Below are 115,343 nucleotides of genomic sequence, written 5' to 3' on the forward strand. Positions count from 1 at the left end.
AGGAGTCTGGACTTGACTGATTATCGTGTAAGATATATATTTTATTGAATATTGCACTAAATAAAGGTATATCATTAACAAAATGATAAGTAAAAAATAATAATATTGCTAATGGGAAAATAATAAAACTATATAGAGGAACAAATAGTATATTAGAAAATAAGCCTATCCATTGCAATTGATTAAAATGAAAAATTGAAATGATTGAAGAAGAAAGCTGAGCTATTAAAGTAAGGATAATAATATTATTAAAAAAAGATAACTGTCTTATAAGTGGAAAGGAAACTAGAATAAAAAATGAAATAATAAATGAAAATTGAAAGCCTATATCATACAAATAGTCAGGTGTTATTAAAATCATAATGATAAAGATTAGACCTAAAATATCAATGGTCGACATTTTAGACTTATTAGAAATGAGAATGACGGTTATTGTAGCTAAAATTGCTCTCAATGCACTTGGTGCAAAATCGGTATAATATGCGAATATAATTAGAAATATGATAATTAAACCGTTAATAATCACTTTGGGTATATTAAGTCTAACTAGAGGTTGATATATAAGATAAGAAATAGTAGCAATATGCGACCCACTCACTGCTAATAAATGATAAATGCCTATGTCTTTGACCTTATCAATAAATTCAGTACTAATGCCATGAATATCACCACTAATTAAAGCAGTAATATATTCAGGATGCGATAGGCTTGAGTGAGTCAATTTTTGAGTAATATACGACGAATGCTTTTCAAATACATTTGAATTTTTTGTGATTTGGCACGTATTCGTGACTACTTTGTTAACAGAAACATAAGGGGTGTGATTTAAAACATTAACAATTTTACCTTTAATAACACATGATTTATTTTCAATGTCTTTTTCACTTAATTGATTGGTATTTAAGTGAAAGACGTACAATTGATCTTTGATAGTAAATTTACCTTTTAATTGCTTTCCTTGACGTTCGATATTAGATCCAAATTCGACCTTGGTAAATATGTTAGGGTTTATCTTGAAGAAATCATCTTTACTTACACTGTTTTGATTGTGAAAATGTTCAAAACTCACACCACAAAATACACAAATAATCATTAATAATATATGATGCATTTTAATTCTTCTTTGTATTGAAATGATAACTAATAAAAAAATAATCAAACACGACATTAATTTTAAATGTATCCATAGAATACCTATGAGAAAGGACAATGCAAAATAAATCATATATTAGTCAGTTAAATATTGAGCCACATTTCGAGCAGAAAAAGGTATTTTTTTGTATTCAATACCAGCTTGGTTTAATAATTGCAGCGCATATTCGTGATTGTGATAATCTTCAGCATAATATATTTGTTTAATGCCTGCTTGTATAATAGATTTTGTGCAATTAAGACACGGAAAGTGAGTGACATAGATAGTAGCACCCTCTGTTGATACACCCTGCTTAGCACATTGTAATAAAGCGTTCATTTCGGCATGTATGGTTCTGATACAATGGCCATCTTCAATTAAACATCCTTCATCAATACAATGCACCTCACCTGCAACAGATCCATTATATCCCCCTGCTATAATTCTATTGTCTTTTACTATCGTTGCCCCTACTGACAATCTTTGGCAAGTTGATCTTAGAGCTAGTAAATGGCTTTGCGCCATGAAATATTCGTCCCATTTTAATCTTTCCATTAAATTCACTCCGATTCAAATTTATTATCATTATTATAGAATATCTTTATATTTAAGCCAATCAACAAAGTTAGATTGTAATATAATCCTTAATCTTTTCGAAAGTTTTGTCACCGATGCCTTTGATATTTTTTAAATCTTCTATTGAATGAAACTGGTTATTCTTTGCCCTGTAATCTAAAATTTCTTTGACTTTTGTCGGTCCTACTCCTGGGATCTTTAGCAAATCAGTTTCACTCGCAGTATTCAAATTTATTTTGTCAGTAGTTAATGAATTTAAAGGTTTTGTATTACTACGCTTATTATTATCATCACTATGTGCTATAGTATTTTTCATTTCACTGGTAGATGGTATGTAAATCAATTTTTGATCTGTTAATTTTTCAGATAAATTGACTTGTGTCAAATCAGCATCTTTTTGTAATTTAGCTTTTTCCAATACATCTTTAATTCTATCTGATCCTTTCATTTTATATACATCAGGGTGCTCAACAGCGCCTTTAATATCTACAATTACCGTTTTATTTTCATCAATACCAGTATTCAACTCATCTTTCTTAGTTGCATCATTAATTTGTCTAGATGATTGACGTGTATTATTTTTTTCTTTTGAATTGTTTTGCGATGAAACGATTGGCATGTCATTGCTTGTTTCCTTAACAGGTTTAAGAAACATTAGTATACATGCGATAGCTATTATAATGGTCAAAGTGATCATCAGTTGAAATTTCCATTGCTTGATAAATGCCAATAATTCTATTTTATTTTTAAACAAAAAACTCATCTCCTTATATATATAAACGTTTAAGGAGATGAGTTTACTTTATTTATTTATAAGCTACGATAAATAAACGATCGCCGTTTTCATCGTGATTATTGCGATTAAAGTCGATAAATGTTTCGAATGCTTTAAATCCAATTGTCTTTAATAAACTAATGTAAGTATCTTTTTCAAAGGTTCTTTGATAGTGCGATTCATCAAATCGCTGATAAGTATCATCAGTATTTTTTACAAAGAAACTCATGTCGTGATACACACTATAAGGTTCATCACCGACAATAGCTTCCCATGCTAAAAAGATTGACTCATTTTCATCAATGTAACATTGATTATGAAACAACGTATTCATCTTTTGAATAGTATGGACATCAAATATAAAAACACCAGTTTCTGATAGATGATTAAAAACATTGATAAATGTTTCATTTACATCTTTGATATCAGGTAAATAATTCAGTGAATCACAAAATATTGTTATTACATCAAATTTAGTATTGAATGAAAAATCGGTCATATCGCCTTCTAACCATGTTACTTGATTAGATTTATTAGCAGCAATGGAGAGCATCTCTGAGCTTAAATCCATTCCTGTAACCGAACCAATAGTACTTAGTTGAGCAGTTAAACTGCCAGTTCCACAACCGATATCAAGGATTTTCGGCTTATGACTGAGATCTTGCGTATAATGGTTCACGATTTCAAACCACTTGTCATAAGGTTGATCTTGCGTAAGTTGATCATAAACTAAGCTCATCTCACCATATTGAGCCATCTAATACGCAACCTGCCCATATGATTCTATTGGCGCATCTTGATATAGCTTCTCAATATTATAATAATTACGTTCATCTTTATGGAAGATGTGGACCACAACATCTGCTAAATCAATTAACACCCATCTAGCACTTTGATACCCTTCCATACGTTTCACATCAATAGCTTGTTCATGTGCTGCCTCTTTTACTGCTCTAGCAATTGATTGAACTTGACGCTCATTATTACCGTGACAAACAACGAAATAATCTGTCATGTCACTGATACCTTTCATATTAAGAGAAACAATATCTTCTGCTTTTTTATTTTCTGTCGCATCGACAGCAATATTTAATAATTCTTCTGAATTCATTTAATCATCCTTTATCCTTTGATCACTATAATTATAATAGTTTAAACATGAAATCGTTGTGCCATAAACAGTTATATCCTTACTAATTAGGAACAGTACTGTTCGCTTAGAAATTTCATAAATTGTTTTATCTAAGCTACCTTGATTGTATGCCATATCTCTAATTTCTTCAACTCCTGGGGTTTTTCTTCCAGGCTCGATATAATCAGCAATAAACACAAGTTTTTCAGTTTTAGTCATTTCTTTTCGACCTGTAGTGTGATTCTTGATTGCAAGAAGCACTTCCTCGTCTTCAATACCAAATTCTGATTGCATGAGAGCAGCACAGACTGGTCCGTGTAAGATTTCTCCACCATAACTTAATAGTTCACTATCTAAATCGTGTTGTCTTACAATTTGGTACATTGTGCTTAGGTCATCATACTTGCAATAATCATGCAATACACCCGCTAAGTTAGCTTTATCTTTATCACCATCATAAATTTCTGCAAGTTTTACTGCGGTTTCAGCTACTCTCAATGAGTGCTTAAAACGTTTCTCCGGTAGTTTATCTTTAACGAGTTCAATCGCTTTATCAATTTTCATAAAATCCTTCCTCTCTTATATAGTCGTGAATACTACGAGGAACCAAGATATTTATTGGTTGTTTATTTTTTACACGATTTCGAATCAATGATGAACTAATATCCATTCGCGGTATATTAACCGATATCATTGATTCGTCGACCTCTTGATAATTAACATCTCTGTTCACAATTACAAATGTAATGAGTTGTTTTAACTTTTCAATTTTATACCATTTATCTAATTGTTTATACTGATCTGTTCCGATAATGAAATAGATATTCGCATCTTTTTCATTATTAACGATATCTTTTAGCGTTTCATAAGTGTAACTTTGACCTTTTCTCTCAAGTTCAATTTCACATATTTCACCAAAATCTAATTCTTCTATAGCAAGTTGTATCATTTTGATTCGATATTTAGCATCTAAATAGTCATCATGCGTTTTCAATGGTGCCATATAACTTGGTAAAAAATAAAATTTGTCAGGTTTAAGTTGATGATAGACTTCATTTGCAACTAACAAGTGTGCAGTGTGGATTGGGTTGAATTGACCACCATAAAGCACTATTGATTTTTTATTCATCATTTACGGTAATGTGATTTCTTTATTATCAACTGATTCTCTATAAATGACAATCATCGAACCAATCACTTGAACAACTTCACTATTAGTTGCATCACTTAATGTTGACGCTAATTCATTTTTATCATCAAAGTTATTTTGTAACACATGTATTTTAATTAACTCGCGATTTTCAAGTGTATCATCAATTTGAGCAATCATATTGTCATTAATGCCTGCTTTACCAATTTGAAAAATAGGGTCTATATTGTGAGCTAAACTTCTTAAATATCTTTTTTGTTTTCCTGTTAACATATTAAACTCCTTTTAATTTGTTTAGTACTGCGTATTTCATTTCTAGTATATTAGGCTGTTTGCCGGTCCAAATTTTAAAACTTTCAGCGCCTTGGTTTATGAACATATCCAGGCCATTATAAACCGTATTGCCTTTAAGTTCTGCTTCTTTTAAAAATTTAGTCTTATATGGAATATAAATAATATCACTAACGAGTGTACTTGATGACAAATTATCTAAGCTAATAACCATATCATCGTTATTATTTAATCCAGCAGATGTCGTATTGATTATAATATCAAATTCATCTAAATATTGTTCTGCTTGTTCTAATGAAATTGGATTAATATCCATATCCCACGTCTCAAATCTACGCATTGTTCTGTTAGCGATTGTTAATTTTGGTTGTACAATTTTACTGAGTTCATTTGCAATTCCCTTACTAGCACCACCAGCACCAAGGATTAAAACATAAGCATTTTCTAAATCGGGATAAACTTGTTTCAAGCCCATCACATAACCAATACCATCTGTATTATAACCTATCCATTTATTGTTAATAATTTTCACAGTATTAACAGCTCCAACAGCTTTTGCTTGGTCATCAATTTCATCCAGATAAGGAATAATTCTTTCCTTATGCGGAATCGTAACATTGAATCCATTAATATGGTTATCTTCAATAATTTGTCTAATATCATGGAAGTCTTGTGTGGGAATATGCAACGCTTCGTATGTGTCTTCCATATTTAATGATTTAAAATTAACTTGATGCATGACTGGAGATAATGAATGCGATACGGGATCACCTATTACTGCATACTTCATAAATAACCCACCTTACATTATTGAATTTCTTAGGATTACATCAACATTTTTAGGGACGCGTACAATGACTTTTGCACCAGCTTCAATTGTTATAAATCCTAGACCTGATATCATTATGTCTTTCTTTTCCTTACCAGTTTCAAGACGTACAGCCTTTGTATCACTCATATCGAAGTGGTCAGGATTATTTGGTGGTGTCAAAACATTACCAATTTGATTTCGCCATAAATCATTTGCCTTTTCCGTTTTAGTTCGATGTATATTCAAATCATTTGAAAAATAACAAACGAGTGGTCTTTTTCCACCTGATACATAATCAATTCTAGACAGTCCACCAAAGAATAACGTTTGTCCTTCATTAAGTTGAAAAACTCTTTGTTTTATTTCATTTTTAGGTACGATTATTTTCAATTCTTTCTCAGATACATAGTGTGTCATTTGATGAGACTGAATAATACCCGGCGTATCGTACATGAATGTTTTTTCATCTAAAGGTATATCAATTAAATCTAATGTAGTTCCTGGAAATCTAGAAGTGGTTACAACATCTTTTTCGCCCACACTTTGTTCAATCAATTTATTTATAAGTGTTGATTTACCTACATTCGTAGTACCGACAATATATACATCTTGATTATGTCTATGCTTATCAATCGATGCTAATAAATCTTCGATTCCCCAACCTTTTTGTGCAGAAATAAGTATAACGTCGTCAGCTTCTAAGCCATATTTTCTAGCAGTTTTTTTGAGCCACTCTTTTACACGACGTTTATTAATTTGCTTAGGTAAAAGATCTAATTTATTAGCAGCTAATATTATTTTTTTATTGCCTACAATTCGTTTCAAGGCATTGATAAATGAACCTTCAAAATCGAAAATGTCAACAACATTCACAATTATTCCTTGTCGATCAGATAATTCATTGAGTAAATTTAAAAAATCTTCACTATCCATTCCGACATCTTGAATTTCGTTATAATTTTTTAATCTGAAACAGCGTTGACAAATAACGTCCTCTCTAAAAAGGTTATGTTCTGGAACATATCCAGGTGCACTTTTATCATCTGATTGAAGTGGTGCACCGCATCCAATACATTTTAATGTGTCATCCAATCAATTTTCCTCCCATGTGATATAGCCTTTATTTTTAAAGTAATTTAATAATCGACGCTCAATAATACGGTTGAATTTAGTAATAAATCCATCTGTACGTTTCACAGGCACAACCATAATTGTATATAAGCCATTACGATTACCACCAAAAACATCCGTTAACATTTGGTCTCCAATTACAATGGTTTCCTCAGGTTTGATATTCATTTGTTTGATAGCTTTTTTAAATGCTTTGCCCATAGGTTTTCTTGCTCTAAAAATGAAATCTACATTTAAGTCTTTAGAAAAGCTTGAAACTCTATCTTCATTATTATTAGATACAATAGTGATTGTAATACCTAATTCATTTGCTTTTTTAAACCATTGTTGTATTTCTATAGTTGGCGATTTTACATCCCACCCAACTAATGTATTATCTAAATCTGTAATAATACCTTTAAAACCAGCCTTAGCTAATTTTTCAATATCGATTTGAAATACAGACTTAACATAATCATTTGGCATAAAATATTTCTTTATTAGTCCCATTTATTTATCACCTTTATTAATATTTATAAAACTTTAATTAATGCTTCAACTATTGAACTTGATGATTTAGCAGCTTTACCGAGGAATTCCTCGAAAGATATATCTGCTTTACCATTCGCTAAATCGGATACTGCACGTGTCACGATAAATGGAACATGAAATTGATAGCATGTCTGTGCAATTGCAGTTGCCTCCATTTCAACAGCCATAGCATTAGGAAATTGTCGTTTTATCGTTAAACGTTGCTCAACGCTTCCAATAAAACTATCACCACTCACAATTTGGCCTATTTTAGCAGTATAATTTTGTTGTTTAATAACTTGTTCAGCTAAGTTTAATAGTTCTTGATTTGACTCAAATTTAGAAGGCATTTGAGGTACTTGTCCAAATTCGTAACCAAATGCAGTTGCATCAACATCATGATATTTTACATCATTACTAATCAACATATCTCCTACAGATAAGCTTTCATCTAGCGCACCGGCAGATCCAGTATTGATAATGAGTCTAGGATTGAATTTCTCAATTAATAATGTTGTTGAAATAGCGGCATTCACTTTACCAATACCACTTTGCGTTAAAACAACTTCTGTTGTATTTAATTTCCCTCTATAAAATTTAACATGTGCAACAGAAATTTCATCCATCTCTGTTAATTTATCTTTTAAAATAGCTACTTCTTCTTCCATAGCTCCTATAATTCCTATCATATTTACACCTCAGTCTTTATCTTAGCAATTGCTATTTTATCATATAATTTCATTCATCACGACAATGTTTCATCACTCCGTATTTAAAATAATAAATTCCTTACACATTCATCTCTTTTTATAAATTTCACAAGTGAAAAAGAGAATAAATGCTACAAAAAAAGAGTGAGATGGAATTCAATTTGAATTCAAAATCTCACCCTTCCTATGTGTAATTTAAATTGAGAAAAGCATACTACCACTAACTTCTCAGCTCAATTTTTCATAGTGAATTTAATCAGATATTTTTATAAAAGTATTAATCTATAACCCAGAATTTTAAGCAAATCTAATGCTATATGTCTTATACCGTATAAAAGCCATTTATCCTTTCCAAAGTGCAGCTAAATCTTGTAATGAGAAGATACCTGTTACAATGGTTACAATAACTGCTACAATACCAAAGATTAGCATCCACGTTGGATGTTTATAATCTCCAACAATATCTTTTTTACGACTTGCAATAAGTATCGCTCCAAGTGTGATAGGTAAAATCCAACCATTAATTGCACCAGCAATAATAAGTAAACTAATAGGTTTACCAATAAATAGGAAAATTAATGTCGAAATTACGATAAAGACGATTACAATTAGATTATTTTTAGTTAATAAAGATTTATGTAATGTTCTTAAGAATGTAGCACTTGTGTATGCTGAGCCAATAACAGAAGACATGGCAGCTGCAAAGATAACGACACCGAAAATATTCTTACCAATCGGTCCAATTGCATGTTCAAAAACTGAAGCAGGTGGATTATCGGCACTTAAAGTTACACCAGTTACAACTACACCTAATACTGCTAAGAATAATAAAGTTCTCATAATACCTGTTGTTAATATACCTGCAATTGCAGAGCGGTTTACAAATGGTAAGAACGCTTTACCCTTCATACCAGAATCTAAAAGTCTATGTGCACCTGCGAAAGTAATATAACCCCCTACAGTACCTCCGACTAATGTAATAATAGGTAAAATTAATTTAACCGGCTGTTCTGGCGCGAATGTGTGTACTAATGCATCACCATATGGCGGGTTTGAAACTACCATAACATATGCAACTACGAGTATCATTACAACCCCTAAAATCATCGAAACAACGTCCATGATCTTTTGACCACTTCTACTAACAAAAATTAAAATAGAGAAAATAGCTGTAATTGCAGCACCCCATTTGATATCTAATCCAAACATAGCGTTTAAGCCTAAGCCTGCACCAGCAATATTACCTATATTAAATGCAAGCCCCCCAAATGCAATCAATATTGAAATTAATGTACCTAAACCAGGCATCACTTTATTTGACACTTCTTGTCCACGTAAACCAGTAACTACAAGGACACGCCAAATATTAATTTGTGCGCCTATATCAATGATAATTGAAATTAATATTGCAAATGCAAAACTAGCATAAAACTCAGCTGTAAATACAGCTGTTTGAGTAAGGAATGCTGGGCCAATAGCAGAAGTTGCCATTAGGAACACAGATCCATATAATAATCGTCTGTGGTTCTTCGTGAATTTAAATTCCTTCTCATTCGGATTTATTTCTTGATTTGGATTTTGATTAAAGTTTTCTCCCATAATTGGTCCCCCTTATAAGGATTGAATATCAATGCCTTCTTTCGTTAATTTTTCTCTAATTTGTGATACAAATTCTAAAGCATGAGCACCATCACCATGCACACAGATCGTATCCGCTTTTAGATTGATTTCTTTTCCATTTTTGCTAACCACTTTGTTTTCAATAACCATTTTTAAAACTTGATCTAACGCTTCTTCAGTGTTAGTGATGACTGCATCTGCCTCTTTACGACTAACGAGTTGACCATTATCTTCATATCGTCTATCAGCAAACACTTCAGATGCAGTGCGTAAACCTAATGCTTCGGCCTCAGTAATTAGTAATGTATTTGACAATCCTACTAAGACAAGTGAAGCATCAAAATCATAAACTGCTTGTGCAATAGCACGCGCAATATTTTGATCTTTAGCCCCCATGTTATACAGTGCGCCGTGTGGTTTTACATGATTAATACGCGTTTGATGTACTTTACAGAAACCATCTAAAGCGCCTAGTTGATAGATAACTAAATTATAAATTTCTTTAGGTGAAATATCCATATTTCGGCGACCAAATCCTTTTAAATCTGGTAATCCTGGATGCGCACCTATTCCTACACCGTTGTCTTTAGCGAGTTTAATAGTGTCATACATCACATTTTCATCACCTGCATGGAAGCCACAAGCAATATTAGCTGAAGTGATTAATGGAATGATTTGATTGTCACCGCCAAATGAATAATTTCCAAATGCTTCGCCTAAGTCACAATTCAAGTCTATGCGCATTATAGCTCCACTCCTTCAATAATTTGATGTTTTTCAAGGAATTTAATATCTACTTCACTAGCATCATCATCTGCATATAATGGGTAATTTAAAACTGCGTATAAAAAGTCAGCAGTTGTTGTAAAGCCTTCAATTACCATTTCATCAAGCGCTACTTTCAATTTGTTAATCGCAGTTTGTCGATCTGTATCTTTAACTATAACCTTTGCGACAAGTGAGTCATAATATGGTGATACTTGGTATCCTGGATATAGTAAAGAATCAACACGAATATTGAACCCTTGAGGTAAATGTAATTTTTTTACTTTACCAGGCGTAGGTTGGAATTTCTTCTCTGGATTTTCAGCATTGATACGCGCTTCGATTACGTGTCCATTGAATACGATGTCATCTTGACCGAAAGGAAGTTTATCATGCTGCATTAAATACAGTTGCGCTTGTAATAAGTCTCTATCAGCACGCATTTCTGTGACAGTATGTTCTACTTGTATACGTGCATTCATTTCTATAAAGTAATGTGCATCTTTTGTAACTAAAAATTCTATTGTACCTGCACTTCGATAATTTGAAGCTTTGGCAACGGCAACTGCATCTGCACAAATTTGTTTTCGTCTTTCCTCTGTTAATGCTGCACAAGGAGACTCTTCAATTAACTTTTGATTTTTGCGTTGTACTGAGCAATCTCGTTCTCCTAAATGTACATAGTTACCTTTTCCATCACCAATGATTTGAACTTCAACGTGTTTTGCTACAGGTATAAAAGCTTCGACATAGACTCTGTCATCATTAAAGTACTTCTGCCCTTCGCTTTTTGCTTCTTTTAATGATTTTTCAAGTTGTTCAGGTTCCTTAACGATACGGATACCTTTACCGCCACCGCCACTAGCTGCTTTTAAAACGACAGGGTAACCAATTTCATCTGCAAGTTGTTTAATTTCTTCCACTGAATTGACAGCACCTGTTGATCCAGGAATGACGGGTACTCCCGCAGCGTCTACTGTTTGACGCGCAGTTATTTTATCACCCATCAGCTCCATTGTTTTTTTACTTGGACCAATGAAATGAATATCATTTTCTTCTACCTTTTCAGCAAAAGTTGTACTTTCTGATAAAAATCCGTACCCTGGATGGATCGCATTCGCACCTGTTATTTCAGCTGCGCCAATGATACGTTCAATATTTAAATAACTATCTAAAGGATTGGCTTCTCCAATACAAACTGCTTGATCAGCTAAGCTAACATGTAGACTTTGCTCATCTCCTTTAGCATATATCGCAACAGTCTCTATACCCATTTCACGACAGGCTCTAATAATACGGACTGCAATTTCTCCTCTATTTGCTACTAAACAACGGTACATTTAGCTGTCCCCCTTTATTTAAGTTTAACTAGTACTTGATCATATTCAACATTTGTACCATGATCTGCTACTATTTCAACGACTTCTCCATCTACATCGCTTGTAATTTCATTCATAACTTTCATTGCTTCAACATAACCGATGATATCTCCAGATTTAACTTTATCTCCAACTTTAATTTGAGGATCAGTTAATTCTTTACTATCTTGTAAAAAGAATGTACCAACCATTGGTGAAGCTATTTCTTTAGAAGCATCTTCATTTGAACTAGATTCGACTTGTTGTTGATTATCATTATTCACAGCACTTGTACTTGCTACACTTTGATTAGCAGATTCACTGATTACTTGAGCGCCCTCTGTGAAGTCTAATTCTAGTTCACTTTTATTATCTTTAAATTTAAAGCGTTTTACGCCATTTGATTTAACTAAATTAATAACTTCCTCAATTTTTTTAATATTCATCTTGTTATTACTCCTCTTCAATTAATTTTGCTAATTTTTGTGATGTTGGTCGCATTGAATGCATATTAAATATTGGTGCATTTGTCACAGAGTTCAATTTGTCACTGAACTTTTGATTAAACGACTGCAACATCTCATTTGCTTCATCTACAGAAGTCCATTTGAACTGTATCATATCTCCTGGCTTGAATTGTGCTAGTTTCTTAAGGTCCAATTGACTTACTGTAGCTATCTTTGTATAACCACCGACTGTTTGTTTGTCATTTAATAGAATGATTGGATTCCCATCGTTAGGTACTTGAATACTACCTAATCCTACTGGTTCAGAAATGATATCCGCACCATTTTCAGGTGGAATTTGATTGCCTATAAGTCTATATCCCATACGATCAGATTGATCAGATATTTTATATTCAGATTCAACTAAATTTTTTCGTTTTTCTTCAGAAAAGGCATCAACTTGCGGACCTTCTATAATGTGAATAATATTGTCTTGTTCAACTGCATCATAATCAATTGATTTTCCAAGATTTACTTTATAATTGCTATTTTGCACGACTTGAATATGATCATCTTTTTTCAATGCTCTTCCGTAAAAACCACCCACGCCACTTCTAGTATGCGTTGAATAGCTATCTGCAACTTTTTCAATATCAAGTGAATGACCAAAGAAAATATAGCCACGTGCACCACGTATTACAGGTCCTAATTCAAGGATATCGCCTTTATTTGCCAAGACAACACTGTTATTTGTTATTTTGGCGTTGTTTAATTTTGCATTGAACTGGCCGCCTGTCAATACAAACGTGTTATTTTGAGTGAATTGTATTGTTGGTCCGATAATTGTAAATTCCAAACTTGGACCATCGTTAGCAATCAATTGTCGTCCTAAGTCATAACTAAATTGATCCATAGCACCAGAGCCTGAAAAACCTAAATGTTGAAATCCAAAACGTCCTTTGTCTTGTACCGTGGTGAACAGTCCTGGTTTTATAATTTTAATGCCCATTACACCTCACCCACTTTTCTTTATTAAATTGACCGTCGTTGATTTCTTTTTTAATTTGGTTATACGTTTGCTCGTCAATTGCATAAAATTTAATATAATCACCAGCTTCGTACAATGTCATAGGTTCAGCATATTGATCGAACACTTTTAATGGTGTTCTACCAATAATTTGCCAACCACCCGGTGAATCTGATGGATATAATCCCGTTTGATTATTAGCGATTCCTACAGAACCGGCATTTATCTTAACTCGTGGTTCAGCTCTTCTAGGTGTATGAATACGTTCATCTAACCCACCTAAGAATGGGAAACCTGGCATAAAACCAAGCATATAAACAAGATATTCATTTTCTGTATGAATTTGGATAACTTCCTTTACAGATAAATGATTATGATTTGCTACCTCTTCTAAATCCGGGCCCATCTCAGTATTATATAGTACAGGAATATATATAATATTCTTATTTGAAGTTGAATCAACTTTTGAAAGTTTAAGATTATCTAATTCTAATTTTTCAATTAATTGCTTGTAATCAATTAAATCATTATTAAAATTTATCATAATTGCTCGATAAGACGGGATTACATCCTTAATGTCTGGTATGTTTTTAGACAGAATATATTGAGTAGTTAGATTAACTTCTTGATAATTATCTTCGCTAATCTCTTCTTTGAAATATAGCAATAGCGATTGCTCATTTATAACTTTAACTTCCAACCTATTGCCTCCCTTTTATACTTTCATTTGATTATATTGTATTTCTAAAAGTATTGATTTAACAAAAGTATCAACTTTCAAATTTTTCTATTATGTATAAAAAAATTATAACATTTTCATATCTTAGTTGTTTAATAAGTATTTCAAATTGTGAATAATAAAAAAAGTAAGGCATGATGTAATCGCTTACTTTTATGTATACTTAACAATTCATTCAATTGTATTCACAATGTTATTTAAGCATATAAAACAAAATTTGTCATGAAAAAGTTCAGATTTTCAAATTAATTTGATAAAATATAAATAGATATTCGTTACTTTAAGGATACTTATAGCTTAAATAGTTAAAAATGTAATCAATATAGCAAGCGCGGTCGGATAAACCTTTTAGTTGTTAAAAATAAGTTGAACTTAACCAAAAATGATACAGCATTTGACATTAAAAACGAGAGTGGAACAGAATTTTTTAAATTCAATGTCCTACTCTCGCAAGAATGACTAAAACTGAGAAAAGCTTAATTTAAATGCCCTCTCAGTTTAGTTATTTACTGCCTTTTTTGAAAAAAGCAGTTGTATATTATTGTCTCAGACACAAATTAATCATTGTTATAAATAGAGATTATTTGATATCTACGATTTTAACGTTAATTTCTCCACCGTTTGGTAAAGGCACACGTACTTCATCTTTTAAACTTTTACCAATTAATGCTTTAGCCATAGGTGATTCGTTTGAGATTTTGCCGTTAAATGCATCTGCTTCAGCAGAACCAACGATTTGGTAACTTTCTTCTTCATCTCCAGGTAACTCAATAAAAGTTACAGTTTTACCAATTTGAACAACATTATTATCACCTGTATCTTCAATGATTAATGCATATCTAAGCATATGCTCGATACGTTGAATGTCTTGTTCAATGAATCCTTGTTCATCTTTAGCAGCATCGTACTCAGAGTTCTCAGAAAGGTCACCAAATGAACGTGCCACTTTAATTTTTTCTACAACTTCAGGACGTTTAACCGTTTTTAATTCTTCTAATTCTTTTTCTAATTGTTCATAACCCTCTTGAGTCATTGGATATTGTTTTTGATTTTCCATTATGTCATCTTCCTTTTTCAGTTAATATGTTTGCGTCAATTAAAATTTATTGAATACATTTATTTTTAATATACATTGTAACTTACTTATTGTTTACTAACCAATGTTTGAATTTTTGTTGTCATAATATCTATTGCTACTTTATTACTTCCACCTTCTGGAATAATAATGTCAGCATATTTCTTTGTTGGTTCAATGAATTGATTGTGCATTGGTTTAACAACATTTAAATATTGGTTAATTACCGATTCCATTGATCGACCACGCTCTTTAGTATCACGTACGAGTCGTCTTAGAATTCTTAAGTCTGCATCAGTATCAACGTATATTTTGACATCCATCATATCACGAAGTGTTTTATTTTCTAAAGCAAATATACCTTCTACGATAATAACATCTTTAGGTTCAAATGCAATGGTTTCATTACTTCGTGTATGATTTGTGTAATCGTACGTTGGAACTTCAACTGCATGACCATTACGTAAATCCTTTAAATTTTCAATGAGCAAATCATTGTCAAAGGCAAAGGGATGGTCATAATTTGTTTCAAGACGCTCTTCAAAAGTTAAATGTGATTGGTCTTTATAATAATAATCTTGAGCAAGAAGTGCAACACTATGTCCTTCTAAATTTTTCATGATTTCATTAGTAACTGTTGTCTTACCAGATCCAGAGCCACCGGCAATACCAATAATTGTTGTGTTTGCCATTATCTAATTTCCTTTCTCATCATGTTCTTAGGGTAAATTGGATGATCTACCTTAATTTGTACAATTTGAAGTGGATGACGTGCAGCATCTAATTGATTGCCTTCCTCATCGTATATGGCATCAATCACTTGTCTAAAGCTTTCAATTTCAGGTCCAAAGAATTCAATTTCTTGACCAGGTTTAAAGTGATTTCTTTGTTGAATAGTAGCAATTTGTGTTGCCTCATCATAATCTAATACTAATCCACAAAAATCATAAGGTGATTTTTTATTTTGCTGAACACCAAACATTTGCTCTTCATAACCTGGTGTACCTTCAAAGAAAGCTGGCGCTGTATCTCTATTAGCACATTTATCTAATTCTATTAACCATTCAGGATTTATTTTAAAGTGCTCTGGATCTTCAGCATAGGCATCAATTACTTTTCGATAAACTGAAACTACAGTAGCAATATAATGTATCGATTTCATACGACCTTCTATTTTAAGGGAGTCAATGCCAATATCCATCATTTGTGGTATGGATTCGATTAATTTTAAATCTTTAGGACTCATAGCGAATGGGATAACGTCGCCCTCTTGATAATAAAGATCTAAATCACCATCATTATCAACCTCTAACAAATCATAATCCCAACGACAACTTTGACAACACCCTCCTCTATTAGAGTCTCTCGCTGTCATGTGATTACTAAGTGTACAACGACCTGAATAGGCAATACACATAGCACCATGGATGAAAGCCTCAATTTCAATGTCAACATTCTCTTTCATTTCCTTCATTTCCATAGCGCCTGTTTCACGAGCTAATACCACTCGGTCTAATCCTTCTTCTTTCCAGAATTCTACAGCTTTAGTATTAGATAATGATTGTTGTGTTGATAAGTGTATTTCTAATTTTGGTGCAACTTGCTTACAAGTTTCTATGATTAAAGGGTCTGCTACAATAATACCTGTAGCTCCAGTTTTTTCTAATTCAATTAGATACGATTCCAACCCATCAATATTTTCATCATGTGCAATAATGTTAGTAGTCACGTATATTTTAGCATTATATTGATTTGCAAATTCAACGCCCTCTTTAATTTCAGCCATTGTAAAATTATCAGCGTTAGAACGTAGACCATATTCTTGGCCACCTAAAAATACGGCATCTGCACCATAATGAACAGCAATTTTTAATTTCTCCAAATTACCAGCAGGCGCTAATAATTCAGGTTTTTTGATTTTACTTTTTACTTGAGATTGAACGTCAGTTAAAGTTTTCAAGTTTAGCGCCTCCTTTTAATATACGGTTTGTTTATACAAGAATCCTTCGTCAAATGGACGATGTTCTGGTTGAATGTCTTCAATTGGGTCTACTAGCATAAATTTTTCGTCTTCATATGCTTCAGGATCTTCATTGTATAAATCAATCGCTTCTCTGTATTGAGCTGTAACAACGTTGATATATTCTTCACTCTGTAATATACCGTCAATCTTAAATGAATCAATACCAGCTTCAAACAATGGTTCAAGTTCTTCGATTAAACAGATGTCATTCGGAGACATGATATGTGTGCCATTAAAATCCTCAAATACAGGATATTTATTATCACGTTCTTCGTCATAGAGTAATAGTTCACGTTCATCATTTTCACGTTTAATCTTCATTTGTCTATCTTGAAATGTATAATAGTTTCCAAGTAACATCCGTTTAGATTGGAACATACATGTCATCCCATGGACTTGAACTTCAATTTCGACATTTGCATTCTCTTTAATATTTATAATTTCATCTAAGTTTAATTCTCTGGCAAGAAGTGCACGTTTCGCACCGCGTTTACCCCAATAGTTACATTGGAAATAGTTGGTAACAATTGTTTCGGCATCCCAATTTAAAGGTATGGGATTTTGTTGATTTTTTACGTACATAACAACTGCAGGATCGCCAAAGATAATACGATCCACATTGATTTCGTGTAAGAAATTAATGTAGTCTTCCAATGCGTTTAAATGATAGTTATGGAAAATACCATTTACAGCGACATAGATTTTTTTATCATGTTCATGTGCTAATTTAATTGCTTTTTTTATATCTTCTCGATTAAATTCTCCCGGTAATCGTAACCCAAATTTTTGCTCACCAATGACAAAGGCATCCGCGCCAATATCGATTAGTGTTTCTAAATGTGTTAAAGATTTAGGAGTAACGAGTAATTCCGTCATAATTATTCTCCTTTAATTGAAATAGCTAACCCATCATCCATATTGATAAAATTTGTACTGTAATTTTTTTGATTCATTAACCATTCATTAAATTTTTGGACTTTTTTCACCATTTGCTTAACATTTCTGGAACGAACAATATCTATGTTCGATACAAAACCGTGATATAAAACATTATCTGTAATCACTAGTCCACCTTTTTTTAATAATGGTGTATAATATTCAAAAAATTTCTTAGATTGCGCTTTAGCTGCATCAATAAAGATAATATCATATACTTTGTCATCGACTTGACTATATTGCTCTAAGGCATTGCCTTCTATTAATCGTATTTGTGATGAATAACCATAAGTTTCAAAATTTGTTTTAGCTTGCGTAATCATTTTCTCATCACGTTCTATTGTTGTAATTTGAATGTCATCTGATACCGATGCAAAATGCATTGAACTATAACCTATCGCAGTACCAATTTCCAATATATTTTTTGCACCATGGATTCGAATTAATTGTTTGATCATTTCTAGAGATAATCTGTCTACAATTGGTACAGCATTCTCTTCTGCATAGCTTCTTAATGATTCAATCTGATTATCTGTTTTAGATTGTATCTCCAATAAATATTGCTGATTAGCTTCCATTTACTTACTTCCTTTTTTAAGACAAAATGACATTAAAAAATAAACCAGTCTCTATTAAATTAAGTTTTAATCACCGATGACTTATAAATAACCTAAATCAAATGACGTCAACTCATGTGTATAATTGTATGACTGATTTAAATATTTATTAAAATACTTGTCTAGTTATAAGAATTTAACTTTAAATATTTTATCACATATTTGATTGTAAATTAAGGTGTAACAAGTAAAAAAACATGATTTTGTCAATCAAAAAGGAGCAGAAAAGAATTCGCTTTGAATTCTTTATCCACTCCCACTACAACATTATTGAGTTAACTCAGCTAAACATATGCACTAAGATTGTTCAATTCATAATTACGAATTGACTATTTAACTTCCATTCATCTATAAATGTGAAGAATGAATGCATCATTTACTCTTCCATATTTGTATTTACTACTTCTTCAATCATGTCCCATTCTTCATCTGTTTCGATAGGTACTAATTTACCACCATCGCCTGATTCATCAGGTTCATTTATCATTGGAATAAGTTCAATCATATCATCGTCGTCTGATTGTGCGCCCTCTTCTGCTAAGATAACATATTCCTTTTTGAATTCTGGATGGTAAAATTCTAACATTTTTCGATATAAAACTTCATTACCATTTTCATCAAATAAAGTTAATAATTCTTCTTCATTGCTAATATCTAATTCTACGTCATGGTTATGGTCATGATTATGTTCAGTCATCTTTATATCTCCTTTATTGGATTGAGTCTAAATAGCCTTGCAATATAAATACTGCTGCCATTTTATCAATTACTTTTTTTCTTTTTTGTCTTGAAACATCTGCTTCAAGTAATGAACGCTCTGCTGCCATAGTACTTAATCGTTCATCCCACATTATAATCTCTATATCAGGTAAGCTTTCTTGAAGCAACTCCTTATATTTTAACGAAGCTTCTCCACGAAAGCCAATAGAATTATTCATATTCTTTGGTAAACCAATCACTACAGAACCAACATGATGTTCTTTAATGATAGCTACTAATTGATCTATACCGAAATCTTCTTGTTCCTCGTTAATTCTTAGAGTGTCCAATCCTTGGGCAGTCCAACCCATTAAATCGCTAATAGCAATGCCAACTGTTTTACTACCTACATCTAAACCTAAAATTTTATGCGTTAACATGGACTATTTCTTGTTCTCTTTTAAGTAATTTGAAACGAGTTCTTCCATAATAACGTCACGATCAATGTGTCGAATCTGATTTCTAGCATCATTTTGACGAGGTATATAGGCTGGATCTCCAGAGAGTAAATACCCAACGATTTGATTGACAGCATTGTAACCACGTTCTTCTAATGTTCGGTGTACATTATTTAACACAGTTTCGACATTATCTTTAGGAATTTCTTCATAGTCAAACTTCATAGTTTTATCAATATTATCCATAGGTGCGACACTCCTCTATAACGGTTTATCTTACATACACCAATTTTACACTAGTTGATTACAAAGTTATAGTTTTTTAATGTAATCTTTAATAAAGCGTAATGCTTCTGAGATATTTTCAGGTTGCGTACCGCCACCTTGAGCCATATCAGGGCGACCGCCACCTTTACCACCAACGATAGGTGCCATATTTTTAATAATATCCCCAGCTTTGATGCTGTCAGTTTGTTCTTTAGGTACAGTTGCGATTAATGACACTTTATCTCCTAAATTACTTGCTAAGATAATGATAGCATCTTGTTGTTTAGATTTAAAATCATCCATTGTTTGTCTGATTTCTTTAGCATTTGATACCTCGACTTCTGTAGCTAATACTTTAAATCCATTTATATCTTCAATTTGTTCCTCAATATTACCCATCTTAAGTGCTGTAATTTCTTTGTTGCGTTGCTCTAATTGTTTATGAAGTTGTTTTTCTTCTTCTTGTAATTGTACAATTTTATCAAAAACTTGATTGTCAGATTTTACTTTAACTTGATCTTTAACAGCATTAAATTTCGTTTGAATATTCTCTAAATAAAGGAATGCTGACTTACCAGTCAATGCTTCAATACGTCTAACACCCGCACCTGTTCCTGACTCGCTAACAATTTTGAAAAGACCAATTTCAGCAGTGTTTCTTACGTGAATACCACCACATAGTTCTATTGAAAATGGCGCCATATTTACAACGCGTACAATATCACCGTATTTTTCACCGAATAAAGCCATAGCACCCATTTGTTTAGCTTCATCAATTGGCATTTCTTGAATATTAACTGAAATACCTCTCCAAATTTCTTCGTTAACACGTCTCTCAACACGATCTATTTCTTCTTGACTCATAGGACCAAAATGTGAGAAGTCAAAGCGTAAACGTTCACTTTCGACTAAAGAACCAGCTTGGTTAACATGTTCTCCTAGTACCTCTTTTAAAGCAGCGTGAAGTAAGTGAGTGGCACTGTGATTTTTTTGAATATCTTTTCTTTCATCTCTATTTACACTTGCATCTACATTACTATTAATAGTAACTTGGCCGAATTGGACTACACCTTGATGTAAATTTTGACCATTAGGTGCTTTAGTTACTTCGGTTACTTCTATTTCAAAGTTTTCATTGCCTACGGTTCCTTTATCCGCTACTTGTCCACCACTAACTGCATAAAATGGTGTTTCTTCCAAAATGAAGTAAACTGTTTCTCCAGGCTCAGCACTTTCAACTGATTCACCATTATAAATTAAATCTGTTAATGTTGTTTGATAATCTGTCGTTTCATAGCCAACGAATTTACTATTTGTAGTAATATTTTTGAGCACTTCACTTTGAATTTGCATTGATTGTGAACTTTGACGTGCTTCTCGAGCTCGTGTACGTTGTTGTTCCATTTCTACTTCAAATGTAGCCATATCTACAGAAATGCCTTCTTGACTAGCTAATTCTTCAGTTAATTCAATTGGGAAACCATACGTATCATATAATTTAAAAGCATCTGATCCGTTAATTTCGTTTGTTGAATCTTTGGCTTTAGCTAGTAAATTATTTAAAATTGCTAAACCTTCTTGAAGTGTTTCGTGGAAACGTTCTTCTTCAGATTTAATTACACGTTTAATAAAATCTGCTTTTTCTTTAACATTAGGGTAATAAGGTTCCATAATGTCTGCAACAATATCAACCAATTTATACATAAACGGTTCATTAATGTCTAATGTTTGACTGAATCGAACCGCTCTACGTAGAAGTCGACGTAATACATAGCCTCTTCCTTCGTTTGCAGGTAATGCACCATCAGCTATTGCAAATGCAATCGTACGAATATGGTCTGCGATGACTTTAAATGCTATATCATGCTCACTATTTTCTAAATACGTTTTGCCAGCGACATTTTCAACTTCATTAATAATTGGCATGAATAAGTCTGTTTCGTAATTAGTACGTACATTTTGAGACACTGATGCCATACGTTCAAGACCCATACCAGTATCAATATTTTTATTTGGAAGTGGTGTATACGTATTGTCTTTATTATGATTAAATTCACTAAAGACTAAATTCCATACTTCTAAATATCTTTCATTTTCTCCACCTGGATACATTTCTTCGGCTGGATCATCTTGTCCATATTCGTCTCCACGGTCATAGAAAATTTCAGTATTTGGACCAGAAGGACCTTCACCAATATCCCAGAAGTTACCCTCAATTCTGATAATGCGACTTTCTTCTAAGCCAATTTCTTCATTCCAAATACGATAAGCTTCTGTATCTTCTGGATGAATAGTGACATATAATTTTTCTGGTTCCATTCCCATCCATTTTTCACTTGTTAAAAACTCCCATGCAAAATGAATAGCTTCTTTTTTGAAATAATCGCCGATTGAAAAGTTACCTAGCATTTCAAAAAATGTATGATGTCTTGCAGTAAATCCAACATTTTCGATATCGTTGGTTCTGATTGCTTTTTGAGAATTAACAATTCTAGGCTTTCTAGGTGTTTCTCTGCCATCAAAATATTTTTTTAACGTTGCTACACCAGAATTAATCCATAATAATGAATCATCATCAATCGGTACTAATGGTGCTGAAGGTTCAACCATATGTCCTTTTTCAACAAAGAAATCAATATATTTTTGACGAATTTCACTAGCCTTTAAATTTTTCATTATTTACACTCCTATTTCACCAATTTATTAAGAAAATAAAACAAAAAACGTTCATCCTCAAAAAAGGGACGAACGTTCTCGCGGTACCACCCTAGTTATAAATGGTCTACCCTTAACCGATAAAATATCGTTAGGCAGAAGACAATTATCACTCAAATTCAATATGAAAATAACATGAAGTAGCGTTCAACAATATACATTGCACTTTACACCAACCAGTACATCTCTATATAAGTATGTATTGTCTACTCATCTTCATGCGAACTTAAGATTATTTTAAGTATTTTCAAGCTAAATGTCAACGCTCAGCAAAATCGTATGGGGATACATCACCCATATTAATCATTGGATTAATTTGATATATTGTAGATTCGCTTAAAATAATTTCTTTTTCCTCTACTTCTAAATTCAACTTTTCATCTGTATCTATTGATGAATTATCATTATTTTGATGACGGTTAGCATGATTATTATCAATTTCAAAATAGCTTAAAATTAATTGGCAAAGTTGCGTCTGACGTATTTGACCTTGGGTGTTTAAACCTATATCGAATGCCTTAGGATCACCGAGTAAAACAAGTGATTGTTTTGCCCTAGTGAGTCCTGTATACAAAATAGGTCTCTGCAACATTCTAAAATACTGCTTTACAATTGGCATGATGACTATCGGAAATTCAGAACCCTGTGATTTATGGATAGATGTACAATAAGCATGTGTTAATTCAAGTAAATCCTGTCTTGTGAAGGTGATTTCATTCCCCTCAAAGTCTACTACAAGCACATCTTTGTTAAGTGCATTTTCTTTTGCCCAAAAGATTCCAACTATAACACCAATATCACCATTAAATATATTATCGTTAGGTCGATTGACTAATTGTAATACTTTATCCCCTTTACGAAATTTGATATCACCGAACTCTATTTCGCGCGTATCATCTTCCTTAGGGTTTAATATATCCTGCAACACTTGATTTAATCGTTTTATACCTGCACTACCTTTATACATCGGTGCTAACACCTGAATATCACTCATGTCATACCCTTTATTTACAGCACTTGATACTACTTTCTCAACAACTGAAGGTATTTGTTCTACGCCACAATTAATAAAACTTCTATCATGATAACGTTGTGAAATATCGATAGGTTCCCCATGCTTCATTCGGTGTGCTAAATCAATGATACTAGAGCCATCTTGTTGACGGTAAACTTCAGTTAAATTTACACGTGGAATTGCTTTAGAATCGATTAGATCTTTAAATACTTGCCCTGGTCCAACTGATGGCAATTGATCTTCGTCACCAACAAATACCACCTGTGCATCTAATGGCACTGCACTTAGAAACTGATGAAATAACCAAGTATCCACCATCGACATTTCGTCAATAATGATAAGTTTAGCTTTTATTTCATTATCTAATATATCTTCAGGTTGAGTATCCTGATTCCACCCAATTAAGCGATGTATTGTCATCGCTTCAAGTCCTGTTGACTCTTGTAAACGCTTAGATGCACGACCAGTTGGTGCAGCTAAAACGACTGGATAATCATCATCTTGATAATCAGAATAATTTAACGATAGGCCATGTATTTCAGCATATAATTCAACAATTCCTTTGATTACCGTTGTCTTTCCTGTACCAGGGCCTCCTGTCAATAGCATAATTTTAGAATTAATAGCAGTTTGCAAAGCTTCTTTTTGCGATGGTGCATAATTGACATTATTGCTATCTTCTATTTCCCCTATATGCAATTGTAAATCAGATTGTTCTATTTCTTTTAACTTGTTCTTATAGGTTTGAATGCGATATAAATTTTGAACACTTTTCAATTCAGAATAATATAAACTAGGAATAGCAACACGATGATTATCAAGAATTAATTTGCTTTCTTCTGATAAATTTTGTAGAACATCTTCTAATTGTTGTTGCTCTATGGCCTCACCTTGCTGTTTGTTACTTAGAATTTGTTGCGTTACGTCGATGATATAGTCATTTGATAAATATGTGTGACCTTGCTTAATGCATTCTTCTTCAAGTGTATATAACAATCCAGCTTTTAATCTTTCTTGATCATTAAAGGCAATCCCATTATTTCGCGCTAAAATATCAGCCTTTTGAAAACCAATTCCTTTAACATCATATACGAGTTGATATGGATTATTCTCAAGTACTTGAAGGGTGTCAGATTGATAAAATTGATAAATCGCCATTGATAATTTAGGTCCAAAGCCTAAATCATGTAGTCGAATCATAATTTTTTCGGACTCTTGATTGGCATTGATTTGATCAGCAATCTGCTTTTGTTTCTTTTTAGGTAAATTGGAAACTTTTTCTAAAACAGATGCATCAGACATAATATCATTGATCGCATTTTCACCAAGCGTGTTCACTATATTTTGAGCAGTCTTTTTTCCTATACCTTTAAACAAATCACTCGATAGATATGTAATGATTGCATCTTTAGTTTGTGGTACTTCTTTCTCAAACGTATCAGCCTTCAGTTGCTTACCGTAACGTGGATGCTCTACAACTTGACCTTTAAAAGTGTATACGTCTCCTTCAACAATATTTGGAAAGAACCCTACAACAGTTGGTAAATTACCAAATGATTCATTTGTTTCAATTGTATCCACTTTTATCACTGTATAAAAATTATCATTATTCTGAAATAAAATAGCATCTACAGTACCTTTAATCATTGAATAATCAAATAGTGTAGGGTCTGACATATTACTCCTCCTCGTTCTTTATTGCTTCAAAGGTCTTCTTAGCATGTTGGCTTAATAGGTGTTCTGGATCAATAGATATAGCCTTATCAAAATATGATATAGCTAATTCAACATCTTCTGTATGCATATATATAGCTAAACCAAGATTATATAGTGCATCTACATGTTGTGAGTTTATTGATAGCACTAACTTTAATTGTTGAATAGCTTGTTCAAACATTTCTAAATGACATAATGCTAACCCATATTGAAATTGAACTTCAGCATCACGATTAGGTTCTAATTCTGCTGCAGTCATAAAGAAAGGTAATGATTCTTTAGGTGCATCTAATTGATTAAATGACATCCCAATCATGTAATTCGTATCTATTTTATCCATATCGTATTTAGATGCTAATTGATATAGCTTAATGGCATCGCGGTATTTACCTTGATCATAGTATAGATTAGCTAAATTATAATATACAGGTCCATTTTTATCATCAATTGCAAGTGCTCTTTGGAAAAATCTTTCAGCCTTTTCCACTTCATTAACGTCAGCGAGTACGATTCCTGCATTAATATAATTTTCAATTGTATTCGGTTCTTCTTCTATGTTTTCGAATAGTGCTTTTAATGCATCTTCAAGTTGACCGTCCTGAATCCATTTATAAATGGTTTCTTGTTTCGTTATCATATTTTCACCCAATTCTTTAATCATCGTTTGTATTGATTTAAACGTAAAAATAAAGATGGAGTAGTATGTGAAATCTTAGATGATTTCATTACACTCCACCCTTTGTTTTTTTAATTAAACAACATAACTCAATTGACCTGTTGTTTTAAATACATCATCGATTGTTGCGCCACCTAAACAAACTTCCTCATCGTAAAATACAACCGCTTGTCCTGGCGTTATCGCACGTACTGGTTCATCAAATGTTACACGTAAGGCATCCTGACTTTCACGTTTAACAAACACTTTGGTATCTTTTTGGCGATATCTAAATTTAGCAGTACATTCAAATCCATTTTCTAAATCAACTGGATTAACGAATGAGAAATCAGATGCAATAAGATAATCACTATAGAGTGCATCATGATGGAAACCTTGTTCAACATATAAAATATTATCTTTTAAATTCTTGCCAACTACAAACCATGGATCACCGTCTCCGCCAATTCCAAGACCATGTCTTTGACCAATAGTGTAATACATTAATCCACTATGCATACCTTTCTTTTCTCCATCCAATGTACGCATTTCTCCAGATTGAGCCGGTAAATATTGTGATAGGAATGTTTTAAAATTACGTTCTCCAATAAAACATATGCCAGTTGAGTCTTTCTTCTTAGCCGTTGCTAAATCTTGTTCTTCAGCAATTTTTCGAACTTCTTTTTTCTCAATATCACCAATTGGGAACATCACTTTTGATAATTGTTGTTGTGACAATTGATTTAAGAAATAGGTTTGATCTTTATTATTATCAATACCTCTTAACATTTCCACATGACCATCGTCATGACGACGTATTCTTGCATAATGTCCAGTTGCGACATAATCAGCGCCTAATTTAAGTGCATGCTCTAAAAATGCTTTAAATTTAATTTCTTTATTACACATAACATCCGGATTAGGTGTACGTCCTTTTTTATATTCATCTAGGAAATAAGTGAAGACTTTATCCCAATATTCCTGTTCAAAATTAACTGCATAATATGGGATACCAATTTGATTACATACTGCGATGACATCATTATAATCTTCAGTTGCTGTACAAACACCATTCTCATCAGTGTCGTCCCAGTTTTTCATAAATATTCCAATAACATCATACCCTTGTTCTTTTAAAACATGGGCAGTGACTGAACTATCAACTCCACCAGACATACCAACAACTACACGTATATCTTTGTTTGACACATTTATTCCTCCTTAAATTTATGATATATTTTATGAATTTCAGCAACGATATATTTAATTTCTTGTTCAGTTGTTAATTCGTTAAAACTAAATCTTACAGAGTGTTTCGCACGCTCTTCATCTTCATACATTGCTGCTAGAACATGTGAAGGTGTAGTTGAGCCAGCTGTACAAGCTGAACCCGACGATACATAAATATTTGCTAAATCCAGAAGTGTTAACATCGTTTCCACATCTATAAATGGGAAATACAAATTGAGTATATGACCAGTTGTGTCTACCATTGAACCATTGACCTCAAACGGTATTGCTCGTTCTTGCAAACTAACTAGAAATAATTCCTTTAACTGCATTAAATGTAAATTATTTTGATCTCTATTATCATTTGCTAGTGCTAACGCTTTAGTTAAGCCTACAATTTGTGCCACATTTTCTGTACCGGCACGTCTTTTAGTTTCTTGTTCCCCACCTAACTGTGAATACACAATTGGTGTTTGGTCTCTAACTAATAGTACACCCACGCCTTTTGGACCACCAAATTTATGCGCCGTTAAACTCAAAGTATCCATTTTAAAATCTTCAAAGCTGACATCTAAATGTCCAATTGCTTGAACAGCGTCAACATGCAACAAAGCATTCGATTCGCTAACGATATCTTCAATATCATACATTGGTTCTACAGTTCCAACTTCATTATTAACAAACATTATCGAAACTAAGATTGTATCACTCGTTAATGCTTCTTTAAGTTGATCTAAATCCACTGTACCTGTATCATCGACATCTAGATAAGTCACATCAAAGCCTTCTTTTTCTAATTGTTCAAAGACGTGTAGAACTGAATGATGCTCGATTTTAGTAGTGATAATGTGATTTCCAAGATGCTGATTGGCATAGACTAACCCTTTGATAGCAGTATTATTTGATTCAGTAGCGCCACTTGTAAATATAACTTCACTTGGCTTTGCATTTAGTAAGTTAGCAACTGTTCTTCTTGATTCATCTAAATAACGACGTGCGTCTCTTCCAATTGAATGAATAGATGATGGATTTCCGAAATGTGACTTGTAAATTGCCATCATTTCTTCTACAACCTCTGGTTTGACCGGTGTAGTTGCAGCATAATCTGCATATACTTCCATTATTAAGTACACTCCTCACAATATTATCAATGTTCCTATAATAGCACCTGTAAACAATTTTTTCTATATAGTTGTTTATAAACATATAACGTTCTATTAATTTTCATTTTAACATTCAATTAGAAACAAATTTAACCCATTCAATAATAAATTTGTAAAAATGGAATTAATAATACGAATAGACGCAACATTTTTATCTATTCACGTTATAAATATATAAAGTGAGATGGGAGTGGGACAGAATTCTTTTAAATTCGTCGTCCACTCCCAGCTTGCTTTGCTTGTAAAGGATGACTAGAACCGAGAAAAGTTTGATTAAAGCGCCTTCTCAGTTCAGTCAGCTACTGCGAATTTGCAAAATAGCTTCTTTATATTATTTTTGTCCCAGCCTCTGTATTGTGATTAACGAAAGTTAACTTAATTTTACAATTTTTTTGCAACTTTGAGCATTTCAATATCACTCTATCATTGCTCTTGTTAAACTTAAGCATACTAAATATATTTGAGGAGATGAAATTTGTGGGTAATATTAAGGTATCTGCATTAAATTTAGTTCCAATTAGAGAAGGTCAAAGTGATAAAGAGGCCATTGAGGACATGGTTAGTTTAGCTCAAGAACTAGATTCACTTAATTATGAACGTTATTGGATTGCAGAACATCATAATGCACCTAATTTAGTAAGTTCTGCGACTTCTCTATTAATTCAACATGCACTTGAACACACACACCGTATCAAAGTTGGATCTGGAGGTATCATGTTGCCAAACCATGCGCCTTTGATTGTTGCTGAACAATTTGGAACAATGGAGACACTCTTTCCAAATAGAGTTGATCTAGGTTTAGGAAGAGCACCAGGTACAGATATGATGACTGCAAGTGCGTTACGACGTGATCAACATAATGGTGTTTACGAATTCCCTGAAGAAGTTGAACAATTACAAACTTATTTCGGACCTGGTAACAAACAAGCTTATGTAAGAGCGTATCCGGCAGTAGGTAAAAATGTACCATTATATATTTTGGGTTCTTCTACAGATTCAGCGCATTTAGCTGCACGTAAAGGATTACCTTATGTTTTTGCAGGTCATTTTGCACCTCAACAAATGAAAGAAGCTATGCAAATTTACAAAGAGTTGTTCGAACCTTCAGATGTGTTAGATCAACCATATATGATTGTATGTTTAAATGCGATTGTAGCCGAAACGGATGAAGAAGCCGAATACTTAGCAAGTACTTTAGCACAAGTGTTTATTGGCATAGCGCGTGGTAGAATGCAGCCAGTACAACCACCGACAAATGATTTACAAGCGCTTTTAACACCTAGAGAATATGAAATGGCTCAACAAAGATTTAACGATTCGTTAATAGGTTCTGAAGAAACCGTAAAAGAAAAATTAGAATCATTTATTGAGGAATATGGAGATATTGATGAATTAATGGGCATTAGTTATATTTATAATCAAGATAAACAATTTGAATCGTTTAAACGTTTACACAATGTAATCGAAAAATTAAACCAATAGTTGGTATATAAAGTAACGTAAGGTAATTTAAATCATTATGAGCATATAGAATGTAATTTGAGAGTGGGACAATAATCAATTTGGATTCATTGCCCCTCTTTATATGTTTTTAGGTATCCCCTAGTAATTGATTAAAGAGTGGCATTGAAAAATAAATCTTAAAACATCGTTATGTAAATCCTTATCAAAAAGTATGCAAAAAATGTAATAGCATATATAAATAAGCCAGTAAAAGCGACATTGTGATGTGCTTTTACTGGCTATATTTTTAGGAATGTTATCCTATACTTGTAAAATTTAATTATTTATCTTCTTTTTTATCATCGTTGCCTTTTTCAGTATATTCATTGATTTTATCTTTAGCTTTATTAACTTGTTCGTTATCGCTATTTTTAAATTTTTCTGCTGCATCTTTCGCTTTATCCATGAATCCCATAATGAAATTCTCCTTTCAAATTTAAGAATAATTATCGATCAAGTATTGCGTGCATTCTGAGATACAAAAAATCAATGTATCTATACTGATGTATTATCTGTTTACCACTTACAACTTATTATAAACATTTATTTAAAATTAAATATAAAACATGTAACCATCAAGTTTATCATCAGTTTCAACATAATCTGCTAAATATTTTAAAGTGGTATTATCTAATACTTCTCTAACTGCATCTCTCATACGTAACCATAACTGTTTTTGTGCAGGTGGTTCTGATTCAATACTTTCTACTATTGTAATAGGGCCTTCTAATAAGCGAATAATATCGCCTGCTTTAATTTCGTCAGCTGGCACTCTTAGTTGATAACCACCTTTAGCACCACGAACACTTCGAATTAAACCAGCATTTCTTAAAGGGCCAACTAATTGTTCGAGATATAAATCACTCAAACTATTCTCTTCAGCAATTGACTTTAAAGATACGCATCCTTGCCCTTCTCTTTTAGCAAGGGAAATCATTAAAGTTAAGCCATATCTCCCTTTCGTTGATATCTTCATAACATAACCTCACTTAATTCGAATAATATATAATACCATTCTAGCATTTTTTCAGTTAAGATAGTAATAGAAAGGTGTGAAAATCGTGACTACTGAACCTTTAGCCTCAAGAATGAGACCTACTAATATCGATGAGATAATCTCTCAACAACATCTAGTGGGACCTAGAGGCATCATTAGACGTATGGTTGAAACTAAGAGATTATCTTCAATGATATTTTACGGACCACCAGGAATTGGTAAAACAAGTATCGCGAAAGCAATTTCTGGTAGTACTGAATATAAATTTAGACAATTAAATGCGGTTACTAATTCAAAAAAAGATATGCAAATGGTTGTTGAAGAAGCTAAGATGTCTGGACAAGTCATTCTTTTATTAGATGAAATTCACCGATTAGATAAAGCTAAGCAAGATTTTTTATTACCTCATTTAGAGAATGGCAAAATCGTTTTAATTGGAGCGACAACCTCTAACCCTTACCATGCTATTAATCCCGCTATTCGTTCTAGAGCTCAAATATTTGAGTTATACGCTTTAGATCACAATGATGTGCGACTTGCTATTGAGAGAGCACTTAGTGATTCAGAACGTGGATTAGCTGACTATAAACCTGTAGTTGATGAAGATGCATTAGACTATTTTGCTACTCAAAGCCAAGGTGATGTTAGAAGTGCATTGAATGCGCTCGAGCTAGCTGTCTTAAGTTCACCAATAGTTGATGAAAATAGACATATCACACTTGAGGATGCTAAAGATTGTCTTCAAAAAGGTGCTTTTGTCAGTGATAAAGATGGAGATATGCATTATGATGTTATGAGTGCGTTTCAAAAATCGATTAGAGGTAGTGATGTTAATGCCGCGCTTCATTATTTGGCAAGATTAATTGAAGCTGGCGATTTACCAACAATTGTTAGACGCTTATTAGTCATTAGTTACGAAGATGTAGGCTTAGCTTCCCCTAATGCAGGACAACGAACCCTTGCAGCTATTCAATCAGCAGAGCGATTAGGATTTCCAGAAGCGAGAATTCCGCTTAGTCAAGCAGTTATTGAGCTATCGTTATCGCCTAAATCAAATTCAGCTATTACATCAATTGATAATGCACTAAGCGACATCCGCCAAGGAAATATAGGTCAAATACCGAATCATTTACGAGATGGCCATTATACTGGTGCTAAAGCGTTAGGTCGCGCCACTGGTTATAAGTATCCTCACAACTATGAGAATGGTCATGTCGTACAACAGTATTTACCTGATAAACTAAAAGATAAAGTCTATTATCAACCTAAAACAACCTCAAAAAGTGAACAACAATTTAAAACTATATATGATAATTTAAGAAATCAAAAATAACAAAAGACTATGAATTACACGAAGCCAATGCAATGTATTACTGGCATTTCGTTTGATTCATAGTCTTTATATTTATAAGTTACCTTTATCCTTAATACGTCGAACAGGAATGTTTTTTAAAATATCATTTACAACATAACTAGCACAAATTAATCCAACCGTGCTAGGTACAAATGCGTTAGATGACGGTGGCATTTGTCCTTTTCGATTAATAGCGTTAGCATCTCCAACTGTGGCCTTAACATCTTCACGAATCACAATTGGACTTTCATCAGAAAATACAACCGGCACGCCTTTTTTTATCCCTTGACGTTTTAATTTATTTCGAATAATTTTAGCCATAGGATCCATAAATGTTTTCGAAATATCAGCAATTCGGAAACGTGTAGGATCCGTTTTATTAGCTGCACCCATACTTGAAATCACTTTAATATTTCTCTCTAAGCATTCTTTCATTAAATGCACTTTATAAATAATTGTATCACTCGCATCGATAAAGTAATCAATATCATAGTTATTGAACAGTTCTTCATAAGTCTCTTCAGTATAAAACATATGAAGTGGTGTCACTTTACATTCAGGATTAATTAATTTAATTCGTTCTTCCATCAATGTGACTTTACTTTGTCCAATGGTTGTTGTAAGTGCATGTATTTGACGATTGACATTAGTAATATCTACATCATCTTTGTCGATTAAAATGATATGACCAATATTAGTTCGTGCTAATGCTTCTGCAGCAAATGAGCCTACACCACCTACACCAAGGACAACTACTGTTTTCTCTTTTAATAAATCTAAACCTTCTTGTCCATATGCTAATTCATTTCTTGAAAATTGATGTTTCATTTTAAACTCCTTTATAAAAACAATACGATAATTTAATATTAACAGAAAAAGACAAATAAAAATACGCAAGACTTAAAAAGCCTTGCGTACCGGTAGAGTCCGTAATTGCCGTAGTTATAAAAAGCTTGATCATTCGGCCTGCTATATACAGGTGGGTGCCCTGTTTCTTGTTTTGCAAGTCCTCCAATTGAGGCGTGTGCGCTGCAAGAAAACCTATTGGGCTCCCTGATCAAAAAGTGTTAGGCCCAAATAAAAAGCAAACATACGAACAATACAGATGACTACCTTATATGAATATATTACCACAGAGACCAAGATAAGGAAATCCTTATTACTTGTGTAGAAATGTATTTTTTGTGAACCTAAAAAGTTAAATATTATAAGTTTACATAATATAATTATAGTTGTTATAAATCAATAAACGTATATCTAAAATAATTTAAAATTTAAAAAAGCCACCAAAATCGATAACGATTTTGATGACTGTAATAAACACTATTAAGTTTAATGACGAATACGTAGTGATAATTCTTCTAATTGCTTGTCAGAAACTTCACCTGGTGCGTCTGTTAGTAAGCATGTTGCAGACGCAGTTTTAGGGAATGCAATTGTGTCACGTAAGTTTGTACGATTCGTTAATAACATGACTAAACGGTCTAAACCTAAAGCAATACCACCATGTGGCGGTGCACCATATTTAAATGCATCTAATAGGAAACCAAATTGTTCTCTTGCTTGTTCTTTGGTAAATCCTAGTACTTCGAACATTTTTTCTTGTAATTCACCATCAGCAATTCTGATTGAACCACCACCTAATTCATAACCATTTAAGACAATATCATATGCATTCGCTTGTGCATTTTCAGGCTCTGAATCCAATTTGCTAATATCCTCTTGTTTAGGAGATGTAAATGGATGATGAGCTGCAACATAACGTTTAGCATCTTCATCGTATTCTAGTAATGGCCAATCTGTTACCCAAAGGAAATTAAGTTTTGTTTCATCAATTAGATTTAGCTCTTTAGCAATTTTAATACGTAAAGCACCTAAACTTTGAGCTACTACATTTGGCTTATCAGCAACAAACATTACTAAGTCTCCTGGTTCAGCTTGTATAAGTTCTTTTAATGTTGATACATTCGCATCTTCAAAGAAACGCGCAATAGGACCACTTAATCCTTCCTCAACAACTTTCACCCATGCAAGCCCTTTTGCACCATAAATATTAACAAACTCTGTTAATGCATCCATATCTTTACGAGTATAGTTATCAGCAGCACCTTTTGCTACTATTGCTTTTACTTCACCATTATTTTCAACAGTATCTTTAAATACTTTAAAGTCCATTTCTCGACCTAATTGTGATACATCTTTAAGTTCCATGTCAAAACGTGTATCTGGCTTATCTGAGCCATAACGTCTCATTGCTTCTTCGTAAGTCATTCTAGGGAAAGGACCTTGAACATCAATACCTTTAACATCTTTTACAACTTTACGTAACATCTCTTCACCCATCTCGATGATGTCTTCTTGATCAACGAAACTCATTTCAATATCGACTTGAGTGAATTCTGGCTGACGATCAGCACGTAAATCTTCATCTCGGAAACATTTAACGATTTGATAGTATTTATCAAAGCCACTAATCATTAATAATTGTTTAAACAATTGTGGTGATTGTGGTAAAGCATAAAATTCACCTTCATGTACACGAGAAGGTACTAAATAATCTCTCGCACCTTCTGGCGTAGATTTCGTTAAAACAGGCGTTTCGATATCGAAAAAGCCATTATTATCTAAATATTCGCGAATAGAACGTGTTGTTTGATGTCTCATTTTAAATGTTTGTGCTAACTCTGGACGTCTAAGATCTAAATAGCGATATTTTAAACGAATATTTTCATCGACATTTTGATTTTCTTCATTGATTGAAAATGGTGGTGTTTCTGATTTATTAATAATTGTAATTTTTGAAACTTGAACTTCTACCTGTCCCGTTTTAATTTTAGGATTTACAGTATCTTCATCTCTTTTAGTTACTGTACCTTCAACTTCAACGACATATTCAGATCTAACTGTCTCAGCAATACTCAATGCTTCCTCTGAGAAATCAGGATTAAATACAATTTGCACAATACCTTCACGGTCACGTAAGTCTACAAAGATTAAACCGCCTAAATCACGGCGATTATGAACCCAACCTTTTAAAGTAACTTTTTGATCTAAAAGTTCTTCTGTAACCAAACCACAATATGTTGTTCTTTTACTCATTTATATTCTCCTTTTATAATCATTTATTTTTTGTTTTGAAAATAATTCACTAAGTTTGTTAACTTAATTGTTTCAGATTCACCAGTCGTCATGTCTTTAACGTCAATCGTTTCATTCTCGAGTTCTTGATCACCAATGACAACTGTATATTTAGCATTTAAACGATCGGCTTGTTTCATTTGGCCTTTTATTTTACGTTGCAAATAGTCTTTATCGGCTCTTACGCCAGCTTTTCTCAATTGATTTAAAAGCTTAACACTATATCTTTCAGCTTCTTCGCCCATTGTAACAATAAATAAATCAAACTCATCCTCAACGTTGAGTTCAATGCCTTCTTCTTCAAGTGCTAACAACAATCTTTCGATACTTAATGCGAAACCAATACCTGTTTGACTTGGTCCATCTAATAGTTCAAGCAATCCATTATAACGACCACCGCCACATAAAGTAGTTATAGCACCGTCATAATTAGGATTGTCCATCATTAATTCAAAAGCAGTGTGTGTATAATAATCAAGTCCACGTACAAGATTTGGATCTTCTACATATGAAATACCTAAACGATCCAAATGACTTTTGACCTCATTATAATAAGCTTTTGACTCTTCGTTTAAATAGTCAGTGATTCTCGGCGCATTTTTAACCGCTTCTTTATCTCTATCTATTTTACAATCCAATATTCTCATCGGATTAGTATGCAGTCTTGATTTACAATCATCGCAAAACGTATCAATAACTGGTTCGAAATGACGAATAAGTGCTTCATTATATTCTTTACGTGAATCAGCATCACCAATACTATTGATAACTAATTTTAGATGTTTTAAGCCAAATGATTCATATATATGCATCACCATTGCTAAAACTTCTGCATCCATACTTGGATTTTCAGCACCAATTGCTTCAACACCAAATTGATTAAATTGACGATAACGCCCTTTTTGCTTACGTTCGTATCTAAACATTGGACCATTATAGTATAGTTTGACAGGTTGATTTGGTAACCCTTGCATTTTATTTTCAATATAAGAACGCACAACTGCTGCTGTTCCTTCTGGTCTTAATGTTATACTTCTATCACCTTTATCTTTGAACGTGTACATTTCTTTTTGTACGACATCAGTAGAATCGCCGACGCCACGAGCGAATAAATCTGTACTTTCAAAAATAGGTGTGCGTATTTCTTTATAATTGTATAATTTCATTAATTCGTCTAATTGGTTTTCTATATAGCGCCACTTACTAGACTCTTCAGGTAAGATGTCTTGTGTACCTCTAGGAATTCTAATCACACAATCACTCCTTCATTTTCTTTTTTAAACTCTCTTTAATAAAAAAAGCCCCTTATATAGTATAACTACTATACAAGGGACGAATCGCCGTGTTGCCACCCTAATTGTAACGAAGTCTATTTCTTAAACTAAGTTACCACTCAAAACGCGTAACGTACGTCAATCGGCTTAATCTATTAAAGCACCTGTTCTTGTGTTCAAAGTTATAAATTACTCAGTATAATCTTCCAGCCAAGGATTATATCTCTACACAATTATATGAATTGTTGTCTCTTTCATTTATACTTTCAAGAATCATATCGGTATTATTTATAAAGTTCAATAACTATGATAACGAGTTTATGTATAGTTTGCAAGCTTTAAGATGCAAAATATTGTTTTAATCCATCAACAACAGCTTCTTCAACAACTTGTCTATGGATTTGATCTCTGATCATTACTTCATCAGTTGGATTACTAATATAACCAAGCTCTAATAATACAGCTGGCTTATTCGTTTGTCTAAGTACTTGGAAGTTCTCTTGTCGTGTGCCCCTATTAGATAATAATGCTTTCTTTTGAATATTAGCATTCAACGTCTCTGCTAATGTTTCCTGATTATCTTTAAACCAATAAACCGTTGCACCATTTGCATTAGGACTATCAAGAGAATCATTATGTATACTGATAAAAGCATCACCATTCATTTTTCTATCATCTAGACTAACATAAGTATCATCTGATCTCGTTAACTTTACTGTTGCACCTGCTTTTTCAAGTGCACGCTTCAATTCTTTTGCAGTTTTCAAAGTATAATTCTTCTCTAAACTCTTTTTTGTAGTATTACTGGATGCACCTTGGTCATTGCCTCCATGTCCAGGATCTAAGACAATGACCTTATTTTTCAAAGGGTTTTCATTCTTGTTAGCATCCGCTTCAATATTTAAGCTTGTATGCCATCCAGCTATCCATCCCTTTTCAGTGCCATCTCTACTTTCAACTTCTATCCATTTACCAGATTTACCTACTCTAGTGAATGTGTCGCCTTTATCGACATGATAAATCACAGGATAGGCGGCATTGGGACCAGTACGTAATTCAGCATCTTCAGAAACTGTAATTCTATTGCTTCCTTGATCACTATGATTCATAAGCATATATAATAATATTAAAAATAATATAAATGCACATACAACAACCAATGTTGTTAGATTTTTAAGATCATGTTTAGATAACCATGCATCTATTTTATTCATATTATTTTGCCATCCTGACTTTCATAAATAATTGTAACTGGACCATCATTTATAATTTCAACTTCCATGTCCGTGCCAAATTCACCAGTTTGCACTTCAACATTGTACGATCTTAAGGCAGTGTTAAATTTTTCATATAACGCATTGGCTTCTTCAGGGTTCTTTGAATTTGAAAATCCAGGCCGATTACCCTTACGAACGTCAGCATATAATGTAAATTGTGAAATAGATAAAATTTGACCATCCACCTGTTGAATATTTAAATTAAGTTTGACATTATCATCTTCAAACAAACGTGCATTTATGATTTTTTTAGCAACTGCTTCTATGTCGGCTTCAGTTGTTTCTTTACCTATACCAACTAACAAGCAATAACCTTTGTCTATTTCATTATGAATGCTGTCATTTGTAACTGCTGCTCTTTTTACTCTTTGTACAACTACTCTCATATTAATAGCACCTCATTAATTCCATACTCTACTTACAGTGTATACATCACTTAGTTGTTTAAGTTTCTCCACAACACGGAAGACATCATTAACGTTACGTACCATAACACTAATTGTAATAATCGCATTTTTATCTGTATCAGAACGTCCATTAATTTTGATAATACTTCCAACTGTAGAATTAACAGCTTGTATTACTTCATTTAATAAACCATTACGATCATAAGCACTTACCTCTAGGTCAACTTGGTATCGTTGTGTTGAATCTTTAGATTTTACCCATTCAACTGCGATTAATCGCTCTGTTTCATTTTTAACATTTGGACAATCTGTACGATGTACTTTAATGCCATGTCCCTTAGTGATATATCCTACAATATCATCTCCCGGGATTGGATTACAACATTTTGAAAGCTTGATTAAAACGTTCTCAATACCTTCAACATAAACACCACTATCTGTAATGATATCTTCTTTAATTGGTAATGACTTAATCACTTCTTGTGCTTCGTTAAGTGCTTTTTGCTTGTCTTGTATTCGTTGTCTTTCCGTTAATTTATTCACAACTTGAAGTGCTGTTACACCACCAAAACCAACAGCGGCAAATAAATCATCATCATTGGCAAAATTATATTTTTCATTGACGACTTCAATATTTTTATCCGTTAAAATATCATCTACTCTAAAGCCTTGTTCCTTAATTTCAGCTTCAACCATAAATTTACCTTTTTCAATGTTAGAGGAACGGTCTTGCTTTTTAAAGAATCCTTTTATTTTACTTTTAGCACTTGATGATTTAACTATTTTGAGCCAATCTCTACTTGGCCCATACGAATGCTTGCTGGTGCGAATTTCAATAATATCTCCAGTTTGTAGGACATAATCAATTGGGACAATTTTACCGTTTACTTTAGCACCAATCATTTTATTCCCGACTTCACTATGAATGGCATAGGCGAAATCAATTGGAACAGCACCATAAGGTAATTCGATAACATCACTTGCAGGTGTAAACGCATATACTTTATCGCTTTGCAAATCATACTTCAATGATTCCATAAATTCTTGTGCATCAGATGAAGTATGGTCGGCTTCAGCTAATTCTTTTAACCAATTCAATTTGTTTTGGAAATCTTGGTTCTTTTCATTGACGGTTTTACCCTCTTTATATGCCCAATGCGCAGCAACACCATGTTCTGCAATTTCATGCATTTCATACGTTCTAATTTGAATTTCCAAAGGATCTCCATTTGGCCCAACTACTGTTGTATGAAGCGATTGATACATATTTTGTTTAGGCATTGCAATATAATCTTTAAATCGTCCAGGCATTGGTTTCCATAATGTATGAACTAATCCTAATATTGCATAACAATCATTAATAGAATTAACTATTACGCGAATAGCTAATAAATCGAATATTTGATCAAACTGTTTTTTCTGTTTCATCATTTTACGATAAATACTATAAATATGTTTCGGTCTACCACTAATGTCACCAGTGATATCCATTTTTACCATTTCAGTTTGAATTTGATCTATAGCATTTGCGATATATGCTTCTCTTTCGCTACGTTTCTTTTTCATTAAATTAACAATACGGAAATACTGAACACTATCTATGTATCGTAACGCAGTATCTTCTAATTCCCATTTAATTGTGTTAATACCTAAACGATGAGCTAATGGTGCATAAATTTCTAATGTTTCTTTAGAAATACGCACTTGTTTTTCTCGGGCCATTGCTTTTAATGTTCTCATATTGTGTAATCTATCTGCTAATTTAACAAGTATGACTCGAACATCTTTTGCTATTGCAATAAATAATTTACGATGATTTTCTGCTTGTTGCTCTTCTTTAGAACGATATTTTACTTTTTTTAGTTTAGTTACGCCATCCACAATTCGTGCGATTTCCTCATTAAACATATCTTTCACATCATCAAATGTATATGGTGTATCTTCTATAACATCATGAAGAAATCCTGCAACAATCGTTGGACCATCTAAACGCATTTCTGTAAGTATGCCCGCTACTTGAATAGGATGCATGATATACGGAAGACCATTTTTACGAAACTGGCCTTGATGAGCTTCATAAGCGATATGGTAACTTTTTAAGACGTATTGATAATCATCAGTTGATAAATATGATTTAGCTTTGTTTAGCACCTCGTCAGCGCTATATGGATACTCGTTATTCAATATATGACACCCCAACTCATTTGTATTTCAAATACTCAACCAATATTCGAATTTTTGAAAATTAAGAAAACATACATTGTCCTTCTTTAATCCGAGTATATCATCTATTTCGATATAGAAATGCGAGTATTACTTTAATTTTATCAAATGTTAAAAGAACTATAAAAGCTTTAACAATTATATAAATAATAGTTCTATGATACTACAAGTTTTTAAATAAATAAATGGTGTTACACTAAAACAAAAACAAGTCGTTTATTTTAGTAACAAAAAAGTGGGAATAAGATAGAATTCCTTTCGAATTCATTATCTCACTCCCACTTATCACGCAAGAATTAATCAATGTGCGCAACGCTTATGTCGTACTCCAGTCAATTATTCATCGTATGAAATTAAGCTCATAACGTCATAATCTTTAATTTTTTCAATACCATTTAAATATTTAAGTTCAATAATAAATGCAATTCCAACAACGATACCGCCAAGCTTTTCAACTAATTTAATTGCAGCTTCAATCGTACCTCCAGTTGCTAACAAATCATCTGTGATAAGCACACGTTGACCTGGTTTAATTGCATCATTATGCATCGTTAAAACATTTGTTCCGTACTCTAAGTCATATTCGTAGCGAATGACCTCACGAGGTAACTTACCTTCTTTTCTAACTGGCGCAAAACCAATACCCATGGAATACGCTACTGGACATCCAATGATAAATCCTCTAGCTTCAGGACCTACAACAACATCTACATCTCTGTCTTTAGCATATTTTACAATCTGATCGGTAGCATAACCATAAGCTTCTCCATTATCCATGATTGTAGTTATATCTTTAAAACTTACTCCCGGTTTTGGCCAATCTTGCACTTCCGAAACATATTGCTTTAAATCCATTTATCTATTTCCTCCTATAATCTAACCCTTTTGTGATTTAATCCAAGTTTTTAGTTGCGTAAAATCATCATAAAGAAGAAGTTTCTCAACTTCCATTCTTGATTGTCTTAGTTGATAAACACGACTTGTTTCAATATTTTGTTTATTAGGATTATCTTTAATTTTAATTATACCATTTTCCTCTGTTACAAAACCTAACTCAAAAAATACTTTTAGCATAAATTTTAAAATGTTAGGCTTTACATCTAGAAACTGACATAATAACATGCCTTCTTGTTCTAAATTTGTTTCTTTTTTAGTTATTAGTGCTTTATAACAGTTTTTGAATTGCGTCGGCGTCGGCATACCATCAAAATAGATTGATTGTTGATGTTGTAACACTAAATAAAGTTGAGAATAATTTAATTCTTTTAGACTCATTTTTAAACTCTCTAAATCAAGTGGTAAATCTCTTAAGACAACGACTTCATGGTCCCCATTTATTTTATCACCATAATAATAGTAATTATCATGTAATTTTTCTTTTTTAGGATGAATCAAGAATGCAATATTAGTATCATTAGGGTCCAAATTCAATTGTTTACGTTTACTTCGATAGTCTAATATTTGTTCATTATTTGTTGCAATATCTTGAATAATAAATTGTGGTGATTGGTTACCGTTCCATTCGTTGATTTGCAAATTGCCGAGAAGATTAATTGGTTGACCAAGTTCTATTTGCGTAGCTAAATCACCATTTTGCCAAAATAAACTTTGCAGTTTCAATTGCCCAGTTATTAATTTTAAGTGGTTTTTATCTTTGCCAATGGCTTTAACATCTACAACTTCATTGTCATCTAATTCTAATAACGGTTTCTCAAAGTCCGTGCCAAATGGGCTGAGTCTTTGAATATCACGAATATTGTTAATCGTAATATCATTCTCTTCTAATTTAACTGCGACACGTTTGTTTGGCTCTAATGATGTATGTTCTGATAATTGGTGCATCCATTCATTTAATCCTTGCTCTAACGACTCAATATAATCAATTTCCATTGTCATTCCAGCCGCCATATGGTGACCACCGAATTTAGAAATTAAATCTTGATGTGCACTTAAAATTTCAAACATAGATACTTGCTCTATACTTCGTGCTGACCCTTTAGCATGGTTTTGTTCTAAATCAATATTAAGCATTAAAGTTGGTAGTCCATAGGTTTCAACTATTCTAGATGCTACGATACCAAGGACACCTTCATGCCAATCTTCCTTAGCTAATAACAAAAATTGTTTGCCCTTGTTCACTTTATCCTCGGCTATAGCTAATGCTTCTTCAGTAATCTGAGCAACTATCTCTTTACGTTCAATATTAAAATGTTCAACTTGTTCCGCTAGAAATTCCGCTTCTTCCTCATCTTCTGTCATTAATAATTCTGCTGCTAACGAAGCATCTTCTAATCGGCCTACTGCATTTAGTCTAGGTCCTATAATGAAACCTATCGTTTCTTCGTTAATCGTGTCATTATAACCCGCTTGGTTAAGTAAAGATTTAATTTGTATCGGACAACTTTCGTTTAACAAAGCTAATCCTTGTTTTACAATCGAACGATTTTCGTCAGTCAATGAAACTAAATCTGCAATCGTTCCTATTGCAGCTAAGCCTACAAAATAATTAGGTGGATTATCCAATAATACTTGAGATAGTTTATACGCCACACCAGCACCACACAAATAATGAAATGGATAGTCATATTCCGGGTGCATTGGGTGCACGATTGCATATGCTGAAGGTAACGTTCGACCAATTTCATGATGGTCAGTAACAATAACGTCAACGCCTAGTTCTTGTATCATTTCAATCTCTTTATGACCTTGTATACCATTATCGACAGTTATGATTAAAGATACGCCTTCGTCATGTGCATTTCTAAAAGCAAGTTCATTAGGTCCATAACCTTCTGTGAAGCGATTTGGAATATACCAACCTACCTCAGCACCTAATGTCTTTAACGTATTAACCAATATAGTTGTAGAAGTGACACCATCAGCATCATAATCACCATAAACCAAAATACGTTCATTTTTATCTATAGCTTCATTAATTCGATTGACCGCTTTTTCCATATCACTTAATAGCCATGGATCATGGTTGACGGCTGTTTGATTTAAAATCGCTTTAATAGACGCATCTTCAGTAATGGATTTACTTTCAAGTACTTTTTTTATAATAGGTGTTAATTGATGTTTATTTGCTAATGTTTCATCTATGTATTGTGTTGGAGGTTCATATAGCCAATTATATTTTGATTTAATCATGTCATTTATCCTCCCTTTTTCCAAAAGCCATTATACCGAAAATTGAGCTAAATAAAAAGTAATCAACGTTAAGTTATTAAAAGCGTTAAAAAAGAGTAGAACGGAATTCGAATTGAATTCAACATTCTACTCTTATAAACTATACTAATATTTTTTCATCATTTGATTTTTTCTCTTTGTATACCGTTAATTTACCATTATCTGATTTCTTAAGTTGTCGTTTTTTCATAATACCCCATAATGGCACAGCGATAAATACTGAAGAGAACACACCAGAAACTAATCCGATTAATAGTGCTAATGAGAAGTTAAATAAACTTGATGCACCAAAGATTAAAATCGCTACTACGACAACTATAACAGTTAATACCGTATTGATAGAACGTGTCATTGTTTGACGTATAGATCGATTGACGATTTCATCGATTTGTTCAGGTTTAGTAATAACCTTAATTTTATGAAGGTTCTCCCTTACACGGTCGAATGTAACAATCGTATCATTAATTGAATAACCTACAATGGTTAGTACAGCTGCGATAAATGTGATATCAACTTCTAATCGGAATAAACTGAATAAAGCAACAATCATAAAGACGTCATGGAGCAATGCTAAAACAGATGATAATCCCATTCTCCATTCGAATCTTAGTGATACATAGATAATAATACCTATTGCAGCGTATATAAGAGCTTTCATTGCGTTTTTAGCTAATTCTTGACCAATCATAGGTGATACCGTATTGACTGTTGGTTTATGACCATACTCGTCATTTACTTTTTTATTTAACTCTACGACTTTATTTTTAGATAAGTCTTTTTTGAATTGAACAGTCGCTTGTTTGTTGTCATTACCATTAATTTGAACTTGATCTGGTGTTAATCCTAAATCCTTCATCGTACGTTCAACTTTAGGTTGTGATAGTTTCGTATTAGAATCAATGTCTACTCTAGTACCTGCTGAAAAATCAATACCAAGGTTTAATTTAAAGATACTCAATATAACAATACCAACGATTAAGATTAAAATACTAAATCCAATTAATGGTTTTGCTAATTTAACAAAATTCCATTTTTCATATGAGGTTTTAAGATCATGAACATCTACGCCTTCATTAATATCATGTCGATCCTTCTTACTAACACCAAATAACCAGAATTTCTTCTTAAAGTAGTTAGAAGATACAAGTAATGATAATAAACCTCTTGATAAGAATACGGCTGTTACAAATATCATTAAGATACCTAAAAGTAACATTGTTGCGAAACCTTTAACTGAGCTTTCACCGAAGAAGAATAACACACCAGCTGCAATTACTGTTGTTAAGTTCGAGTCAAAGATAGTTAAGAATGAACTTTTATTTGCTTTAGAGTAAGCCTGTTTTAATGTCCTACCGATTCGCAGTTCATCTTTTATCCGCTCATACATGATAATATTCGCATCTACCGCCATACCTACACCGAGCACAAGTGCTGCTAACCCCGGTAATGTAAGCACACCAGAAATAAAGTTAAATGCTACTAAAGTAAGGTAAATATATACTGTTAATGCGATAATAGCAACTATACCTGGAAGTCTGTAGAAGCCTACCATAAATAAGTATATAATTGCTACACCAATTGCAGATGCAAATATAGTTTTATCAAGTGCGTCTTGACCAAATTGTGCACCTACTGAATTAGAGTAAATTTCTTTTAAGTCAACTGGTAAAGAACCTGCGTTAAGCAATTCTGCAATTTGTTTAGCACGTTCTACACCTTCTTGACCATGGAAGCCACCTGAAATTTCAACGCTATCAGAATTAATAGGTTGATCAACAGACGCTGCTGAAACGAATTTACGTTTGTCTTCAGGTTTTTCTAATTCTTTATGGTAGCTATCTCCTTTTTTAAAATCAAGCCAAACTACCATCATGTTTTCTTGTTTTTTTGAAATTTCTTCTGTTACTTTTTTAAATTTTGCACGGTCTTTTAATTTAAACGTAACTGCTGGCTCATTTGTACCTTGCTTGAATTCTTGCTTAGCTGAGCCTTGTACAATATCTTTACCTGTTAATTTAACTTTGTCATTAGCATCACGAATCGTTAAATTAGCCTGAGAAGATAATATTTTACGTGCCTCATCAGGATCTTTTACACCTGCTAATTGAACTCTGATACGATCTGGATCCTCAACTTGAATGTGAGGTTCAGAAACACCTAGCACGTTGACACGGTTTTCCAAAGTTCTAGCAGTAGATTGCAAGGCTTTTTCATCGATTTTTTTATCCCCATCAAGTGGTTTAACTTGATAAAGCACTTCGAATCCACCTTGTAAATCTAGTCCGAGATTTACATTTTTAACTACATTCTTATAAGTCATCCCCATTCCAACAAATAGAACGGCTACGATTAGTATGAATGCAATTATCCTACTAAATTTCTTCACATGAACACCTCATTGTTTACTTATGTACTAAGAATAATCTTTTAATAAACCATGTGCAAGTTAATAAAAAATTGCATAGTTATTACATGACCTATCTATATTAACATACCACATCTATTAGTGAAATTAAGATTATTGCACCTAACCCTTTAAAACTAAAAAAACTGTCAACAAAGATCATCTCTGTCGACAGTTTTAGATAATTCGTTTCGTATCTCCCTTAATATTAAGAAGGGTCTACTTGTTTAATCGCTGGTTTTTCAAAAGTCATTTCAGTACCATGACCATTAACTGTAATAACAACTGTCGTTTCATCCACAGCTTTAACAGTTCCTTTTAAACCACCAATTGTAGTAATACGTTGACCTGATTCAATTCGACTAATCATTTCACGATGCTCTTTCGCACGTTTTTGTTGAGGTCGAATTAAAAAGAAATAAAATACTATAATTAAAATTATAGGTAGAATTAACGCTGAAACGTTCATTATGTTGTCTCCTTATTTAGAAATTTTTAGGGTTCTCTACATTAAGCCCATATTGTTCAAAGAATTCATCTTTAAAATCTAAAAGACGATCTTCTCGAATAGCTTGTCTAATATCTTCCATCAATTTTAGCAGAAAATGTAAATTATGAATAGTAGTAAGACGGATACCGAAAGTTTCTTCAGCTTTGATCAGATGTCTGATATAAGCACGTGAATAATTCTTACATGTGTAGCAATCACAATTTTCATCTAGTGGTTTAAAATCGTTGGCATATTTAGCATTCTTAATCACTAATCTTCCGTTCGATGTCATACATGTACCATTTCTAGCGATACGCGTTGGTAAAACACAGTCAAACATATCCATTCCACGTATACTACACTCAATTAACGCATCTGGAGACCCTACACCCATAAGATAACGTGGTTTATCATCTGGCATATATTGCACAGTATGTTCAACCATTTCGTACATTACTGGTTTAGGTTCACCTACAGATAAGCCACCGATTGCATATCCAGGGAAATCTAGTGCAACTAATTCTTTCGCACTTTGTTCTCTTAAATCTTTGTATTCTCCACCTTGGATAATACCAAAGAGCGCTTGATCATCAGGACGCTTATGCGCTTTTAAGCAACGTTCAGCCCAACGTGTCGTACGTTCAATTGAATCTTTTACATATTTATATTCTGAAGGCATAGGTGGACATTCATCGAACGCCATCATAATATCTGAACCTAAATCATTTTGAATCTCCATCGATTTCTCAGGACTTAAAAATAATTTCGATCCATTCGTATGATGTCTAAACTCAACACCTTCTTCACTGATCTTACGAAGATTACTTAAACTAAATACTTGGAAACCACCTGAGTCAGTAAGAATTGGGCCATCCCAATTCATAAACTTATGTAGACCCCCAGCTTGTTTGATAATATCATTTCCAGGTTGTAACCACAAATGATACGTATTTCCAAGTATAATTTTAGCTTCAATTTGGCGTAATTCTTCAGGACTCATTGTTTTAACGGTTGCTTTTGTACCTACTGGCATAAACATCGGCGTTTCAAAAGAACCATGTGGTGTGTGAACGATACCTAAGCGTGCACCTGATTGTTTACAAGTCTTTATATGTTCATAAGTTACTGCTGGCATATTTAATACCTCTCATTCATTAAATAATTAACATCGCATCACCGAAACTGAAGAATCTATATTCCAAGTTAACAGCTTCTTTATATGCGTTTAAAATGTTTTCTCGACTACTAAATGCGGAAACAAGCATGACAAGCGTTGATTTAGGTAAATGGAAATTAGTAATCAAACCATCTATGGCTTTGTACGTAAATCCTGGATAGATAAAAATATCAGTCCAGCCACTGACAGCTACAAATTCACTATAATCTCTACGAATCGTCTCTAAGGTTCTAGTAGATGTTGTACCTACAGAAATGATTCTGTGGCCTTCTTTTTTAGTTTGATTTAATAAGTCCGCTGTTTCTTGTGTCATTTGGTAATATTCACTGTGCATTTCATGGTCATTGATGTCTTCAACACTCACAGGTCTAAATGTACCTAATCCAACATGCAAGGTTATAAATGCAATATTTATTCCTTTAGCTCTAATATCATCTAACAATTCATCTGTAAAATGTAAGCCAGCTGTTGGCGCTGCTGCTGAGCCGCTTTCTTTGGCATATACAGTTTGATAACGATCAGGATCATCTAAACGTTCTTTAATATATGGAGGTAGTGGCATTTCACCGAGTTCATTCAATCTTTCTTCTAATATTCCTTCATAATGTAAACGCATGATACGTCCACCTTGATCTAATTCTTTGATGCATTCAGCTACAATCTTACCGTCTCCGAAAGATAATTTATTACCCACTTTAATTCGTTTTGCAGGTTTAAGTAATACTTCCCAATCGTTATCCTCAATTCGGGTAAGCATTAGCATTTCAACTTTTGCGCCAGTTTCTTCTTTCAAACCAAATAATCGTGCAGGCATAACACGCGTATCATTTAAGACAAGCGTATCACCAACTTCTAAATAATCAATCACATCCTTGAAATGTTTATGTGTGATGTGACCGTCTTTTCTACCTAACACCAATAATTTACTTTGGTCTCTATCTTTCAAAGGGGTCTGAGCAATTAATGATTCAGGCAAGTCATAATCAAATTCCTCAACATTCATTTTTATTCCCTCATTTATTAAAAATTTTTGAAATGTTCATACGCATATGCAGTGGCTTTTCTACCTCTAGGTGTACGTTCTATAAAGCCTTTTTGAATTAAAAAAGGCTCGTAGACATCTTCAATGGTTACACGTTCTTCACCTATAGATACAGCTATTGTATCCAGTCCTACAGGTCCTCCATTGTATTGATTTATAATACATCTCATCATTTTATGATCAATATAATCTAAACCTTCTGCATCTACTTGTAGTAATTGTAAAGCTTGTTTCGTTGTTTCAATATAAATTTGTTCATCTTCATTAACTTGTTGAAAGTCTCTGACACGTTTTAATAAACGATTGGCAACACGTGGTGTACCTCGCGAACGTTTCGCTAATTCAGTCGCACTTTCATCGTCAATTTTAGTATTTAAAACTTCTGCTGTACGGATAATGATTTCTTTTAAATCATTTTCGTTATAATATTCCAATCTTAGATGAACACCAAATCTATCTCTCAATGGGCCTGTTAAACTTCCAGCTCGTGTAGTTGCACCAACTAACGTAAATGGAGGTAAGTCTATTCTAATACTTCTCGCCTCGTCACCTTTACCAATAATAATATCAATGAAGAAATCTTCCATTGCTGAATATAACACTTCTTCTACAGTACTACTTAAACGGTGAATTTCGTCAATAAATAATACATCGCCAGGTTGTAAGCCAGAAAGTATCGCAGCTAGGTCACCAGGTCTATCTAATGATGGTCCTGAAACAGTTCTGATATTAACATCCATTTCATTTGCAATAATATTAGATAGCGTTGTTTTACCAAGTCCTGGTGGTCCGAATAAAAGTACATGATCTAATGGTTCTTCACGAAGTTTAGCCGCTTTAATGAATACTTCGAGATTATTCTTAATTGAAGATTGTCCTATATACTGTTTTAATCTTGTTGGTCTAAGTGACAGCTCGAAAGACGTTTCTTCATTATGCAAAGATTGATCAACCATTCTGTCATCCATATTTTCTCCCCCAGTTACATTAGTTAATGTTTAGTCTCTGCTTTTAAAAAATTAAGATACCAGTGTTTTTAAGCCGAGTTTCACTGCTTCATCAACTGAATCAAATGAAGATTTGTTCAATACTTTTTCAACTTTAGCTATTTCACGTTTTGAATATCCTAAAGCTTCAAGCGCAAGTAAAGCTTCTTTCACTAGTTGCTCATTATTTGAACTATTTTCATTGATACTGAGTAGTGATTCAGTTGTTTCTGTTGTAATTTGTACTTTTCCTTTTAAATCAAGCACAATTTGACGTGCAGTTTTCTTCCCTATACCTGGAAACTTCGTTAAATAAGCGTCATTTTCATTCTCAATGGCTAGCTTAACTTCATTTGGAGTGCTTGTCGCTAAAATTGCTAATGCAGATTTAGGGCCGATGCCTGTTACTTTAATCAAACTTAAAAACATATCTTTTTCTTCTTCATTGATGAAGCCATAAAGTAACTCTGCATCTTCTCTAACAATCAACGAAGTATATATGACTACTTCTTGCTCCAAATATTTTTGAAAACGATAAGAATTAGGTGTTTGAATTTCGTACCCTACTCCATTCGATGTTTCAACAACTACATGAGTTGGAAATAATTGTGTTAATTTTCCTTTAATATAAGCGTACATTATTAACCTTCCTTACATACTCATACTGATTAATTCAACTTTAGAAACGTGATCAATATTTCTTAAAGCTTTAATTATTTCGTCAATTGAAATCGTAGTATTTTGGGCGCTTAAAGATAGCGTTATCGTAGCTTTCTCTTCCATAGGTACACTTTGATGAATTGTAAGTACAGATAATTGTAGTTTAGAAATAGTATTCAGTACTTGTGCTAGCATTCCTACAATGTCATTTACATAAAGGATGAGTGTAAATTCACGATGGTCTAGCATTTTCTCATCTACAGGAAATATGGTTTCTCTATATTTGTAAAATGCACTCCGGGAAAGATCGAATAATTTAACTGCTTCATAAATGGACAATTCCGGATTATTTTTTAAAGCATCTTTAATTTTTAATGTCTTAACCACTGATTCAGGTAAAACATCTTCTCGTATCAAATAAAACTTTTTATAATCTTTGTTGTCCACTGTTAGCACTCCTATTCTACAAATTCAAATTCTCCACCTAAAATTCTAACGATGTCTCCATTACTACAACCACGCTCTCTCAATGCATCATCAATACCCATTGAGCGCATTTGTCGAGCAAATCTTCTAACTGCAGGATCACTATTGAAGTCTGTCATTTTGAACATTCTTTCAATAGCATTACCACTGACAACATAAGCGCCATCATCATCTCGCGTAATAGTAAATTTATCTTGTGAAGGCGTATGTTTATAAAGTACGCGGTTAACACCTACTTCTTCGTCATTATCGACGCTGAAGTCAATATCTTTAACTTCATCTAATTTATCCGCTATCGCATATAACAATTGATCAATATTATCACGTGTAATCGTTGAGACAGGAATGATTACAACATCATTATCTACTTCTTCTTTAAATAGCGTTAGATTGTATTCTGCGTTAGGCATATCCATTTTGTTAGCTACAACGATTTGAGGTCTATCCTCTAATCTTTGCTTATAATTAACTAATTCCTTATTAATGATTTGATAATCTTCAAATGGATCTCTGCCTTCTGATCCACTCATATCTATCATATGCACAATTACTTTTGTACGTTCAACATGTCTTAAAAATTGATGTCCTAATCCAACACCGTCGGAAGCACCTTCAATTAAACCTGGTAAATCAGCCATTACAAAACTTCTATTGTCTGGTGTTGAAACAACACCTAAATTCGGTTTAATCGTTGTGAAATGATAGGCACCAATTTTTGGTTTAGCTTTGGAAACGATTGATAACAACGTTGATTTTCCTACACTAGGGAATCCTACTAATCCAACATCAGCGAGTAATTTAAGTTCTAATGTAACATCTAATTCCTCACCAGGTTCACCATTTTCACTAAAATCAGGCGCCGGATTTCTAGGTGTTGCGAATCGAGAATTACCACGTCCGCCTCGTCCACCTCGAGCAACTATAGCGCGTTGGCCATCTTCAACTAAGTCTGCTAAAACTTCATCTGTTTCAACACTTTTTATTATCGTACCAGGTGGTACTTTTAATACTAAATCTTCGGCACCTCTACCATGCATGTTACTACTTTGTCCATTTTCACCTTTTTTTGCTTTAAAGTGACGTTGATATCTAAAATCTAATAACGTTCTTAAACCTTCATCTACTTCAAAAACTACTGATGCGCCTTTACCACCGTCACCACCAGCAGGTCCACCAAATGGGACATATTTCTCTCTTCGATAAGCTGTGATACCATTACCACCATCACCGGCTTTAAGAGATATTGTAACTTGATCGACAAACATATATCTCACCTCTTTTACTATTTGTTCTTCAATGACAATATTATATCATTATCCATTAAAGTATAAAAAACTAACACAATAAAGTTAGTTAAATTGTATAAAAACAAAATAAAACACCAGAAGCATTCACTTCTGGTGTTAACTAGACAAAATTATTCAGCTACTGCATAAACAGAAACTTGTTTTTTGTCACGACCTTTACGTTCGAAACGAACAACGCCGTCGATTTTAGCGAATAATGTATCATCGCCACCACGACCTACATTTTCACCAGGATAAATTTTAGTACCACGTTGACGGTATAAAATTGAACCGCCTGTAACGTATTGACCGTCAGCACGTTTAGCACCTAAACGTTTAGATTCAGAGTCACGACCGTTTTTAGTAGAACTTACCCCTTTTTTAGATGCGAAGAACTGTAAGTTTAATTTTAACATCGGGATACACCTCACTTGTAATTTAATCTGATATTTTCATTATATTCATCTTCAATCATTTGTAAAGAAACTAACATCGCTTGAAGAATTAGTTGCGCTTGTTCATTGTTTGTATCTACACTTCTGATATGAAAATGACCTCCGTCATCTTCATAATCAATGTCTGGTTTCTCAGTCGTTAAACCTAGAATCGCATTAACACTTCCAAATAAAACCGCTGATGCACCTGCACAAACAATATCATGACCATATTCACCATGATTAGCATGACCATCCATGATAACGTCAGTTACTTTTCCACTATCATTAATAGTAATATCAACCGTAATCATAGATTAAGCGTTGATTTTATCAATAGTTAATTTAGTGTATGGTTGACGATGGCCTTTTTTACGTTTAGAGTCTTTACGACGTTTGTACGTAAATACAGTGATTTTTTTACCGCGTCCTTGTTTATTAACTGTAGCAGTAACTGTAGCACCTTCAACAGTTGGCGCACCAACTTTAACTGAATCGCCACCTACAAATAAAACTTTATCAAATGTGAATGAGTCACCTTCATTAACATCTAATTTTTCAACGAAGATTTCTTGACCTTCTTCTACTTTAATTTGTTTACCGCCTGTTTCGATAATAGCAAACATACTTTGCACCTCCTATAATTATAAGTCACGCCATATATAGGTGACATCGAAATGTTCTTAAACCTATATTTGAGCGGTTGTATGTAGCTATAAAACTACTCAACTACTGCATCTTACCATTACTACATCTATGTGTCAATCTTGATTTTGTGTTTTTTTCATTAATTTCATAAATATAGGAAATAGAATCATTAACAATAAGATATTCATTATGACTGTTGGTATTAATCTCAATAAAATAAGATTAATGATATCAATATTTGCGAACCCAATCACACCATATATCATTGCTATATAAATCTCAAACACAATGATACTTGCAATACTTAGTGCAAAAACCATAGTATAATCTCGATAAAAAACGTTAAGGAATTTATCGAAAATAACCACGAGTGCTAAGTAACCAAACATATATAAACCATATACACTACCGGTATAAACATCCGTTACAATTCCAAATAATACTGCAAAGATTAATCCTATACCGAAGCCACGATAAATTGTTAACAACAAAATATATAATAACATTAAGTGTGGGATAAGATTAAACTCAAAATGACCAAAATGCATCGGTATCACAAGTCCAATGATGCTGTCGATGTAAAACAACACAACGCCAACAATTAAATACCACAATACTCTCATCAATTGTCCCTGCTTTCATCCGTACCATTGTCAGGATCTTTTTTGGCAATATAAACGTGGCTAATATCTGATAAATTGGCACCCGTCTTAACTCTCACTTCTTTTGCTAATCCATACTCATCATTCTCAACTTTGGTAACTTCACCTATGTATAAATCACTTGGCAATTGATCGGCTAATCCGCTTGTAACAACTTTATCGCCTTTTGAAATCTTATCTTTATTATTAATGTTTCCAATCACAAGTTCCTGATTCTTTTTATCGTAATGGTCGATTAAGCCAAACACATTTTTAGAATCATGTTGAATATTAACAGACAATTTACCTGTTCTTGTATTCGTTGATAATAAGTCTACTTGAGATGAAAATTGGTTGACTTTCGTTACCCTTCCAACTAAACCTTCAGCGGTCATAACAGCCATATTAGATTTAACACCATCTTTTTTACCTTTATCGATAATAACTGTATTCATCCACTGATCTGCATTTCTAGCGATTACTGCACCAGAAATAGGATCATATTTAGAAATGTCAGTCATATCTAATTCTTTTTTTAAATCTTTATTTTCCGCTTCTAGCTTTTCATTTTTAGCCTCTAGCTGTTTCACTTTATTATTATCAGTTGTTTTATTTGAGCTAAAAAGATTATTAATCGCTCCAGTAACAAAATTGACAGGATAACTCACGACTCTTTGTCCAAGAGAAACGGAATCCCCCACATATTGTTCAGGAGGTGATTGCGTCTGAGATCTTAATGACAAACCAATCAGTGCAATAAAAATAATAACCGCACAAAAAACAACAATTAATTTGTTATTTTTGAAAAACTTTTGCACTCATAACACCTCTATAAATTCTAATTTTAATCATCCTATATTATTTTATATTACTCGGAGTCTTAAATAAAGCACTAAGTTTATTCTATAGTATCATCTTAAAATAAAAAAGAGATTAGATAACTAGACTAATGCGAAACGTGTTACATAGCCTATATTATCTAATCTTACTCATCAAACTCATTTTGAAATTAATTTTACTTTTTGTCTTTATCTTTTTTATCATCATCACTATAAAGTTTTTCATCTTTTCTCCATTTCGCGAAAAGATTTTGCGCTTTAGCTTGTTCATTTGCTTGTTTTTCTTTAGATTGTTCAGACATTCATCACACCAACCTTCGAAATTTAGTTTATAACATAACCATAACGCAGAAAATAAGCGAGTTCAATTACGAAAACTTAATTAATATGCATCATAAGGTCTTAATTCAATATATTGACCGAGCGCATTTAAATCTTGTTCCATTTCTATTTCAGTTCGATACACTTTAATATGATCACTACCAAATTTATAAATAATGAATTCATCATCGCGTTGACCTGCTAAATAATTGTCATTATATCCCATTCTACCTAGACCAGAAACCGCCATGAACTCTTTTTTATCCAAATATTTAAATACATTTCTAGTTTGACTTGCTGGTATATTTTGTAAAATATCATTATCTTGGATTTCATAATGCTTACCATTAGCCGGAATATTTTGTGGACGATTCAAATTATTTGGTGCGTTACTGACTTGCTCATTATTAATAGGATGATTAATTGGATTCCAATCTTGATCTCTTAAAAATGGTGCGTATTTTAATGCAAAATATATAATACAAATAATAGCTATGACTGCAATGATATTTTTAATAATACTAAGTAAAAATCGCATTAAATACCCTCCAATAGTATTCCATATTATTATAAATGACCGTTGTCACAACATCATCAGTCTTAAGCATGAAAATGGTATGCACTAAAGTATGATACCAAATTAATCAAGAATGTTTTATAATATAACTATATTATTGTTTATGGATATTCATGAGGAGTGTTGATAATGAGTATTGTGAGTATCATTTTAATTGCATTACTTGTGATATTGCTATTTAGGGTTGGTTTTGCAATTCTTAGATTTGTAATATCTGCAGCCTTAATACTATTAGGATTATATTTAGGATATCAAGGTATACTTTGGATTATGGAAAATTTCCAAGTATTATCCGCCTATATTCAATAAATTGGAAACTAGCTATGCAATATCACTTATCATATTGATATTGCAATGGCTAGTTTTTATTTACGAAATGTATGTCTTAGATAGTTAAATAATTTATAAATGCTAGATAGTAATATCCCCCATATAGCCCCTGTAATTAACGAAGCTAAAATTAATGTAGCAATATTTATATCTTGGCCACTAATCAACACGCCTAGCACGGTAAATATTGCAATGCCTATCATTGAAAGAACAACTGTAACAAGCATTTCTTTAAGTCCAATGGTGTATTCTTTAATTGTAAGTCTTAATACATATATAACTGGTATCAAAATCCCAATGATTAAAAATAATGTCATAAAGCACCTCTATAAAATTTTTCAAACACAATTATACAAGATGATTAATCATTAAAACAAATCATTCTTTAAATTGACTTATTCAAAATAACCTTCTTCCACTAAACTTGCATATTTCTGATCTCCAATAATAATATGATCAAGGACTTGAATCCCTAATAATTCACCGCAATCTTTTAATCTTATAGTAGTTGCTATGTCTTCTTTAGAAGGTGTGACATCGCCAGAAGGATGGTTATGTAATACGATAATGGCATTACTAGATGCTCTAATAGCTGCTTTAAAGACTTCTCGTGGATGAATAACTGATGAATTCAATGTTCCTTTATAAATTGTTTCTTCTTTAATAACAATATTTTTAGAATTTAATAAGAGTACAACAAAATGTTCTTGAGTCAAATCTTTCATCTTTGACATCATAATATCTGCAACGTCACTTGGAGATGTTATTTTAATCTTTTCACTAAGGTCTCTAGCATACATTCTCTCACCTAGTTCAAAAGCAGCTTTAAGTATGACTGCTTTATATAATCCTATTCCTTTAATTTTTGTAAAGTCATTTATTGATAAATGTTTGAGCGCTTTTAAACCATCAAAACGTATGATTAATTCATTGGCAATATCTATACTTGAAAATCCTTGCCTTCCTGTATTAATAAGAATTGCCAACAACTCACTATTAGATAAGCTTTTCTCTCCATTATGTATGAGTCGCTCTCTAGGTAATTCAGACTTTGCCATACTTTTAATTCTCAATAATTATCAACCTTTCTATAAATACATTAGTGTGTACTGATGTAAACAGCTTGCAAATATAAATCCAATAAACATAAATGGTACAAATGGAATATACGTTTGCTGTTTCGTAATGAGTAAAACTGAAGAAACGATAATAGCAATAAAAAGTGTAAAGAGTAAAAATATTACGTAAAAGTGATAAGGGAAAAAGCAGGATAAAATGGTTAAAAGTAGTATATCACCGTAGCCTATGTGTTTAGGGGATAAAAAATAAAATAGATGTAATATGAAGAAAAAAATAATAAATGTGGAAAAATAAAATATTGAGTGTGCCGTACACACTATCGCGAAGAGAATTAACATAAATACATTAATGGATAATGTTTCTATATCATATAGTGCCATGGTCAGTAAAAATAAATACGTGGTAATGAAAAGGGATAAATGCACTTGGACGTCGAAATAAATAATTATCGGAATCAGTATAAACGATAAGCATTCTCCTATAATATAATGACGTTTTAACTTATTGTGACAACAAGCGGTGTTCCCTCTTAAAATAAAAAAGCTAAGTATAGGTATTAGAACAAACCATTGTAATTTCGAGTCACAATAATCACATTTAGAACGCATTGTTAGATAATTGAATTTCAATTGCGTCATATTTGTCAGTTGATATAAAAAACTAAAGAGAACACTACAAACAAAAGACGTTATTAGCACTAGCATCACCTATAATAAGTATAACGTTTCCCCTTTAAAAGTAAATAAGTTGTGTAATTTATATTATAAATAATATATAGTATCTAAAAAACAGGGAGTAATTGAAGCGGTTTTTTAAATTTTCGTTATAACTAAAATTCCCAAGTCAACTAGGTATTTTTTAGTTACCTAGACAACTTGGGAATAAACTACTTTAAATTTAAAACTCAGTATTACTTTTTACTTCACTTATAAAATACAAACTACCGGTAATTAATAGCCCGTCACCATCGTAATTCTTTATAAACGACACATAGTCATCGATGAATTCAATATTTTCTAGATTTACTTGTTCGGACAATTCCTCTTTAGTTAGTGCTTTAGGTAAATCAAATTCAGTGAAATATAAGTGATTTGATATTTCTTCAAGTTTATTAAGCATACCGTGAACCGGTTTACCTTTTATGGCTGAGAAAAGAATATCCATTTTTTCATTGTCATAATAATTTTTGATAGTATCAATTAGTGCTTCAATACTTTCATTATTATGCGCACCATCGATAATCATTAATGGATTCTCTTTGACTTGTTCAATGCGACCAGTCCATGTAACACTCTCAATTGCATCAATCATCTTATTAAAATCCAAAGTGATAACATCTTGCTCGTAAAGTTCTATCAGTGCAGTAATGGCGAGAGATGCATTTTCTTTTTGATGTTCTCCAAGCATATTTAGAATAATTGTTTCGAGCTCATAATCTTTATATCGGTAAGTAAATTCATCATCTTGTGAAACCACAACGATTTCACGATCAAGTTCAATAGGTTTTGCTTCAGTACTCTCTGCAAGATCACGGATATATTTAAGTGCTTCCTCATTCTTAACAGCATAAATGACAGGTGTATTCGGCTTGATAATTGCACCTTTATCTTTTGCAATATCTAAATATGTGTTGCCTAATATATCTGTATGATCTAATCCTATACTTGTAAGTACTGAGAGAATTGGATTAAACACATTAGTGGAATCATTTTTTATACCTAATCCCGCTTCAACAACAACGAAATCAACTGGATGGATTTGACCAAAGTAAACGAACATCATCGTTGTGATGATTTCAAATTCAGTAGCGCCACCTAATTCTGTTTCTTGTTCTAAAGCTTCACTAATTGGTTTAACTATTTCAACTAATTCAACAATTTCATCATTTGTAATTGGAAGTCCATTTAAACTGATTCTTTCGTTGAACGTTTCAATAAATGGAGAAGTGAACGTTCCTACTTCATAACCATTTTCAACTAAAGCGGCTCTTATATAAGCGACAGTTGAGCCTTTACCATTTGTACCACCAACATGTATGCCTCTGATATTTAATTGAGGATTATTCAAACGATCTAGCATCCATTCCATACGTTTTACACCGGGTTTGATACCAAATTTAGTTCTCTCATGTATCCAATACAAACTCTCTAGGTAATTCATTGGCGATTCTCCTATGCTTTTAATTGTTCAATTCTGTTTTTCACACCATCATATTTTTCTTGATAACGTTGTTGTTTTTCTTTTTCTTCGTTGATGATTTTTTCTGGCGCTTTATTAACAAAATTTTCATTAGATAATTTTTTATCAACACGATCTAGTTCTTTTTGTAATTTATCTAATTCTTTTTCTAAGCGTGCAATTTCTTTATCCATATCGATTAAACCTTCTAAAGGCAATACAACTTTACCAGCAACTACAACTGCAGTCATCGCTTTTTCTGGTATATCAATATGTGTATCTATCGTTAATTCACTTGGATTACAGAATTTATGAATATAATCTGCATTTTCAATAAGTGTTGCTTTAATATTTTCATCTTTGGCTTGAATGAAAATAGGAATAGCTTTTGAAAGTGGTGTATTCACTTCAACACGTGATTGTCTTACAGATTTGATGATTTCAACTAATTGTTGCATCGTTTGTTTACTATCTTCAAAGATATATTCTTCTTTAACAGTTGGCCATGATGCTTTTACAATTGTTTCTCCTTCATGTGGAAGACTTTGCCATATCTTCTCAGTGACAAATGGCATGAATGGATGTAACATTCTCATTGTTTGATCAAGTGTGTAACTTAAAACAGAACGTGTTGTTTGTTTTTGTACCTCATCATCACCATTCATTGGGATTTTACTCATTTCAATGTACCAATCACAGAATTCATCCCAAATGAAGTTATATAATGCTCGACCAACTTCACCAAATTCATATTTCTCGCTTAAGTTTGTAACTGTTTCTATTGTTTCGTTTAAGCGAGTTAGTATCCATTTATCTGCAAGGGATAAATTACCACTTAAGTCGATATCTTCGAATTTAAATTCTTCTCCAATATTCATTAAACTGAAACGTGCACCGTTCCAAATTTTATTAATGAAATTCCAAACGGATTCTACTTTTTCAGTAGAGTAACGTAAATCATGACCAGGTGATGATCCTGTTGCTAAGAAATATCTGAGACTGTCTGCCCCATATTCTTCAATAACATCCATAGGGTCTACACCATTACCTAAAGACTTACTCATTTTTCGACCATCTTCAGCTCGAACTAATCCATGAAGTAAAACATCATTGAATGGTCTTCTATCTGTAAATTCCAGACCTTGGAATATCATTCTCGCAACCCAGAAAAAGATAATGTCATAACCCGTTACTAACGCATTCGTAGGATAGTAGCGTTTGTAATCGTCGGCATCGATATTTGGCCAACCTAAAGTTGAGAACGGCCATAACGCGCTTGAGAACCAAGTATCTAATACATCTTCATCTTGTTCCCAATTATCAATGTCTTTAGGTGCTTCTTCTCCAACATAAATATCTCCTGTTTCTTTATGATACCATGCAGGAATTTGGTGTCCCCACCATAATTGTCTAGAAATCGTCCAGTCTCTAATTTCTTCCATCCAGCGATTGAAAGTATTCTCAAAACGTGGTGGATAAAAATCAATGCGATCATCCGTTTTTTGATTATCAAGTGAACGTTGTGCTAGTGGTTTCATTTTTACAAACCATTGCGTAGATAAGTACGGCTCAACAATAGCACCAGAACGTTCAGAATGCCCAACTGAGTGAACGTGCGCTTCAATTTTAATAACTAAATCTTGCGCTTTTAAGTCTTCAACTAACTGTTTACGGCATTCGAAGCGATCTAAACCAGCATATTTACCAGCTTTTTCGTTCATTTTACCATTTTCATCCATGACTATAATATTTTCTAAATCATGTCGTTGCCCAATTTCAAAGTCATTTGGATCGTGTGCAGGTGTAACTTTCATTGCCCCACTACCAAAATCAATATCAACATATTCATCAGCTAATATTGGTAATTCACGACCAACAATAGGTAATATAACTGTCTTTCCAATTACATCTTTATAGCGGTCATCATTTGGATTTACTACTATAGCAGTATCTCCTAACATTGTTTCAGGTCTTGTTGTTGCGATTTCAATATACCCTTCACCATCAGCATAAGGATATTTAAAATGATAAAAATGACCTTCAACGTCTTCATGAATGACTTCAATATCTGATAGCGCAGTTCGAGCTTCGGGATCCCAGTTAATAATACGTTCTCCACGATAGATGATACCTTTATTGTATAAGTCAACAAAGACTTTTCTCACTGCTTTACTTAATCCGTCATCCAAAGTAAATCGTTCTCGACTATAATCAAGTCCTAAACCTAATTTAGCCCATTGTTGGCGAATAAATGATGCGTATTCCTCTTTCCATGACCAAGCATGTTCTAAGAACTTCTCACGCCCAATATCATGACGAGAAATGCCTTGTTCTTTTAATTTAGCATCTACCTTAGCTTGAGTAGCAATACCAGCATGGTCCATACCAGGTAAATATAAAGTGTCATAACCTTGCATACGTTTCATTCGCGTAATGATATCTTGTAACGTTGTATCCCATGCATGTCCAAGATGTAATTTACCTGTTACATTGGGTGGTGGAATTACAATTGTATATGTTTCTTTTGATTTGTCTTCTGAGGGTTTGAAATAACCATTCTTTACCCATTCTTCATAACGCCCAGCCTCAACTTCGCGTGGATTATACTTAGGCTCCATGTTCATCGATTAAAAACCTCCTAATAATTAAAAAAACATCCTCCTAAATAACATAGGACGGATGTTCCGTGGTACCACCTAAATTCAAGCATATATCCATATACTTGCACTTAATTTGATTAACGCTCAAACACGCTTTTATCTACTTATTAATTGTTCAATAAAAGTTCAAGTGGGCTACCTTCAGATTGAATGTTATACATATTTACACCGACCATATGCTCTCTGTGCTATCATTCAAACTTACTCTTCCCAATAATATATTTCATTACTTAATTATAGTATAATGGAAATCGTGATAAGTCAATCTCTTGGAGGTATATTTATGAATGAATGTGCATTTAGCACAACAGACCCGACTTACTTAGATTATCATGACAATGTCTGGGGACAACCTATGTATGATAGTAAAGCATTGTTTAAACTTTTAGCTCTAGAATCTCAACACGCTGGGCTATCATGGCTCACTATATTAAAAAAGAAGCACTCATATGAAGAAGCATTTTACAACTTCGAACCAAGCAAAATTGCACAAATGACACCAAGTGATATTGATGCATTAATGGAATTTCCAAATATTGTTCATAATCGTAAAAAGTTAGAAGCCATTGTGTCACAAGCCAAGGGCTATTTCGAAATAGAAAAAGACTATGGTAGCTTTAGCCACTTTTTATGGTCTTATGTAAATCACAAACCCATTGATTTAAACTACACAAATGCTTCGGAAAGATTAACCGTAGATGATCGTGCTAAGCAATTGTCTAAAGACTTAAAAAAATATGGCTTTAAGTTTCTTGGTCCAGTAACCGTATTTTCATTTTTAGAAGCGGCTGGGTTATATGACGCTCATTTAAAAGGATGCCCATCTAAACCTTCATAAAATTAATATGGGGTGGCACAGAAATAAAATATATTTGTTGTCCCACCTCAGCTTGCTTAGCTTGTAGCTTTTTATGATGACATTCACTTAGCTAGGACCCGGCTAGCAAGGATAACTAGGTTTGTTAAACGTTTGATTTAAGCATCTACTTAGTTCAATCGGCTACTGTAAATTTACCAAGTAGTATTATCTAACTATTTTGCCCCAACCTCATCTTTTTTTCAGAAATTTCGATATACCACCACGTAAGAAAAAGCCGATGATAGGTGCTACTACAAATAAAATAAAAAAGATTCTAAATATATGGAAACTGGAAATCATTGCCACATCTGCCCCAGTTGCCATTGCGACTAGAACAATTTGACTCATACCTCCCGGCGCCCCACCTAAAAATAATTCATTAATATTATTATTTGTAAACAGATGCACAACGTATACCATGATAAATGATCCAATGATTAAAAAGACATTTTGATAAATTATAGCTACGGCAATACGACCTTTTAAATCTGAGAGTAAATTGGCAATCTGTAGTCCGATTCTAATCATATATATCACTTGTGCAGAAGCAAGGATATAGTTATCCAATGTAAATATGTGTTGTGTCGTCAAATTCCAAATAACCAAAACTAATATAGGCGCTAATAATTGTTTAGTAGGAAAATTAATTTTCGCCATAAAACTATAAACAATGGCAATACAACACACGAGTAATATTACTTGCGATAAGTTAAGTACTTCTGTTAGTGGTGGTGCTTTCAGAGGCGTTACGCCATTATCACCATGACTACTAAAGAAATATGAAATCATTGGTACTAATATCACTACAAAAATGACTCGAGACGTTTGCGTTAAACTCACCACGAGTATATTTGCATTTTTATTTTCCTCAGCCATGATCAACATTTGACTTAATGCACCGGGTATAACACTTAATATCGCCGTTTCAGTGTTAACATTTGCTATTTTCTTAAAAAAGAATGCTATCAGTAGCGATAAAATGATGAGTAATAGTGTAACAATTATAATTGTCAGCCAATCATCATTGATATCATGAAGCACTTCAATTGTGAATGTCGATCCGATTTGAACACCTAATAAAATAAGACCAATCTGACTGAACCAAAAAGGCCATTTAACCTCTAATTTAAATACTTTAATGACAATTATTGATGCAATAATAGGACCAAACATAAATGGTAAAAGAATGTGTGCAACATGCAGTATCAAGCTTATTACAATTGCTGTCACTAAAAGAATAAAGTTATTGATCCATATTTTTTTCATTATGCATCCACTTCTTTCATTAAAAATGAGGTTAAGACATCATCGAGTTGAAAGTCCTAACCTCATTCTATTTCATAACATTATACAATACGACTTAGAGCAGTATCAAATGCTTGGATGGTTTTTTCAATGTCTTCTTTACTATGTGCTGTAGATAAAAAAGTACCTTCAAATTGAGATGGTGGTAAGAATACCCCTTCTTTTGCCATTTCACGATACATTTGACTAAATCGTTCTAAATCACTTTTATTTGCTTCTTCAAAATTAGTGACAGGTCCTTCATTTAGGAAGTATCCAATCATAGAACCAGCTCTATTTATAGTGATTGGGACGTTATGTTTACTGAAGACTTTTTTAAGTCCCTCTTCTAACATATCACCTAATTCTTGGAAATAGTCATATGACTCAGGTGTCAATTGACTTAATGTTTCATAACCACTTGTCATCGCTAACGGGTTACCTGAAAGTGTTCCTGCTTGATAAATATTACCTACTGGCGCAATTTTATCCATTATTTCTTTTTTACCACCAAAAGCACCTACTGGTAGTCCGCCACCGATAACTTTACCTAAGCAAGTAAGATCTGGAGTAATACCAAAGTAACCTTGTGCACAATTGTATCCTACTCGGAAACCTGTCATAACCTCATCAAAAATAAGAAGTGCACCATAATCATTTGTAATATCACGTAATCCTTGTAAAAATCCATCTTTAGGTGGAACAACACCCATATTACCTGCAACAGGCTCTACAATAATACCAGCTATATCATCCCCGTAATTCTCAAATGCAACTTTAATTGCATCAAGATCATTATAAGGAACGGTGATTGTATTTTTAGCAGTGCCTTCAGGTACACCAGGTGAATCAGGTAAGCCAAGTGTTGCAACACCAGAACCCGCTTTAATTAATAATGAATCACTATGGCCGTGATAACATCCTTCAAATTTAACGATTTTATTACGTCCTGTATAACCACGAGCCAATCGTAAAGCTGCTAATGTTGCTTCAGTTCCAGACGAAACCATACGTACCTTTTCAATTGATGGCACACGTTCGATAACTAATTCAGCAAGTTTATTTTCCTCTAAAGTAGATGCACCAAAACTTGTGCCTCTATCTACAGCTTCATGAAGTTTTTTAATGACTTGTTCATTCTTATGTCCTAGAATTAATGGCCCCCAACTTAATACATAATCAATATATTCATTGCCATCAATATCATAAATTCTTGATCCTTTAGCATGATCCATAAAAATTGCTGGTGTATCTACAGATTTAAATGCTCTTACAGGGCTATTAACACCACCTGGCATTAGATTTTCAGCAATTTGCATTGCCTCTATCGATTTCTCGTAACCCATATCAAAGTCCTCCTACTAGTTATTTTATTTATCTAAATAACGACAAATGTCTTTAGCAAAGTAAGTAATAATCATATCTGCGCCAGCGCGTTTCATAGAAACCATTTGTTCCATAACAACACGTTCTTCATCAATCCAACCATTTTGAGCTGCAGCTTTCGTCATCGCATATTCACCACTAACGTTATAAGCGATAACAGGAATATTTGTATTATTTTTAACATCTCTAACAATATCTAAGTAACTTAACGCAGGTTTTACGATCATCATATCTGCGCCTTCTTTTAAGTCACTTTCAAGTTCACGGAATGCTTCTAACCGATTTGCAGGATCCATTTGATATGTTTTTCTATCTCCAAATGACGGTGCAGAGTCTGCCGCATCTCTGAATGGTCCAAAGAAGCTTGATGCGTATTTAATGCCGTAACTCATAATTGGAACATTATAATAACCTGCGTCATCCAAGCCTTTTCGAATTTCAGCGACAAAACCATCCATCATATTACTTGGTGCAATAATATCAGCACCTGCTTCAACTTGTGAAATAGCCGTTCTAACAAGCAATGGTAAGGATTTATCATTATCTACATCATGCGTATGCTCATCGATCACACCACAATGTCCGTGGTCTGTATATTCACATAAACATGTATCTGCAACGATTAATAAATCTTGATGCAATGCTTTGGCTTTTCTAGTCGCTTCTTGAATAATGCCATTATGATCATATGCACCGGAACCTACATCATCTTTAGCATTCGGCACACCAAAGAACATAATCGCTCTTATACCTAAGTCATATGCCTCATTAATTTCATCATCTAACAAATTTAAACTGATTTGATAAACGCCAGGAAGTGATTTTATTTCACTTTTTACATCATCTTTTTCAACTACAAATATTGGATAAATTAAATCTTCTTTTCTAACATGATTTTCTCTAACTAAATTACGCATTGATTCTGATGAACGTAATCGTCTATGTCTATCAAATTTCATTATTATACCAACTTTCAATAATTTTATTTATAAGCGATTCTGAAGTTTGTTTATCTGCTACCAATGAATTTAAACCATGTTGATGTAATGTGTTCGCAGTTTGCTTTCCTATTGCAAAATAGTTATCAAACTGTTTCGGCACATCATGCTTTATATATGCGTTCACAGCAGAAGAACTTGAAAACGTTATAGCATCAATTTTATGACTTTCGACTTGTTGAATCACTTCACTAATATTTCTATCATTCGCAATAGGTTTATATAAATCGATTTTGGTCACACTATTAGTTTGTGCTAACGTTTGTTGAAGTTTAGGTCGCGCCATAGCACTACTTGGTATTAAAATAGATTGATTTTCTTGTTCAAACTGTTCTAACAATCCTTCTTGAGAGTAATCATCAGGAACAAAGTCCACATTAATATTTAACGTTTCACATAGCTCTGCTGTTTTCTTGCCAATAACTGCCACATAGTTAACATCTACTTGATTCAAATATTGATAAAATAATCGAACTGCATTTTTAGAGGAAAAAATAATCCAGTCATAATTATGATGCAAAACTTGAGAGTCAAATTCAAGTGATTGAATTTCAATAAATGGCTTATGCACTATGTCAACTAAATCACTATTAAATTCACTCGATTGCGTCATAACTACAACTGGTTTCATAATTCATTGCACCTCTATAATTTGGTTTAATGCGATTGTTCTTCGTTTAATTTTTTTATGATGTCATAAGCGCCTTGCTCTTTTAATACACGACTGACTTTTTCACCTAAATCAATTGGATTGCTACCAACCTCTGTATGTTCATATCTTTCTGAGCCATCTGGCGTCATAATGAGCCCAGTAAATTCAATTTCCCCATTTTCTTTGTTTGTGGCATAACCACCAATAGGTACTTGGCAACTTCCATCCATAGCCGAAAGGAATGTTCTTTCAGCAGTAACACAGTCTGCTACTGATTGATTATGGACTTTCTGCAATAATTCTAATAACTCGGTATCATCACTACGACATTCAATACCTAATGCACCCTGGCCGATAGCTGGTAATAAAACATCTTTATCTAAATACGTTGTAACGATGTCATCTGACCAACCCATGCGTCTCAATCCAGCAGCAGCTAAAATAATGGCATCATAATCTTCTGTTTCAAGTTTATGAAGGCGCGTGTCAATATTACCTCTTATCCATTTTATTTTTAAATTAGGATATTTAGATAAAATTTGAGCACCACGTCTTAATGAACTTGTTCCAATAATACTACCGTCTGGTAATTCATGTAATGGAACATGATTTTTTGAAATATAAGCATCAAACGGTACTTCCCTATCTGGAATACAACCTAAGGTTAAACCTTCAGGTATGATGCTTGGCACATCTTTAAGTGAGTGAATCGCCATGTCGATATCTTTGTCAAAAAGTTCTTGCTGAATCTCTTTGACGAATAACCCTTTTCCACCAACTTTAGATAGTTGTTTGTTTACAATGCGATCACCTTTTGTGACAATCTCTTTAATTTCAATTTCTAGAGTTGGATCCACTTCTTTTAACTTATCGATAAATTGTTGGCTCTGTGTTAAAGCAAGTTTACTTCTACGTGAGCCTACAACTAATTTGCGCATACTTGTTGCCTCCTAATGACATTTAAAAAATTTAAGTGAAATGCGTTGTAAAAAATAAATTAACCATACATAAGCAAAATAACACAATGTTAAAGTAGATTAAATAAATTGTTTTAAACCAGTGATTGATACGACTTATTAAATAAATAGCGTAGAAAATGGTAATAATTGACGATAGTACTACTTTAGGGTCAGCAAAGATACTATGACCAATGGCATACACGCCCCACTGAGCACCTAGGATAACACTTAAAATCAAGATGATGAATCCACCTAAAGATGAGTAGAACACAACGGTTTCAAGTGTAGCTACGCTACCAATCCTAAAATACTTTTGATCAAAATTCTTCTCTCTCAAATTTCGGTACTGAATAATATAAAGCAACGAATTAACAAAAGCTAAAGCAAAAAATGCATAACTTAATACTGCTAATCCAATGTGCACTAATAATAATTCATTAATGACTGCAACCCGTTGCACGTTTGTTGAATAATGTTCAGGTTGAAACGTATTCATCATTAATAAGATAAATCCTATTACATTAAGAAAGAACACAGAAAAACTTAATACTTTAACAACATTTAAAATCAGTGCAATACATATGATTATCCACGATAAAAAGAAAAATACATCAAATAACGAACTTAAAGGAATTCTATTATGTGAAGTGATATAAACAGACAAAGAGATTGTTTGTAATATCCAAACAATCCCTAATGTATAAATTCCCAATTGTCTAATTTTATGACTCTTTTTAACGAAGTCAATAAAATAACAGAGAATACTAATTAAATATATAATTAATATTATTTCATGAAATCTAATAAACAGGGTCTCTTGCATATTATCACCATATAAATATGCTTATTCAAAACTAAAGATATGACGGATAGACATTTCTTTTTCTTTTTGTGCTTTACGCGCTTTAATATGTTCGTAAGGATCTTCAGCATCAATATCAAATATGTTTTGAAATAGCTCTAATTTTTCATTACTTCTCTTATCATTACTCAATTCTTTGGCCTGTTTTATTGGATCTTTCAACATTTGATTGATAATACTTTTAGTGTGTTTCGAAATTATTGTACGTTCTCTATCTGTAAGATTAGGAAGCTTTCTGTCGATACTATCCATCGTTTCTGATTGGATTGTCATTGCTTTTTCACGTAACGCTCTAATAACAGGTACAACACCTAACATATTCACCCAATCGTTATGTGCCTGTACTTCATCAGGAATCTGACTGGCTATAAAATCTGCAGCCATTTGACGTTCTCGTAAATTTGCATCAACTAAACCTTTAAGGTCATCCACATCATAACTGAATATATTCTCACTAATGTTAACATCTGGTTCAATATCTCTAGGAACTGCAATATCAATTAACAGTAATGATGAAGCTTTTCTTTGAAGATTGACATCTTCTATCATAGATTTTGTAACAATAAAGTCTGGTGAACTTGTTGAACTGATAACAATATCCGCATCAGTCAATAGAGTTGGTAATGACTCAAGTGTATTATAATTCACGCCGTGCTTGTTTGCTAATTTATACGCATTAGTTTCAGTTCGATTTACAACAGTAATATCATCAATACCTGAACCTAACAAATTTAAAAGTGATAACTCACTCATTTCCCCTGCACCTATGATGATAGCTTGTTTACCTTTTAGTTTACCAAATACCTTTTTAGCTAATTCAACCGCAGCATATGAAACGCTAACAGCATTATCTGCTATATCAGTTTCATTATGCGCTTTTTTAGCGAATGTAATAGCCTGTTTAAATAAATGATTGAACATTGTACCAGTTGTTTGAAGATCTTGAGCTAAAAAGAATGCGTCTCTCATTTGTCCAAGAATTTGTGTTTCACCCAGTACAATAGAATCTAAGCCAGAAGTGACACGCAGTAAATGTTCAACTGCTTCGTCCCCCACTTTAACTTCTGACATTTGTTTTATATCATCTACTTCAAATCCAAATGAACGCGCTAAAAATCTTTGTATATAATAACGACCCGTATGGATTTGATCAACTATGGCATATACTTCAGTACGATTACATGTAGATAGAATAACGTTCTCTAAAATAGATTTAGTTTCGAACAAATCTTCATGGGCTAATCGTAAGGCATCATCTCTAAAAGCGACTTGCTCTCTAAGTGCTACATCGGCAGTGCGATGATTTATACTTAAAGCAATAAAATGCATTTATAACGCCCTCCAAATACTAACAATACTGTTAGTATAACACATAATTTAACGATTTTAAGTTGATTGCTCAAACAAATTAGAAAGATTCTAATTTAAAGTCAAAATTTTGACACTTTAAACATAAAACAATCTAAACAAAAGTTTCAACTTTGTTTAGATTGTAATGATTATAAATAATCAGCAATTAAATCCCATATTTGTTGCTGTTTAGTATTTTGAATTGATGAGTAACTAATGATCGTGTCATCAGGATCTAAATCTAATTTTTCTTTGATATTTTTGATGTGCTTTTGAACTTTGCCTTTAGCAATCTTGTCCTCTTTAGTACAGATGACTAAAGTAGGAATATCAAAATGTTTTAAATAATTATACATTAAAACATCATCTTCCGTAGGATTGTGGCGTAAGTCAACTAATTGAATAACTAACTTTAAACTTTCTCTTTTAGTCAGATACTCTTCTATCATTTTACCAAATTTTTCACGTTGAGATTTACTTACTTTTGCATATCCATATCCAGGTACATCAACAAATATTAATTGATCATCAATATTAAAGAAATTTAATGTTTGTGTTTTCCCTGGCTGTTGTGACGTACGTGCCATATTCTTTCTACCTATCATACTATTTATAAATGAGGATTTACCGACATTTGACCGTCCGCTTAACGCTACTTCAGATAAACCTGAATCTGGATACTGTGCTTCTTGAACTGCACTAATAATTAAATCAATATTATTAGGATTAATATTCATAGATTATCCTCTCTTTTAGAATTAATTTTAACTGTTTCATTATAATATATATTGTGATATTTCTAAACAAACAAATACTCAAAATAAAAAAGAGTGGAACGGAATTCAAATTGAATTCGAGGTCCCACTCCAATTTATAATTGTCTTGAATTTCTTTAACACTGGTGACTGTGAATCATTAAAGCATATTAAGCAATATATTTAATTAAGCAGATGTTTTACTATCATTCAATAAGTTGCCTTCAGCGTCATATAGTTCTGGTTCAACTTCATCATTAATTGTTTTATCTGTAATTACGACTTTAGTTACATCTTCTGATGATGGCACATCATACATGATATCAATTAATGCTTCTTCAATAATAGAACGTAAGCCACGTGCACCTGTTTTACGTTCAATTGCTTTTTCACTTACAGCAGCTAATGCTTCTTCTGTAAATTCTAACTCGACATTATCAAGTTCTAACATTTTAGTATATTGTTTTACTAAAGCGTTCTTAGGTTGCGTTAAAATATTTTTAAGCGCCTCTACATCTAATGTTTCTAAGTTAGCAACAATTGGCACACGTCCGATAAACTCAGGAATTAAACCATATGATTGTAAATCTTCTGGACGAATTTGTTCTAACAATGCTTCTTCATCATATTTATCCGCTTCATTACTTGCAAATCCAATTACTTTTTCACCTAAGCGACGTTTAATAACTTCATCGATGCCATCAAACGCACCACCTAAAATGAATAAGATATTCGTTGTATCAATTTGGATTAATTCTTGGTTTGGGTGTTTACGTCCACCTTGTGGTGGCACGCTAGCAGTCGTGCCTTCAAGAATTTTAAGTAAAGCTTGTTGAACACCTTCACCAGATACATCACGTGTAATAGACGTATTTTCAGATTTTCGAGCAATCTTATCAATCTCATCAACATAGATAATACCTTTTTCAGCTTTATCAATATCAAAGTCGGCTGCTTGAATTAATCGTAATAGAATATTCTCTACGTCATCACCAACGTAGCCAGCTTCTGTTAAACTTGTAGCATCTGCAATTGCAAATGGGACGTTTAACGTTTTGGCTAATGTTTGTGCGAGTAAAGTTTTACCGCTACCAGTTGGTCCTATTAACGCAATGTTACTTTTTTGTAACTCGACTTCGTCTTCATTAGGTCCTAATTGTTGAATACGTTTGTAGTGATTATATACAGCTACTGCTAAAGATTTTTTAGCTTTTTCTTGACCAATAACATATTCATTTAAATGATCCATAATTTCTTTCGGTGTAGGCAGTTCAGTAAATTCTTCAGAAGTCGTTTGAGCCAACTCTTCTTCCACAATTTCTGAACATAATTCGATACACTCATTACAGATATATACGCCACTTCCTGCGACTAATTTCTTAACTTGGTCTTGGTCCTTACCACAGAAAGAACATTTTAAATTTTCTTCATCTTCATTGAATTTAAACATTCATTTACACCTCTATTCTTAAACGACTATACTAGATAGCATTCTACAATGCAAATTCATGGTTAACAACTAAAATGCTTAAAACATAGAGTAGCAGGTTACATATATTGATGCACCTGCTACTTTAAATTTTAATTATTAATTTAACAATGAATTATTATTTGTCTTCTTTTGTAGATTCAACGTATTTAGCATTGTCTCTAAGTAAGTCAATAACTTTTTGAATACGTACATCATTTTTAATGATGTCTGTATTACCTAAAGTGTTTTTAATATCTTCTACAGAGATATTAAATTGTTTACTCATTTTTTCTAATTCTTTATCGATATCTTCATCAGTTGCTTCAATATTTTCTTTATCTGCAATTGCTGAAAGTGTTAAGTTTGTTTTAATGCGTTGTTCAGCGTCATCTTTCATTTGTTCTCTTAGTTGAGACTCATCTTGACCTGAAATTTGGAAATAAGTTTGTAAGTCTAATCCTTGTTGTTGAATTCTTTGACCAAATTCTTGAACCATACGATCTAATTCAGTATCAATCATTGCTTGAGGAATATCGATTGTTACATTATCAGTCGCTTTGTTAATTGCTTCTTCTTTTTCTACATTTTTAGCTTCTTCAGCTTTTTGTTCTGATAAACGTTTACGTAAGTTTTCTTTGTATTCATCAACACTATTAGCTTCAGAATCTAATTCATTAGCGATTTCGTCATCTAATTCTGGTACTTCTTTATATTTAATTTCGTTTACTTTTGTTTTGAAAGTAGCTTCTTTACCAGCTAATTCTTCAGCATGATATTCTTCAGGGAATGTAACAACTACGTCTTTTTCTTCACCTGTTTTAACGCCTACTAATTGATCTTCAAATCCAGGGATAAATGAACCTGAACCGATTTCAAGGTCATAACCGTCAGCTTGTCCACCTTCAAATTGTTCACCGTCTACATAGCCATCAAAGTCGATATTCACTGTATCACCATTTTCAACAGCGCCATCTTCTTTAACTACCATATCAGCTAAGTGACCTAAGCTGTGGTCAATTGCTTCTTGTAAATCTTCATCAGTTAATTCTGAATCTTGTTTTTCAATTTCTAAACCTTTGTAATCACCTAATTGAACTTCTGGTTCAACCGTTACAGTAGCTTCAAATTCGAAATCTTTACCTTTTTCAATTTGTGTAACATTAATTTCAGGTTGTGCTACTGGGTTAATACCAGTTTCATCAATCGCTTCACCATAAGCTTCAGGTAATAGAATGTCTACTGCATCTTGATATAATGCTTCTACACCGAAACGTTGTTCAAAGATAGGACGAGGCACTTTACCTTTACGGAAACCAGGCACGTTAATTTGTTTAACTACTTTTTTAAATGCTTGATCTAATGCTTTGTCTACTTTTTCTGCTGGAACTGTAACTTTTAATAATCCTTCGTTACCTTCCTTTTTTTCCCAAGTTGCTGTCATGTATAAATACCTCCATGATTACATTTTTATTTTTTCAACTTCCCTATTATAGCACACGTCCAATACGGACACAAACAGTCTTTTATAGGGCTTTAAAACACTTTTAAATTTCAATAATCTAACTTTAACGAATTCATTTAATATTATAAAATAATTTGCTCAAAGTTGACCATCAAGTTGATGAATAAAACTTAATACGTCTAAATTAGCTTCCGTACTTTCTATACCAATCATTGATTTAAAATAAACATCATATCCCATAATCCAATCTTCATAATCAAATAATTCATATATATTAAGTGGATATAATAATATAGCATGGTTATTCATTGCATGTATGGCTTCATCTATGATGTTTAGCGCTCCATTCTCTAAACGCTCAATGACTTTAGGAATGACTTGAGTTTTAAGTTCAGTATGTTCTAGACCATTAAGCTCAGATGGAATAACTTTAATGGAGTGACCCATCTTTTTTATCGAAATCGCTGAATGATATCCAGCAAACCTTAAAAATTCGATCATTAAACTCTTTAAATTATCTGCTTCTACCTCATTGGCTAGCAAAAAGGCAATGGTTTCTTTAAATTCATAATGGCCATTATCAATCAATTTAAGTATTAATTGAATTTGTTCGTTTAGGTTCAAGGTGTTGAATTTAGTCAACATTTGACTAGTTATATGTTTATCTTCATTCAACTGTGATTGCGCATATTCTTTTAGTGGGAATAACGCCATTCTAGTTTTATGACTTTGAACTTCATCTATGATCTGATTAATAACATTGACGGATTCATAATACTGCCCAAGACCATTTAACGCTTTGATGTAATATAACATTAACTCATCATATTGTTGAATCCCTCTTTTCAAGAGTACAATAGCCTCTTCTCTTAACTCTAAAAAAGAATTTAAATGATACAGCATATTACATTTAATTAAAGCTAGTGTTTCGTCTAATTCAAATTGTGTCTCATAATTTTCAAACAATTGGTATAGCATTTCATATTGTTGCTTATTATGTGCTACTTTAATATCTTTATATAATTTTTGTTGCAATTTCGGAAAAGGGATAATATCAGACATTTCATCTCCCTCCTATAACTCTTTTAAAATCAATGCACTCCATGTTTCAAAATCATCATAATTATCAATGCTTTCTTTCTCCAACCATTGAACTTTTAATGTATCTGTTTCGCGAACTTCAATATCATTTGAGTTAACTTTAATTTTAAAAACTACACCAATATGTACTTTGCCAACATCATTTGTATCATCATTTATAAATCCGATATATTCCATATTTTGAGAATTGGCTTCAGATAATCCTACTTCCTCTTCAAGTTCTCTTTGAGCATTTTCTCTTAAAATTTCATTAATCGAACTCGCGCCTATTACATCATTCATGTGTCCACCCACACCAATAGATGATTGACCGTGTAAACGTGATTCTCCACCACCGCTTAACCTTTTATAAATTAGCAATTCATTTTTTTCATTTTCTAGTAAGCAATATGAAATTAATTGTTTATATGAAGGGTCCTCTTCCATATCTCCACGTCGTTTAACTTCATATTTAGAAAAAGTATTAAATATTGCTTTGCCTTGTGGATCATTTTTAGTTAAAAACCCATTAAAGGCGTTTGATTCTTCTTCAAAAAGGATATCTCTTGGTACTACTATAATTTGCTCATCATATTTAGACATAGTGTTCTCCTTACAATAATTTCTTAATTAGCATTTTATCAAACTCAATCACCAAAGAACAAATAAAGGTGCATTAACGATTTATAATTTCAATTTTTAATTATTTGAAAACAAAAAAAGATGACTTCAAAGTCATCTTTATTAAATCAATTATTTTAAAGCTTCTTTAGCTTTAGATACTAATTCAGCGAATGCTTTTTCATCTGAAATAGCTACTTCAGAAAGCATTTTACGGTTAATATTGATGTCTGCTTTTTTCAAGCCGTTCATTAATCTTGAATAGCTCATGTCATGTTGACGTGCAGCTGCATTGATACGTGTAATCCATAATTTACGGAAGTCACGTTTACGTTGACGACGGTCACGGAAAGCGTATTGACCTGATTTCATTACTTGTTGTTTTGCTACTTTATATAATGTGTGTTTAGCACCGAAGTAACCTTTAGCTAATTTAATCGTTTTTTTACGACGTGCTCTTGTTACTGTTCCACCTTTAACTCGTGGCATATTAAATTCCTCCTTAGATATAACAATGATTTATCGTTCGTTTATTAATGACAATTATTTTTTATAAGCTAATAATTGTTTTACGCGTTTCATATCGCTTTTAGAAACTAATTTAGCTTTACGTAATTTACGTTTTTGTTTAGTGTTTTTATTTGCGAATAAGTGAGATGTGAAAGCTCTTGAACGTTTTAATTGACCTGAACCAGTTCTTTTAACACGTTTAGCTGCTCCACGGTGAGTTTTCATTTTTGGCATGATTCATTTCCTCCTAATAATAATGAATTATTTTTCGTTAACAGGCGCTAACATGATAAACATTTGACGCCCTTCCATTTTAGGTTTCTGTTCAACAGTGGCAATATCTTTACATTCGTCAGCGAATTTTTCTAATACGCGTTGACCAATTTCTTTATGCGTAATTGCACGACCTCTAAAACGAATAGAAACTTTACATTTATCGCCTTTAGATAAGAATTTACGACCATTTTTCAACTTAGTTTGGAAATCGTGTTCCTCAATAGTTGGACTTAAGCGTATTTCTTTAACATTGATAACTTTTTGTTTCTTTTTCATTTCTTTTTCTTTTTTCTGTTGTTCGAATTTATATTTACCATAATCCATAATTCTCGCAACAGGTGGTTTAGCATTTGGTGCTACAACTACTAAATCTAATTCAACACGTTCAGCCATTTCTAAAGCTTCTCGTTTTGATTTAACACCAATTTGGTCACCATTTTGGCCAATTAAACGTAATTCTTTAGCGCGAATCTTTTCGTTAACTTGCGTTTGATCTTTTGCTATGATTGACACCTCCCAAAATTTTACGAAATTTTCCAAGCAAAAAGAGCGAGCATAGAATGCCCGCTCTTCTCTCATACACATATAATGTGTGACATGATTAACCTGCCAACTGCTTAATGCGTCGCTACAGGTGAGAAACGGGTGTTTCTACTTGGTACGTTTCGTATTCAACGTTATTAATCATATCAGTGTATGTGGTATAAGTCAACAAATATTTTTAATTTAATGATGTTTTACTTCATCCATTGACACATCTTGTCTTAAGTCTACTTTATCCAATGGAATCATCTTAGTTTTATATCTCAATTTATGATAAATAAAGAACACTAAGAATACTGGAATACCCATGTATGTGATAACAAATCGATTTAAATCAAAATGACCTGTTTTAATGAAATCAACATCTTGCCCAATAATAACAATCACACAAAGTATCCCTGCAAAAATTGGACCGAATGGGAACCATTTTGCTTTATATTTTAATTCTCTCTTACTGTGATGTTGTTTTTCAAATGCGCGTCTAAATCTATAATGACTAATCGCAATACCAACCCATGCGATAAAGCCTGTCATACCACTTGCAGCAACAATATATTCATATGCGTCACCACTTAGTTTTTGAACTAAGAAAATAATAACAACTAAAATTGCTGTCGCAAATAATGATAAGTATGGCACACCATATTTATTCGTTTTACCAAATGAATGGAAAGCTAATTTATCTTTACTCATAGAATATAACATTCGTGTTGATGCATACATACCTGAGTTACCTGCAGATAATACAGAAGTTAAAATAACTGCATTCATAAATGATGCTGCAAAGGCTAAACCAGCATTTTTGAATACTAATGTAAAAGGTGACGTAGCAATATTGTCATCGCCACCCATTAAAGCATTGCTATCATAAGGAATTAACATACCAATAACAAATATCGCTAAAATATAGAATAGTAATATTCTCCAGAATACTTGTTTAATGGCTTTTGGTACTGCGCGCTCTGGATTTTCAGATTCTCCAGCAGTTATACCAATTAATTCAGTACCTTGGAATGAGAATCCAGCAACTAAGAATACACCTAGAATTGATAATAAACTGCCACCTAGGTTGCCACCTAAAATAGGTCCTTCACCCTTAGTAAATGTATCAAAGCCTACAAATTCGCCACCCATGATACCTAATATCGTTAACAAACCAATGACGATAAAGATGATAACTGTTACGACTTTGATTAATGCGAACCAATATTCACTTTCACCATAAACTCTCACTGATAAAGAATTCAAAGCGAATATAATGACTAAGAAAATACAACTCCATATCCAAGCTGGAATGCCAGCCATAGGTGTCCAATACTGAATAACTTGAGCAGCAATTGTAACATCCGCTGCAACTGTAATAACCCAGTTAAACCAATAATTCCATCCTAACGCAAATCCTAAAGATGGATCTACGAATCGTGTTGCATAAGTACTAAATGATCCAGAAACCGGTAGATATGTTGCCATTTCACCTAGAGATGTCATTAGGAAAAACACCATCGCACCTATAATGGCATACGCAATTAAAGCACCTAATGCACCAGCATCATGTATTGCACCACCAGATGTCATGAATAATCCAGTTCCTATACAACCTCCCATAGCGATCATAGAAATATGGCGATCTTTCAATCCTCTTTTGATACCGTCATTTTGACTTTCTACTTTTCTCATAGAAGCTCCCTTTCTTACAGTAGAGGCTAACTAAAATCGTTTTGTTGTGTTATGCGATGATTATGAACGCATTCAATCAATACTTTCAAACCATTTTTCATACTTTTTAAAGCATATAAAAATGGTTGCATACCTTAAGATATGCAACCATTTGCTTAATCTATTTCGGTAGCACATCACAAATTGTGACAGTACAGTTTCTGTTCGATAACTGTCCCAACAAATGATCTTTAAGGATATCATTCATTTCGGCATCTTTACCTTTCACACTTTCAACATACGTTCCCTAATAACTTCTGAAGTGTTACTCATTAAAGACGCAACCTCTAACTCTTTTTTTATTTAACTATATAGTAATATACATTATGCTGTCTTTTTTATCAAGACTATCTGCGTTTTTTCAAACGAATTTCATCAACTAAATTCCAAATGAATTCATCTTTTTCAACTGTGTCTTGATCTTGAGAACCATACTTACGTACATTAACCTCGTTATTTTCAACTTCTTTATCGCCTACTACAACTTGGTAAGGTATTTTTTGCATTTGGGCTTCACGTATTTTGTAACCCATTTTTTCATTACGGTCATCGATTTCTACACGAACGCCTTGTGATTTTAATTCATCTTGTAAATTTCTAGCATAATCATAATGTAAATCTACATTAACTGGGATAATTTCAACTTGTTTTGGTGCTAACCATGTTGGGAAGGCACCTTTTGTTTCCTCAGTTAAGAAGGCTACGAAACGTTCCATAGTTGAAACGACACCACGATGAATAACGACTGGTCGATGATTTTCACCATCACTACCGATGTAAGTTAATTCAAATCTTTCTGGTAATAAGAAATCAATTTGCGCAGTAGATAATGTTTCTTCTTTACCCATAGCAGTTTTAACCTGTACGTCTAGTTTTGGACCGTAGAATGCCGCTTCGCCAATCGCTTCAACGTATGGTAATCCCATTTCATCAACCGCTTCTTTTAGCATAGTTTCAGCTTTATTCCACATTTCATCGTCATCCATATATTTCTCTTTGTCTTCAGGATCTCTGTAACTTAATCTAAATGTATAATCCTCAAAGCCAAAGTCTCTATATACTTCTTGAATCATATTTACAACACGTTTAAACTCATCTTTGATTTGATCAGGTCTTACAAAAATGTGAGAGTCATTTAATGTCATTCCACGTACACGTTGTAAACCTGATACAGCACCACTCGCTTCATATCTATGCATAGTACCTAACTCAGCAATACGAATAGGTAATTCACGATAAGAATGTGGACGGTTGTTATAAACCATCATATGATGCGGACAGTTCATAGGTCGTAATACCATCTCTTCTGTTTCATCTAATTTCATTGGTGGGAACATGTCATCTCTATAATGGTCCCAGTGTCCAGACGTTTTATATAACTCCACATTTGCTAATACAGGTGTATAAACATGGTCATATCCCATACTTACCTCTTTATCAACAATGTAGCGTTCAATTTCACGACGGATTGTAGCACCGTTTGGTAACCACAATGGTAATCCAGCCCCTACTAATGGGTTATTTGTGAATAGTTCTAAATCTTTACCAATGCGACGATGATCTCGTTCACGACGTTCTTCAAGCATTTCTAAATGTGCTTTTAAATCTTTTTTATCGAAAAAGGCTGTACCATAAATACGTTGTAACATTTTATTATTACTGTCTCCACGCCAATAGGCACCAGCAGTTGAAAGTAACTTAAATTCTTTGATTTTAGAAGTTGAAGGAACGTGTACACCGCGACATAAATCCGTAAATTCACCTTGTGAATATAACGTTACACTTTCATCTTCGGGAATAGCATCGATTAATTCTAATTTATATGGATCATCTTTGAAGAAAGCTTTAGCTTCATCTCTAGATACAACTTTGCGTTCAATTTTATGATTTTCATTAACAATTTGTTTCATTGTTTTTTCAATTTTTTCAAAGTCATCTGATGAAACTTTTTCGTCCATATCAAAATCATAATAAAAACCGCCATCTATAACCGGTCCAACACCAAATTTCACATCCCCGTATAAACGTTTTAAAGCTTGAGCCATTAAATGTGCAGTAGAATGGCGTAAAACTTCAAGTGCTTCATCACTACCAGGTGTTACAATTTCAATACTTCCATCTTCTTCTAATGGTCTAGTTAAATCCACCATTTGATTATTAAATTTACCAGCCACAGCTTTTTTTCTTAATCCTGGGCTAATTGATTGTGCTATATCTTCAGTTGTTGTTCCTTTATCAAACGCTTTCGAATTGCCATCTGGAAATTGAACATTGATTTGATCCATTTATAAAACCTCCGTAATTAAATTCTATTTTCGTTGAAATAAAAAAACTCGCCCCCTAAAAAAGGGACGAGTTTGTCGTGGTACCACCCTAGTTATTTAGCAATTGCTAAACATCTCTGCTTAAGATAACGGTCTTGAGCCGGGCATTGATTACCAATACCTAATAATGAAGGAGTAATAACTTAATATGTTAGCTAAATTCTCATCCTAAATATTAGCTCGCTGTATAACATGGATTAAATTATCATATCTTCAACTATTTCAACGATTAAGATTTATCTTAATTATACAATAGTTATTTTAAATTTCAATTATTTCTTAAATTTTTACCATCTAAATAATATGGTGTTGACAATGTTTTAATTCTTTCTATAATTCTAGCTGCTTTCGTTTCTTCTGCACCTTCACGCGTAATCGATAAATGATGCTCTAACTCGTCAAAATTTAAATTTGATGAGAAAAATGTTGGAAGTTCTTGGACCATTCGATAGTGTAACAATGGACCAATCACTTCATCTCTCACCCATGGTGTCACTTCTTCTGCGCCAATATCATCTATCATTAATATTTTTGCTTCTCTTATGCGTTGTAACTTAGTTTCGTAACTACCATCTTTGAAGCCACTTTTAAGTGTACGAATATATTCAGGTAAATAAACAATCGTAGAGGCGATACTTTTAGCTTTAAGTTGGTTTGCAATTGCACCTAAGATAAACGACTTACCTGTTCCAAAAGGACCATGAATATACATACCTTTTACCTTCTCGCCATTAACTAATTGCTTGCACATATCATTCGCATGTTTAGCGATAGCTAGTCGATGTATATCTGAATCATAGATATCTTTCATCTTAGCGTTTAACGTATCGCGTTGCATATGGTGTGAAGTTATTAAATGCGCATTGAATTTTTCTTCATCATGTTTAATTTTGCATGGACACATATTATAACGAATTTTTATTCTATTATTCTCCACATATAATTCAGGAACATGTCCTTTTACAAAATTCGGACAGTGTTCGTAATCATGACCATCATAAATCTTTTGTTGATCTTTATACTCTTGTAATACATTCAAATCATTATCAATGATGTCGTTCGTCAATTCAGATTGATGCTGGTTTAAGAATGCTTTTACAGCAGGGTCATTTATGACTTGCTGCTTGATTTTAGCAATTCGTTTCTCTAAATCTCCATTTGCTTTGATAATACTATTAAATGACTTCATTTAATCCTCCTCCCAATCACGTATGAGTTGCTCACGGAATGCAGCGCGTTCTTTTTCAAAACGTTCCTGTTCTTCTTTAGTTAGTGCTTTTTCCTGTTTTTCCTGTCCTCTATTTTTCAACCATTTTGGCGTTTTCTCTCTAGATACAATTTCTCGAGATTTAGCATATCGTTTTCTTGATTGAGATTTATCGTTGCCTTTGTAATCGGCTTTTTGCTCACTAGCTTTTAATGCGTAGTCATATGCCTCTTTTGCAGACTTAATGCCCAATTTCTTCCAGTTGGATGCAATTTCTAAAATGTATGTCTTTGGTAATTTCATATCATTTTTTAACATGACAAATTGAAGCAAAATATTTATAACACCAAAGTTTAACTTTTCTCTTTCAATTAATTCTTCAACCATTTTCTTTTGTTGGAATGTTGGCTCTGACCCAGACCAAGATGTCAACATATCGATTGGGCTCGTTTCCTCTAACAATTGCAACCAATTATTATCTGTAGTGACTTGTTCTGACGATGTAGCTTGCCGAATATGAGTAACTTCACTTTGGCTTTCACTGCTACCTTTTGGTTCCAGCTCAGGTAATTGTTGATTATGTTCAATCAAATAATACGAACGGGCATGTTTTCTAATTTCTTCATGCGATAACTGTTGATTACTTGTAATAGAATTTAAAATAATACGCTTCATAGCATCTTCTGTTAAACCATATAAAGTCGCTAATTGAACTATTAAATCTTTGGTTTCTTTAGTAATAATTTCATCACTAATAAAATGATTACGTAGCATCTCTTTTAAAATTTCAAAATCAAACGACACATTAGATAAATCAATACCATTGTATGACTTTTCTTTTTTTATTGATGATGCATCTACAGGAACATTAGCATGAGGTACTTTAAATACATCAGTAAATTTGCGCGTAACTTGTTGAAAGCCATTTAAATCAGGTTCTTGTTTTTTAAAATAATTTTTTAGGCTTTTATAACGTTGTTTATCAACTTGATTATATAAGTAAACAGATAACATAGGATCATTAAAAAACTGATATGCAGTAGGTGGCTGTACTAATTCATAAATGAAAAATGATTGTTGTTCATCGTGATTTACATATGTTTTAATCAAACCGATTGCTTCTAATAAATCCATGTATTGACGAAATTCTGCCAAATTCAATTTTAATTCATTCATGATTGTATAGTGTGTTAATGTTTCATCACTGTTCACAAATTGGTTCATAAAATGATATGTACCTATAGCTTGTGCGCCTATTAAGGGCATATACAATCGATTAAGTATCTCCAAATGATTATGATTAAATTGGAATTGACGATACACTTTATAACCGTCATGCGGGCTTAAACCATATTCATATGAGTGCAAACTCATTTATATATCACTCCGTTTATTATCATTCAAGATGCCTTGCATTGATGCTAATAATTGATCAACATCTTTAAATTCCTTATATACTGAAGCAAATCTTACATAAGATACTTGATCAACATGCATTAATAAATTCATTACATGTTCTCCAATATCTCTAGAAGAAATTTCTGTTTGGCCGCTATCACGTAATTGCCATTCAACCTTATTCGTAATATCCTCTAATTGCTGATAACGTACAGGTCGCTTCTCACATGATCTAACAAGTCCATTCAATATTTTCTCTCTTAAAAATTGTTCTCGCGTCCCATCCTTCTTAACCACAATCAATGGACTTACTTCTATATGTTCAAATGTCGTAAATCGAGTGCCACAATTTTCACATTCTCTTCTACGTCTAATTGCATTAGCATCATCTGCATGTCTTGAATCAACAACACGCGAATGCGTTGAACTACATTTTGGGCATTTCATTTCTTTCACCCTCTTGAATAGATTATGATTCATTATACTATAAAAGCATTCTAGACAAAAGAAGTCCAATGCGCATTAAAAACACACTAAAATTTAAAAAAATTAATAAAAATTCTAATTCACGTATAACCTATTCCTTAATTTCTAATACTATGTAAAAGGTTTGTAACTAAATGATATAAAACAAAAAAGCGAGACTATTTAATCTTAGTTAAAAGATTTAATAGTCTCGCGATATTTGACTGTTAAAATTTATTATTTCGCAGTCGCAACATTTTCAGAACCAATTAATTTGGCAATTTGTTGAGCAACTTCAACTACTCTATTTGAATAACCCCACTCGTTATCGTACCATGCAATCACTTTTACTTTATTATCCCCCATTACAATTGTGTTTTGAGCATCAATGACTGCTGAATTAGGGTTAGTATTAAAGTCCATCGAAACTAATGGTGCATCTTCTACATCAAGAATGCCATCTAAATCTGCATTACGGAATGCATCGTTAACTTGTTCTGCTGTTACGTTTTCTTTTAAATCAACCACTAAATCAACAAGTGAAACGTTTTTAGTTGGTACACGTAAAGCTAAACCATGAAGTTTACCTTCTAATTCTGGGAGTACTTCTTTTAAAGCTTTAGCAGCACCAGTTGACGTTGGTATAATACTTTCGTTACAAGAACGTGCGCGACGTAAATCTTTATGTGGATTATCTATATTGTTTTGATCATTTGTAATTGCATGAACTGTTGTCATAAGACCATTAACAATACCAAATTGATCATTTAAAACTTTAGCTACCGGTCCAATACAGTTTGTTGTACATGACGCATTACTAAAAATGTCATACGTTTCAACATCTAATTGATTATCATTTACCCCTTTGACTACCATTTGTACATGTCCACCTTTAGATGGTCCAGTTAATAATACTTTTTTAGCCCCTGCTTTGATATGTCCAATCGCTTTGTCACCATGATTAAATTTACCCGTAGCTTCAATAACGATATCAATATCTAACGCTTCCCAAGGTAAATTTTCAGGGTTACGGTCAGACACAAGTTTAATATCATGTCCATCGACACGGATACCATTCTCAATAGGTTCAACCTTCTTATCGAATCTACCATGAGTAGTATCATAATTAATTAGATGCGCAATTGTTTCAGGTGGATAGCTTGCGTTAATCGCTACAATATTTAAGTCTTCTTTATGTAAAGCGATTCTTAACACCATTCTACCAATTCTACCCATACCATTAATTGCTATATTTGTTGACATTTAAAGCACCCCTTGATTGTTTGTTTATATGTTATACTTTATAAAAATAGTGTAACATAATAACGAAAATTTGAAAGCGTTTTCTGATGATTTTAAAAAATTTTTTTAAGCTGATTATTTTAAACTAGCAAAAAGCTCTAATAAACGTATTAATGCAAAAATTAAAGTTTAAGCATGTTTCGTCTACTAGAGCTATAATTTATAAATTGAGTCACATAAAATTTATATTTCTCTATTGATAAACCCTTTTTCAGTTAATAGTTGTTCTAAATTTTGTTTAAGTTCTAACTTATCTCCTAGGTTATCTATAACATGATCTGCCATTCTACTTTTTTTATCAATTGAAATTTGGCTATACACACGCGCTTTAGCATCTTCAAGTGACAATTGATTACGTTCCATCAATCTCTCTATTTGGATGCTTTCAGATGTATAAACTAACCATACTTCATCCACCGTATCCTGTAATTCATTTTCAAAAAGGAGTGGAATATCCATAATGACATCATAACCTTGATTAAGATAGTTTTGTTTCTCTTTTTCCATTATTTCTCTAACTATTGGATGAACGATATCATTTAACTCGATGCGCTTTTCTGGATGATTAAACACAATTTCTCCTACGTATTGACGATCCATTTCACCTTCATCTGTGATAGCACGTTCACCAAAAACAGTACGCACTTGTTCTAAACCTTTCGTTCCTTTTGCAACAGCTTGTCTTGAAGCGATGTCAGCATCTACAACCTTAAAACCATATGCTGTCAATAATTCAGAAACCGTTGATTTACCTGTGGCAATACCACCTGTTAACCCTATTACTTTTGGCATAAATATTCACTCACCTTTATTTCTGACAATGTGGGCAGAAATGACTATTACGTGTAGCCACTACCTTTTGCTCAATATCATGCCCACAAACGTTACATGTCTTTTGTTTATATACATTTAAATGTAATTGCATTTCTCCTGTTTTACCATCTGCATGACGATAATCTGAAATGCTAGTACCACCGTTGTTTATACCCTCTTTTAACACTTCTTGAACATAGTAAAACAACATTTGACGTTCTTGATTTGAAGTTTGTTTAACTTTCCGATCTGGTAATACACCTGCTCTAAACAAAGCTTCACACGCATAAATATTGCCACATCCTGCTATCATCTTATGATCAAGTAGCATTTGTTTAATGGGTTTATTTTGATATTTTTTAAGTTTAATACGATTTAAAAAGTGATTTAATGCATCATCATTAAATGGTTCAGGTGCAATATCAAGAAAAGCAGGGTAATCTTGGAAAGACGCCAAATTTCTTAACTCCCCAAATCGTCTGATATCCGAATATACTAGTTGTTTACCATTATCTAAGTGAAATACAACATGCCAATGTTTTCGATAATTTGGTGTACTAATATCCGATAATTTATCAACGATAAAAAAGCCTCCTGCCATACCTAAATGACTTAATATAATACGTTGAGTTTGGTTTTTTTGAATTGTGAAAACAATATATTTACTTCTACGTTCCACAGATTGAATAGCGTACCCTTCGCTATTCAATCGGAACCCATCCAAGTTGATACCCTTAATGATGGTCTCTTTTCCTTGTTGTTTTCCTTCTATAACTTTACTTGAAAATGTCACACTTTTAATTGTCGCATTTAAGATATAAGGTTCAATCCCTCTCTTTACATGTTCAACCTCTGGTAATTCTGGCATTTCTAATTCCTCTTTCTATTTTGCATCATACCATGTAGCTCCATAATTAGAGTCTACTTTTAGCGGTACATCTAATTGTAGTGCGTGTTCCATAATTTCTTCAACAAATAAACTGAAATCCTCTACTTCATTTGCTGGCATCTCGAAAATCAACTCATCGTGTACTTGTAATAACAATTGCGCATGGTATGACGTTTGTTTTATTTGTTTATCAAATTCAACCATTGCTAACTTAATAATATCTGCCGCACTACCTTGTATTGGCGTATTCATTGCTGTACGTTCAGCAAATCCTCTTAAATTAAAGTTTCGACTATTAATATCAGGAATATATCTACGACGATGCAATAATGTTTCCACAAATCCATCCGCTTTAGCATCTTTAACGATGTCAGACATATATTGTTTTACACCTGGAAAACTAGCTAAATAATCATCGATAAATGCTTTCGCTTTTTTTCGCGTAATATTCAAGCTTTGACTTAAACCATAATCACTAATACCGTAAACGATGCCAAAGTTAACAGCTTTCGCTTGTCTACGCATTAGCGCATCAACCTCTTCCGCTTCTACTCCAAATACTTTCATTGCAGTTGCAGTATGGACATCTCTTTCGTGAATAAATGCCTCTTTCATACTTTCATCCTGAGTGATATGCGCAAGCACACGTAATTCAATTTGAGAATAGTCTGCTGATAAAATCACACTGTCATTAGAAGTGGGTTTGAAGGCTCTTCTAATTTTACGTCCTTCTTCAAGACGAACAGGTATATTTTGTAAGTTTGGATCTACACTTGATAAACGTCCCGTTTGTGCTAACGTTTGGTTGAAGCGGGTATGAATGCGATTATCATCACTAATTACTTTTTGTAACCCTTCAACATAGGTAGATTGTAATTTAGATAATTGACGATATTCTAGAATGTAATCAATGATAGGATGTTGACCTTGTAGTTGTTCTAACACATCAACCGCAGTAGAATAACCTGTTTTAGTTTTCTTAATGACTGGTAATTCCAAAGTTTCAAATAGTACTACACCTAGTTGTTTAGGAGAATTAATATTAAATTCTTCTCCAGCTGCCTCATGTATATTACTGATTAATAAATCTAATTTCCCTTGAATTTCAGACTGCATTTCTTTCAAATCATTAGCATCAGTGAAAATGCCAGTTTCTTCCATTTCACTCAAGATGCGCGCTAATGGAAGTTCTAAGTTTAACAATAAATCTATTTGTTGATGTAATTTTAGTTCATCAACCATTTCAGGTTTACAAGCATGAATTGCCTCAGTAATGGATGCAATATGCTTATCTAAAACCGAATCTTCTGGAATGTGTCGTTTTTTTCCTTTTCCATAGATTGACACATCATCTTGAACATAGTTTTGTTTATAGTTACTAACAACCGAATTAACATCTTCAATTGTTCTTGATGGATCGATAATATAACTAGCTAACATAACATCAAACACAATATTTTTAATATCAATGTCTAATCTATGTGCAACAACGTATGTTTTTTTAGCATCATAAACTACTTTTTCTGTAGTTTCATTCTCTAGCCAATCAATCAGTTCTGGATAATCTTTAAGTTGATCAGCAGGAATAACAATGTGATCCACACCATTGTAGAAGCCAAATTTGAGAATAGCATCTTGTAAGTAATTGGTACCATCCACTTCAATATGGATGACCGCTTCTTTTAAATCATTAAAATTAATCTTGTTGAAATCATTATGTACTTCAAATACTTTGTTTTCTTGAGATTCTTCTGATGGATTACTATCGATATCAGCTAAGAGTTGTTTGAATTCTAACTTTTTAAACAGTTCAATTTTATCTTGATTATCATCTTGATTATCTAATTTAGTATCTTTAAGTGCTACTTCAATTGGACTGTCTTTATTTATTGTTGCTAAATCTTTACTCATGAATGCATCGTCACGACTATTCTCAAGTTTTTCTTTTAATTTTTTTCCTGAAACTGCATCTAAATTTTCATAGACACCTTCAACCGTATTAAATTGTTTCAATAACTTGATAGCTGTCTTCTCACCCACACCAGCAACACCTGGGATGTTATCAGAAGTATCACCCATGAGTCCCTTCATATCAATAATTTGACTAGGTACAAGCCCATCATATTTTTCATTAATAAATTCTGGAGTATAATGATCGACATCTGTAACACCTTTTTTAGTGTAATAGATGGTTACATGATCAGTAGCGAGTTGAGTTAAGTCTCTATCACCTGTAACAATGATTGTTTCAAATCCTTGCTCATTTGCTTCTTTGCTTAATGTACCAATGATATCATCAGCTTCGTAGTTCTCTAACTCATAATGTTTGATATGATACGTATCCAATAGTTGTCGAATATACGGGAATTGTTCACTTAATTCCGGTGGCGTGCTTTGTCTACCGCCTTTATATTCACTATATTTTGAATGTCTAAATGTAGTTTTGCCTGCATCAAACGCAACTAAAAAATGACTTGGTTGTTCTTCTCTTAAAATCTTTTCAAGTAACATCGCAAAACCATATATTGCATTCGTATGTATTCCTGCTTTGTTAGAAAGAAGTGGTAATGCATAAAATGCTCGAAAACTTAAACTATTACCATCAATTAAAACTAGTTTATTCAAAGCGTATACCTCCAGAGTGATTTTATTATATTTTAGCATATTCAGAGTTCGTTAACGAATGTATGGTTTCTTCAAAAGTCTTTGTTTGGTTAAAAATTTCTGCAAATAAAAAAGGCACTCTCGTTTCATTAATCAATTGAATAATTGAAAATGAACGAAAGGCCTTAATGGATGAAATATTATTTTTGTTCATCTATGAATGAAACTCTAAATAACGAACCTTCACCAATATTGCTCTCAACATTTATTGTACCATGATGTGCTTCGACAATATGTTTCGTTATAGACAACCCTAAGCCTGTGCCACCTGAATCTCTACTTCTCGCTTTATCTACACGATAAAATCTTTCGAAAATATGGTTTTGGTCACTCTTCTCAATTCCTATGCCAAAATCTTGAATTTCTAAGTTAACTTCAAGTCCTTTTCTATAAATTCTTACAATAACGTCACTATTTTCAAGTGAATAATTAATCGCATTTGAAAGTAAATTAGTAATGACTTGTGCCATTTTATTTTCATGTGCTTCTATGATGATATCTTTTTCAATTTCAGGCAAAATGCTAATATTTTTATATCTTGCTTGGTTTTGTAGATTATCAATAGTAGTATAAGCAAGTTCTGAGAGATTCACAAACGATGTTTCTATCTCAGTTTGTTGTTCGATATGAGATAAATCTAATAAGTCCGCAACAAGAGACTCAATACGATTAGATTCTTTTAAAATGATGTTTAAAAACATATCAAGCGATTCTTCATCGTTTTTTGCACCTTCAATTAATGTTTCAGCAAAACCTTTAATAGAAGTTATAGGCGTTTTAAGTTCATGAGAAACATTTGCCACAAATTCACGTCGTAAGTTTTCTAATTTTTTAAGATTTGTAATGTCATGCATAACAACAACCATACCTTGTAATTTCTTTTTAGATTTACTAAGTATTGGAACACAAGATAGATCAAAATATTTATGATGAACGTTATTTAATACGATTTCAATTTGATCATAGAGTGGCTTTTCAGTTTTAAAACTTTCTAAAATCAATTGTTGAATTTTAGTATCTAAATATGAGGTATACTTTTTATTTTCAACCTTACCATTTGGTCTAAACAAATCATAATAGGCGTGGTTTGCAACTACGATTTCGCCATGTTTGTCAATCATTAAAACGGAACTTGGAATATTTTCTAATGTAGTTTTTAAACGATTAGATTGCATTTTTTGCTTATTATTAAGCTTTTGTAAGCGTCTAGCCAAATCATTAGTTGTAACAAACAGTGCTTTGGTCTCCTTGACATTACTTTCAGGCACGCGAACATGATAATAGCCATCAGCGATTAACGAAGTCGCATAAGTAACCTCATTAATCGGTCTAATATATGTACGATGAATGCTTCTAACTGCCAAATATATTGCTAAAAGAACAATAATTCCAATTAAAGATAAATACTTCCACATACTCTTCTGTAATTCAAGAATTTCAGTATTCATCCCACTTATGTATACCGTTTTATCATTAATAACCGTTTTGAATGTATATCTTACCTGTCCATTTTCTCGATTATAAATAATATTAGACGGATTAGCTTCATTATCAATGTTATCATTAAATTTATGTTGATTCCCTGTTTGATAAATCACTTCTCCGTTTTTAGTAATCTTAACGATTAGATTTTGATTAGCTGAAATGTTCTTTATTTCCTTATTGTCATTTTGTTTGTTTAATTTGAGGAAATTTTCGGAAACATGTTTGAGCTCTGTGACTTGCGCTGTTGATAATATTTGATAAATTGTATGATGAATAATGATGCCTAAACCAATAAAACTGATAATGGTAATTGTACTTAATAATAATAATAACCGATGATGAAATTTAAGCATTAAGCCTTAGGTCTTTCTAATTTGTAACCAAGTCCACGAACAGTTTTGATTAATTTAGGTTGTTTTGGATTCTCTTCGAGCTTATCTCGCAAATGGCTAATGTGAACGTCTACAATTCGAGAATCGCCTGCGAATTCATAATTCCAAACTGAATTCAACATATGTTCACGGGTAATTACTCGCCCTTGTCTCTCTATGAGATATAATAGTAATTCAAACTCTTTAGGCGTAAGTTCTAATAACTCATCATCTTTATAAACTTCAAAGAACTCAGGTCTGATTCGAATGTTCTCAATCAATATATCCTCATCATCAACATCTTCTTTTTCAATTTCACTAGCAAATTTAGATCTTCTCAAGATAGCCTTCACTCTTGCAACTACTTCTCTCGGTGAAAAAGGTTTTGTCATATAGTCATCTGCACCTAATTCTAATCCTAATACGCGATCAAACTCATCATCTTTTGCAGTTAGCATTAAAATAGGGACTAAATTTTTATCAGAACGTATTGTTTTACATACTTCAATACCATCTTTTTTAGGTAACATTACATCCAAAACGACAAGTTCTGGTTGAATTTCATTTACCTTTTCCAAAGCTTCTTCGCCATCGTATGCTACTTCAACGATGTAACCAGCCGTTTCAAGATTATATTTTAATAAAGTTACAATTGATTGCTCATCGTCAACCACTAATACTTTTTGTGACATAATGTGCCTCCCTGAATAAATATAACATTTCAATTTCATTATAACGGAAGTTAAAACAAAAATAACATACAACATATTAAATTTACATAATCTTAACAATCAAATTATCATTTTCTAATTATTGAGTATTTGTATTACTATTATTTAAATATTGTTAAGGAAATATAAAATTATTTAACTGATTTTTTATAAAAAAAGGAATGGAACTGGATTTATTTAAATACCAAGTTCCACTCCTTTGAGTGATAGCAACTTCGAGAAAGGGTTTAAATAAAGCCTTTCTCAGATGTATTGCTAACTATCAAATTATCATGATTTAACTAAGATTACTTTGTATGAACAACTAAGCTTTGTTCACTTATTGACTTATTTTAAGTTTTTAATTAATTCATCAGCGAAATCTGAAGTAGATACTTCAGTAGCGCCATCCATTAAGCGTGCAAAATCATAAGTTACAACTTTAGATGCGATTGTCGCTTCAATTGCATCAGTAATCTTATCAGCAGCTTCTTGCCAGCCTAAATGTTCTAACATTAACACTGAACTTAACAATTCAGAAGATGGATTAACTTTATTTAAACCAGCATATTTAGGTGCTGTACCATGTGTTGCTTCAAAAATAGCGTGACCAGATTCATAGTTAATGTTTGCACCAGGTGCGATACCAATACCACCTACTTGAGCGGCTAAAGCATCTGAAATATAGTCACCGTTAAGATTCATTGTAGCAACAACATCATGTTCGGCTGGACGAGTTAAAATTTGTTGTAAGAAAATGTCAGCAATAGAATCTTTAATAATGATTTTTCCATCTTGTTCAGCTTTTTCTTGCGCTTGATTAGCTGCATCTTTACCATCTTGTTCAACTATTTCGTCATATTGTTGCCATGTAAATACTTTATCAGCAAATTCATTATGTGCTACATCATAGCCCCATTGTTTGAATGCACCTTCAGTAAATTTCATGATATTACCTTTATGAACAAGCGTTACCGTTTTACGGTCATTATCGATTGCATATTGGATTGCTGCTCTAACTAATCGCTCAGTACCTTCTTTAGAAACCGGTTTGACACCGATACCTGAAGTTTCTGGGAATCGAATATTCGTAGCACCCATTTCATTTTGTAAGAAATCAATTATTTTTTTAACTTCATCAGTACCCTCTTTAAATTCAATACCAGCATAAATATCTTCAGTGTTTTCACGGAAGATTACCATATCAACATCTTGTGGACGTTTAACAGGTGAAGGTACACCTTTGAACCAGCGTACTGGACGTAAGCAAGTAAATAAGTCTAACTCTTGACGTAAAGCAACATTTAATGAACGAATACCACCACCGATTGGCGTAGTTAATGGCCCTTTAATTGCAATTAAATATTCTTTTATTGTATCTAATGTTTCTTGAGGTAACCATTCACCAGTTTCGTCATAAGCTTTTTGACCAGCTAGAACTTCTTTCCATTCAATACGTTTCTCACCGTTATAAGCTTTTTCAACAGCTGCATCGATAACACGGCTTGCTGCTTTCCAAATATCTGGTCCAATACCATCACCAATTATGAAAGGAATAATTGGTTCATTAGGGACGTTTAATCCATCATTTAATCTTGTAATTTTTTCAGCTGACATAATTTTACCTCCAAATATTGTGAATCTATTTAACTTTATTTTTTATCTTTCTTCAATTGGTACATACTTACGATCTGTTTCACCGATGTAATTAGCTCTTGGACGCATAATTCTATTATCACGATATTGTTCTAGAATATGTGCAGTCCAACCTGATGTACGACTTACTGCGAATATAGGCGTAAATAAATCATGTGGGATATCCATACTATGATATACCGTAGCACTGAAGAAATCGACATTAGGAATAAGGCCTTTTTCTTCTTTCATACGTTTTTCAATAGCAATTGAAATATCATATAATTCGCTTCTACCAGTTTCAGAAGTAATTTTACGGCTCATCTCACGTAAATATTTGGCTCTAGGATCTCCGTCTTTATAAACTCTGTGACCGAATCCCATAATTTTTTCTTTGTTTTTGAATTTTTCATCTAAGTAAGCATCCACTTCATCTACTGATTTAACATCAGAAAGCATGCTCATAACTTGTTCATTCGCACCACCATGTAATGGTCCTTTTAATGAACCTACTGCAGCTGCAATGCCTGAATACATATCAGATAAAGAAGAAACGGCACAACGAGCTGTAAATGCAGAAGCATTAAGCTCATGGTCTGCATGCAATACTAAAGCTTTATTAAATGCTTCAACTTCAGTATCTGTAGGTAATTCCCCTCTTAACATATATAAGAAGTTCGCTGCATAGCCTAAATCAGGATTTGGTTTAACAGGTTCTTTTCCTTCACGAACACGTGCAAATGCTGTAACTAAAGAAGCAATTTTAGCTTGAATACGAATGGCTCTTTCTTTTCTATTTTCTTCTGTTTCATTTTCAGCATCAGGATCAAAGTGTGCAATATATGATACAGATGTACGTAATGCCGTCATAGGATGCACATTATCCGTCGCATATTCTTCAAAATGTTTATAAACTCTTGGATTTAGAGTCATATAATGATTTAATTTTTCTCTCAATGCATCTAATTCATCTTGTGTTGGTAGTCTATAGTTCCATAATAAGAACACGACTTCTTCAAATAATGCATTTTCTGCTAAATCATCAATATCATATCCCGCATATGTTAATTGACTATCAATAATTGAACTGATTTTTGTTTCAGCTGCAATTACCCCTTCTAAACCTTTTTGTAATTCTGCCATAAGTAATTCCCCTTTTCTTATACATAATGTAATGGCTTTCAAGTACCATTATAGCCAAACAAATAACTTTTGTGAACGATTATATATCGCTCAATAAATGGTAATTAACTTTAATTTAATAGACTTATTTTTACTCAAATACCCAATAAACGCCATTATATAAGCATTCAATCCAATTCAAATTATGTAATTAATGAGAAAATATTGAAAATTTCATTTTTATTATCAAGCTTGATTACAATTATTTAATCAAAATTTAAAGGAATTTTTAGAAAATATTAGAAAAATAATTGTCGAATTGAATATATAGGTGCATAATAATATTAATTAAATGTAAGGGAGTTGTCTTATGGCTGAAGAAAAATTACAAAGAGGATTGAGTAATCGTCATGTGCAATTGATTGCTATTGGCGGCGCTATTGGTACTGGGTTATTCTTGGGAGCAGGTCAAACCATAGCAATGACTGGTCCATCTATTCTATTAACTTATATTATTATAGGTTTCATGTTGTTCATGTTTATGAGAGGCTTAGGTGAGATTATTATTCAAAATACTCGCTTCAAATCTTTCGCCGACGTGACAAATGAATACATAGGACCATTTGCTGGTTTCGTTACTGGTTGGACATATTGGTTATGTTGGATTATAACAGGTATGGCAGAAGTTACAGCGGTTGCGAAGTACGTTAGTTTCTGGTTCCCTGCAATTCCTAACTGGATCAGTGCACTATTTTGTGTACTTATATTAATGCTATTTAATTTACTAAGTGCTAAATTATTTGGCGAATTAGAATTCTGGTTCGCTATTATCAAAATCATAACAATTATTGCTTTAATTGTTGTAGGTTTAGTGATGATTTTAATTGCTTATAAAACACAATTTGGACATGCTAGTTTCACAAATTTATATAAACATGGCATATTTACTAATGGTGCATCTGGTTTCTTTATGTCATTCCAAATGGCGTTATTCTCATTCGTAGGTATCGAAATGATTGGTGTTACTGCAGGCGAAACTAAAGACCCAGAAAAAACAATTCCAAAAGCGATTAATGCTGTACCTTTGAGAATTTTAGTATTCTATGTGGGTGCATTAGCAGTTATCATGTCTATTATTCCTTGGGATAAAGTTGATCCTAATGAGAGTCCATTTGTTAGATTATTCTCATTAATAGGTATTCCTTTCGCTGCTGGATTAATCAACTTTGTAGTACTTACTGCGGCAGCTTCATCTTGTAATAGTGGTATATTCTCAAATAGCCGTATGCTATTCGGATTATCTGAGCAAGACCAAGCACCACCAATCTTTAGAAGTACAAATAAAAATGGTGTTCCTCATTTTGCTATCATTGGTTCATCAGCATTATTATTAGTTACAGCGTTATTAAACTATATTTTCCCTGACGCTACATTAGTGTTTACGTATGTAACTACTATTTCGACTGTATTATTTATTATCGTATGGGCATTAATTATTATTGCTTATATTAATTATCACAGAAAAAATCCAGAGTTACATAAAACTGTATCATATAAACTTCCTGGTGGTAAATATATGGGTTATGCAATTTTAGTATTCTTCTTCTTAGTATTTTGTTTATTATTTGTAAATGAAACAACTAGAAATGCTATCTTCCTAACTCCTATATGGTTTGTACTATTAGGTTTAATGTACTTAAGATATAGACAAGTTGCAAAACGTACTAAATAGTTGAAACATTGATTAAGACGTAAAAAGGCCAGTAGATGAATTGTTATCAATTCATCTGCTGGCCTTTTATTGTTATCACTGCTGTTGAGATAGTGTCTATGTCGGTTCGAATATCAATCTATTGTTTCTTTAATATTAGCTTCGAATTCATCCAATAGCGCACGTGCTTCATCAACAGACTCTGTACTCATTAATTGATGACGTAATTGGCTAGCACCTTTGATACCTTTTACGTAAATCTTGAAAAATCTTCGTAAACTTTTGAATTGTTGGCTTTCATCATTACTATATTTTTCAAACAATGTTAAATGCAATCTAAATAGATCTAATAATTCTTTACTTGAGTGTTCACGAGGTTCTTTTTCAAAAGCAAAAGGATTATTAAAAATCCCTCTACCAATCATAACGCCATCTACCCCGTATTTGGTCGCAAGTTCTAGTCCAGTTTGTCTATCAGGAATGTCACCATTAATCGTTAGTAACGTATTTGGGGCAATCTCATCTCTTAACTCTTTAATCGCTTCAATTAATTCCCAATGAGCATCTACTTTACTCATTTCTTTACGCGTTCTGAGATGGATTGATAAGTTTGCAATGTCTTGTTCAAAGACATGCTTTAACCAATCTCTCCACTCATCGATATCGTAATATCCTAGACGTGTTTTTACACTTACTGGTAAGCCTCCTGCTTTTGTTGCTTGAATAATTGCTGCCGCAGTTTCTGGTCTTAGTATTAAACCAGACCCCTTTCCTTTCTTAGCCACATTAGCAACAGGACATCCCATATTTAAATCTATACCTTTAAATCCCATGTCCGCTAAACCAAAGCTCATCTCTCTAAATTGTTCTGGCTTATCTCCCCATATATGGGCTACCATTGGCTGTTCATCTTCACTAAAAGTCAACCTTCCACGTACACTATGGATACCTTCTGGATGACAAAAACTTTCAGTGTTAGTGAATTCAGTGAAAAAAACATCAGGTCTTGCTGCTTCACTTACAACGTGACGAAAAACAATATCAGTTACATCCTCCATTGGTGCCAAAATAAAAAAAGGACGTGGTAATTCACTCCAAAAATTTTCTTTCATAATTATTAAACCTTCTTATATTAGTATCTCAAATTTTATCCATGCTATATTACCATAAAAAATAAACATATTCAAAATGAAGTTTTCTAAGTTCCATAAACTTCTATGCAAAAACAGAACGGGAGTGGCACAGTGTTCACTGTCTCACTCCCGTATCGAAGACTAAAATGTTGAAAAACTTCTTTCACAAAAATATTCCAATTCTAGTCAACTACTGTGGTTTAGCAATGTAGCATAAATAATACATTTTATATTGTACACTTTAGCTAATCATAATGACTCTTTAAGCGTCTCATACACTACGCAATTGTGCTTTTATCATCAAAGATTAAAGAACATTTGCATAGCCTTCAAAGATTTTACCTTGAGCTGCATCGACGGTTACTAAGATACCATCTTTTAATTCTTTAGTCGCATTTTCAACACCAATAATCGTTGGAATACCTTTTTCAAGACCAATAATTGCACTTGGTGAAGTGATACCATTTTCTTCTGTGATTAAGCCAACCGCTTGTTCAATGTAAGGTACTAGTGTTTCATCTACAGAGTTTGTTACAATAATTGACTCACTTAAATCTACACCTTCTAAATCGTTTGCACTGTTTGCAACTACTGTTTTACCAACAACAGATCCACGACCTACACCTTGCCCTTTAGCAATTTCATCGCCAACTAAATGTAATTTCATCATGTTAGTTGTACCTTTTTCACCAGTAGGTACACCAGCAGTGATAATGATTAAGTCACCATTTGTAACGCGACCAGTTTCAACTGCAGTTGCAACTGCATTATTTAATAAGTCATCCGTAGTTTTACGTCCTTTTTTAATGACAGGATATGCACCCCAAACTAAAGCTAATTGACGCGCAGTATGTTCACTTGGTGTCACTGCAATAATATCTGAATGAGGACGATATTTTGAAATTGTTACAGCTGTAGAACCACTTTCAGTTGCCGCAACAATTGCTTTTACATTTAAGTTTAATGCAGTATGTGCAACTGATACACCAATAGCGTTAACTAATGAAGTTTCTACTAATTTAGTACGGTCTGATAATAATTTTTTATAATCTTGAGCAGCTTCAGCAGAAACAGCAATATTTCTCATTGTTTTAACAGCTTCTTCAGGATATAAACCTGCAGCAGTTTCACCTGAAAGCATCACAGCGTCAGTACCATCATAGATCGCATTGGCAACGTCACTTGCTTCTGCTCTAGTTGCACGTGGATTACGTTGCATTGAATCTAACATTTGTGTTGCAGTAATAACTGGTTTACCTAATTTATTACATTTTCTAATTAAATCTTTTTGTACGATTGGTACTGATTCAGGTGGTATTTCAACACCCATATCACCACGAGCTACCATTAAACCGTCAGATACTTCTAATATTTCTTCGATATTATCAATACCTTCTTGGTTTTCAATTTTAGGGAAAATAGTAATGTTATGATTATTTTCTCTTTCTAAAATTTCACGAATGTCTAAAACATCACTAGGACGACGTACAAAGCTTGCTGCGATATAATCAACATCTTCTTTGATACCAAATAAGATATCGTCAGCATCTTTATCAGTAATACCAGGTAAATTAACTTTTACGCCAGGTAAGTTAACACCTTTTTTATTTTTTAATTCACCAGTGTTTAAGATATCACATTTAACTTCGCCTTTAGTTTTATCGATGTCTTTAACTTGTAATTCAACTAAACCATCATCAAGTAAGATGTATGACCCTACTTGCACATCATTAATTAAGTCTTCATAAGTTACTGAGAATTTTTCAGGTGTACCTTCAACTTGTGACATACTTACGATTACTTCTTTGCCTTTTTCAAGCATAATTAAGCCATCTTTCATGTCATGAGTACGAATTTCAGGTCCTTTTGTATCTAATAAGATACCGATTGTTTTACCTAATCTATCTGCTACTTTACGAATCGTATCAATACGTGCTTTATGTTCTTCATGACTACCATGAGAGAAGTTCAAACGCGCTACGTTCATACCAGCTTTCATTAATTTTTCTAACATTTCTTCAGACTCTGATGCAGGTCCAATTGTACATACAATTTTAGTCTTTCTCATTTTAAAAAGCCTCCTAAATTAAATAGATAACTCTTTCGCTAATTCATAAATATCTGTATTAAATTTATGGTCGTTGCCATTGAAGATTTCATCAAATGGTGTTGCAGTCAATTTATTATTCATGATACCAACACCTTGTCCAGAACGACCTTGCATTAATAGATCAACAGCATAACCACCTAAACGTGATGCTAGTACTCTATCAGCACCAGATGGGCTACCGCCACGTTGAATGTGACCTAATACAGATACACGTGCATCAACATTAATATATTTCATCAATTGATCCGCACATTCTTGACCACTCATACTTCCTTCAGCTACCATCACGATTGAGTGTTTCTTACCACGCTTGATACCACTTTCTATCTTTTCAGCGATATCTTTAATGTCTGTATTCGCTTCTGGAACTAATATTGTTTCAGCACCTACTGATAATCCAGCCCAAAGTGCTAAATCACCGCAATCACGACCCATAACTTCAACAACAAATGTTCTTGCATGACTTGAAGCAGTATCTCTGATCTTATCGACACTATCAATAATCGTATTTAATGCTGTGTCAAATCCAATTGTGAAGTCTGTACCATTAATATCATTATCAATTGTACCTGGGATACCAATCGTCTTAATATCTTTAGTTTCTTCACTAATACGTTGGGCACCTCGGTAACTACCGTCTCCTCCAACTACTACGAGTCCTTCAATACCACGTTTGTGTAAATTCTCTATACCTTTTTGTCTTACACTTGCCTCTTTGAATTGAGGACATCTTGCAGAGTAAAGGAAAGTACCTCCACGTTGAATTGTATCCCCTACTGAACCCAATTCTAATTTATGAATATTATCATCTAGCAATCCTTGATAACCTTGATAAATTCCATAAACTTCAATGTTGTTATAAATCGCCTTACGTACAACTGCTCTTACAGCAGCATTCATGCCTGGTGAATCTCCACCACTAGTTAAAACCGCAATTTTCTTCATGACGACATTCCCTTTCCTAACTAGATTTCTCTTTAATAATAAATTACCACAATTTTTTTTAGTGTTCCATCAATATAGGTGTATAAAATTGATGTAAACGTTTTATAAAGAAAATTTCTAATGATACAGAAAAAAAGGTGGGACAAAATTCTATACGAATTTTTTGTCCCACCCGCTTAGGAATGACAAGAACATTATAGGTTATATAAATGCTTTCATTGCTCAGTGAATTGATGCAAATGATATTTAAATTTGAAAGTTATTATAGTCATTAATTCCTTTATTAATTTTCAATAAAAGAACCAATATTTCTAAATTTCGTAAATCTGTTTTCAACGAGTTCATCACTACTTAATGATTGTAATTGTTCTAATTGATTAATGAAGGCCTTTTTAATTTCAACCGCTTGTTGCTCTACATTATTATGTGCACCACCTAATGGTTCATCAATAACGTTGTCTATCACTTTTAAATGATATAAATCTTTTGCAGTGATTTTCATCGTTTCGGCAGCCATTTTAGCTAATGAACTATCTTTCCATAATAGTGCTGCGGCCCCTTCTGGAGAAATAACAGAATAAGTACTATTTTCAAGCATCATAATTCTATTTGCAATACCAATGCCGAGTGCGCCACCACTACCACCTTCACCGATAACAATTGCTATAACAGGTACTTTTAATGAAGCCATCTCTACTAAATTTCTAGCAATAGATTCACTTTGACCTCGCTCTTCAGCAGCTTTACCTGGATAGGCACCTTTAGTATCTATAAATGTGAAGATAGGTCTATTAAATTTCTCAGCTTGTTTCATTAATCTTAAGGCTTTACGATATCCCTCAGGATGAGCCATCCCAAAGTTACGGTAAATATTATCCTTAGTATCTTTACCTCGTTGTTGGCCTATTACTGTGACAGGTGTTCCATTCAAATAGCCAATCCCACCTATCATCGCAGGGTCGTTTCTAAAATTACGGTCACCATGTAATTCAATAAATGAATCAAAGATATACGGGATATAATCTAACGTTGTAGGTCTTTCTTGAAGACGTGCAATTTGTACTCTATCCCATGGCTTGAGATTGGTATATATTTTTTTAGTTTCTCTTTCAAGTGATGCCTCAAGTAAATCAATTTCATCCTGTAAATCGACATCATTTTTTTCTTGAGATTGTTTAAGTGATTCAATTTTATTTTTTATTTCAAAAAGTGGTTTTTCAAAATCAAGCATCTTTTTTCACCTCTTGGTGCATTTTTAATAACTGGGCAAGTGTATCTTTCATTTCTTTACGATGAACAACTTTATCTAATTGTCCATGTTCAAGTAGAAACTCTGCAGTTTGGAAATCATCTGGAAGTTTCTCATTGATAGTTTGTTCAATGACACGTCGACCAGCAAATCCTATTAATGCTTTAGGCTCACTTAAATTGATGTCACCAACAGATGCAAAGCTTGCAGAAACACCACCAGTTGTTGGATGCGTTAAATATGAAATATAAAGTAATCCCGCATCTGAATGTCGTTTTAAGGAAACACTCGTTTTACCCATTTGCATTAACGAAATAATCCCCTCTTGCATTCTTGCACCACCACTTGCAGAAAACAAAATAAACGGTAGTCTATGTTCTGTAGCGTAATCTATAATTCGACATATTTTTTCACCAACAACGGACCCCATACTTCCCATTCTAAATCTAGCATCCATAACTGCAACACCAAATTCAATACCCTCTAATTTGGCAGTACCAGTCACAACAGCCTCACTTAAATCTGTTTTTTGTTGATCTTTTTCAATTTTCTCTTGGTAACCAGGGAAGTCTAATGGATTTGCTGATGTCATACCTTTATCGAATTCAACGAAACTATTCTCATCAGTAATTGCTTCAATTCTTTTGTAAGCAGGCAATGCAATATGATGATCACAGTTAAAGCATACATTCAGATTTTCATTTAATTCTTTTGTATACATTATTTTTTTACATTTAGGACATTTTGTCATAATGCCTGCTGGTACTTCATTTTGTTTTGAGTCTTGGACTGTTAAATATTTTCGCTTTTTACTACTGCGATTAAAAAAGTCTTTAAACATTCGTAAACCTCCACCTAACCATACAACATTAATTGTTTACATTCTGAAATAATAATATCGAACATAAAATATGAGCGAGACATTATGGATACGTTATATCATAATGTCTCAATTATACATGTCTATGTTTCTATATAAAAATCGTTGCCCTTCTAGGTTATTTCAAATCTGTTAATTGCATTGTTTTATCATAAACCGCTTGTGGATCAACCTCTATTCTTGCTACACCAGTTTCCATTGCCGCTTTAGCGACTTCTCGTGCAACTGAAGGTGCCACTCTTTTATCGAAAGGCCCAGGAATACAATAATCTGGGTTAAGTTCATCAGCTTCTATTAAATTCGCAATTGCTTCAACTGCTGCTTTTTTCATATCTTCATTGATATGTGTTGATTCAGTATCTAAGGCGCCTCTAAAAATACCCGGGAATGCTAATACATTATTAATCTGATTTGGGAAATCTGAGCGCCCTGTACCTACAACTTTAGCACCCGCTTCTTTTGCATCATTTGGTTTAATTTCTGGATCAGGGTTAGCCATTGCAAATATAATTGCGTCATCAGCCATTGATTTAACCATGTCTTTAGATAGTAAGTTGGCAACTGAAACACCTATAAATACATCAGCACCTTTAATTACATCTTTTAATGATCCTTCAATCTTATCTTTGTTAGTGAATTTAGCAACATAATCTTTAGTATCATTCATACCATACGAACGTCCTTCAAAAATGGCACCTCTTGAATCGCACATGATCATGTTTCTAACACCATAAGAATCTAACAATTTAACTATTGCAATGCCTGCTGCACCTGCACCATTTAACACAACTTTGATATCGGATAAGTCTTTATCTACAATTCTTAACGCATTGATTAAACCTGCCATCGTCACAATTGCTGTACCATGTTGATCATCATGAAATACTGGAATGTTTGTTTCTTTTTTAAGACGCTCCTCTATTTCGAAACATCTAGGTGCTGAAATATCTTCTAAATTGATACCGCCGTAGTTTGGTGAAATTAATTTTACAGTTCTAATAATTTCTTCAGGGTCTTTCGTATCTAAAGCGATAGGTACACCGTTAATTCCGGCAAAACTTTTAAATAGAACAGCTTTACCTTCCATAACTGGAATACTCGCTGATGCGCCTATATTACCTAAACCTAGTACCGCGGTACCATCAGTAACGACCGCTACGGTATTTCTTTTAATTGTGTAATCGTATACCGTTCTTGGATCTTCATGGATTTCTTTACAAGGCTCTGCTACACCTGGTGAGTAGGCTAAACTTAACTCTTCTTTATTAGTAACTTTAATATTAGGTGTTATTTCCAACTTACCTTGATTTTCTTTGTGCATTTGTAATGCATCATCTCTTAAAGACATTAAATCAACCCCTATTTATTTACTAATATACCGACAATTTAATCAGTATAATGAATTTATATACGCTTTATTTAAAAATTTTTAACATAAAATAAACTGATGACTTTATTTTATAAATCATCAGTTTACTATATCATAATTTTTTTAGACATAAAAGTTATAAAATTCTAATATCACTCGGTTTAAACGCTTTAATAAAGTTTGTAATCGTATCTGGTGTTTTAGTCAAACTTCCTAAATAATCAAGTTTACCAGTCTGTTCGTTATATATATTAACATGAATCATTTGGCCATTATGTTTTGCATTAAGTTGCTGTTTTATAGCTTCTATGTGTTGAATGTTTCTTAAAACTATCTGTGTGGCTTCATTAATTTTAGTTGATTCAAAATGCTCAACTGAATCCATTTGATTTATAATGAGTTGCAATTGTTGGTTTCTCTTCTCAAATTTCCCCCACACAATATACATTTTCTTCTCGTTTAATTGTGTTTCATAACGTTTGAATTTATCCGGAAACAGAACTGCATCCATAACATGACGGCCATCATTAAGAACTAAAAACGCCATATTTTGACCATTTTTTGTTCTTATCTGTTTAATTTGATCCGCTTGAATTAAGATTGGTTTGTGATTTAGGACATTACCTAGTGTATAGATTCCTAAATATTGCTTTTGCTTGAATTGCTTTTCAACTGGATGATTGGAGATATAAAAACCTAGATATTCCATTTCATAATTACTAATCATTTGATCACTAAATTCTTCTTTGTCAGTGTAAGATTGCTTTGGTGTTAACATGTCTAACAATAAATTATTTTGTTCTACATCTGATACTTCATCTAACACTTGATCAATGGCACCTACTAATGTTGCACGTGTTTTTCCAAATGAATCAAAAGCACCTACTAGTATTAATGATTCAAGTAATCTTTTAGTTTTAATGCGATTCGGTATGCGTCTAGCAAAGTCAAAGAAATCTTTATATTTACCATTTTCATATCTTTCATCTACAATTGATTTCACGCTTTGATAACCAACACCTTTAATGGCACCTAAAGATAGATAAATATTGGATTGAGTAGCCTTATAATACCAATGACTTTCATTAATATTAGGTGGTAAAATTTTTAATTGTTGATTTTTAGCTTCGTCAATGATAGCAGCGGTTTTGGCTTCATTTCCAACCACATTACTTAAGATATTTGCATAAAAATAATTAGGATAATGTACTTTTAAATATGCCATAATATAAGCAATTTTAGAATAGCTTACTGCGTGCGCTCTAGGGAACCCATAGTCAGCAAATTTAAGTATTAAGTCAAAGATTTGTTTACTTATTGTTTTATCATAATTATTTTTCATCGCACCTTCGATAAAGTGTTGTCTTTCACTTTCTAAGACAGCTCTATTTTTTTTGCTCATTGCACGGCGTAATATATCTGCCTGACCATAACTAAAGCTCGCAAACTTACTTGCTATTTGCATAATTTGTTCTTGATAGATGATAACACCATACGTATTTTTAAGTATAGGAGCTAAATCAGGATGTAAATAGTTAATTTCACTTTCGTTATGTCTTCGTGAAATATATGTTGGAATTTCTTCCATAGGTCCTGGTCGATAAAGCGAGGTAACTGCAACGATATCTTCAAAATGCTCAGGTTGTAATCTTTTCAAAACTTTTCTTACGCCATCTGATTCAAGTTGGAAAATACCAGTTGTATCGCCTCTAGACAACAGCTTAAACACATCGTCATCATCAAATGGTATAGATTCAATCTCAATAGAGATGTTTAAATCTTTTTTCACTTGAGTCACAATTTGATGAATAATGGATAAATTTCTCAATCCTAAAAAGTCAATTTTAAGTAAACCAATGCGCTCTGCTTCTGTCATCGTCCATTGCGTTAGTAAACCCGTGTCCCCTAATGTCAACGGTGCATAGTCATATAATGGTTGATCATTAATAATAATACCTGCTGCATGCGTAGAAGTATGTCTAGGTAATCCTTCTAATTTTTTACTTAATTCAAACCATTTCTCATGTCTATGATTTCTATGTACAAACTGTTTAAATCGCTCATCTTCATACGCCTTGTCTAATGTTATTCCAAGTTGATGAGGGATTAATTTAGAAATCTCATTTAATGTCGTATCATCAAAGCCAATAATACGGCCCACATCTCTTGCAACTGCTCTAGCTAATAGATGACCAAAAGTTACGATACCTGAGACACGATGGTGTCCATATTTGTCTTGTACATATTGTATGACCTTGTCCCTTCTTGTATCTTCAAAATCGATATCAATATCTGGCATTGTCACACGTTCTGGGTTTAGAAAACGCTCAAATAGTAGGTTGAATTTAATAGGATCGATGGTTGTGATACCTAGCAAATAGCTTACTAGAGATCCCGCTGAAGAACCACGTCCAGGTCCAACCATTACATCATGTGTTTTAGCATAATGAATTAAATCACTTACAATCAAGAAGTAGTCTTCAAAGCCCATTTCCGTAATAACCTGATATTCATGATTCAACCTTTGGATATAACGTTCATCTTGATGTAATCCAAACTTCTGTAAACGCGATTGTAATTGAGACCATAAATACTGTTTAGAGGAATCACCTGATGGCGCATCAAATTTAGGTAGTAAATTTTGATGATATTCTATATTGGCATTACACATATTGGCCAATTCGAGTGTATTATCCCACACTTCTGTCGATACATTTAATGACGCTATCTCATTTTGATTCGGAAAATGTTCTCCCATGCTTTCAGTTTCATGAACTAAATCCAATTTAGTGTTGTTTTTAATTGCCTCAAGCGCAGGTATGGTTTCTACATCTTCTTCATTCAAATAACGCGCATTTTCAAGCCAAACTATTTTTAATCGGTTATAAAAAGTTATATCACTTGAATGATTAATATATACATAGTCGTGATTACTGAAATGATCAATAATGGCATAATGTGATTGATCTGCTTGTTTAAAAATAATTGCCAAATTGCTTGCATAACGTTTTAACCAATCAATAGAGATGACATCTTTTTGTTTCATCTTTATTGCAGAAGAGAGTTGGTACAGTGACTTTAGGCCATCATTATTCATCGCCAAAATCACAGTTTCTATTGTATATAAACCATCCGTTACGTGTGCGGTCATTCCAAAAATTGGTTTAATATTGGCTTTTATACAAGCATCATAAAATTTAGGGAAGCCATATAAAACATTAGTGTCAGTAATTGCTAACGAATCATAGTGATTATGTTGTGCTTTTTTGACTACATCATTAATTCTTAAACTAGAATTCAATAAATCGTAGGTTGTATGAAGATTTAAGTGTGCAACCATTGATGACTTCCTTTCTAAATTTTATAATTTTTGGCGTAATGCTTGCGCTAAGTCTTCAAATTCGTCCCAACTGTATACAGATACACCTGACGCATTAGGGTGTCCTCCACCACCAAATTGATTAGCGATATCATTAATAGTAATCCCTTTTGAGCGAATGCGGCATCTAATTTGATCCCCTTCGTCTACACCAAACATCCATATTTTCAAACCGCTAATATCTGCTACAGTATTTACAAATTGAGATGCTTCATTGGGTTGGATATTAAATTGTTTTAATACATCATTTGTAATTCGAATTTGACAATATTCATGGGACTCTGAAAGCTCAAAATGCTGCAAAATATATCCTTGAAACGGCATTAATTTAGGATCTTTTTCTGACATCTTATTTAACTCAGCATTATGATTAAATGGAAATGCTAATAATTGACTAGCGACTTCCATCGTATGCGTCGATGTATTACTGAATAAGAAACGTCCAGTATCACCCACTATACCTAGGTATAATACACGTGCGACATGTTCATTGATAATGCTAAGATCATTAAAATGAGTAATAAAATCAAATATAATTTCACTTGTTGATGATGCTTCAGTATTAACATAATTGATTTCCCCATATTGATCGATTGCCGGATGATGATCAATTTTAATTAATGCTTGTCCGTTGCCGTATCTTTGGTCATCAATACGAGGCGCATTAGCTGTATCACAGACAATGACTAGTGCATCGTTGTATACATTATCTTCGACTGTGTCTAACTCTCCTATAAATGATAAAGATGGCTCTCCTTCACCAGTTGCGTATATATTTTTTTCAGGAAACTTACGTTCAAGATATAACTTCAATCCAAGTTGAGAACCGTAAGCATCTGGATCGGGTCTTACGTGTCTATGAATAATAATTGTATTCGCTTCTTTTATTTTGTTCATAATCTCATTAAAAATTTCTACCATTGTAAAATCTCCTTTTAAAAATATTTCTTTTAAAATTAATTATTTTGCATATCTTCGAACATCTGACAAATAATCATTGCATTCGCTACTTTATCATTACCGCTTAACATCGTGACTTCTAATTTAGCAAAATTACGTCCAACATCAAGCATATCGTATTCTACGCTTATAGATGCTTCGATAGGCACTGTTTTAATATAAATAATGTTTAAACTTTCAATCATTACATCGACTTTTTTATATTTACGTAATTGGTGTTTAATTGTCTCTTCAATAATTGCAACGAAGACGGCTTTACTGAGTGTACCGTACTGATTAGTCAATAATGGAGATACTTCCACTGAAATAGCATTTTGGGCAATTGTGATATGTTTTGCTATCTGATCATTAATGGTCTCACCTATTTGAGGTTGTCTGCCTATTAGTTGCATTGCTTTCAAAACATCATCTCTCGTAATGACACCTATCGCTTTTTTATTTTGTGTTACTGGCAATATTTCAATACCTTCCCAAATCATAATATGTGCACAACTCGCTACTGTTGTGTTTAATTCCACATTGATGGGACGTTTAGTCATCACCTTAGCAATCGTATCATCGGCATTCATTTGAATAACTTCTTTACTCGTAACGATACCAACTAATCTCCAATCCTTATCTACAACAGGAAATCTTGAATGTCCAGTTACTTTTGCACGTGATTTGTAATCTTTTATTCCCATCTCATCAAAAACAACTGTCATATCATTAATCGGCTTTACGATATCTTCTACGATTAGAATTTCTTTTCGAATCATTTGGTTATACATCGCTCTATTAATAATATTTGCTACTAGAAATGTATCATAATTTGAAGATAGGATTGGTAAATCATGTTTATTGGCATAATCAATAATCTTTTGAGTGGTTTTAAAACCACCTGTAATCAGTACGCCACTCCCTCTTTTTAAAGCTTCTAATTGAACATCTGGTCTATTCCCAACAATTAAAAGTGTATGATGACTTAAATACTTAACGACATCTTTAAGTTCCATAGCGCCAATCGCAAATTTAGAAACACTTTTCGATAATCCATTTTTACCACCAATGACATCGCCATCAATTATTTTTAATATTTCTTTGAACGTTAAATTTTCAATTTCTTCTCGGTTCTTTTTATCAATACGTACTGTACCAACTCTATCTATGGTAGTTACTAATCCGAGTTGACCCGCATCTTTAATAGCTCTATATGCTGTCCCCTCAGATACTTTCATTACTTTGGCAACTTTCCTGACAGAAATTTTTTGGCCAACATTTAATGATTCTATGTATGCTATGATTTGTTCATGTTTAGTCATTGAAATACCTCTTTATAATGTACAGTGTTTTATCTATTATAACTTTTTAAGCCAAAAAAATCGATTTACAAAATGTAAATTCATCCGTCTTAAATAAGCATAATGAGTTTGATTTTTTATTAAATATTAAATCAATTTATGTAAATTAAATATTTAATTATTTTAATTATATACATTGGTAAAATTAAAATATTTTATATATAATTGAATGTGAGGAGGGATGACCTATGTATAAAAATATTTTATTAGGTGTAGATACTCAATTAAAAAATGAAAAAGCGTTAAAAGAAGTATCAAAATTGGCAGGTCCAGATACTGTAGTAACTATTTTAAATGCGATTGGTGAGCAAGATGCCCAAGCATCAATTAAAGCTGGTACACATATTAATGAATTGACTGAGAAACGTAGTCGATTATTAGAAAAAACACGTACTACTTTAGAAGATTATGGCATTGATTACGATCAAATCATTGTACGTGGAAACCCTAAAGATGAATTAGTAAAACACGCAAATAGCGGTAAATACGAAATTGTTGTATTGAGTAACCGTAAAGCTGAATCACAGAAAAAATTCGTACTAGGAAGCGTAAGTCACAAAGTAGCCAAACGTGCTACCATCCCTGTATTAATTGTAAAATAGTTAGTAAACTGTTTGAAATAAAAATTAAATTACTAGGGAGCGGGACAGAAATAAAAAATTCGTTGTCCTCCCCACCTGGCTTTGTTTGTAGAATTTCTTAGTGACGTTCTCTTCGCCGGGATCTGGCTATTAAGTAGCGCTAGGTTTAAAAAGCTTGATATACGTATATTTTCAAATCAGTTACCAACTGCCAAAATGATAATGAGGCTGAGACATATGACTATGTCCCAGCCTCTTTTATTTGTATTAAGAAATAATTTATAAGTCCATTTACGATTAAATTAGAAAGTAACTGAATCACCAGGTTCTAATATTTGTACCTCACCTTCATGAACTGCATCTTTAAATTGCTGAGGATCTTGTTCAATTAAAGGGAATGTATTGTAATGTACAGGAACAGAGATTTTTGGTTTTACAAATTCATTGATGGCATAGCTCGCATCATCAATACCCATTGTAAAATTATCGCCAATCGGAACAAAGCAAACATCAACTGGGTGTCTATCAGCGATTAACTTCATATCACTAAATAATCCTGTATCACCCATGTGATAAATTGTTTTACCTTCTACTTCTAAAATGAGTCCCATAGGCATTCCTAAATATACCGGTATACCATTTTCATGCGTAAAGCTAGAACTATGGAAAGCTTGTACGTATTTTACACTACCAAAATCAAATGTTGCTTTCCCACCAATATTCATGCCATGCACATCTTCAACACCATAATAAGTGCTTAAATACCCTTGTAACTCAGCAGAGCCTATGACAGTTGCGTGATTACGATTTGCTAATTCTACTACATCCCCAAAGTGATCAGCATGACCATGCGTTAAGATGATGTAATCTACATCTAAGGTTTGTTCATCTAAATCACATTTGTCATTACCTGAAATAAATGGATCTACAATTACTTTTTTACCATTACCTTCAAAATAAATCGTTGATTGACCATGAAAAGAAAGTTTCATAATTATAGCCTCCTATAGCTTGATTAATTGTATTATACCCTAGCTATAAAAACTTATAACATAAACTGGAAATAAACCATTACTTTATTAAATCATTTTGAATTATCGCTCAATTAGACGTAAAATTAAACTAAATACTTTATGGAGATGATTAGATGAGTAAAATCGAAACAATAATTGAACAATTAAACCAAGCGAAAGCTGATGCGGCATGGATAACAACGCCACTGAATGTATTCTACTTCACTGGATATAGAAGTGAACCTCATGAGAGATTATTCGCTCTTTTAATTACTTCAGATGGAAGTCAAACGTTATATTGTCCTAAGATGGAAGTTGAAGAAGTGAAACGTTCTTCGTTTGATGGAAAAATTATTGGTTATTTAGACACTGAGAATCCATTTGATATTGAACCACGCGCATTTAATAAATTATTAATTGAAAGCGAACATTTAACTGTCAAACGTCAACGTGAATTAACTCAGAATTTTGGCGTACAACACTATGGTGATATCGATCAAACAATCAAAGATTTACGTAACATTAAAAATGATTCAGAAATCCAAAATATTCGTGAAGCTGCCAAACTAGCCGATAAGTGTATTGAAATCGGAACAGCATTCTTAAAAGTTGGTGTAACAGAGCGAGAAGTTGTTAATCACATTGAAAATGAAATCAAAAAATATGGTGTGAGTGAAATGAGCTTTGACACAATGGTACTATTTGGTGATCACGCTGCTTCACCTCATGGAACACCAGGTGACCGAAAATTAGTTAATGATGAATATGTATTATTTGATTTAGGTGTAATATACAATCACTATTGCAGTGATATGACACGCACAGTTAAATTTGGTACCCCTTCTGAAGAAGCACAAACCATTTATAAAATTGTTTTAGAAGCGGAAACAAGCGCTATAAAAGCAATAAAAGCAGGCGTACCTTTACAAGATATCGATCAAATTGCTAGAGATATCATCAGTAACGCTGGATATGGTGAGTATTTCCCACATCGATTAGGCCACGGTCTTGGCTTAGAAGAACATGAATACCAAGATGTTTCAAGTAGCAATACGAATTTACTTGAAGCTGGAATGGTTATTACGATTGAACCAGGAATTTACGTACCGAATGTTGCAGGCGTTCGTATAGAGGATGATATATTAGTCACTGAAGATGGTTATGAAATCCTGACACATTACGATAAATAAAATTTAAAAAATCCAGTTGTACTTATAGACTATGATAATCTATAAACAACTGGATTTTTTTATTACAATCGTTTATTAATCTTCTTTAAGTGCTTCTTCGATAGAAGTATATTCTAAACCAAAGGCTTCAGCTACACCTTTGTGTGTAACATGTCCTTTGTAAGTATTTAAACCTAATGATAACGCATGGTTAGCTTTAAATGCTTCACGGAAGCCTTTACTTGCTAATAATTGCGCATATGGTAATGTTGCATTATTTAATGCAATTGTAGACGTACGTGGTACTGCACCTGGCATATTAGCAACAGCATAGTGAACAACACCATGTTTGACATATGTTGGATCATCATGTGTTGTGATTTTGTCAGTCGTTTCAAAAATACCACCTTGGTCAATAGCAATGTCAACGATAACTGAACCGTCTTTCATTTGTTTAATCATATCTTCAGTTACCAAGTTAGGTGCTTTGGCACCAGGAATTAATACGGCACCGATAACTAAATCACTTTCTTTAACAGCATTTTCGATATTTAATGGGTTAGACATGATTGTGTTTACACGGCCATCAAATAAATCATCTAATTCAGCTAAACGTTTAGGATTAACATCTAAAATAGTAACGTTGGCACCTAAACCTAATGCGATTTTCGCTGCATTTGTACCAGCTTGACCGCCACCGATAATAGTTACTTTACCTTTTGGTACCCCAGGTACACCAGCAAGTAAAATACCCATTCCGCCGTTAAATTTTTGTAGGAATTGTGATCCAACTTGTGCAGACATACGTCCTGCAACTTCACTCATTGGTGTTAATAATGGTAATGAACGGTCAGGTAATTGAACCGTTTCATAGGCAATACCTACGACTTTATTGTCAACTAACGCTTGAGTTAATTTTTCTTCATTAGCAAGATGTAAGTATGTAAATAAGATTAAGTCTTCTTTGAAATATTTATACTCTTCTTCTAATGGTTCTTTAACTTTGATAACCATTTCTACATCCCATACAGATGATTGTTCAGATACAATTTCAGCACCTGCATCTTTGTAGTCTTTATCTTCAAAGAATGAACCTAATCCAGCATCTTTCTCAACAAGTACAGTATGACCTTGTTCTACTAATGCATGTACACCACTTGGTGATAAACCAACTCTGTTTTCGTTATTTTTTATCTCTTTTGGAATACCAATTTTCATTCCATCCACCTCCATCACTATCGTAACGCTAAACCAATGAAAGCGCAATCAGAAAAAGTACACATTATTGTTAAAATATAAAGAATAAATATTCTGAAATTTGTGGTAAAATATAAGTAAGAAAAGCTAAGGGGGTTATTAAGATGTTAACATACAAAAACATTTTAATCGCAGTTGATGGTTCACACGAAGCTGAGTGGGCTTTCAATAAAGCAGTAGACGTAGCTAAACGTAATGACGCTAAATTAACTATAGTGAACATTATCGATTCAAGAACATATTCTTCTTATGAAGTATATGATGCACAATTCACTGAGAAATCTAAAAGTTTCTCTGAAGAATTATTGAAAGGTTACCAAGAAGTAGCAACACGCGCAGGCGTAACTAATGTCGAAACTCGATTAGAATTTGGTTCTCCAAAAGCTATCATCCCTAAGAAATTAGCAAGTGAATTAGGTGCCGATTTAATTATGTGTGGTACTTCAGGCTTAAACGCAGTAGAACGATTCATCGTAGGATCTGTATCAGAGGCTATCGTTCGTCATGCACCATGTGATGTATTAGTTGTACGTACAGAAGAAATTCCTGAAGATTTCCAACCTGAAGTTGCAACACCTGAATTTAGACAACAATATTCATAAGATTAAAGCACAATTGATGTAATCATGAATGGGATAGAGTTTAATGCTCTATCCCATTTTTTATTTATTACCAATACAACATTAGTCTCTCTTAAAATTTTCTTGGAGTCCTAAAAATAATATTACTACTGTG

At 33.0% G+C, this 115,343-nt stretch carries 107 protein-coding genes, 1 other RNA gene, 2 pseudogenes, 1 riboswitch and 3 other annotated features; of the genes and pseudogenes, 8 read left to right on the forward strand and 102 right to left on the reverse strand.

Annotated features, from left to right (window positions below; genetic code table 11):
* The 32 genes and pseudogenes from KA878_RS00765 to KA878_RS00915 all read right to left on the reverse strand — a co-directional run.
* Nucleotides 1–1,111: ComEC/Rec2 family competence protein (locus KA878_RS00765; RefSeq protein ID WP_228480628.1), on the reverse strand; the 1,111-nt coding region annotated here is incomplete at its 3' end.
* A gap of 117 nt (nt 1,112–1,228) precedes the next feature.
* Nucleotides 1,229–1,687, reverse strand: coding sequence for a ComE operon protein 2 (locus KA878_RS00770; RefSeq protein WP_075108371.1), 459 nt, complete (start codon nt 1,685–1,687; stop codon nt 1,229–1,231).
* A 70-nt stretch (nt 1,688–1,757) separates the two neighbouring features.
* On the reverse strand, nt 1,758–2,462 hold the full coding sequence (locus KA878_RS00775; protein ID WP_193839274.1) for a helix-hairpin-helix domain-containing protein: 705 nt from the start codon (nt 2,460–2,462) through the stop codon (nt 1,758–1,760).
* Nucleotides 2,463–2,514: 52 nt separating this feature from the next.
* Nucleotides 2,515–3,240 carry a class I SAM-dependent DNA methyltransferase gene (locus KA878_RS00780; RefSeq protein ID WP_075108369.1) on the reverse strand — a complete coding sequence of 242 codons (726 nt, stop codon included), beginning with the start codon at nt 3,238–3,240 and terminating at the stop codon, nt 2,515–2,517.
* Entirely contained in the window at nt 3,241–3,594 is a 354-nt protein-coding gene (rsfS, locus tag KA878_RS00785; RefSeq protein WP_053029538.1) for a ribosome silencing factor, read from the reverse strand.
* Nucleotides 3,595–4,179 carry a bis(5'-nucleosyl)-tetraphosphatase (symmetrical) YqeK gene (gene yqeK, locus KA878_RS00790; RefSeq protein WP_193839273.1) on the reverse strand — a complete coding sequence of 195 codons (585 nt, stop codon included), beginning with the start codon at nt 4,177–4,179 and terminating at the stop codon, nt 3,595–3,597.
* The gene (locus KA878_RS00795) at nt 4,169–4,747 is read right to left on the reverse strand and encodes a nicotinate-nucleotide adenylyltransferase (protein WP_193839272.1); all 579 of its coding nucleotides are present in this window, start codon (nt 4,745–4,747) and stop codon (nt 4,169–4,171) included. Before KA878_RS00795 ends, yqeK begins: the two co-directional genes overlap by 11 nt.
* Complete coding sequence (yhbY, locus tag KA878_RS00800) at nt 4,748–5,038, reverse strand: ribosome assembly RNA-binding protein YhbY (RefSeq protein ID WP_016930857.1); 291 nt, start codon at nt 5,036–5,038, stop codon at nt 4,748–4,750. It abuts the gene before it with no gap.
* A gap of 1 nt (nt 5,039) precedes the next feature.
* Nucleotides 5,040–5,846: a shikimate dehydrogenase gene (aroE, locus tag KA878_RS00805; RefSeq protein WP_193839271.1), complete on the reverse strand. Its 807-nt coding sequence runs from the start codon at nt 5,844–5,846 to the stop codon at nt 5,040–5,042.
* Nucleotides 5,847–5,858: 12 nt separating this feature from the next.
* The gene (gene yqeH / locus KA878_RS00810; RefSeq protein ID WP_075108364.1) at nt 5,859–6,959 is read right to left on the reverse strand and encodes a ribosome biogenesis GTPase YqeH; all 1,101 of its coding nucleotides are present in this window, start codon (nt 6,957–6,959) and stop codon (nt 5,859–5,861) included.
* Nucleotides 6,960–7,487 carry a YqeG family HAD IIIA-type phosphatase gene (locus KA878_RS00815; protein ID WP_053029542.1) on the reverse strand — a complete coding sequence of 176 codons (528 nt, stop codon included), beginning with the start codon at nt 7,485–7,487 and terminating at the stop codon, nt 6,960–6,962.
* A 23-nt stretch (nt 7,488–7,510) separates the two neighbouring features.
* Nucleotides 7,511–8,197: a 5'-methylthioadenosine/S-adenosylhomocysteine nucleosidase gene (gene mtnN / locus KA878_RS00820; RefSeq protein ID WP_193839270.1), complete on the reverse strand. Its 687-nt coding sequence runs from the start codon at nt 8,195–8,197 to the stop codon at nt 7,511–7,513.
* Nucleotides 8,198–8,560: 363 nt separating this feature from the next.
* The gene (locus tag KA878_RS00825; protein ID WP_075108361.1) at nt 8,561–9,817 is read right to left on the reverse strand and encodes an NRAMP family divalent metal transporter; all 1,257 of its coding nucleotides are present in this window, start codon (nt 9,815–9,817) and stop codon (nt 8,561–8,563) included.
* A 12-nt stretch (nt 9,818–9,829) separates the two neighbouring features.
* On the reverse strand, nt 9,830–10,582 hold the full coding sequence (pxpA, locus tag KA878_RS00830) for a 5-oxoprolinase subunit PxpA (RefSeq protein ID WP_075108360.1): 753 nt from the start codon (nt 10,580–10,582) through the stop codon (nt 9,830–9,832).
* The gene (locus tag KA878_RS00835; protein WP_075108359.1) at nt 10,582–11,943 is read right to left on the reverse strand and encodes an acetyl-CoA carboxylase biotin carboxylase subunit; all 1,362 of its coding nucleotides are present in this window, start codon (nt 11,941–11,943) and stop codon (nt 10,582–10,584) included. Before KA878_RS00835 ends, pxpA begins: the two co-directional genes overlap by 1 nt.
* 14 nt (nt 11,944–11,957) lie before the next feature.
* A pseudogene (locus tag KA878_RS14605) lies at nt 11,958–12,188 on the reverse strand (acetyl-CoA carboxylase biotin carboxyl carrier protein); the annotation flags it as partial.
* A 98-nt stretch (nt 12,189–12,286) separates the two neighbouring features.
* Nucleotides 12,287–12,407: pseudogene (locus tag KA878_RS14610) on the reverse strand (acetyl-CoA carboxylase biotin carboxyl carrier protein subunit); the annotation flags it as partial.
* 7 nt (nt 12,408–12,414) lie between these two features.
* Nucleotides 12,415–13,416: a 5-oxoprolinase subunit C family protein gene (locus KA878_RS00845; RefSeq protein WP_193839268.1), complete on the reverse strand. Its 1,002-nt coding sequence runs from the start codon at nt 13,414–13,416 to the stop codon at nt 12,415–12,417.
* The gene (gene pxpB, locus KA878_RS00850) at nt 13,406–14,134 is read right to left on the reverse strand and encodes a 5-oxoprolinase subunit PxpB (protein WP_193839267.1); all 729 of its coding nucleotides are present in this window, start codon (nt 14,132–14,134) and stop codon (nt 13,406–13,408) included. Before pxpB ends, KA878_RS00845 begins: the two co-directional genes overlap by 11 nt.
* Before the next feature lie 619 nt (nt 14,135–14,753).
* Entirely contained in the window at nt 14,754–15,230 is a 477-nt protein-coding gene (gene greA, locus KA878_RS00855) for a transcription elongation factor GreA (protein WP_053029550.1), read from the reverse strand.
* An 86-nt stretch (nt 15,231–15,316) separates the two neighbouring features.
* The gene (udk, locus tag KA878_RS00860) at nt 15,317–15,940 is read right to left on the reverse strand and encodes a uridine kinase (protein ID WP_011275606.1); all 624 of its coding nucleotides are present in this window, start codon (nt 15,938–15,940) and stop codon (nt 15,317–15,319) included.
* On the reverse strand, nt 15,940–17,208 hold the full coding sequence (locus KA878_RS00865) for a peptidase U32 family protein (RefSeq protein ID WP_193839266.1): 1,269 nt from the start codon (nt 17,206–17,208) through the stop codon (nt 15,940–15,942). Before KA878_RS00865 ends, udk begins: the two co-directional genes overlap by 1 nt.
* A 15-nt stretch (nt 17,209–17,223) precedes the next feature.
* Complete coding sequence (locus KA878_RS00870) at nt 17,224–18,147, reverse strand: peptidase U32 family protein (RefSeq protein WP_075108355.1); 924 nt, start codon at nt 18,145–18,147, stop codon at nt 17,224–17,226.
* 2 nt (nt 18,148–18,149) lie between these two features.
* Nucleotides 18,150–18,785, reverse strand: coding sequence for an O-methyltransferase (locus KA878_RS00875; RefSeq protein ID WP_193839265.1), 636 nt, complete (start codon nt 18,783–18,785; stop codon nt 18,150–18,152).
* A 415-nt stretch (nt 18,786–19,200) separates the two neighbouring features.
* Nucleotides 19,201–19,521: a DUF1292 domain-containing protein gene (locus KA878_RS00880; protein WP_053029554.1), complete on the reverse strand. Its 321-nt coding sequence runs from the start codon at nt 19,519–19,521 to the stop codon at nt 19,201–19,203.
* A 13-nt stretch (nt 19,522–19,534) separates the two neighbouring features.
* Nucleotides 19,535–19,963 (reverse strand): Holliday junction resolvase RuvX, encoded by a 429-nt coding sequence (gene ruvX, locus KA878_RS00885; RefSeq protein ID WP_075108353.1) that lies wholly within the window; start codon nt 19,961–19,963, stop codon nt 19,535–19,537.
* A gap of 3 nt (nt 19,964–19,966) precedes the next feature.
* A complete protein-coding gene (locus KA878_RS00890) occupies nt 19,967–20,227 on the reverse strand; it encodes an IreB family regulatory phosphoprotein (protein ID WP_011275600.1) in 261 nt (86 codons plus the stop codon).
* 66 nt (nt 20,228–20,293) lie between these two features.
* Entirely contained in the window at nt 20,294–22,924 is a 2,631-nt protein-coding gene (alaS, locus tag KA878_RS00895; protein WP_193839264.1) for an alanine--tRNA ligase, read from the reverse strand.
* Nucleotides 22,925–23,222: 298 nt separating this feature from the next.
* Nucleotides 23,223–25,655, reverse strand: coding sequence for an SF1B family DNA helicase RecD2 (recD2, locus tag KA878_RS00900; RefSeq protein WP_193839263.1), 2,433 nt, complete (start codon nt 25,653–25,655; stop codon nt 23,223–23,225).
* A 1-nt stretch (nt 25,656) separates the two neighbouring features.
* Entirely contained in the window at nt 25,657–26,328 is a 672-nt protein-coding gene (locus tag KA878_RS00905; RefSeq protein ID WP_193839966.1) for a tetratricopeptide repeat protein, read from the reverse strand.
* A gap of 117 nt (nt 26,329–26,445) precedes the next feature.
* Nucleotides 26,446–27,558, reverse strand: a complete 1,113-nt coding sequence (gene mnmA / locus KA878_RS00910; RefSeq protein ID WP_053029558.1) for a tRNA 2-thiouridine(34) synthase MnmA — start codon at nt 27,556–27,558, stop codon at nt 26,446–26,448.
* A gap of 2 nt (nt 27,559–27,560) precedes the next feature.
* Nucleotides 27,561–28,700: a cysteine desulfurase family protein gene (locus KA878_RS00915; protein ID WP_053029559.1), complete on the reverse strand. Its 1,140-nt coding sequence runs from the start codon at nt 28,698–28,700 to the stop codon at nt 27,561–27,563.
* A gap of 510 nt (nt 28,701–29,210) precedes the next feature.
* Here KA878_RS00915 and KA878_RS00920 point away from each other — a divergent pair.
* Nucleotides 29,211–30,224 carry an LLM class flavin-dependent oxidoreductase gene (locus KA878_RS00920; RefSeq protein WP_193839262.1) on the forward strand — a complete coding sequence of 338 codons (1,014 nt, stop codon included), beginning with the start codon at nt 29,211–29,213 and terminating at the stop codon, nt 30,222–30,224.
* 301 nt (nt 30,225–30,525) lie between these two features.
* Here the strand turns inward: KA878_RS00920 and KA878_RS14510 are convergent, their stop codons facing one another.
* Both KA878_RS14510 and cymR read right to left on the reverse strand, forming a co-directional pair.
* On the reverse strand, nt 30,526–30,660 hold the full coding sequence (locus KA878_RS14510; protein WP_254613586.1) for an SAS049 family protein: 135 nt from the start codon (nt 30,658–30,660) through the stop codon (nt 30,526–30,528).
* A 138-nt stretch (nt 30,661–30,798) separates the two neighbouring features.
* Nucleotides 30,799–31,221, reverse strand: coding sequence for a cysteine metabolism transcriptional regulator CymR (gene cymR, locus KA878_RS00925; RefSeq protein WP_033080142.1), 423 nt, complete (start codon nt 31,219–31,221; stop codon nt 30,799–30,801).
* A gap of 85 nt (nt 31,222–31,306) precedes the next feature.
* On the opposite strand from cymR, the gene KA878_RS00930 reads away from it, so the two are divergent.
* Nucleotides 31,307–32,575, forward strand: coding sequence for a replication-associated recombination protein A (locus tag KA878_RS00930; protein WP_193839261.1), 1,269 nt, complete (start codon nt 31,307–31,309; stop codon nt 32,573–32,575).
* A gap of 72 nt (nt 32,576–32,647) precedes the next feature.
* Here the strand turns inward: KA878_RS00930 and KA878_RS00935 are convergent, their stop codons facing one another.
* From KA878_RS00935 to KA878_RS01045, 24 genes are all read right to left on the reverse strand, one after another.
* On the reverse strand, nt 32,648–33,424 hold the full coding sequence (locus KA878_RS00935; protein WP_053029562.1) for a tRNA threonylcarbamoyladenosine dehydratase: 777 nt from the start codon (nt 33,422–33,424) through the stop codon (nt 32,648–32,650).
* Nucleotides 33,425–33,516: 92 nt separating this feature from the next.
* Nucleotides 33,517–33,707: non-coding RNA, 6S RNA (gene ssrS / locus KA878_RS00940), on the reverse strand.
* Between the two features lie 221 nt (nt 33,708–33,928).
* Nucleotides 33,929–35,695 carry an aspartate--tRNA ligase gene (gene aspS, locus KA878_RS00945; RefSeq protein WP_193839260.1) on the reverse strand — a complete coding sequence of 589 codons (1,767 nt, stop codon included), beginning with the start codon at nt 35,693–35,695 and terminating at the stop codon, nt 33,929–33,931.
* Between the two features lie 23 nt (nt 35,696–35,718).
* Nucleotides 35,719–36,987: a histidine--tRNA ligase gene (gene hisS / locus KA878_RS00950; protein ID WP_053029564.1), complete on the reverse strand. Its 1,269-nt coding sequence runs from the start codon at nt 36,985–36,987 to the stop codon at nt 35,719–35,721.
* Nucleotides 36,988–37,346: 359 nt separating this feature from the next.
* Nucleotides 37,347–38,222 (reverse strand): N-acetylmuramoyl-L-alanine amidase family protein, encoded by an 876-nt coding sequence (locus KA878_RS00955; protein ID WP_075108342.1) that lies wholly within the window; start codon nt 38,220–38,222, stop codon nt 37,347–37,349.
* Nucleotides 38,219–38,671 (reverse strand): D-aminoacyl-tRNA deacylase, encoded by a 453-nt coding sequence (gene dtd / locus KA878_RS00960; RefSeq protein WP_193839259.1) that lies wholly within the window; start codon nt 38,669–38,671, stop codon nt 38,219–38,221. The genes KA878_RS00955 and dtd overlap by 4 nt, the downstream gene beginning before the upstream one ends.
* Nucleotides 38,672–38,686: 15 nt before the next feature.
* On the reverse strand, nt 38,687–40,876 hold the full coding sequence (locus KA878_RS00965; RefSeq protein ID WP_193839258.1) for a RelA/SpoT family protein: 2,190 nt from the start codon (nt 40,874–40,876) through the stop codon (nt 38,687–38,689).
* Nucleotides 40,877–41,251: 375 nt separating this feature from the next.
* Nucleotides 41,252–41,770, reverse strand: a complete 519-nt coding sequence (locus tag KA878_RS00970; RefSeq protein WP_053029568.1) for an adenine phosphoribosyltransferase — start codon at nt 41,768–41,770, stop codon at nt 41,252–41,254.
* A 21-nt stretch (nt 41,771–41,791) separates the two neighbouring features.
* Entirely contained in the window at nt 41,792–44,065 is a 2,274-nt protein-coding gene (gene recJ, locus KA878_RS00975; protein ID WP_193839257.1) for a single-stranded-DNA-specific exonuclease RecJ, read from the reverse strand.
* Nucleotides 44,066–44,204: 139 nt separating this feature from the next.
* Entirely contained in the window at nt 44,205–46,490 is a 2,286-nt protein-coding gene (gene secDF / locus KA878_RS00980) for a protein translocase subunit SecDF (protein ID WP_193839256.1), read from the reverse strand.
* 226 nt (nt 46,491–46,716) lie between these two features.
* Nucleotides 46,717–46,977, reverse strand: coding sequence for a preprotein translocase subunit YajC (gene yajC / locus KA878_RS00985; RefSeq protein WP_011275581.1), 261 nt, complete (start codon nt 46,975–46,977; stop codon nt 46,717–46,719).
* Between the two features lie 16 nt (nt 46,978–46,993).
* Nucleotides 46,994–48,133, reverse strand: a complete 1,140-nt coding sequence (gene tgt, locus KA878_RS00990; protein WP_070854918.1) for a tRNA guanosine(34) transglycosylase Tgt — start codon at nt 48,131–48,133, stop codon at nt 46,994–46,996.
* Nucleotides 48,134–48,152: 19 nt separating this feature from the next.
* Nucleotides 48,153–49,178, reverse strand: coding sequence for a tRNA preQ1(34) S-adenosylmethionine ribosyltransferase-isomerase QueA (queA, locus tag KA878_RS00995; protein ID WP_193839255.1), 1,026 nt, complete (start codon nt 49,176–49,178; stop codon nt 48,153–48,155).
* 17 nt (nt 49,179–49,195) lie between these two features.
* Entirely contained in the window at nt 49,196–50,185 is a 990-nt protein-coding gene (ruvB, locus tag KA878_RS01000; RefSeq protein ID WP_075108336.1) for a Holliday junction branch migration DNA helicase RuvB, read from the reverse strand.
* A gap of 51 nt (nt 50,186–50,236) precedes the next feature.
* Entirely contained in the window at nt 50,237–50,842 is a 606-nt protein-coding gene (gene ruvA, locus KA878_RS01005) for a Holliday junction branch migration protein RuvA (protein ID WP_075108335.1), read from the reverse strand.
* 12 nt (nt 50,843–50,854) lie between these two features.
* The gene (locus tag KA878_RS01010; protein ID WP_070854917.1) at nt 50,855–51,310 is read right to left on the reverse strand and encodes an ACT domain-containing protein; all 456 of its coding nucleotides are present in this window, start codon (nt 51,308–51,310) and stop codon (nt 50,855–50,857) included.
* Nucleotides 51,311–51,321: 11 nt separating this feature from the next.
* Nucleotides 51,322–52,614, reverse strand: coding sequence for a GTPase ObgE (gene obgE / locus KA878_RS01015; protein WP_193839254.1), 1,293 nt, complete (start codon nt 52,612–52,614; stop codon nt 51,322–51,324).
* A 152-nt stretch (nt 52,615–52,766) separates the two neighbouring features.
* The gene (rpmA, locus tag KA878_RS01020) at nt 52,767–53,051 is read right to left on the reverse strand and encodes a 50S ribosomal protein L27 (protein ID WP_011275573.1); all 285 of its coding nucleotides are present in this window, start codon (nt 53,049–53,051) and stop codon (nt 52,767–52,769) included.
* A gap of 11 nt (nt 53,052–53,062) precedes the next feature.
* A complete protein-coding gene (locus KA878_RS01025) occupies nt 53,063–53,383 on the reverse strand; it encodes a ribosomal-processing cysteine protease Prp (RefSeq protein WP_193839253.1) in 321 nt (106 codons plus the stop codon).
* A 3-nt stretch (nt 53,384–53,386) separates the two neighbouring features.
* Nucleotides 53,387–53,695, reverse strand: a complete 309-nt coding sequence (rplU, locus tag KA878_RS01030; protein WP_002448968.1) for a 50S ribosomal protein L21 — start codon at nt 53,693–53,695, stop codon at nt 53,387–53,389.
* A gap of 13 nt (nt 53,696–53,708) precedes the next feature.
* Nucleotides 53,709–53,784 (reverse strand) — a sequence feature (ribosomal protein L21 leader region).
* 46 nt (nt 53,785–53,830) lie between these two features.
* A complete protein-coding gene (gene mreD, locus KA878_RS01035; protein WP_070854915.1) occupies nt 53,831–54,340 on the reverse strand; it encodes a rod shape-determining protein MreD in 510 nt (169 codons plus the stop codon).
* Nucleotides 54,340–55,176 (reverse strand): rod shape-determining protein MreC, encoded by an 837-nt coding sequence (mreC, locus tag KA878_RS01040; protein WP_193839252.1) that lies wholly within the window; start codon nt 55,174–55,176, stop codon nt 54,340–54,342. The genes mreD and mreC overlap by 1 nt, the downstream gene beginning before the upstream one ends.
* Nucleotides 55,177–55,373: 197 nt before the next feature.
* A complete protein-coding gene (locus KA878_RS14230; protein ID WP_107629785.1) occupies nt 55,374–55,499 on the reverse strand; it encodes a hypothetical protein in 126 nt (41 codons plus the stop codon).
* 80 nt (nt 55,500–55,579) lie between these two features.
* Entirely contained in the window at nt 55,580–56,056 is a 477-nt protein-coding gene (locus KA878_RS01045) for a DUF4930 family protein (RefSeq protein WP_075108332.1), read from the reverse strand.
* A gap of 168 nt (nt 56,057–56,224) precedes the next feature.
* Here KA878_RS01045 and KA878_RS01050 point away from each other — a divergent pair, with 168 nt between their 5' ends.
* A complete protein-coding gene (locus tag KA878_RS01050) occupies nt 56,225–56,404 on the forward strand; it encodes a hypothetical protein (RefSeq protein ID WP_053029580.1) in 180 nt (59 codons plus the stop codon).
* A gap of 56 nt (nt 56,405–56,460) precedes the next feature.
* Here the strand turns inward: KA878_RS01050 and KA878_RS01055 are convergent, their stop codons facing one another.
* The 5 genes from KA878_RS01055 to KA878_RS01075 all read right to left on the reverse strand — a co-directional run bounded on the left by KA878_RS01055 (nt 56,461) and on the right by KA878_RS01075 (nt 62,307).
* A complete protein-coding gene (locus KA878_RS01055) occupies nt 56,461–56,742 on the reverse strand; it encodes a hypothetical protein (RefSeq protein WP_053029581.1) in 282 nt (93 codons plus the stop codon).
* A gap of 78 nt (nt 56,743–56,820) precedes the next feature.
* Nucleotides 56,821–57,498, reverse strand: coding sequence for a RadC family protein (gene radC / locus KA878_RS01060; RefSeq protein WP_193839251.1), 678 nt, complete (start codon nt 57,496–57,498; stop codon nt 56,821–56,823).
* A 15-nt stretch (nt 57,499–57,513) separates the two neighbouring features.
* The gene (locus tag KA878_RS14615; protein WP_398577032.1) at nt 57,514–58,209 is read right to left on the reverse strand and encodes a prepilin peptidase; all 696 of its coding nucleotides are present in this window, start codon (nt 58,207–58,209) and stop codon (nt 57,514–57,516) included.
* Nucleotides 58,210–58,402: 193 nt separating this feature from the next.
* Nucleotides 58,403–59,665 (reverse strand): bifunctional folylpolyglutamate synthase/dihydrofolate synthase, encoded by a 1,263-nt coding sequence (locus KA878_RS01070; RefSeq protein WP_193839249.1) that lies wholly within the window; start codon nt 59,663–59,665, stop codon nt 58,403–58,405.
* A gap of 11 nt (nt 59,666–59,676) precedes the next feature.
* A complete protein-coding gene (locus KA878_RS01075) occupies nt 59,677–62,307 on the reverse strand; it encodes a valine--tRNA ligase (RefSeq protein ID WP_193839248.1) in 2,631 nt (876 codons plus the stop codon).
* 44 nt (nt 62,308–62,351) lie between these two features.
* Nucleotides 62,352–62,570: a binding site (T-box leader), on the reverse strand.
* Nucleotides 62,571–62,626: 56 nt separating this feature from the next.
* Between KA878_RS01075 and KA878_RS01080 the strand changes: the two genes are divergently transcribed.
* A complete protein-coding gene (locus KA878_RS01080; RefSeq protein WP_075108325.1) occupies nt 62,627–63,181 on the forward strand; it encodes a DNA-3-methyladenine glycosylase I in 555 nt (184 codons plus the stop codon).
* Between the two features lie 210 nt (nt 63,182–63,391).
* Here KA878_RS01080 and KA878_RS01085 read toward each other — a convergent pair whose 3' ends face one another.
* From KA878_RS01085 to KA878_RS01220, 28 genes are all read right to left on the reverse strand, one after another.
* A complete protein-coding gene (locus tag KA878_RS01085; RefSeq protein WP_193839247.1) occupies nt 63,392–64,468 on the reverse strand; it encodes an AbrB family transcriptional regulator in 1,077 nt (358 codons plus the stop codon).
* Between the two features lie 80 nt (nt 64,469–64,548).
* Complete coding sequence (gene hemL / locus KA878_RS01090) at nt 64,549–65,832, reverse strand: glutamate-1-semialdehyde 2,1-aminomutase (RefSeq protein WP_193839246.1); 1,284 nt, start codon at nt 65,830–65,832, stop codon at nt 64,549–64,551.
* 24 nt (nt 65,833–65,856) lie between these two features.
* Nucleotides 65,857–66,831 carry a porphobilinogen synthase gene (gene hemB / locus KA878_RS01095; protein WP_075108322.1) on the reverse strand — a complete coding sequence of 325 codons (975 nt, stop codon included), beginning with the start codon at nt 66,829–66,831 and terminating at the stop codon, nt 65,857–65,859.
* On the reverse strand, nt 66,821–67,501 hold the full coding sequence (locus tag KA878_RS01100) for a uroporphyrinogen-III synthase (RefSeq protein WP_075108321.1): 681 nt from the start codon (nt 67,499–67,501) through the stop codon (nt 66,821–66,823). Before KA878_RS01100 ends, hemB begins: the two co-directional genes overlap by 11 nt.
* A 26-nt stretch (nt 67,502–67,527) precedes the next feature.
* Complete coding sequence (gene hemC / locus KA878_RS01105; protein ID WP_075108320.1) at nt 67,528–68,460, reverse strand: hydroxymethylbilane synthase; 933 nt, start codon at nt 68,458–68,460, stop codon at nt 67,528–67,530.
* 31 nt (nt 68,461–68,491) lie between these two features.
* Nucleotides 68,492–69,304: a cytochrome C assembly family protein gene (locus KA878_RS01110; RefSeq protein ID WP_075108319.1), complete on the reverse strand. Its 813-nt coding sequence runs from the start codon at nt 69,302–69,304 to the stop codon at nt 68,492–68,494.
* A gap of 21 nt (nt 69,305–69,325) precedes the next feature.
* Nucleotides 69,326–70,672, reverse strand: coding sequence for a glutamyl-tRNA reductase (hemA, locus tag KA878_RS01115; RefSeq protein WP_193839245.1), 1,347 nt, complete (start codon nt 70,670–70,672; stop codon nt 69,326–69,328).
* Between the two features lie 170 nt (nt 70,673–70,842).
* Nucleotides 70,843–71,430, reverse strand: a complete 588-nt coding sequence (gene yihA, locus KA878_RS01120; protein ID WP_193839244.1) for a ribosome biogenesis GTP-binding protein YihA/YsxC — start codon at nt 71,428–71,430, stop codon at nt 70,843–70,845.
* Nucleotides 71,431–71,635: 205 nt separating this feature from the next.
* Nucleotides 71,636–72,898, reverse strand: a complete 1,263-nt coding sequence (gene clpX, locus KA878_RS01125; RefSeq protein ID WP_070854903.1) for an ATP-dependent Clp protease ATP-binding subunit ClpX — start codon at nt 72,896–72,898, stop codon at nt 71,636–71,638.
* Nucleotides 72,899–73,055: 157 nt separating this feature from the next.
* Nucleotides 73,056–74,360, reverse strand: a complete 1,305-nt coding sequence (gene tig / locus KA878_RS01130; RefSeq protein ID WP_053029595.1) for a trigger factor — start codon at nt 74,358–74,360, stop codon at nt 73,056–73,058.
* Nucleotides 74,361–74,519: 159 nt separating this feature from the next.
* Complete coding sequence (locus KA878_RS01135; protein WP_075108317.1) at nt 74,520–75,443, reverse strand: hypothetical protein; 924 nt, start codon at nt 75,441–75,443, stop codon at nt 74,520–74,522.
* Between the two features lie 12 nt (nt 75,444–75,455).
* The gene (locus tag KA878_RS01140; protein WP_075108316.1) at nt 75,456–76,064 is read right to left on the reverse strand and encodes an NUDIX domain-containing protein; all 609 of its coding nucleotides are present in this window, start codon (nt 76,062–76,064) and stop codon (nt 75,456–75,458) included.
* Between the two features lie 150 nt (nt 76,065–76,214).
* Entirely contained in the window at nt 76,215–76,571 is a 357-nt protein-coding gene (rplT, locus tag KA878_RS01145) for a 50S ribosomal protein L20 (protein ID WP_011275545.1), read from the reverse strand.
* Nucleotides 76,572–76,625: 54 nt separating this feature from the next.
* On the reverse strand, nt 76,626–76,826 hold the full coding sequence (gene rpmI, locus KA878_RS01150; RefSeq protein ID WP_002448990.1) for a 50S ribosomal protein L35: 201 nt from the start codon (nt 76,824–76,826) through the stop codon (nt 76,626–76,628).
* Nucleotides 76,827–76,853: 27 nt separating this feature from the next.
* The gene (infC, locus tag KA878_RS01155; RefSeq protein ID WP_075109389.1) at nt 76,854–77,381 is read right to left on the reverse strand and encodes a translation initiation factor IF-3; all 528 of its coding nucleotides are present in this window, start codon (nt 77,379–77,381) and stop codon (nt 76,854–76,856) included.
* A 22-nt stretch (nt 77,382–77,403) separates the two neighbouring features.
* Nucleotides 77,404–77,531 (reverse strand) — a sequence feature (ribosomal protein L20 leader region).
* Nucleotides 77,532–77,594: 63 nt separating this feature from the next.
* A complete protein-coding gene (locus tag KA878_RS01160) occupies nt 77,595–79,088 on the reverse strand; it encodes an amino acid permease (RefSeq protein WP_053029598.1) in 1,494 nt (497 codons plus the stop codon).
* A gap of 161 nt (nt 79,089–79,249) precedes the next feature.
* Nucleotides 79,250–79,425: riboswitch (Lysine riboswitch) on the reverse strand.
* A gap of 49 nt (nt 79,426–79,474) precedes the next feature.
* On the reverse strand, nt 79,475–81,412 hold the full coding sequence (gene thrS, locus KA878_RS01165; protein ID WP_075109387.1) for a threonine--tRNA ligase: 1,938 nt from the start codon (nt 81,410–81,412) through the stop codon (nt 79,475–79,477).
* A gap of 307 nt (nt 81,413–81,719) precedes the next feature.
* The gene (gene dnaI / locus KA878_RS01170; RefSeq protein WP_193839243.1) at nt 81,720–82,640 is read right to left on the reverse strand and encodes a primosomal protein DnaI; all 921 of its coding nucleotides are present in this window, start codon (nt 82,638–82,640) and stop codon (nt 81,720–81,722) included.
* On the reverse strand, nt 82,641–84,032 hold the full coding sequence (gene dnaB, locus KA878_RS01175) for a replicative helicase loading/DNA remodeling protein DnaB (RefSeq protein WP_193839242.1): 1,392 nt from the start codon (nt 84,030–84,032) through the stop codon (nt 82,641–82,643).
* Nucleotides 84,033–84,503: a transcriptional regulator NrdR gene (gene nrdR / locus KA878_RS01180; RefSeq protein WP_037551021.1), complete on the reverse strand. Its 471-nt coding sequence runs from the start codon at nt 84,501–84,503 to the stop codon at nt 84,033–84,035. It abuts the gene before it with no gap.
* Nucleotides 84,504–84,758: 255 nt separating this feature from the next.
* Complete coding sequence (gap, locus tag KA878_RS01185) at nt 84,759–85,784, reverse strand: type I glyceraldehyde-3-phosphate dehydrogenase (protein ID WP_193839241.1); 1,026 nt, start codon at nt 85,782–85,784, stop codon at nt 84,759–84,761.
* A gap of 222 nt (nt 85,785–86,006) precedes the next feature.
* Complete coding sequence (gene coaE, locus KA878_RS01190; RefSeq protein WP_075108950.1) at nt 86,007–86,615, reverse strand: dephospho-CoA kinase; 609 nt, start codon at nt 86,613–86,615, stop codon at nt 86,007–86,009.
* A 16-nt stretch (nt 86,616–86,631) separates the two neighbouring features.
* Nucleotides 86,632–87,504: a bifunctional DNA-formamidopyrimidine glycosylase/DNA-(apurinic or apyrimidinic site) lyase gene (gene mutM / locus KA878_RS01195; RefSeq protein ID WP_193839240.1), complete on the reverse strand. Its 873-nt coding sequence runs from the start codon at nt 87,502–87,504 to the stop codon at nt 86,632–86,634.
* A 15-nt stretch (nt 87,505–87,519) separates the two neighbouring features.
* Nucleotides 87,520–90,150, reverse strand: a complete 2,631-nt coding sequence (polA, locus tag KA878_RS01200; RefSeq protein ID WP_193839239.1) for a DNA polymerase I — start codon at nt 90,148–90,150, stop codon at nt 87,520–87,522.
* A gap of 179 nt (nt 90,151–90,329) precedes the next feature.
* The gene (pnpS, locus tag KA878_RS01205) at nt 90,330–92,027 is read right to left on the reverse strand and encodes a two-component system histidine kinase PnpS (RefSeq protein ID WP_193839238.1); all 1,698 of its coding nucleotides are present in this window, start codon (nt 92,025–92,027) and stop codon (nt 90,330–90,332) included.
* A complete protein-coding gene (locus tag KA878_RS01210; protein WP_037536805.1) occupies nt 92,027–92,737 on the reverse strand; it encodes a response regulator transcription factor in 711 nt (236 codons plus the stop codon). Before KA878_RS01210 ends, pnpS begins: the two co-directional genes overlap by 1 nt.
* 366 nt (nt 92,738–93,103) lie before the next feature.
* Complete coding sequence (icd, locus tag KA878_RS01215) at nt 93,104–94,372, reverse strand: NADP-dependent isocitrate dehydrogenase (RefSeq protein ID WP_053029607.1); 1,269 nt, start codon at nt 94,370–94,372, stop codon at nt 93,104–93,106.
* Nucleotides 94,373–94,414: 42 nt separating this feature from the next.
* The gene (locus KA878_RS01220) at nt 94,415–95,533 is read right to left on the reverse strand and encodes a citrate synthase (RefSeq protein ID WP_075108955.1); all 1,119 of its coding nucleotides are present in this window, start codon (nt 95,531–95,533) and stop codon (nt 94,415–94,417) included.
* Between the two features lie 349 nt (nt 95,534–95,882).
* Between KA878_RS01220 and KA878_RS01225 the strand changes: the two genes are divergently transcribed.
* Entirely contained in the window at nt 95,883–97,244 is a 1,362-nt protein-coding gene (locus tag KA878_RS01225) for an amino acid permease (protein ID WP_053029609.1), read from the forward strand.
* 113 nt (nt 97,245–97,357) lie between these two features.
* On the opposite strand, the gene KA878_RS01230 is transcribed toward KA878_RS01225, so the two are convergent.
* From KA878_RS01230 to KA878_RS01270, 9 genes are all read right to left on the reverse strand, one after another.
* Entirely contained in the window at nt 97,358–98,335 is a 978-nt protein-coding gene (locus KA878_RS01230; RefSeq protein ID WP_075108956.1) for a tRNA dihydrouridine synthase, read from the reverse strand.
* 328 nt (nt 98,336–98,663) lie between these two features.
* Nucleotides 98,664–100,424 carry a pyruvate kinase gene (gene pyk / locus KA878_RS01235; protein WP_075108957.1) on the reverse strand — a complete coding sequence of 587 codons (1,761 nt, stop codon included), beginning with the start codon at nt 100,422–100,424 and terminating at the stop codon, nt 98,664–98,666.
* An 18-nt stretch (nt 100,425–100,442) separates the two neighbouring features.
* Nucleotides 100,443–101,411 (reverse strand): 6-phosphofructokinase, encoded by a 969-nt coding sequence (gene pfkA / locus KA878_RS01240; RefSeq protein ID WP_053029612.1) that lies wholly within the window; start codon nt 101,409–101,411, stop codon nt 100,443–100,445.
* A gap of 283 nt (nt 101,412–101,694) precedes the next feature.
* Entirely contained in the window at nt 101,695–102,642 is a 948-nt protein-coding gene (locus tag KA878_RS01245) for an acetyl-CoA carboxylase carboxyltransferase subunit alpha (protein ID WP_193839237.1), read from the reverse strand.
* Nucleotides 102,635–103,501 (reverse strand): acetyl-CoA carboxylase, carboxyltransferase subunit beta, encoded by an 867-nt coding sequence (accD, locus tag KA878_RS01250; protein WP_075108959.1) that lies wholly within the window; start codon nt 103,499–103,501, stop codon nt 102,635–102,637. The genes KA878_RS01245 and accD overlap by 8 nt, the downstream gene beginning before the upstream one ends.
* A gap of 157 nt (nt 103,502–103,658) precedes the next feature.
* Nucleotides 103,659–104,888 carry an NADP-dependent malic enzyme gene (ystJ, locus tag KA878_RS01255; RefSeq protein WP_193839236.1) on the reverse strand — a complete coding sequence of 410 codons (1,230 nt, stop codon included), beginning with the start codon at nt 104,886–104,888 and terminating at the stop codon, nt 103,659–103,661.
* A 157-nt stretch (nt 104,889–105,045) separates the two neighbouring features.
* Nucleotides 105,046–108,249, reverse strand: a complete 3,204-nt coding sequence (locus KA878_RS01260; protein WP_193839235.1) for a DNA polymerase III subunit alpha — start codon at nt 108,247–108,249, stop codon at nt 105,046–105,048.
* A gap of 21 nt (nt 108,250–108,270) precedes the next feature.
* The gene (locus KA878_RS01265; RefSeq protein ID WP_193839234.1) at nt 108,271–109,209 is read right to left on the reverse strand and encodes a DHH family phosphoesterase; all 939 of its coding nucleotides are present in this window, start codon (nt 109,207–109,209) and stop codon (nt 108,271–108,273) included.
* 35 nt (nt 109,210–109,244) lie between these two features.
* Entirely contained in the window at nt 109,245–110,549 is a 1,305-nt protein-coding gene (locus KA878_RS01270; RefSeq protein ID WP_075108963.1) for a DRTGG domain-containing protein, read from the reverse strand.
* A gap of 227 nt (nt 110,550–110,776) precedes the next feature.
* Here KA878_RS01270 and KA878_RS01275 point away from each other — a divergent pair, with 227 nt between their 5' ends.
* The gene (locus tag KA878_RS01275) at nt 110,777–111,190 is read left to right on the forward strand and encodes a universal stress protein (protein ID WP_053029619.1); all 414 of its coding nucleotides are present in this window, start codon (nt 110,777–110,779) and stop codon (nt 111,188–111,190) included.
* A gap of 281 nt (nt 111,191–111,471) precedes the next feature.
* Here KA878_RS01275 and KA878_RS01280 read toward each other — a convergent pair whose 3' ends face one another.
* Entirely contained in the window at nt 111,472–112,161 is a 690-nt protein-coding gene (locus KA878_RS01280; RefSeq protein WP_075108964.1) for a metal-dependent hydrolase, read from the reverse strand.
* Nucleotides 112,162–112,316: 155 nt separating this feature from the next.
* On the opposite strand from KA878_RS01280, the gene KA878_RS01285 reads away from it, so the two are divergent.
* Entirely contained in the window at nt 112,317–113,372 is a 1,056-nt protein-coding gene (locus tag KA878_RS01285; protein ID WP_193839233.1) for a M24 family metallopeptidase, read from the forward strand.
* Between the two features lie 75 nt (nt 113,373–113,447).
* On the opposite strand, the gene ald is transcribed toward KA878_RS01285, so the two are convergent.
* Nucleotides 113,448–114,569, reverse strand: a complete 1,122-nt coding sequence (gene ald / locus KA878_RS01290) for an alanine dehydrogenase (protein WP_053029622.1) — start codon at nt 114,567–114,569, stop codon at nt 113,448–113,450.
* Between the two features lie 143 nt (nt 114,570–114,712).
* On the opposite strand from ald, the gene KA878_RS01295 reads away from it, so the two are divergent.
* The gene (locus tag KA878_RS01295; RefSeq protein WP_053029623.1) at nt 114,713–115,210 is read left to right on the forward strand and encodes a universal stress protein; all 498 of its coding nucleotides are present in this window, start codon (nt 114,713–114,715) and stop codon (nt 115,208–115,210) included.
* Nucleotides 115,211–115,343: the final 133 nt, after the last annotated feature.

The organism is Staphylococcus sp. GDY8P57P, from assembly GCF_017892585.1.
Classification (GTDB): domain Bacteria; phylum Bacillota; class Bacilli; order Staphylococcales; family Staphylococcaceae; genus Staphylococcus; species Staphylococcus borealis.

Bases quoted from the DNA above. Each gene is read 5' to 3' on its own strand.
- KA878_RS00770 (WP_075108371.1), bottom strand. From the start codon at position 1,687: ATGGAAAGATTAAAATGGGACGAATATTTCATGGCGCAAAGCCATTTA.
- KA878_RS00780 (WP_075108369.1), bottom strand. From the start codon at position 3,240: ATGGCTCAATATGGTGAGATGAGCTTAGTTTATGATCAACTTACGCAA.
- rsfS (WP_053029538.1), bottom strand. From the start codon at position 3,594: ATGAATTCAGAAGAATTATTAAATATTGCTGTCGATGCGACAGAAAAT.
- yqeK (WP_193839273.1), bottom strand. From the start codon at position 4,179: ATGAAAATTGATAAAGCGATTGAACTCGTTAAAGATAAACTACCGGAG.
- KA878_RS00795 (WP_193839272.1), bottom strand. From the start codon at position 4,747: ATGATGAATAAAAAATCAATAGTGCTTTATGGTGGTCAATTCAACCCA.
- yhbY (WP_016930857.1), bottom strand. From the start codon at position 5,038: ATGTTAACAGGAAAACAAAAAAGATATTTAAGAAGTTTAGCTCACAAT.
- aroE (WP_193839271.1), bottom strand. From the start codon at position 5,846: ATGAAGTATGCAGTAATAGGTGATCCCGTATCGCATTCATTATCTCCA.
- KA878_RS00815 (WP_053029542.1), bottom strand. From the start codon at position 7,487: ATGGGACTAATAAAGAAATATTTTATGCCAAATGATTATGTTAAGTCT.
- mtnN (WP_193839270.1), bottom strand. From the start codon at position 8,197: ATGATAGGAATTATAGGAGCTATGGAAGAAGAAGTAGCTATTTTAAAA.
- KA878_RS00825 (WP_075108361.1), bottom strand. From the start codon at position 9,817: ATGGGAGAAAACTTTAATCAAAATCCAAATCAAGAAATAAATCCGAAT.
- pxpA (WP_075108360.1), bottom strand. From the start codon at position 10,582: ATGCGCATAGACTTGAATTGTGACTTAGGCGAAGCATTTGGAAATTAT.
- KA878_RS00835 (WP_075108359.1), bottom strand. From the start codon at position 11,943: ATGTACCGTTGTTTAGTAGCAAATAGAGGAGAAATTGCAGTCCGTATT.
- KA878_RS00845 (WP_193839268.1), bottom strand. From the start codon at position 13,416: ATGGGCATTAAAATTATAAAACCAGGACTGTTCACCACGGTACAAGAC.
- greA (WP_053029550.1), bottom strand. From the start codon at position 15,230: ATGGAAAATCAAAAACAATATCCAATGACTCAAGAGGGTTATGAACAA.
- udk (WP_011275606.1), bottom strand. From the start codon at position 15,940: ATGGCAAACACAACAATTATTGGTATTGCCGGTGGCTCTGGATCTGGT.
- KA878_RS00870 (WP_075108355.1), bottom strand. From the start codon at position 18,147: ATGACGGAATTACTCGTTACTCCTAAATCTTTAACACATTTAGAAACA.
- KA878_RS00875 (WP_193839265.1), bottom strand. From the start codon at position 18,785: ATGGAAGCTAATCAGCAATATTTATTGGAGATACAATCTAAAACAGAT.
- KA878_RS00880 (WP_053029554.1), bottom strand. From the start codon at position 19,521: ATGACTGAACATAATCATGACCATAACCATGACGTAGAATTAGATATT.
- ruvX (WP_075108353.1), bottom strand. From the start codon at position 19,963: ATGTTAACGCATAAAATTTTAGGTTTAGATGTAGGTAGTAAAACAGTT.
- KA878_RS00890 (WP_011275600.1), bottom strand. From the start codon at position 20,227: ATGGATAATATTGATAAAACTATGAAGTTTGACTATGAAGAAATTCCT.
- alaS (WP_193839264.1), bottom strand. From the start codon at position 22,924: ATGAAAAATTTAAAGGCTAGTGAAATTCGTCAAAAATATATTGATTTC.
- recD2 (WP_193839263.1), bottom strand. From the start codon at position 25,655: ATGTCAGACCCTACACTATTTGATTATTCAATGATTAAAGGTACTGTA.
- KA878_RS00915 (WP_053029559.1), bottom strand. From the start codon at position 28,700: ATGGAAGTATATGCAGATTATGCTGCAACTACACCGGTCAAACCAGAG.
- KA878_RS00920 (WP_193839262.1), top strand. From the start codon at position 29,211: ATGAAATTTGTGGGTAATATTAAGGTATCTGCATTAAATTTAGTTCCA.
- KA878_RS14510 (WP_254613586.1), bottom strand. From the start codon at position 30,660: ATGGGATTCATGGATAAAGCGAAAGATGCAGCAGAAAAATTTAAAAAT.
- cymR (WP_033080142.1), bottom strand. From the start codon at position 31,221: ATGAAGATATCAACGAAAGGGAGATATGGCTTAACTTTAATGATTTCC.
- KA878_RS00935 (WP_053029562.1), bottom strand. From the start codon at position 33,424: ATGAAACATCAATTTTCAAGAAATGAATTAGCATATGGACAAGAAGGT.
- aspS (WP_193839260.1), bottom strand. From the start codon at position 35,695: ATGAGTAAAAGAACAACATATTGTGGTTTGGTTACAGAAGAACTTTTA.
- KA878_RS00955 (WP_075108342.1), bottom strand. From the start codon at position 38,222: ATGAATAAAATAGATGCATGGTTATCTAAACATGATCTTAAAAATCTA.
- dtd (WP_193839259.1), bottom strand. From the start codon at position 38,671: ATGAGAGTAGTTGTACAAAGAGTAAAAAGAGCAGCAGTTACAAATGAC.
- KA878_RS00970 (WP_053029568.1), bottom strand. From the start codon at position 41,770: ATGGATTTAAAGCAATATGTTTCGGAAGTGCAAGATTGGCCAAAACCG.
- recJ (WP_193839257.1), bottom strand. From the start codon at position 44,065: ATGATTAAATCAAAATATAATTGGCTATATGAACCTCCAACACAATAC.
- yajC (WP_011275581.1), bottom strand. From the start codon at position 46,977: ATGAACGTTTCAGCGTTAATTCTACCTATAATTTTAATTATAGTATTT.
- tgt (WP_070854918.1), bottom strand. From the start codon at position 48,133: ATGCCAGCAGTAACTTATGAACATATAAAGACTTGTAAACAATCAGGT.
- queA (WP_193839255.1), bottom strand. From the start codon at position 49,178: ATGAATGTTGAGGAATTTGATTATGACTTGCCTGAATCATTAATTGCT.
- ruvB (WP_075108336.1), bottom strand. From the start codon at position 50,185: ATGGATGACAGAATGGTTGATCAATCTTTGCATAATGAAGAAACGTCT.
- ruvA (WP_075108335.1), bottom strand. From the start codon at position 50,842: ATGTACGCTTATATTAAAGGAAAATTAACACAATTATTTCCAACTCAT.
- obgE (WP_193839254.1), bottom strand. From the start codon at position 52,614: ATGTTTGTCGATCAAGTTACAATATCTCTTAAAGCCGGTGATGGTGGT.
- rpmA (WP_011275573.1), bottom strand. From the start codon at position 53,051: ATGTTAAAATTAAACTTACAGTTCTTCGCATCTAAAAAAGGGGTAAGT.
- KA878_RS01025 (WP_193839253.1), bottom strand. From the start codon at position 53,383: ATGATTACGGTTGATATTACTATTAATGATAGTGGAAAAGTAACTGAC.
- rplU (WP_002448968.1), bottom strand. From the start codon at position 53,695: ATGTTTGCTATTATCGAAACAGGCGGTAAACAAATTAAAGTAGAAGAA.
- mreD (WP_070854915.1), bottom strand. From the start codon at position 54,340: ATGAGAGTATTGTGGTATTTAATTGTTGGCGTTGTGTTGTTTTACATC.
- KA878_RS14230 (WP_107629785.1), bottom strand. From the start codon at position 55,499: ATGTCTGAACAATCTAAAGAAAAACAAGCAAATGAACAAGCTAAAGCG.
- KA878_RS01045 (WP_075108332.1), bottom strand. From the start codon at position 56,056: ATGCGATTTTTACTTAGTATTATTAAAAATATCATTGCAGTCATAGCT.
- KA878_RS01050 (WP_053029580.1), top strand. From the start codon at position 56,225: ATGAGTATTGTGAGTATCATTTTAATTGCATTACTTGTGATATTGCTA.
- KA878_RS01055 (WP_053029581.1), bottom strand. From the start codon at position 56,742: ATGACATTATTTTTAATCATTGGGATTTTGATACCAGTTATATATGTA.
- KA878_RS14615 (WP_398577032.1), bottom strand. From the start codon at position 58,209: ATGCTAGTGCTAATAACGTCTTTTGTTTGTAGTGTTCTCTTTAGTTTT.
- KA878_RS01070 (WP_193839249.1), bottom strand. From the start codon at position 59,665: ATGAATTACCTAGAGAGTTTGTATTGGATACATGAGAGAACTAAATTT.
- KA878_RS01075 (WP_193839248.1), bottom strand. From the start codon at position 62,307: ATGAACATGGAGCCTAAGTATAATCCACGCGAAGTTGAGGCTGGGCGT.
- KA878_RS01080 (WP_075108325.1), top strand. From the start codon at position 62,627: ATGAATGAATGTGCATTTAGCACAACAGACCCGACTTACTTAGATTAT.
- KA878_RS01085 (WP_193839247.1), bottom strand. From the start codon at position 64,468: ATGAAAAAAATATGGATCAATAACTTTATTCTTTTAGTGACAGCAATT.
- hemL (WP_193839246.1), bottom strand. From the start codon at position 65,832: ATGGGTTACGAGAAATCGATAGAGGCAATGCAAATTGCTGAAAATCTA.
- hemB (WP_075108322.1), bottom strand. From the start codon at position 66,831: ATGAAATTTGATAGACATAGACGATTACGTTCATCAGAATCAATGCGT.
- KA878_RS01100 (WP_075108321.1), bottom strand. From the start codon at position 67,501: ATGAAACCAGTTGTAGTTATGACGCAATCGAGTGAATTTAATAGTGAT.
- hemC (WP_075108320.1), bottom strand. From the start codon at position 68,460: ATGCGCAAATTAGTTGTAGGCTCACGTAGAAGTAAACTTGCTTTAACA.
- KA878_RS01110 (WP_075108319.1), bottom strand. From the start codon at position 69,304: ATGCAAGAGACCCTGTTTATTAGATTTCATGAAATAATATTAATTATA.
- hemA (WP_193839245.1), bottom strand. From the start codon at position 70,672: ATGCATTTTATTGCTTTAAGTATAAATCATCGCACTGCCGATGTAGCA.
- yihA (WP_193839244.1), bottom strand. From the start codon at position 71,430: ATGAATATTAATCCTAATAATATTGATTTAATTATTAGTGCAGTTCAA.
- clpX (WP_070854903.1), bottom strand. From the start codon at position 72,898: ATGTTTAAATTCAATGAAGATGAAGAAAATTTAAAATGTTCTTTCTGT.
- tig (WP_053029595.1), bottom strand. From the start codon at position 74,360: ATGACAGCAACTTGGGAAAAAAAGGAAGGTAACGAAGGATTATTAAAA.
- KA878_RS01135 (WP_075108317.1), bottom strand. From the start codon at position 75,443: ATGTCTGATATTATCCCTTTTCCGAAATTGCAACAAAAATTATATAAA.
- KA878_RS01140 (WP_075108316.1), bottom strand. From the start codon at position 76,064: ATGTCTAAATATGATGAGCAAATTATAGTAGTACCAAGAGATATCCTT.
- rplT (WP_011275545.1), bottom strand. From the start codon at position 76,571: ATGCCACGAGTTAAAGGTGGAACAGTAACAAGAGCACGTCGTAAAAAA.
- rpmI (WP_002448990.1), bottom strand. From the start codon at position 76,826: ATGCCAAAAATGAAAACTCACCGTGGAGCAGCTAAACGTGTTAAAAGA.
- KA878_RS01160 (WP_053029598.1), bottom strand. From the start codon at position 79,088: ATGAGAAAAGTAGAAAGTCAAAATGACGGTATCAAAAGAGGATTGAAA.
- thrS (WP_075109387.1), bottom strand. From the start codon at position 81,412: ATGGATCAAATCAATGTTCAATTTCCAGATGGCAATTCGAAAGCGTTT.
- dnaI (WP_193839243.1), bottom strand. From the start codon at position 82,640: ATGAAGTCATTTAATAGTATTATCAAAGCAAATGGAGATTTAGAGAAA.
- dnaB (WP_193839242.1), bottom strand. From the start codon at position 84,032: ATGAGTTTGCACTCATATGAATATGGTTTAAGCCCGCATGACGGTTAT.
- nrdR (WP_037551021.1), bottom strand. From the start codon at position 84,503: ATGAAATGCCCAAAATGTAGTTCAACGCATTCGCGTGTTGTTGATTCA.
- gap (WP_193839241.1), bottom strand. From the start codon at position 85,784: ATGTCAACAAATATAGCAATTAATGGTATGGGTAGAATTGGTAGAATG.
- coaE (WP_075108950.1), bottom strand. From the start codon at position 86,615: ATGCCAAAAGTAATAGGGTTAACAGGTGGTATTGCCACAGGTAAATCA.
- mutM (WP_193839240.1), bottom strand. From the start codon at position 87,504: ATGCCAGAATTACCAGAGGTTGAACATGTAAAGAGAGGGATTGAACCT.
- pnpS (WP_193839238.1), bottom strand. From the start codon at position 92,027: ATGCTTAAATTTCATCATCGGTTATTATTATTATTAAGTACAATTACC.
- KA878_RS01210 (WP_037536805.1), bottom strand. From the start codon at position 92,737: ATGTCACAAAAAGTATTAGTGGTTGACGATGAGCAATCAATTGTAACT.
- icd (WP_053029607.1), bottom strand. From the start codon at position 94,372: ATGTCAGCTGAAAAAATTACAAGATTAAATGATGGATTAAACGTCCCT.
- KA878_RS01220 (WP_075108955.1), bottom strand. From the start codon at position 95,533: ATGGCAGAATTACAAAAAGGTTTAGAAGGGGTAATTGCAGCTGAAACA.
- KA878_RS01225 (WP_053029609.1), top strand. From the start codon at position 95,883: ATGGCTGAAGAAAAATTACAAAGAGGATTGAGTAATCGTCATGTGCAA.
- KA878_RS01230 (WP_075108956.1), bottom strand. From the start codon at position 98,335: ATGAAAGAAAATTTTTGGAGTGAATTACCACGTCCTTTTTTTATTTTG.
- pyk (WP_075108957.1), bottom strand. From the start codon at position 100,424: ATGAGAAAGACTAAAATTGTATGTACAATTGGACCTGCATCAGAGTCT.
- pfkA (WP_053029612.1), bottom strand. From the start codon at position 101,411: ATGAAGAAAATTGCGGTTTTAACTAGTGGTGGAGATTCACCAGGCATG.
- KA878_RS01245 (WP_193839237.1), bottom strand. From the start codon at position 102,642: ATGCTTGATTTTGAAAAACCACTTTTTGAAATAAAAAATAAAATTGAA.
- accD (WP_075108959.1), bottom strand. From the start codon at position 103,501: ATGTTTAAAGACTTTTTTAATCGCAGTAGTAAAAAGCGAAAATATTTA.
- ystJ (WP_193839236.1), bottom strand. From the start codon at position 104,888: ATGTCTTTAAGAGATGATGCATTACAAATGCACAAAGAAAATCAAGGT.
- KA878_RS01260 (WP_193839235.1), bottom strand. From the start codon at position 108,249: ATGGTTGCACACTTAAATCTTCATACAACCTACGATTTATTGAATTCT.
- KA878_RS01265 (WP_193839234.1), bottom strand. From the start codon at position 109,209: ATGGTAGAAATTTTTAATGAGATTATGAACAAAATAAAAGAAGCGAAT.
- KA878_RS01270 (WP_075108963.1), bottom strand. From the start codon at position 110,549: ATGACTAAACATGAACAAATCATAGCATACATAGAATCATTAAATGTT.
- KA878_RS01275 (WP_053029619.1), top strand. From the start codon at position 110,777: ATGTATAAAAATATTTTATTAGGTGTAGATACTCAATTAAAAAATGAA.
- KA878_RS01280 (WP_075108964.1), bottom strand. From the start codon at position 112,161: ATGAAACTTTCTTTTCATGGTCAATCAACGATTTATTTTGAAGGTAAT.
- KA878_RS01285 (WP_193839233.1), top strand. From the start codon at position 112,317: ATGAGTAAAATCGAAACAATAATTGAACAATTAAACCAAGCGAAAGCT.
- ald (WP_053029622.1), bottom strand. From the start codon at position 114,569: ATGAAAATTGGTATTCCAAAAGAGATAAAAAATAACGAAAACAGAGTT.
- KA878_RS01295 (WP_053029623.1), top strand. From the start codon at position 114,713: ATGTTAACATACAAAAACATTTTAATCGCAGTTGATGGTTCACACGAA.